The sequence below is a fragment of the Marinomonas sp. UCMA 3892 genome (assembly GCF_012726345.1).
GTDB lineage: Bacteria > Pseudomonadota > Gammaproteobacteria > Pseudomonadales > Marinomonadaceae > Marinomonas.
This window is the reverse complement of sequence record NZ_PTXN01000003.1, coordinates 173,014-288,356: the sequence shown is the minus strand read 5'-3', so window position 1 is coordinate 288,356 and position 115,343 is coordinate 173,014. Positions and strand designations below refer to the sequence as shown.

At 43.6% G+C, this 115,343-nt stretch carries 96 protein-coding genes and 1 pseudogene (2 of these 97 only partly in view); 53 read left to right on the top strand and 44 right to left on the bottom strand.

Going from position 1 to position 115,343, the window contains the following annotated elements; all coding sequences use genetic code 11:
• From B6N13_RS06585 to B6N13_RS06575, 3 genes are all read left to right on the top strand, one after another.
• Nucleotides 1-668: the 3' portion of a TRAP transporter large permease gene (locus B6N13_RS06585; protein WP_169458903.1), read on the top strand. 613 nt of this gene lie to the left of the window's left edge; 668 of the gene's 1,281 nt are visible here — the last part of the coding sequence; its start codon lies beyond the left edge, outside the window; the stop codon is at nucleotides 666-668.
• 3 nt (nucleotides 669-671) lie between these two features.
• Complete coding sequence (locus tag B6N13_RS06580; RefSeq protein WP_169458902.1) at nucleotides 672-1,721, top strand: Ldh family oxidoreductase; 1,050 nt, start codon at nucleotides 672-674, stop codon at nucleotides 1,719-1,721.
• 143 nt (nucleotides 1,722-1,864) lie between these two features.
• Entirely contained in the window at nucleotides 1,865-3,313 is a 1,449-nt protein-coding gene (locus B6N13_RS06575; protein ID WP_169458901.1) for a mannitol dehydrogenase family protein, read from the top strand.
• Nucleotides 3,314-3,366: 53 nt separating this feature from the next.
• On the opposite strand, the gene B6N13_RS06570 is transcribed toward B6N13_RS06575, so the two are convergent.
• Nucleotides 3,367-4,317, bottom strand: a complete 951-nt coding sequence (locus B6N13_RS06570; RefSeq protein ID WP_169458900.1) for a LysR substrate-binding domain-containing protein — start codon at nucleotides 4,315-4,317, stop codon at nucleotides 3,367-3,369.
• Between the two features lie 117 nt (nucleotides 4,318-4,434).
• On the opposite strand from B6N13_RS06570, the gene B6N13_RS06565 reads away from it, so the two are divergent.
• Nucleotides 4,435-4,638, top strand: a complete 204-nt coding sequence (locus tag B6N13_RS06565) for a hypothetical protein (protein ID WP_169458899.1) — start codon at nucleotides 4,435-4,437, stop codon at nucleotides 4,636-4,638.
• Nucleotides 4,639-4,817: 179 nt separating this feature from the next.
• On the opposite strand, the gene gabT is transcribed toward B6N13_RS06565, so the two are convergent.
• Together gabT and B6N13_RS06555 are read right to left on the bottom strand one after the other, a co-directional pair.
• A complete protein-coding gene (gene gabT / locus B6N13_RS06560; protein WP_011977885.1) occupies nucleotides 4,818-6,095 on the bottom strand; it encodes a 4-aminobutyrate--2-oxoglutarate transaminase in 1,278 nt (425 codons plus the stop codon).
• Between the two features lie 92 nt (nucleotides 6,096-6,187).
• Nucleotides 6,188-7,654, bottom strand: a complete 1,467-nt coding sequence (locus tag B6N13_RS06555) for an NAD-dependent succinate-semialdehyde dehydrogenase (RefSeq protein WP_169458898.1) — start codon at nucleotides 7,652-7,654, stop codon at nucleotides 6,188-6,190.
• Between the two features lie 283 nt (nucleotides 7,655-7,937).
• Between B6N13_RS06555 and B6N13_RS06550 the strand changes: the two genes are divergently transcribed.
• From B6N13_RS06550 to B6N13_RS06540, 3 genes are all read left to right on the top strand, one after another.
• Nucleotides 7,938-8,834, top strand: a complete 897-nt coding sequence (locus B6N13_RS06550) for a Fe(3+) dicitrate ABC transporter substrate-binding protein (RefSeq protein WP_211172793.1) — start codon at nucleotides 7,938-7,940, stop codon at nucleotides 8,832-8,834.
• Nucleotides 8,835-9,045: 211 nt separating this feature from the next.
• Nucleotides 9,046-11,088: a TonB-dependent siderophore receptor gene (locus B6N13_RS06545; RefSeq protein ID WP_169458896.1), complete on the top strand. Its 2,043-nt coding sequence runs from the start codon at nucleotides 9,046-9,048 to the stop codon at nucleotides 11,086-11,088.
• A 216-nt stretch (nucleotides 11,089-11,304) separates the two neighbouring features.
• Nucleotides 11,305-11,973: a GntR family transcriptional regulator gene (locus B6N13_RS06540; RefSeq protein WP_169458895.1), complete on the top strand. Its 669-nt coding sequence runs from the start codon at nucleotides 11,305-11,307 to the stop codon at nucleotides 11,971-11,973.
• 120 nt (nucleotides 11,974-12,093) lie between these two features.
• Here B6N13_RS06540 and B6N13_RS06535 read toward each other — a convergent pair whose 3' ends face one another.
• The 3 genes from B6N13_RS06535 to B6N13_RS06525 are packed head-to-tail and all read right to left on the bottom strand — an operon-like array spanning nucleotide 12,094 to nucleotide 15,298.
• Nucleotides 12,094-13,344: an FAD-dependent oxidoreductase gene (locus tag B6N13_RS06535; RefSeq protein WP_169458894.1), complete on the bottom strand. Its 1,251-nt coding sequence runs from the start codon at nucleotides 13,342-13,344 to the stop codon at nucleotides 12,094-12,096.
• A gap of 53 nt (nucleotides 13,345-13,397) precedes the next feature.
• A complete protein-coding gene (locus B6N13_RS06530; RefSeq protein ID WP_169458893.1) occupies nucleotides 13,398-14,333 on the bottom strand; it encodes a proline racemase family protein in 936 nt (311 codons plus the stop codon).
• Nucleotides 14,324-15,298, bottom strand: coding sequence for a dihydrodipicolinate synthase family protein (locus B6N13_RS06525; RefSeq protein WP_169458917.1), 975 nt, complete (start codon nucleotides 15,296-15,298; stop codon nucleotides 14,324-14,326). Before B6N13_RS06525 ends, B6N13_RS06530 begins: the two co-directional genes overlap by 10 nt.
• 215 nt (nucleotides 15,299-15,513) lie before the next feature.
• Between B6N13_RS06525 and B6N13_RS06520 the strand changes: the two genes are divergently transcribed.
• Nucleotides 15,514-15,867 carry a hypothetical protein gene (locus tag B6N13_RS06520; RefSeq protein ID WP_169458892.1) on the top strand — a complete coding sequence of 118 codons (354 nt, stop codon included), beginning with the start codon at nucleotides 15,514-15,516 and terminating at the stop codon, nucleotides 15,865-15,867.
• Nucleotides 15,868-15,961: 94 nt separating this feature from the next.
• On the opposite strand, the gene lpdA is transcribed toward B6N13_RS06520, so the two are convergent.
• Nucleotides 15,962-17,365 carry a dihydrolipoyl dehydrogenase gene (lpdA, locus tag B6N13_RS06515; RefSeq protein ID WP_169458891.1) on the bottom strand — a complete coding sequence of 468 codons (1,404 nt, stop codon included), beginning with the start codon at nucleotides 17,363-17,365 and terminating at the stop codon, nucleotides 15,962-15,964.
• Nucleotides 17,366-17,509: 144 nt separating this feature from the next.
• On the opposite strand from lpdA, the gene B6N13_RS06510 reads away from it, so the two are divergent.
• The 5 genes and pseudogenes from B6N13_RS06510 (at nucleotide 17,510) to B6N13_RS06490 (ending at nucleotide 22,202) form a co-directional block, all read left to right on the top strand.
• Entirely contained in the window at nucleotides 17,510-18,073 is a 564-nt protein-coding gene (locus B6N13_RS06510; protein WP_248280249.1) for a TetR/AcrR family transcriptional regulator, read from the top strand.
• Nucleotides 18,074-18,168: 95 nt separating this feature from the next.
• A pseudogene (gene lpxM / locus B6N13_RS06505) lies at nucleotides 18,169-19,107 on the top strand (lauroyl-Kdo(2)-lipid IV(A) myristoyltransferase).
• A 124-nt stretch (nucleotides 19,108-19,231) separates the two neighbouring features.
• Nucleotides 19,232-20,176, top strand: a complete 945-nt coding sequence (gene hemF / locus B6N13_RS06500; RefSeq protein WP_169458890.1) for an oxygen-dependent coproporphyrinogen oxidase — start codon at nucleotides 19,232-19,234, stop codon at nucleotides 20,174-20,176.
• 26 nt (nucleotides 20,177-20,202) lie between these two features.
• On the top strand, nucleotides 20,203-21,003 hold the full coding sequence (gene aroE / locus B6N13_RS06495) for a shikimate dehydrogenase (protein ID WP_169458889.1): 801 nt from the start codon (nucleotides 20,203-20,205) through the stop codon (nucleotides 21,001-21,003).
• 38 nt (nucleotides 21,004-21,041) lie between these two features.
• Entirely contained in the window at nucleotides 21,042-22,202 is a 1,161-nt protein-coding gene (locus B6N13_RS06490; RefSeq protein WP_169458888.1) for a GNAT family N-acetyltransferase, read from the top strand.
• Nucleotides 22,203-22,208: 6 nt separating this feature from the next.
• Here B6N13_RS06490 and B6N13_RS06485 read toward each other — a convergent pair whose 3' ends face one another.
• Nucleotides 22,209-23,195: a YafY family protein gene (locus B6N13_RS06485; RefSeq protein ID WP_169458887.1), complete on the bottom strand. Its 987-nt coding sequence runs from the start codon at nucleotides 23,193-23,195 to the stop codon at nucleotides 22,209-22,211.
• A 180-nt stretch (nucleotides 23,196-23,375) separates the two neighbouring features.
• Between B6N13_RS06485 and B6N13_RS06480 the strand changes: the two genes are divergently transcribed.
• Nucleotides 23,376-24,017 (top strand): glutathione S-transferase family protein, encoded by a 642-nt coding sequence (locus B6N13_RS06480; RefSeq protein WP_169458886.1) that lies wholly within the window; start codon nucleotides 23,376-23,378, stop codon nucleotides 24,015-24,017.
• An 83-nt stretch (nucleotides 24,018-24,100) separates the two neighbouring features.
• Here the strand turns inward: B6N13_RS06480 and hmpA are convergent, their stop codons facing one another.
• Nucleotides 24,101-25,291 carry an NO-inducible flavohemoprotein gene (gene hmpA, locus B6N13_RS06475; RefSeq protein ID WP_169458885.1) on the bottom strand — a complete coding sequence of 397 codons (1,191 nt, stop codon included), beginning with the start codon at nucleotides 25,289-25,291 and terminating at the stop codon, nucleotides 24,101-24,103.
• A gap of 207 nt (nucleotides 25,292-25,498) precedes the next feature.
• On the opposite strand from hmpA, the gene norR reads away from it, so the two are divergent.
• The gene (gene norR, locus B6N13_RS06470) at nucleotides 25,499-27,094 is read left to right on the top strand and encodes a nitric oxide reductase transcriptional regulator NorR (RefSeq protein WP_248280248.1); all 1,596 of its coding nucleotides are present in this window, start codon (nucleotides 25,499-25,501) and stop codon (nucleotides 27,092-27,094) included.
• A 79-nt stretch (nucleotides 27,095-27,173) separates the two neighbouring features.
• On the opposite strand, the gene B6N13_RS06465 is transcribed toward norR, so the two are convergent.
• Nucleotides 27,174-27,608 (bottom strand): group II truncated hemoglobin, encoded by a 435-nt coding sequence (locus tag B6N13_RS06465; RefSeq protein ID WP_169458883.1) that lies wholly within the window; start codon nucleotides 27,606-27,608, stop codon nucleotides 27,174-27,176.
• A gap of 1 nt (nucleotide 27,609) precedes the next feature.
• Nucleotides 27,610-27,813, bottom strand: coding sequence for a hypothetical protein (locus B6N13_RS06460; protein ID WP_048813849.1), 204 nt, complete (start codon nucleotides 27,811-27,813; stop codon nucleotides 27,610-27,612).
• A 410-nt stretch (nucleotides 27,814-28,223) separates the two neighbouring features.
• Here B6N13_RS06460 and B6N13_RS06455 point away from each other — a divergent pair, with 410 nt between their 5' ends.
• On the top strand, nucleotides 28,224-29,513 hold the full coding sequence (locus tag B6N13_RS06455) for an MATE family efflux transporter (RefSeq protein ID WP_169458915.1): 1,290 nt from the start codon (nucleotides 28,224-28,226) through the stop codon (nucleotides 29,511-29,513).
• A gap of 117 nt (nucleotides 29,514-29,630) precedes the next feature.
• A complete protein-coding gene (gene aroE, locus B6N13_RS06450; protein WP_169458882.1) occupies nucleotides 29,631-30,521 on the top strand; it encodes a shikimate dehydrogenase in 891 nt (296 codons plus the stop codon).
• Between the two features lie 26 nt (nucleotides 30,522-30,547).
• Here aroE (B6N13_RS06450) and B6N13_RS06445 read toward each other — a convergent pair whose 3' ends face one another.
• Entirely contained in the window at nucleotides 30,548-31,324 is a 777-nt protein-coding gene (locus B6N13_RS06445) for an FCD domain-containing protein (protein WP_011977908.1), read from the bottom strand.
• A gap of 252 nt (nucleotides 31,325-31,576) precedes the next feature.
• On the opposite strand from B6N13_RS06445, the gene B6N13_RS06440 reads away from it, so the two are divergent.
• A complete protein-coding gene (locus tag B6N13_RS06440; RefSeq protein ID WP_169458881.1) occupies nucleotides 31,577-34,453 on the top strand; it encodes an FAD-binding and (Fe-S)-binding domain-containing protein in 2,877 nt (958 codons plus the stop codon).
• Between the two features lie 264 nt (nucleotides 34,454-34,717).
• On the opposite strand, the gene B6N13_RS06435 is transcribed toward B6N13_RS06440, so the two are convergent.
• The gene (locus B6N13_RS06435) at nucleotides 34,718-35,524 is read right to left on the bottom strand and encodes a sulfite exporter TauE/SafE family protein (protein ID WP_011977916.1); all 807 of its coding nucleotides are present in this window, start codon (nucleotides 35,522-35,524) and stop codon (nucleotides 34,718-34,720) included.
• A gap of 80 nt (nucleotides 35,525-35,604) precedes the next feature.
• On the bottom strand, nucleotides 35,605-36,495 hold the full coding sequence (locus B6N13_RS06430) for a LysR family transcriptional regulator (protein WP_169458880.1): 891 nt from the start codon (nucleotides 36,493-36,495) through the stop codon (nucleotides 35,605-35,607).
• A gap of 151 nt (nucleotides 36,496-36,646) precedes the next feature.
• On the opposite strand from B6N13_RS06430, the gene B6N13_RS06425 reads away from it, so the two are divergent.
• The gene (locus B6N13_RS06425; protein ID WP_011977918.1) at nucleotides 36,647-36,862 is read left to right on the top strand and encodes a DUF2798 domain-containing protein; all 216 of its coding nucleotides are present in this window, start codon (nucleotides 36,647-36,649) and stop codon (nucleotides 36,860-36,862) included.
• Nucleotides 36,863-36,972: 110 nt separating this feature from the next.
• Here B6N13_RS06425 and B6N13_RS06420 read toward each other — a convergent pair whose 3' ends face one another.
• The 3 genes from B6N13_RS06420 to B6N13_RS06410 form a co-directional block, all read right to left on the bottom strand.
• Entirely contained in the window at nucleotides 36,973-38,379 is a 1,407-nt protein-coding gene (locus B6N13_RS06420; protein WP_011977919.1) for an alanine/glycine:cation symporter family protein, read from the bottom strand.
• A 223-nt stretch (nucleotides 38,380-38,602) separates the two neighbouring features.
• Entirely contained in the window at nucleotides 38,603-39,727 is a 1,125-nt protein-coding gene (locus B6N13_RS06415) for a hypothetical protein (protein WP_169458879.1), read from the bottom strand.
• A gap of 367 nt (nucleotides 39,728-40,094) precedes the next feature.
• Nucleotides 40,095-41,597, bottom strand: a complete 1,503-nt coding sequence (locus B6N13_RS06410) for an MFS transporter (protein WP_169458878.1) — start codon at nucleotides 41,595-41,597, stop codon at nucleotides 40,095-40,097.
• A 218-nt stretch (nucleotides 41,598-41,815) separates the two neighbouring features.
• On the opposite strand from B6N13_RS06410, the gene B6N13_RS06405 reads away from it, so the two are divergent.
• Nucleotides 41,816-42,670: a LysR family transcriptional regulator gene (locus tag B6N13_RS06405; RefSeq protein WP_169458877.1), complete on the top strand. Its 855-nt coding sequence runs from the start codon at nucleotides 41,816-41,818 to the stop codon at nucleotides 42,668-42,670.
• 13 nt (nucleotides 42,671-42,683) lie between these two features.
• Here the strand turns inward: B6N13_RS06405 and B6N13_RS06400 are convergent, their stop codons facing one another.
• Nucleotides 42,684-43,334 carry a pyridoxamine 5'-phosphate oxidase family protein gene (locus B6N13_RS06400; protein WP_169458876.1) on the bottom strand — a complete coding sequence of 217 codons (651 nt, stop codon included), beginning with the start codon at nucleotides 43,332-43,334 and terminating at the stop codon, nucleotides 42,684-42,686.
• A gap of 106 nt (nucleotides 43,335-43,440) precedes the next feature.
• On the opposite strand from B6N13_RS06400, the gene B6N13_RS06395 reads away from it, so the two are divergent.
• The 8 genes from B6N13_RS06395 to B6N13_RS06360 all read left to right on the top strand — a co-directional run bounded on the left by B6N13_RS06395 (nucleotide 43,441) and on the right by B6N13_RS06360 (nucleotide 52,474).
• Nucleotides 43,441-44,937, top strand: coding sequence for a PLP-dependent aminotransferase family protein (locus B6N13_RS06395; RefSeq protein WP_211172792.1), 1,497 nt, complete (start codon nucleotides 43,441-43,443; stop codon nucleotides 44,935-44,937).
• A gap of 237 nt (nucleotides 44,938-45,174) precedes the next feature.
• A complete protein-coding gene (locus tag B6N13_RS06390; RefSeq protein ID WP_169458874.1) occupies nucleotides 45,175-45,546 on the top strand; it encodes a hypothetical protein in 372 nt (123 codons plus the stop codon).
• A gap of 159 nt (nucleotides 45,547-45,705) precedes the next feature.
• Nucleotides 45,706-46,752 carry a ubiquinol oxidase subunit II gene (cyoA, locus tag B6N13_RS06385; RefSeq protein WP_011977926.1) on the top strand — a complete coding sequence of 349 codons (1,047 nt, stop codon included), beginning with the start codon at nucleotides 45,706-45,708 and terminating at the stop codon, nucleotides 46,750-46,752.
• Nucleotides 46,752-48,731, top strand: a complete 1,980-nt coding sequence (cyoB, locus tag B6N13_RS06380; RefSeq protein WP_011977927.1) for a cytochrome o ubiquinol oxidase subunit I — start codon at nucleotides 46,752-46,754, stop codon at nucleotides 48,729-48,731. Before cyoA ends, cyoB begins: the two co-directional genes overlap by 1 nt.
• Nucleotides 48,732-48,733: 2 nt before the next feature.
• Nucleotides 48,734-49,345: a cytochrome o ubiquinol oxidase subunit III gene (gene cyoC / locus B6N13_RS06375; RefSeq protein WP_011977928.1), complete on the top strand. Its 612-nt coding sequence runs from the start codon at nucleotides 48,734-48,736 to the stop codon at nucleotides 49,343-49,345.
• On the top strand, nucleotides 49,345-49,668 hold the full coding sequence (cyoD, locus tag B6N13_RS06370; protein WP_011977929.1) for a cytochrome o ubiquinol oxidase subunit IV: 324 nt from the start codon (nucleotides 49,345-49,347) through the stop codon (nucleotides 49,666-49,668). The genes cyoC and cyoD overlap by 1 nt, the downstream gene beginning before the upstream one ends.
• 86 nt (nucleotides 49,669-49,754) lie before the next feature.
• Nucleotides 49,755-50,645 (top strand): heme o synthase, encoded by an 891-nt coding sequence (gene cyoE / locus B6N13_RS06365; protein ID WP_011977930.1) that lies wholly within the window; start codon nucleotides 49,755-49,757, stop codon nucleotides 50,643-50,645.
• A 167-nt stretch (nucleotides 50,646-50,812) separates the two neighbouring features.
• Complete coding sequence (locus tag B6N13_RS06360) at nucleotides 50,813-52,474, top strand: tannase/feruloyl esterase family alpha/beta hydrolase (RefSeq protein WP_169458873.1); 1,662 nt, start codon at nucleotides 50,813-50,815, stop codon at nucleotides 52,472-52,474.
• Between the two features lie 11 nt (nucleotides 52,475-52,485).
• On the opposite strand, the gene B6N13_RS06355 is transcribed toward B6N13_RS06360, so the two are convergent.
• On the bottom strand, nucleotides 52,486-53,235 hold the full coding sequence (locus tag B6N13_RS06355) for an SDR family oxidoreductase (protein ID WP_169458872.1): 750 nt from the start codon (nucleotides 53,233-53,235) through the stop codon (nucleotides 52,486-52,488).
• Between the two features lie 202 nt (nucleotides 53,236-53,437).
• Here B6N13_RS06355 and B6N13_RS06350 point away from each other — a divergent pair, with 202 nt between their 5' ends.
• The 5 genes from B6N13_RS06350 (at nucleotide 53,438) to B6N13_RS06330 (ending at nucleotide 58,335) form a co-directional block, all read left to right on the top strand.
• A complete protein-coding gene (locus tag B6N13_RS06350; protein WP_011977933.1) occupies nucleotides 53,438-53,863 on the top strand; it encodes a MarR family transcriptional regulator in 426 nt (141 codons plus the stop codon).
• Between the two features lie 24 nt (nucleotides 53,864-53,887).
• Nucleotides 53,888-54,952: an HlyD family secretion protein gene (locus tag B6N13_RS06345; RefSeq protein ID WP_011977934.1), complete on the top strand. Its 1,065-nt coding sequence runs from the start codon at nucleotides 53,888-53,890 to the stop codon at nucleotides 54,950-54,952.
• Nucleotides 54,953-54,962: 10 nt separating this feature from the next.
• Nucleotides 54,963-56,489: a DHA2 family efflux MFS transporter permease subunit gene (locus tag B6N13_RS06340; protein ID WP_011977935.1), complete on the top strand. Its 1,527-nt coding sequence runs from the start codon at nucleotides 54,963-54,965 to the stop codon at nucleotides 56,487-56,489.
• Nucleotides 56,490-56,675: 186 nt separating this feature from the next.
• The gene (locus tag B6N13_RS06335) at nucleotides 56,676-57,284 is read left to right on the top strand and encodes a gamma-glutamylcyclotransferase family protein (RefSeq protein WP_169458871.1); all 609 of its coding nucleotides are present in this window, start codon (nucleotides 56,676-56,678) and stop codon (nucleotides 57,282-57,284) included.
• Nucleotides 57,274-58,335, top strand: coding sequence for a class I SAM-dependent methyltransferase (locus tag B6N13_RS06330; RefSeq protein WP_169458870.1), 1,062 nt, complete (start codon nucleotides 57,274-57,276; stop codon nucleotides 58,333-58,335). Before B6N13_RS06335 ends, B6N13_RS06330 begins: the two co-directional genes overlap by 11 nt.
• A gap of 95 nt (nucleotides 58,336-58,430) precedes the next feature.
• Here the strand turns inward: B6N13_RS06330 and B6N13_RS06325 are convergent, their stop codons facing one another.
• A complete protein-coding gene (locus tag B6N13_RS06325) occupies nucleotides 58,431-59,048 on the bottom strand; it encodes a LysE family translocator (protein WP_169458869.1) in 618 nt (205 codons plus the stop codon).
• A gap of 112 nt (nucleotides 59,049-59,160) precedes the next feature.
• A complete protein-coding gene (locus B6N13_RS06320; protein WP_169458868.1) occupies nucleotides 59,161-60,294 on the bottom strand; it encodes an acyltransferase in 1,134 nt (377 codons plus the stop codon).
• Between the two features lie 214 nt (nucleotides 60,295-60,508).
• On the opposite strand from B6N13_RS06320, the gene B6N13_RS06315 reads away from it, so the two are divergent.
• Complete coding sequence (locus B6N13_RS06315) at nucleotides 60,509-60,967, top strand: DUF1456 family protein (protein ID WP_169458867.1); 459 nt, start codon at nucleotides 60,509-60,511, stop codon at nucleotides 60,965-60,967.
• A 219-nt stretch (nucleotides 60,968-61,186) separates the two neighbouring features.
• On the top strand, nucleotides 61,187-62,242 hold the full coding sequence (locus B6N13_RS06310; RefSeq protein WP_011977941.1) for a hypothetical protein: 1,056 nt from the start codon (nucleotides 61,187-61,189) through the stop codon (nucleotides 62,240-62,242).
• A gap of 67 nt (nucleotides 62,243-62,309) precedes the next feature.
• Here the strand turns inward: B6N13_RS06310 and B6N13_RS06305 are convergent, their stop codons facing one another.
• Nucleotides 62,310-63,269: an AraC family transcriptional regulator gene (locus B6N13_RS06305; protein WP_169458866.1), complete on the bottom strand. Its 960-nt coding sequence runs from the start codon at nucleotides 63,267-63,269 to the stop codon at nucleotides 62,310-62,312.
• A gap of 226 nt (nucleotides 63,270-63,495) precedes the next feature.
• Between B6N13_RS06305 and B6N13_RS06300 the strand changes: the two genes are divergently transcribed.
• Nucleotides 63,496-63,810 (top strand): antibiotic biosynthesis monooxygenase, encoded by a 315-nt coding sequence (locus B6N13_RS06300; RefSeq protein ID WP_169458865.1) that lies wholly within the window; start codon nucleotides 63,496-63,498, stop codon nucleotides 63,808-63,810.
• 46 nt (nucleotides 63,811-63,856) lie between these two features.
• Here B6N13_RS06300 and pbpC read toward each other — a convergent pair whose 3' ends face one another.
• From pbpC to B6N13_RS06250, 10 genes are all read right to left on the bottom strand, one after another.
• A complete protein-coding gene (gene pbpC / locus B6N13_RS06295; RefSeq protein WP_169458864.1) occupies nucleotides 63,857-66,145 on the bottom strand; it encodes a penicillin-binding protein 1C in 2,289 nt (762 codons plus the stop codon).
• Nucleotides 66,145-71,004 (bottom strand): alpha-2-macroglobulin, encoded by a 4,860-nt coding sequence (locus B6N13_RS06290; protein ID WP_169458863.1) that lies wholly within the window; start codon nucleotides 71,002-71,004, stop codon nucleotides 66,145-66,147. Before B6N13_RS06290 ends, pbpC begins: the two co-directional genes overlap by 1 nt.
• A gap of 81 nt (nucleotides 71,005-71,085) precedes the next feature.
• Entirely contained in the window at nucleotides 71,086-72,309 is a 1,224-nt protein-coding gene (locus B6N13_RS06285; protein ID WP_011977946.1) for an MFS transporter, read from the bottom strand.
• A 196-nt stretch (nucleotides 72,310-72,505) separates the two neighbouring features.
• Nucleotides 72,506-73,534 (bottom strand): peptide ABC transporter ATP-binding protein, encoded by a 1,029-nt coding sequence (locus B6N13_RS06280; RefSeq protein ID WP_169458862.1) that lies wholly within the window; start codon nucleotides 73,532-73,534, stop codon nucleotides 72,506-72,508.
• On the bottom strand, nucleotides 73,531-74,499 hold the full coding sequence (gene dppD / locus B6N13_RS06275) for a dipeptide ABC transporter ATP-binding protein (RefSeq protein WP_169458861.1): 969 nt from the start codon (nucleotides 74,497-74,499) through the stop codon (nucleotides 73,531-73,533). Before dppD ends, B6N13_RS06280 begins: the two co-directional genes overlap by 4 nt.
• Before the next feature lie 11 nt (nucleotides 74,500-74,510).
• Complete coding sequence (gene dppC, locus B6N13_RS06270) at nucleotides 74,511-75,425, bottom strand: dipeptide ABC transporter permease DppC (protein WP_011977949.1); 915 nt, start codon at nucleotides 75,423-75,425, stop codon at nucleotides 74,511-74,513.
• An 11-nt stretch (nucleotides 75,426-75,436) separates the two neighbouring features.
• Nucleotides 75,437-76,447, bottom strand: a complete 1,011-nt coding sequence (locus B6N13_RS06265; protein ID WP_011977950.1) for an ABC transporter permease subunit — start codon at nucleotides 76,445-76,447, stop codon at nucleotides 75,437-75,439.
• Nucleotides 76,448-76,714: 267 nt separating this feature from the next.
• Nucleotides 76,715-78,307, bottom strand: a complete 1,593-nt coding sequence (locus B6N13_RS06260) for an ABC transporter substrate-binding protein (protein ID WP_011977951.1) — start codon at nucleotides 78,305-78,307, stop codon at nucleotides 76,715-76,717.
• Nucleotides 78,308-78,830: 523 nt separating this feature from the next.
• Nucleotides 78,831-79,700: an NAD(P)-dependent oxidoreductase gene (locus B6N13_RS06255; RefSeq protein ID WP_169458860.1), complete on the bottom strand. Its 870-nt coding sequence runs from the start codon at nucleotides 79,698-79,700 to the stop codon at nucleotides 78,831-78,833.
• Between the two features lie 456 nt (nucleotides 79,701-80,156).
• Nucleotides 80,157-80,777: an SGNH/GDSL hydrolase family protein gene (locus B6N13_RS06250; protein WP_011977953.1), complete on the bottom strand. Its 621-nt coding sequence runs from the start codon at nucleotides 80,775-80,777 to the stop codon at nucleotides 80,157-80,159.
• A 94-nt stretch (nucleotides 80,778-80,871) separates the two neighbouring features.
• Here B6N13_RS06250 and B6N13_RS06245 point away from each other — a divergent pair, with 94 nt between their 5' ends.
• Nucleotides 80,872-82,302 carry a coniferyl aldehyde dehydrogenase gene (locus tag B6N13_RS06245; protein ID WP_169458859.1) on the top strand — a complete coding sequence of 477 codons (1,431 nt, stop codon included), beginning with the start codon at nucleotides 80,872-80,874 and terminating at the stop codon, nucleotides 82,300-82,302.
• 117 nt (nucleotides 82,303-82,419) lie between these two features.
• On the opposite strand, the gene B6N13_RS06240 is transcribed toward B6N13_RS06245, so the two are convergent.
• Complete coding sequence (locus B6N13_RS06240; RefSeq protein WP_011977955.1) at nucleotides 82,420-84,405, bottom strand: methyl-accepting chemotaxis protein; 1,986 nt, start codon at nucleotides 84,403-84,405, stop codon at nucleotides 82,420-82,422.
• Between the two features lie 123 nt (nucleotides 84,406-84,528).
• On the bottom strand, nucleotides 84,529-85,278 hold the full coding sequence (locus tag B6N13_RS06235) for a DeoR/GlpR family DNA-binding transcription regulator (RefSeq protein ID WP_011977956.1): 750 nt from the start codon (nucleotides 85,276-85,278) through the stop codon (nucleotides 84,529-84,531).
• A gap of 145 nt (nucleotides 85,279-85,423) precedes the next feature.
• Between B6N13_RS06235 and B6N13_RS06230 the strand changes: the two genes are divergently transcribed.
• The 7 genes from B6N13_RS06230 to B6N13_RS06200 all read left to right on the top strand — a co-directional run bounded on the left by B6N13_RS06230 (nucleotide 85,424) and on the right by B6N13_RS06200 (nucleotide 92,567).
• Nucleotides 85,424-86,401: an ABC transporter substrate-binding protein gene (locus tag B6N13_RS06230; RefSeq protein WP_048814180.1), complete on the top strand. Its 978-nt coding sequence runs from the start codon at nucleotides 85,424-85,426 to the stop codon at nucleotides 86,399-86,401.
• Nucleotides 86,402-86,451: 50 nt separating this feature from the next.
• Nucleotides 86,452-88,134: an iron ABC transporter permease gene (locus B6N13_RS06225; protein ID WP_169458914.1), complete on the top strand. Its 1,683-nt coding sequence runs from the start codon at nucleotides 86,452-86,454 to the stop codon at nucleotides 88,132-88,134.
• Nucleotides 88,122-89,165: an ABC transporter ATP-binding protein gene (locus B6N13_RS06220; protein WP_169458858.1), complete on the top strand. Its 1,044-nt coding sequence runs from the start codon at nucleotides 88,122-88,124 to the stop codon at nucleotides 89,163-89,165. The genes B6N13_RS06225 and B6N13_RS06220 overlap by 13 nt, the downstream gene beginning before the upstream one ends.
• A complete protein-coding gene (locus B6N13_RS06215) occupies nucleotides 89,162-90,274 on the top strand; it encodes an MBL fold metallo-hydrolase (RefSeq protein WP_169458857.1) in 1,113 nt (370 codons plus the stop codon). The genes B6N13_RS06220 and B6N13_RS06215 overlap by 4 nt, the downstream gene beginning before the upstream one ends.
• The gene (locus tag B6N13_RS06210) at nucleotides 90,258-90,827 is read left to right on the top strand and encodes a histidine phosphatase family protein (protein WP_169458856.1); all 570 of its coding nucleotides are present in this window, start codon (nucleotides 90,258-90,260) and stop codon (nucleotides 90,825-90,827) included. The genes B6N13_RS06215 and B6N13_RS06210 overlap by 17 nt, the downstream gene beginning before the upstream one ends.
• On the top strand, nucleotides 90,809-91,261 hold the full coding sequence (locus tag B6N13_RS06205; protein WP_011977962.1) for an HAD family acid phosphatase: 453 nt from the start codon (nucleotides 90,809-90,811) through the stop codon (nucleotides 91,259-91,261). Before B6N13_RS06210 ends, B6N13_RS06205 begins: the two co-directional genes overlap by 19 nt.
• A 130-nt stretch (nucleotides 91,262-91,391) precedes the next feature.
• Nucleotides 91,392-92,567: an aldose 1-epimerase family protein gene (locus B6N13_RS06200; protein WP_169458855.1), complete on the top strand. Its 1,176-nt coding sequence runs from the start codon at nucleotides 91,392-91,394 to the stop codon at nucleotides 92,565-92,567.
• Here the strand turns inward: B6N13_RS06200 and B6N13_RS06195 are convergent.
• A complete protein-coding gene (locus B6N13_RS06195; protein WP_248280247.1) occupies nucleotides 92,536-92,946 on the bottom strand; it encodes a gamma-glutamylcyclotransferase family protein in 411 nt (136 codons plus the stop codon). The genes B6N13_RS06200 and B6N13_RS06195 overlap by 32 nt on opposite strands.
• 140 nt (nucleotides 92,947-93,086) lie before the next feature.
• Nucleotides 93,087-94,172: a bifunctional transcriptional activator/DNA repair protein Ada gene (locus B6N13_RS06190; protein ID WP_169458853.1), complete on the bottom strand. Its 1,086-nt coding sequence runs from the start codon at nucleotides 94,170-94,172 to the stop codon at nucleotides 93,087-93,089.
• A 249-nt stretch (nucleotides 94,173-94,421) separates the two neighbouring features.
• Between B6N13_RS06190 and ypfH the strand changes: the two genes are divergently transcribed.
• Nucleotides 94,422-95,048, top strand: a complete 627-nt coding sequence (gene ypfH, locus B6N13_RS06185; protein ID WP_011977966.1) for an esterase — start codon at nucleotides 94,422-94,424, stop codon at nucleotides 95,046-95,048.
• 80 nt (nucleotides 95,049-95,128) lie between these two features.
• On the opposite strand, the gene B6N13_RS06180 is transcribed toward ypfH, so the two are convergent.
• The gene (locus B6N13_RS06180) at nucleotides 95,129-97,090 is read right to left on the bottom strand and encodes a methyl-accepting chemotaxis protein (protein WP_248280246.1); all 1,962 of its coding nucleotides are present in this window, start codon (nucleotides 97,088-97,090) and stop codon (nucleotides 95,129-95,131) included.
• A gap of 420 nt (nucleotides 97,091-97,510) precedes the next feature.
• On the opposite strand from B6N13_RS06180, the gene B6N13_RS06175 reads away from it, so the two are divergent.
• The 4 genes from B6N13_RS06175 to B6N13_RS06160 all read left to right on the top strand — a co-directional run bounded on the left by B6N13_RS06175 (nucleotide 97,511) and on the right by B6N13_RS06160 (nucleotide 101,983).
• Nucleotides 97,511-98,272, top strand: a complete 762-nt coding sequence (locus B6N13_RS06175; RefSeq protein ID WP_011977968.1) for a sulfite exporter TauE/SafE family protein — start codon at nucleotides 97,511-97,513, stop codon at nucleotides 98,270-98,272.
• Between the two features lie 219 nt (nucleotides 98,273-98,491).
• Complete coding sequence (locus tag B6N13_RS06170; protein ID WP_169458851.1) at nucleotides 98,492-100,009, top strand: PbsX family transcriptional regulator; 1,518 nt, start codon at nucleotides 98,492-98,494, stop codon at nucleotides 100,007-100,009.
• A gap of 292 nt (nucleotides 100,010-100,301) precedes the next feature.
• On the top strand, nucleotides 100,302-101,336 hold the full coding sequence (locus B6N13_RS23655) for a GGDEF domain-containing protein (RefSeq protein ID WP_169458850.1): 1,035 nt from the start codon (nucleotides 100,302-100,304) through the stop codon (nucleotides 101,334-101,336).
• 23 nt (nucleotides 101,337-101,359) lie between these two features.
• Nucleotides 101,360-101,983, top strand: a complete 624-nt coding sequence (locus B6N13_RS06160; RefSeq protein ID WP_169458849.1) for an FMN-binding negative transcriptional regulator — start codon at nucleotides 101,360-101,362, stop codon at nucleotides 101,981-101,983.
• Between the two features lie 21 nt (nucleotides 101,984-102,004).
• Here B6N13_RS06160 and B6N13_RS06155 read toward each other — a convergent pair whose 3' ends face one another.
• The 4 genes from B6N13_RS06155 to B6N13_RS06140 all read right to left on the bottom strand — a co-directional run bounded on the left by B6N13_RS06155 (nucleotide 102,005) and on the right by B6N13_RS06140 (nucleotide 108,610).
• Entirely contained in the window at nucleotides 102,005-102,925 is a 921-nt protein-coding gene (locus B6N13_RS06155) for a diguanylate cyclase (RefSeq protein WP_169458848.1), read from the bottom strand.
• A gap of 1 nt (nucleotide 102,926) precedes the next feature.
• On the bottom strand, nucleotides 102,927-105,665 hold the full coding sequence (locus tag B6N13_RS06150; RefSeq protein ID WP_169458847.1) for a response regulator: 2,739 nt from the start codon (nucleotides 105,663-105,665) through the stop codon (nucleotides 102,927-102,929).
• A 54-nt stretch (nucleotides 105,666-105,719) separates the two neighbouring features.
• Nucleotides 105,720-107,003 (bottom strand): DUF917 family protein, encoded by a 1,284-nt coding sequence (locus tag B6N13_RS06145; protein ID WP_169458846.1) that lies wholly within the window; start codon nucleotides 107,001-107,003, stop codon nucleotides 105,720-105,722.
• Between the two features lie 431 nt (nucleotides 107,004-107,434).
• Nucleotides 107,435-108,610: an MFS transporter gene (locus B6N13_RS06140; RefSeq protein ID WP_169458845.1), complete on the bottom strand. Its 1,176-nt coding sequence runs from the start codon at nucleotides 108,608-108,610 to the stop codon at nucleotides 107,435-107,437.
• Nucleotides 108,611-108,710: 100 nt separating this feature from the next.
• On the opposite strand from B6N13_RS06140, the gene B6N13_RS06135 reads away from it, so the two are divergent.
• Nucleotides 108,711-109,616: a LysR family transcriptional regulator gene (locus B6N13_RS06135; RefSeq protein WP_169458844.1), complete on the top strand. Its 906-nt coding sequence runs from the start codon at nucleotides 108,711-108,713 to the stop codon at nucleotides 109,614-109,616.
• Nucleotides 109,617-109,700: 84 nt separating this feature from the next.
• Here B6N13_RS06135 and B6N13_RS06130 read toward each other — a convergent pair whose 3' ends face one another.
• Nucleotides 109,701-110,999 carry a PAS domain-containing methyl-accepting chemotaxis protein gene (locus B6N13_RS06130; protein ID WP_169458843.1) on the bottom strand — a complete coding sequence of 433 codons (1,299 nt, stop codon included), beginning with the start codon at nucleotides 110,997-110,999 and terminating at the stop codon, nucleotides 109,701-109,703.
• 373 nt (nucleotides 111,000-111,372) lie between these two features.
• Between B6N13_RS06130 and B6N13_RS06125 the strand changes: the two genes are divergently transcribed.
• Complete coding sequence (locus B6N13_RS06125; RefSeq protein ID WP_169458842.1) at nucleotides 111,373-111,672, top strand: addiction module antidote protein; 300 nt, start codon at nucleotides 111,373-111,375, stop codon at nucleotides 111,670-111,672.
• A 21-nt stretch (nucleotides 111,673-111,693) separates the two neighbouring features.
• Here the strand turns inward: B6N13_RS06125 and B6N13_RS06120 are convergent, their stop codons facing one another.
• Together B6N13_RS06120 and B6N13_RS06115 are read right to left on the bottom strand one after the other, a co-directional pair.
• Nucleotides 111,694-112,284 carry a DNA-3-methyladenine glycosylase I gene (locus tag B6N13_RS06120; protein WP_169458841.1) on the bottom strand — a complete coding sequence of 197 codons (591 nt, stop codon included), beginning with the start codon at nucleotides 112,282-112,284 and terminating at the stop codon, nucleotides 111,694-111,696.
• Complete coding sequence (locus B6N13_RS06115; RefSeq protein WP_011977985.1) at nucleotides 112,271-113,200, bottom strand: LysR family transcriptional regulator; 930 nt, start codon at nucleotides 113,198-113,200, stop codon at nucleotides 112,271-112,273. Before B6N13_RS06115 ends, B6N13_RS06120 begins: the two co-directional genes overlap by 14 nt.
• A 200-nt stretch (nucleotides 113,201-113,400) precedes the next feature.
• Between B6N13_RS06115 and B6N13_RS06110 the strand changes: the two genes are divergently transcribed.
• Complete coding sequence (locus tag B6N13_RS06110; protein ID WP_169458840.1) at nucleotides 113,401-114,432, top strand: amino acid ABC transporter substrate-binding protein; 1,032 nt, start codon at nucleotides 113,401-113,403, stop codon at nucleotides 114,430-114,432.
• 115 nt (nucleotides 114,433-114,547) lie between these two features.
• Nucleotides 114,548-115,343: the 5' portion of an ABC transporter permease subunit gene (locus tag B6N13_RS06105; RefSeq protein WP_169458839.1), read on the top strand. It continues 437 nt past the right edge of the window; the window shows 796 of its 1,233 coding nt (coding positions 1-796); it begins with the start codon at nucleotides 114,548-114,550; its stop codon lies off the right edge, out of view.

Here is a 115,343-nt window from a genome sequence, read left to right as displayed (position 1 = left end):
AGTTTAAAAAAGTATCTCACAGTGCAAGGATAAATATTTGGGCGCTTCTGTTTCCTGTTTTTTTGCTATTTGTTATTCGACTTGGCCTCTTCACACCTAGTGAAGCGGGCGCTTTTGTTGTCGTTTATGCATTAATTGTAGGACGATGGGTTTACAAAGAGTTATCTTTTAATGGCTTGAAGAAAGCGTTAAAAAACTCTGCTGTAGACTTAGGTATGGTGATGTTTTTGATAATGGCTGCTGGAGCACTAGGGTACGCCATAATATTAGAGCAGCTACCTGTAGAGGCTGGTGATTTCATCTCAAGTGTTACGGATAATCAATATTTGATTCTCATTCTTTGTTTACTGCTTGTATTGATTTTCGGAATGATCTTAGATGGATCTGTATGTATTCTGCTATTAACTCCGATCATTTTACCTGTATTAACCTCAATTGGTTATGACCCGGTACACATTGGAATAGTGATGACGACAACCATTCTAATTGGGGCAAATACGCCGCCAGTTGGAATTTGTATGTTTACCGTTTGTAGTCTACTGAACTGTAAAACAGAAGATTTTTTTAAGTCATCAATACCATTTATTTTAACCTTCGTATTATTTTTAATCTTATTAATTATATTTCCAGATATTTCTCTGATACTACCTTCTACTTTAATGGAGTAAAAAATGAAATTTACTTATTTTAACCGTGACGAATTAAAATCATTAGGAACCAAATTATTAAGTCAATATGGAATGCCTGATGATAGGGCAAGTATCACTGCAGAGTTATTAATTCAAAGTGATGAGTTAGGTTTTACTACGCATGGTTTGTCTTTAATTCCGTACTATATTCCGGAGTTACAAGCAGGAAAAATGCAAGAAGCAGATGATGTTGTAATCGTTAATGATACCGGGTCGACATTTGTATGGAATGCACAGTATCTTCCAGGAATCTGGATGATGAATAAGGCTATGGATGAGGCGTTTTCACGAGTAAAAGAACATGGCGTCGTCACAGCATCCATTAATCGAGCACATCATATTGGCTGCCTATCTACTTACGTTAAATTAGCCACTGATAAGAACTTAATTTGTATTGTTTCTACATCTGATCCAGCAGGTAAACTTGTCGCTCCGTTTGGGGGTATTGATCCAGTTTTGACCCCTAACCCTTGGGCCATTGGTTATCCAACCAATGGCGACCCTGTGATCATTGATACAGTCACTTCTATTTGTACCTTCTCGAAAGTCAGAGAGCATTTAAATACTGGCTTACCGATGCCATACCCAATGCTGCAAGATAAGAATGGGAATGAAACAACGGATGCCACAGTCATTAATGATGGTGGCGCAATCCTTCCTATTGGTGGCACTGATTATGGTCATAGAGGTTACTGCTTTAGCATGATGGTCGAAATGCTCACGCAAGGACTGTCTGGCCATGGCCGAGCAGATGATGTTTCGAGATGGGGCGGTAATGTTTATATTCAATTGATTGATCCAGAAGCTTTTGCAGGCTTAGAAGCCTTTAAAGAGCAAATGGATAAATTGACTGAGCTATGTTTAGCTTCTCGTCCAAGAGAAGAAGGTAAACCTGTTCGAGTACCAGGAGAATTTGGGCTTTCTTGTGCTAAGCAGTCAAAAACTCAAGGAATCCGATTAAATGATGAAACGTTAGACCGTCTCAAGCAATCAGCCGAAGCTGCAGGAATTGAGTTCCCTAAATCGATCTAAAAATCCCCCGCGATATTAATTTAGCAACACCCTTGATGACGCCTGTTTGCTTTATGCTGCAGGCCGTTGTGAATTACCAGTAACAAAAAAAGCAGTAACGGCAATATAGCTTTTATATCAATAGGCTAGTTTGGGATGGAATTATGATAAAAATTCAACGTATAGATAGCCAAATTGAACCAAGTCAGCATGATGTAGGCATAGTTCACATTGGTCTAGGTGCTTTTCATCGAGCTCATCAAGCAGTGTATTTAGAGCAGACTCTTGCAAAGCATGGCGGTGATTGGATGATTGCCAGTGCGAATATCCGTTCTAATTACAAACTGGTTGAACAGATGCAAGCTGCAAAGCATCGTTATCATGTGGTGGAATATGCGGATACGAGCAACGCTAATCTAAGAGAAATTAAAGCGATTAAGAATACGTTTTTCTGTGGCTCCGATGCAGGAAGAGCTGCGCTACTCAAGCAAATGAGCGCTCCAGCGACCAAGATAGTCACTCTAACAATTACGGAAAAAGGCTATTACTTAGCGCCGTCTTCCGGAGAGCTATTACTTGAAGCTCCTGAAATTGGGCATGATATAGCGCATCCATCTCAACCTAAAACAGCGTTAGGTCTGATTGTTGAAGCACTGAAACACCGACGTGCGACAGGCATAGCTGCCTTCACTGTTTTGTCTTGTGACAATATGCCTCATAACGGTATTCGAGCGAAAGGCGCGGTTGTAGCGTTAGCCAAATCACAGGATGATGAGTTCGCCCAATGGATTGAGCAAAACGTTGCGTTTCCTAATTCCATGGTAGATCGCATCGTTCCTGCTGTGTCTGAGCAAGACCTTGCTATGATCAAAATGGACACTGGTATCAGTGAGCCTACCGTGGTGAAGTGCGAGCAATTTAGCCAATGGGTAGTAGAAGATAATTTCCCTGCAGGGCGCCCGCAGTGGGAGTCTTCTGGTGTTCAGATGGTGGATGACGTATCCAGTTACGAAATGATGAAGCTGCGAATGCTCAATGGTAGTCATTCACTATTGGCTTACTTGGGACCCATTGCTGGCTTTAAAACAGTCGCAGACGCCATGCAAGACAAGGATATTCGTGCTTTTCTTGAGTGCTATATGATGCGAGAAGTGGCTCCGACATTACCGAGTTTTAGCCAAACAGAATTAGACAAATATTGCCAAAAGCTGTTAGCGCGCTTTGAAAACGACAGCTTACAACATCAGCTTAAACAAATTGCGATGGATGGCAGTCAAAAATTACCACAACGTTGGTTGAGTGTTTTGACTGAGTTGCAGGAAAAGTCTCTTGCCGCTCCCGCTATCGAACTTGGTATTGCTGGCTGGATAGCCTTTCTTTGTGATGCTGAGCAGAATCAACAAAGTATCAATGATCCACTTGAAGCTGTGTTATTTGCATTAGTTTGCCGTTATCGAGATAACACTAGGAACTTAATTGTTGCCCTACTTCAAAGGAACGATATTTTTCCTGCCCCACTTTGTGATAACGAAGGATTAATTGCTCGGATTGTGGCTATAGTCGATCATTTATTTGCAGGTCAAAAGGTACAGAATTTTATGGATGTTCAATAAAAGACATAATTTACCTTTATAAGGCTTTTCTGGTCCTCTGGAAACGCCTTTTTTTAAGGCCAAGGCAGTGGCTGATGGGGCTCTGTTTTCGTTAGTTGGTTATTCTGTCCGAGACTTTCTTCTTTCATCCAATCCACAAAGGCTTCAATCCGAGCCCTTCTTGGGGAGTTTTTGGCGTAGTAAGCATAAAACTCAATCTTAGTATCTAACGCTTTTGGATAGGCTTGGACGAGTGTTCCCTTATCAAGTTCTTCTTGAACCATGAATTTTGGACATAAAAAGACGCCATGCCCGGCCTTTACCGCGCTGATTCCCATATACCAAGAGTTTACTTCTGCCCACAGAATACTTTTGCTGCGAATGGGGCAAATCGCCTGCTCTTCAAACCACTTTTTCCATTGATAGGAAGAATCGTCTACCTGAATCATCCAACATTTTAATAAATCAGTCGGTTGAAATAAGCCAATTCTTGAGGCTAATGATGGCGAGCAAACGGGGATGATGTCAGATGATATGAGTGTTCGTTTAACCGTATCTGCTCTATCTACCGTTAGATGCTGATTATCATCGATACCGACATCTATTTTGCCTGCATGTATGTCTCTGCTCTCGTCTGATGAAAAAAGTTTGACCGTAATGTCCTTTTGACGGTCTGAGAAACGCCATAAGCGTGGCATTAGCCATAAAGACACAAAGCTTTGTAAGCCAGAGACGAGTAGTGTTCCGCCAACGGGTTCGAGTTTGACACTTTCTAAGCCTTTTCCTATGTGCTCAAACGCTTGTTCTAGGTGCTCCGCGAGGACTTGCCCTTGGCTAGTTAGGCGCATATCGCGACCAGAACGATAAAACAGCGGCACACCTAGGTATTCTTCTAATAAACGAATCTGCTGGCTCACCGCCGCCTGTGATACATGCAGTTGCTTTGCGGCTTTGGTATAGCTCAAGGTCTGGCTTGCTACCGAAAAATAATGGGCGGCCTTTAAATGCGTCACGCGATTACTCATAAGTCGTTCCTAACATCGTATCCATAAGATTATCTAATCTAACCTGTAAAAATATAGCATTCGTTTTTACCTCAATTTGACGACACAATAAAGTCATTATCAACAGGAGGTGTGAGTATGTGGACGTTATTGTTGTGGTTGAATCAGAAAATTTTAGCAAGTTATGAAAGGCTAAAGAATAGATATGAAGTACAAAAAACCAGACGCGTCATGAGAAGGCAAATGGCTATGACTCGACATCTACCGGCTTACTTACGCCGTGATATGGGGCTTCCACCTTACACGGAACGCGAAGAGACACGATCCAAAGATTCTCAGTAACTTCTCAGATTATCTAATGAATACTGTTGTTTTCAACTGCAGCATTCAGCGCTGCAAATAAAAAAGTCCGCATAAAAAAAGCCACCGTGTCACCACAGTGGCTTGCAGCAAGATCATTCTTGCAAGCGGAAGCTTTGTTTACCAAAAAAGCGACTCAACAAAGCCGCTCTAATAGAAGCTTAAACAAGCTCTTTAAAGCAGCGTTTGAAGATGTCCATACCTTCATCGATGATGTCCATTTCGATCGTCAAAGCTGGTAGGAATCGAATAACGTTACCGCGGATACCACAAGATAATAGTACCAAACCATTTTCAGCGGCTTTGGCAGAGAGTTTTTTCGCAAGCTCTGGGTAAGGCTTGTTTACATCGCCATCATGAACGAACTCCACTGCGATCATCGCGCCTGCATTACGAATATCACCAATAATGCTTGGGTACTCAGTTTGCATTTCTGTTAAATGCTTAACGAAGTGAGCACCTACTTCTACTGCGCGGTCGCACAGTTTCTCTTCTTCTATTGCTTCAAAAACCGCAAGACCTGCAGCGCAACCAACAGGAGAACCACCATAAGTTCCGCCTAAACCGCCAGGAATTGGTGCATCCATAATATTCGCTTTACCAACAACTGCAGCTAATGGGAACCCTCCAGCGATACCTTTTGCTGCGGTAATAAGGTCTGCTTCAATATCAGCTTGTTCATGGCAGAACATAGTGCCTGTACGGGCAAAACCAGACTGGATTTCATCAAGAATCAATAATATGCCATGGTCATCACATAGCTTACGAAGCTTCTGTAGGAAGCTTGCAGATGCTTGGTAGAAACCACCCTCGCCTTGCACTGGTTCGATGATAATAGCCGCAACACGAGAAGGCTCGATATCACATGTAAAGCGTAACTGAAGATCAGCAAGTGCTTGCTCTTCGGTAATGCCAAGGTAGTCATTTGGATAAGGAATATGGAAAATATCGCTTGGGAAAGGACCAAAACCAATTTTATAAGGGTTTACTTTGCCCGTCAGACCCATGGTCATGTTGGTTCGGCCGTGGAAACCGCCGTTGAAAGCGATAATGCCAGGACGACCAGTGTAAGCACGGGCAATCTTCACACAGTTTTCTACTGCTTCAGCGCCAGTTGTAACGAAGATAGATTTTTTCGGCGTATTACCTGGAGCCGCTGCATTTAATTTTTCTGCCAAAGCCACTGCCGACTCGTATGGGCTTACCATGACGCAAGTATGGGTGAATCGCTCTACTTGAGCTAAAACCGCAGCTTTTACTTTTGGATGGTTATGACCTGTGTTTACTACAGCGATACCCGCACCGAAATCGATGTGGCGCTTGCCTTCCACGTCCCAGATTTCAGCGTTTACAGCACGGTCAACGTAAACGGGAGCCATGTTGCCTTGGCCACGAGCGATGGCGATTTCTTTGCGTTTTTGTAGATCTGCGTTGTTCATTTTTTTCACCTTTAGAGCAAGCTCTATGTACATGAAGCGGTATTCATACCGCCTAAAAGTTAACGATAAGAGAGGTTGAGTAAGGCCGCGCCTTACGCCAAGCCGCCCATGCACAAGTATTTAATTTCAACATATTCATCAATGCCGTACTGAGAGCCTTCGCGGCCACTACCAGACTCTTTAACGCCGCCGAATGGCGCTACTTCACTGGAAATAATGCCTTCGTTGATGCCAACCATGCCGTATTCCAAGGCTTCAGATACACGCCAGATACGCGCAATATTTTGGGAATAAAAGTAAGACGCCAAGCCAAATGGGGTATTGTTTGCCATGGCTACAGCTTCATCTTCGGTTTTAAATTTGAACAGCGGAGCAACTGGGCCAAAGATCTCGTTAGAGAAAATGTCCATATCTTCGGTAACGCCAGTCAAAATGGTTGGTTCGAAGAACTGAGCGCCAGCAGCCGTGGCTTTTGAGCCACCAATTAGCGCTTTCGCGCCTTTTGTTATAGCGTCGCCAACCAGCAGCTCTACTTTGCTGATCGCCGCTGGATTGATTAACGGACCAATGTTGACGCCTTCAGCGAAACCATCACCAGTTTTAAAGGTGGCAACACGTTTAGCCAGCTTCTCTGCGAAAATATCGTACACGCCTTCTTGCACTAAAATTCGGTTCGCGCAAACACAGGTTTGGCCTGCATTACGGTATTTCGATGCAATCGCGCCTTCCACTGCGGCATCTAGGTCGGCATCATCAAATACGATGAAAGGTGCGTTGCCGCCTAGCTCCATTGAAGTACGTTTAACTGTTTGCGCGCACTGAGAAAGCAGCAATTTGCCCACAGGAGTCGAGCCCGTGAAAGACAATTTACGCACTGTTGGATGACCCGTTAATACGCCACCAATGGCTTTTGCATCTTTACCGACAACAACGTTCAAAACGCCCGCAGGAATGCCTGCTTGGTGGGCTAGTTCAGCCAATGCCAACGCACACAAAGGTGTTTCGTCAGAAGGCTTGATGACAATTGCACAACCTGCCGCAAGAGCAGGACCTGCTTTACGCGTTATCATAGCAATGGGGAAATTCCATGGTGTAATGGCAGCGACCACACCAATAGGCTGTTTAATGGTTAAAACACGCTTATCTTTGGCGAAAGTTGGAATCACGTCACCATTCAAACGGCGAGCTTCGTCTGCAAACCAATCAATAAAAGACGCGCCATAGGCCACTTCGCCTTTCGCTTCAGCAAACGGTTTGCCTTGCTCCAAGGTCATCAATGTCGCTAAGTCGTCTTGGTTGTCCAGAATGAGTTGGTTCCAACGACGCAATAGTGTCGCGCGTTCTTTTGCTGTGCGACCTTGCCATTCTTTTTGCGCTTTTTCGGCAGCTTCAACGGCAAGCGTTGTCTCTTCTGCGCCTAAATCCGCAACATCGATAATGTGTTCGCCATTCGCTGGGTTTGTAATTGCGAAGGTCTTGCCAGATTTAGCTGCTACCCATTCACCACCAATGTATGAGTGGCTTTTGAGTAAAGAAGGTTGAGATAGTATTGCTGTCATAAAACACTCCAGGCTTGGCTACGGAGGATAGTGAGTGCGCGTCACAGTGCCGCACTGTCAATGTTTATCGATAGTAGGCAATGGCCAGCGTTTGAAAAATGAGAAGCTATCAATGCAATGTTTGATGTCTTTCAAACATTAGGCGCTAGGTGGTAGAAAGTTCACAGAGGAATAGGAAATAAAGCCTTCGAGAGCGGTTAAATAAGAGCCAAGCAAAAAAACGAAATTGATAGTCATTCTCTTTTGAAATATCATGCCCGTATCTAAAAAAAGAGCTTTAACTATGTTGTTCCGTCACCTGATTATCTGCGCTACCTCACTTTTTATGTCGTTGGCCTCTTGGGCTTACCCAAGCATTCAAGATGAAAATGGTACTTTTACTCTAGCGTCTGAACCTAAACGTATCGTTGTTTTAGAGTTGTCTTTTGTTGATGCGCTTGCGGTCGTTGGCATTTCTCCTGTCGGTATCGCTGACGATAACAACCCGAATATCTTGTTACCTGAAGTGAAAGCTAAGCTAAGACCATGGACGTCATTAGGCATGCGTTCGCAACCAAACATGGAAAATATCGCCGATTTACATCCAGATCTCATTATTGCGGACTTTGAACGTCATGCTGCAGCGTATGACAGTTTGTCTCGCATTGCCCCAACATTGTTGCTGAAAAGTCGTGGTGAAACCTATGAAGAGAACCTAGAAGCGGCGGCGAAAATTGGCGTTATTGTGAATAAAAGCACACAAATGCAGCAAAGAATTCAGCAGCACAGAGCAACGATGGCGAAATATAGAAAAGCGCTAGAGCAAAAGGAAAATCTAGGGAGTGTTCAGTTTGCTATCGTGAGCTCACGTGGCATGTGGTTACACGGCCCTAATTCTTACGCTGGTAGCGTGTTAACGGCACTTGGTTTTCCCAGCCCGATTAAAAACCAATTAGATACGCCCTACATTCCAGCCAGTTTAGAGCTTTTGCTGCAGGTGAATCCTGATTGGTTGTTGATGGGAACTTATGGCGACAAAACAGTATTGGATGACTGGCGCAAGGTACCTTTATTTCAATTGTTGTCAGCAGTTAAGAAGCAACAAGTCATCAAAGTTTCACCAGAGCTATGGTCTTTGAACCGCGGCATGATGGCCGCAGAAGGGATAGCAAAAGATCTTGATCGTATTCTGTCTCCTTAATTCCTCCCGATTACCTTATCAAAAATTCATAGCCTTCCAAGCATAAGGAGGGCCAGTGTTTCTCTACTTTATTTCCCTCCATTAAATATTTTATTTTGGCTTGTTGCATAAGTTGCAACGTATCATTTCTGATTGTAAACATAAATAATATGTGTTCTCATTCTCAAAAAATATCTCGTCCTCTTTTCTTAATGCTGTGGAAATTTAAAAAATGAGAATAAAAAACTTCCTTCTGACGCCTTTGGCGCTTGCTGTGTCTTTAGCGTCTTTTTCTTCCTTTGCAGAAGAAGCTACAACGAATAATGGAGATCCTGATAAAGTGATCTCTCTAACGGTTCAAGGCTACAAGGGCTATGCGCAGGAGTTACCTACTTCTGGCAGTAAATCTGATGCTGAATGGTTAGATGTTCCACAATCTGTATCTGTTGTGACTGATACAGAAATGAAGGATCGAGGGGCTGTAAAGCTGGTGGACGCACTGGATGGCGTCGCAGGTGTCAACAATACGTTGGGTGAAGGCAGCCGAGATCAGTTTGTGATTCGTGGCTTTGATGCGATTCGTGATATTTACCGTGACGGGTTAAGAGACGATGGTAATTTGCAGTCTTATCGTAGCTTAGCCAACGTAGAGCAAGTAGAAATAGTGAAAGGCCCTGCTGGTGCTTTGTATGGAAGAGGATCCGCTGGCGGTATTATTAACTTAGTGACAAAGCGTGCAAATGGCGATGAATTTACGCGTTTATCTACCAGCTACGGCAGTAATGATAAGCTCAAAGGCTCAATCGACACATCGGCTAAATTAACCGACACTATTAATGGTCGTTTGAATGTGGAAGTGCGTCGTGCCAACTCTTTTGTCGATCATGTGGACTCAGACGATTATTTCATTGCTCCAACATTTCAATTTCAGCCATCGGATGATCATACGGTCAATCTAGATATTGAAATAATGCACCAAAATTTGGTGCCTTATCGTGGTGTACCGTCTAAGGATGGGAAGCCTGTTGATGTGCCCCGCAGCACCTTTTTTGGCAGTAAAAACGATTTCCAAGAATCAGACAGTATTCGAGTCGCTATAGATGACGAATTGCAGTTTGGCCCTGATATCAAATGGAATAATCGTGTTGCTTTTACAAGGGTGACTTTGGAACAGCAAGGTACTCGCCAAACGACAGCAGCAGTAACGGGCGCTAATACAGTGGCTCAAACCGTGAATGATTTTGGCTATGACCCACGTACCACAGTGACGCTGCAGTCAGAATTAAAATGGGATGTGGGCAATCAGCAAATATTGTTTGGTGCTGATTACAATCAAATAGACATTGATTTGAACCTAAGAAGCCAAGCTCTTCCTGCAAAAAGCATTGATAACCCTATTGCTGATAACGTTACTAGTCCTGGTTTTCCTGCCTTTCGAGAAAATACGACTAAAACTGTAGGTTTGTATATTCAAGATATTATTACATTGGGTGATTGGTCATTCTCCGGGAATGTTCGTCAAGATCACATGGAACTGAATCAAAAAATCATTTCAACCGGTTTAGAGTCGTCAAATAACGATGATAAAACCAGTTACCGTATAGGAGCTGCTTATCGTCTTACGGACAATATGTCGGCCTATACAACCTTGGCAAAATCATGGCAGCTACCTTATGGCGGTAGTTTTATAAGCCCTACGCTTGCTGAATTCTACTCTACGAAATTAAAAGAAGTCGGTGTTAAAGCCTACTTGCTTGATGACGCTCTAATGTTGAACGCGGCCGTGTTCCAGATAGACCAAGAGCAACCTCAAACTGACACAAATGGTTTTATTATAAATAAAAGCCAAGAGCGTCACCGAGGGCTTGAACTTGAAGCTCGTGGACAATTAACGAAGCAATTAAGCGCAACGGCTAGCTACACCTACCTAGATGCAGAAGATCGAGACACAGGTAAAAAACCAAACGATGTGTCTGATCAACTTATTTCCCTTGGCACGACTTATCAACTTAACGATGCGTGGCGCTTTGGTGGCAGCGTGAAATACGTGGGAGATCGCTACGCTGGCAACAACGAAGCTGTTGAGCTAGGCGACTACACCACAGTAAACGCCATGGCGTCCTATCAAACCGGTAAACATCGAGTGCAATTTAATGCGTACAACATTTTTGATGAAAAGTATTACCTAGGTTCAACTGATGGCACCTCCGGTATCAACTCAATTGGCTACGGTTCTCCAGCAGAATTCATGGTCAGCTACAGCTATGAGCTGTAAATTAGAAGAAATGCCATTATTACCTTGTGAAGAATACATCGTTATATTTTCACTAAAGAGTCGTCAGTTCTAAAGTCGTACGACATTCCGACGAAGACATAGATTAATACACTAAAAAAAGCGCCGCTAACCTCACGTTAGCGGCGCTTTTGCGTATAATAAGCCAATATCCCACACTGTTGATTCCGAAGATTCAGCTCGCGAAGGAGTAGTAGATTGGCGCAAAAAAGAGCGGTTGTTCGTCAGAGCTTACCTGATGTCATTACGGCGGATTTACGTCAGCGTATTTTGTCTGGTGACCTTGCTGAAGGTGAACTCATTCGTCAGGAGTTATTGGCGGAAGAATACGATGTCTCGCGCATGCCAATTCGTGAAGCGTTGAAGCGTCTTGATGCAGAAGGGCTGGTGGTGTTTACCAACAACCGTGGTGCCACCGTGACTAAACATACTTTAGAAGAAATCGCTGAAATCTTTGATGTACGAATGATGCTAGAGGTGGATCTTTTCACTCGTGCTATCCCCTTGATGCAAGACGAACATTTTGAGCTCTGCGAGAGCATTCTTAAAGAGATGGAATTGTCCTATCAAAGTGGCGATGTCGCGGCTTGGGGGCCTTTAAATGCAAGGTTTCATAGTGCACTTTATGCTGCTTCTGACAGGAAACTCACAAGTAACTTATTAGAGCGTGCAAGCTTACAATCTAACCGTTATGTGAGCATGCATATAGACCAATTGAACAAATCCCAAAGTGCTCAACAAGATCACAGTGATTTACTGGCGTTGGCGAGACTAGGGGATGTGCAATGCGCGGCCGATAAATTACGCTCTCATATCGAAAACACCAAGTTCCAAGTGCTGGAATGGATCGCCGCTGCTCGAAGTTGAATCGCTCCTACTCGCTCTAATGTAGGTCGGCCTTCAGGCCGTCAAAAAGCTGGATCACACCAAACCCAACCCCTTGACGCGCTAAAGTACGCTAGAACTTTTTCAAAATCTTAAAAGAGGCTAAAACCGAGTAGCTGAAAATGACGTAAGGTCAATATCTGGAGCTTGAGTATTGGCAAGCGCCGCGACTAATTCTGCGGTTCCTGCGGATTGAGTCAGTCCTAAATGTCCATGTCCAAAGGCGTAAATCACCCGTTGAGATCGACTGGAATAACTGATTACCGGAAGGCTGTCTGGCATAGACGGACGAAAGCCCATCCATTGTTTTCCGCCATCCACTTTAAGGCCAGGTAAGAAGCTAGCGGCCTTGTTAAGCAATACTTCAGCACGCTTAAAGTTAGGCGGTAATCTCAATCCACCTAGCTCAACGGCTCCTCCTACACGAATCCCCTCACCTACTTTTGTGACCACAAAACCATGATTACTAAAGGTTATGTGAGTTTTTAAATTGAATGCGCCAGCTGGCAAAGTCGTGTTGTATCCTCGCTCCGTATCTAATGGCAAATTGTCTCCAATAGATTGCGCTAAAGTTTTTGACCAAGCCCCTGCGGCTAGAACAACTTGGCTTGTTTCATAGTCGGCCGCATCGCTTTTTAAGGTTACGTTATCGCTATTCACTGCAATGGAATTAATTGATGTAATGGCAATTCTGCCGCCAAGTTTTTCAAACTCTTCAGCTAAGTGTTTAGTCCATTCGGCAGGATCGCAGACGTTTTTCCACTCTGGAGTAAAGGCTGCATGGGTAAATCGGGGATGAATGCCGGGCTGGATTTTGGCGATAGCGTCTGGACTTAGTAAAAATTCATAGGTGACGCCATGTTGTTGTCGCGTTTGCCAACCAGCAAGACTGGCATTGAATTCTGCTTCACCTTCGTAAAGTTGTAACTGCCCTTCGCGGCGAATCATAGCTTCACCATTTACTGCTTGAATTTGGCGTTCCAGTGCGGCTTTAGAAAAATCCATCAAACTGGCTTGTGCAGCCAAGGCGGCTTGGTATTTGTCTTCCCAGCTGGCACGCCAGAAACGCAACATCCAAGGGATAATTTTCAACGCGTAAGCAGGACGTAACGACAATGGGCCAAGTGGGTCGATCAACCACTTTGGTGCTTTGCGCATAATGCCTGGCGTGGCGAGAGGAATTACATCGGCAAAGGCAAACGCTCCTGCATTGCCTGACGACGTTTCTGCAGCAACACCTTTCCGGTCCAATACCAGCACTTGCCGACCTTCTGATTGCAGTTTTAACGCAATGCTAATGCCGATAATGCCAGCACCAATGACAATCACATCCTGATTCTTTGTACTGTCCATTTTGGGTTCACCAATTATGTCTAACCAATTGTTTGAAGTTGGACCTTCCATCGTTAAGACAGTTTAATGCCATTTTTTAAGGGATCGCTGGGGTTCATCATCAAGGTTGCTTCTTTAGTGATAAACGCCTGACCAGTAATATTGGGAATAATTGTATCGTTTGTCGCTTGCTGATAGCTCAAACGATAACTACTACCAATGGTGCTTTCCTGAATGATTTCTTCGCCCGGCGCCAGACGCTTGTCCGCAGCAAGGCAAGCTAGGCGTGCCGAGCTTCCGGTTCCGCATGGCGAGCGATCGTAAGCGTTGTCAGGGCACAAAACAAAGTTGCGGCTGTGGCCTTTTTCGTTCAATGCTGGCCCATAAAGAACAATGTGATCAATGATACCGCCATCTGTACCTGTTAACTGCTTCGCTTCAATGGCTTCGCGAATCTTGATGGCGACTTCGGTCAGATTGCGAATATTACTTGGAATCACAGGAACAGGGCTTTGATCGACAATAAAGAACCAATTCCCGCCATACGCAATATCGCCAGAAACTGTACCTATGCCATCAATATCTAACGTCACATCTTTCTGTAAACGATGACTGGCCACGTTTTTCACCGTCACTGTGTTTGCATCGGAAAGTGTCACTTCAACCACGCCAACTGGCGTTTCGATTTTGTGGGTACCAATGCCTATTTTGCCCATGTGAGCCAACGTTGCGGCAACACCAATGGTGCCGTGACCACACATGCCGATGACTGCAGCGGCGTCGAAATAAATCACGCCAGCCGCGCAAGTTGAATCAACCGGTTCAACTAACATCACGCCGACCATGGCTTCTTGCCCATAGGGTTCTGATACTACAGAGCGATAAAAGTCCTTATGTTCCGTGGCTAAAATCTTGGCGCGCTCAGCTAAAGAACCAGAGCCTAAATCTGGCCCACCAGACACAATAACGCGGGTTGGTTCACCTTCCGTATGACTGTCGATTACTTGCATGTATCTATTACTCCACCTTGTTTTGCCCAATCCGCAAACCAGTCTTTGAAGAGCGTATATTGATCTTCACAATAACGACGTTGTGCGGCGTTAAGCTCGTCCGTTTCGTTGAAGTGTAATCGATACTCTTCTTCACCGTTTAAAACAAGCAAATATTTGAAGAACAGAACCAGTTCAGGGCCTTCGTCGAAACTGGCTAAGACTGAAAACGCTTCTTCTAATTCTTGGGCACGAACTCGAGCTTCCGCATTGCCTTTCGCAGCAAGCTTACATAAATTCGCTAACAACAAAACTTCATTCGGTAACGCCGTACCAATACCGGTAATCGCACCAACAGCACCACATTTCACGAAGCCATGATAAACCGCCGTATCGACACCCACCATCAGCAAAACACTCTCGTCTTGGGAGGTGATGTTTTCTGCTGCATAGCGCAGGGCTTCTTTACTGCCAAACTCTTTAAAGCCCACCAGATTTTTGTGTTCAGCCCGCAAGGCGAAAAACAAATCCGCTCGGGTTGCAAAACCATACACAGGGCTGTTGTAGATAATCGCTGGAATCGATGGTGCCGCGGTTAAAATCGCCTTGAAATGATTCTTCTGCGCAGCAATCACCGAACCTCGTGATAGCACACGAGGAATCACCATCAAACCCGCCGCTCCGACTTTTTCGGCGTGTGCTGCCAACGCCACAGCGGATTTCGTATTAATCGCCCCAGTGCCTACTACCACAGGAATACCCGCTGCGACCAAACGCTCTACGCCTTCCATACGCTCGGCGTCCGTCAACAAAGGCCAATCTCCCATGGAACCGCAATAGACCACAGCAGACATCCCCGCCGCCATCATCTCCTTGCCCTTCTTCACCAAGTTATCAAAATCTGGCGTGCGATCTGCCTTACAAGGCGTCATCAACGCCGGCATAATGCCTTGGAAAACACTAACGTCTAAAACAGCATTATTCATCATTCGATACCTTTTCTAAGAAGTTGAAGGAATTTACTATCCATTATTAATAGTGGATTTTGTATCCAAAATATACTCAGTATAAAAAGTAGTCAATAAATACTCTTTTCTTAGGTGGTGTTTTACATTAGCTTTTAGATGTTATGCTGGTTGCCCTTTTAAATGGACTGTTTTAATTTGTTGTTTAATAATTATTACCGCTAGAAGAGGTCTATTTGCCCTATTTCGATCAGTTTATGCAGCAGTGGAAAGTCTATTTAACGCAGCAACTTTCCTTATCGGGTTTGAGTTACCTTGTTTCAGGCGTTGGTGATGCTACGGATATTAAGGCGAATTCGCTGGCGTATTTTGCTTGGTTGAGGACGTATTCCATCGAGCTTGTTGGGATCGACGAAGCAAGGGATAACGTGGCGTGGGTCATGTTGGAAAAGCAGCTAAAAGCCTTTGCGGAAAAAGCCGAAAAAGGCACGTTCGATCTGGTTTCTAAACTGCATCTTGAAGAAAGCCAAATCCAGATTGTTCTTAATTTTAATTATGATGGCGAGCAACATATCGTGTATGTGAGTTGAGCTTTGTCGTTTATTGTTTCTTTTGCCTTCTTTCACCTTAAACAGACCAAGAGGCGTTGGTTTGTTTAAGGTGATATTAATCAAAATAAGACTATTACACTCTTTTCGCTTTCTTGTTTGGCAAGTCGGTAATCGTCCCAGCGCCGAGTTCTGCTGCTAAGCCAACGGTTTCGTGTAGGCTTGGGTGAGCGTGGATGGTTAAGGCGATGTCTTCCAGTGTGGCGCCTAATTCTATGGCAAGGGTTAGCTCGCCGAGCAATTCCCCAGCATGAGAACCCACAACACCAGCCCCCAAGACGCGTTCTGTGGCTTCGTCATAAATGAGTTTGGTTTTGCCTTGGGTAACGCCAGAAGCGATGGCACGTCCGCTGGCTGTCCAAGGAAATACCGCGGTTTTCACTGCCATGTTCTGTTTTTTCGCTTCGGTTTCGGTTAAGCCAACCCAAGCGACTTCTGGAAAAGTGTAAGCAATAGAGGGAATGGCGAGTGGTTGGAAGTCGACTTTATGACCTGCGACCACTTCCGCGGCCGTGTGGCCTTGGTGCGAGGCTTTGTGTGCCAACATGGGACCATGAGCCACGTCGCCAATGGCGTAAATATTGGGTACAGATGTTTGACACTTATCATTGGTCAATACAAAGCCGCGTTCATCTAATTTTACCCCTATGTCAGCAATACCGGCGGTTTTACCATTGGGCGAGCGGCCAACGGCCACCAATACGGCGTCAACAGCGAGCTGGCGTTCGCCGTCTTTGTCCTTCAAGGTAACGTTTAACGCTTCTGGCGTGGCTTCTATATTGGTCACTTGGGTTTTGGTTAAAAAGCTCATGCGATTTTTGTTGGCTTGCTCGAACACCCGTACCAGATCTTTGTCTGCGCCTGTCATGATCTGCTCACCAAGCTCGGCAACCGTAATTTTCGCGCCGAGTGATTGATAAACCGTTGCCATTTCTAAACCAATAATGCCGCCGCCAAGTATCAATAGGTGCTCTGGAATACGTTCGAGCTGTAGCGCGCTGGTGGAATCTAAAATTCGTGGGTCGTAATAAGGCACAAACGGCAGTTTTATCGCACGAGAACCGACGGCGATAATGGCATTTTTAAAATCAACTTGTTGTGACTGTCCGTCTTTGGTGACGGTGATTGAGCTGGTCGAATCGAACTGGCCTTCGCCATGAATGACGGTGACTTTTCTTCCTTTTGCCATCAACGCAAGGTTGCTGGTGAGTGTGTCGACCGTGGATTGCCGATGATGGCGGATCGCATCAAGATCTAGGGTTGGCTTGGTAAACTGCACACCGTGAGCAGGTTCGTCAGCCATGAGAATTTTACCTGCAACATGTAAAAGCGCTTTGGAGGGAATGCAGCCAACGTTTAAACAAACGCCGCCCAAGGTCCCGTGGCGCTCTATCATGGCGACGTTTAATCCTAAATCGGCCGCTCGAAAGGCCGCTGCATAGCCGCCAGGACCACTGCCTAAAATCACTAAATCGTACATGTCATTCGTCTCCTAAAACACTTTTATGAAGCCTAGATATTCTATCTATCTACCTATCACTAGATAGATAGAATATAGCTTGAGTATTTAGCCTTGGTCAATAAAATACCTATCACTTGATAGATAAATTGATAAGGCGGGTAAATGATGGCTGATAAAAACGCGACGAAAACGAAAATCATGGACACCGCCGAAGGCTTCATTGTGCAAGGTGGTTATAACGCGTTTAGTTTTCGTGATATTGCAGAGGCGGTAGGAATCAAGAGTGCAAGTGTTCACTATCACTACCCTACGAAAGCCGATCTCGTCTCCGCTGTGATGGAGCGTTACACCCAAGCCTTTGCAGAACAACTCCCCGATCCCACGGATGAAAAATTTGACCCGAAAGCCTTGTTGAATGGTTTTATCGATGGTTTTAAAGCCAAGATAGTGGATCAGCGTGATATGAGTTTATGCACTATGCTGACATCAAATAAAGCCATTTTGCCTGAGGCTGTTTGTATTGAATTAGCAGCGTTTTATCAGCTTATATTAGACTGGCTGTCGCGGGTATTTGTGCGTTTAGATCAGATCGATGAAGATTTAGGATTGATGCAAGCCAGTCAGTTATTAGCTTGTTTACATGGTGCTTCCATTTTAGTGCAGGGCACGGATCAGCCTGATTTTTTTGATCGAGCTCTGTCAGAGTGGAAGGCTCGCTGTCAGTAAAACGAGTACATTTAATAATTAAAAGCAGGCCATATAACAATATATAGTGTTTGAGGTATCATGTTGTTTCCACAATTTATGCGAATATTTTCTGAATGAGCAATGGCGACAAGCATACATACAACCCTACTTTTGAGTGGCGGTTTCTTCACCCACGCTTTTGGCTGACATGGTTTAGTGTCTTGGTCTCGTTGCTTATTGCTTTTTTCCCCTTGCGTTGGCGGGATAAGCTAGCGAGTTGGATTGCTGGCCGATTGCTTAATACAAAGAGTCGCGCTTAAAAAAGAGCAAGGGTGAACTTAGAGCAGTGTTTTCCTGACAAAACACTAGAAGAGCGAGAGGCTCTGCTAAAAAGAAGCTTTCAAACCGCTGCCCAGTATTTTATCGCCTATGGTGAGTTGATTGTGCGTAGCAAGCGTCATTGTGAAAACCGCTGTGTTATTTTTGGAGAAGAGCATTTATTTCCTCTTCTAAAAAGTGACCAGAATGTGATTGCTTTGGTACCCCACTGCTGGGCGATTGATTACGCTGGAGTAATGTTGACGGCGAAAGGTCATAAAACTGTTGCCATGATACGTACCCAGAAAAACCCTATTTTTAATTGGTTGATCCATCTTCAGCGGGTTCGGTATGGGGCGCGCGTGTATTGTCGAAGTGCAGGTATTAAGCCTTTTATGAAATCGATTAAAGAGGGCTATCTGGGGTATTACTTACCAGATGAAGATCTGGGTGCTCAGAATTCCGTTTTTACGCCTTTTTTTGCGTCTAACAAGGCGACAATGAAAGGCTTGGGGCGATTGGCCAGCCTGACTGATGCGAAGGTTGTTCCCATGTTGCCAGCGTATAATGCAGAATTAGGTAAATACGAACTTTTCATTTCACCTCCCTTGGAAAATTTCCCTAGTGGAAGTGAAGAGACCGATGCACTCATTATGAACCAAGCTCTTGAGGCGATGATATCTAAGCATCCTGAGCAGTATATGTGGGTACTAAATCTTTTACGAACGCGCCCTGATGGTTCAGATCTTTATTAATAGTTTTTTTCTATTAACAAGTTCCTTCGCGACAAATGTTCTTTCAGTGTTATAAACTACGGCCTAAATGATTAGGCCGTTTTTATTTGTTCTGTTTTAAAGCTACGACAAGATGGAGTATTTCATGTCAGCAAGCTCACCCGCTATGGTAACGGACCTCGATGTTCAAGCCGTAAAAGACTACCTCCTATCTCTACAAGACCATATTTGCTCGACTCTTGAGAGTGTTGAACCAAGTGCTCGTTTTAAAGAAGACGCTTGGGACAGACCTAACGGCGGTGGTGGGCGTACTCGTGTCATAGCCGGTGGTGATGTGATTGAAAAAGGCGGTGTGAACTTCTCCCATGTGATGGGTGACAACTTACCGCCCTCTGCGACAGCAGATCGCCCTGAATTAGCGGGTGGCCGTTTTGAAGCCATGGGCGTGTCTTTGGTGATTCATCCGAACAATCCTATGGCACCTACTTCCCATGCCAATGTACGTTTGTTTATCGTTTATAAAGACGGTATGGCACCAGTATGGTGGTTTGGTGGTGGTTTTGATCTGACTCCTTATTATGGCTTCGATGAAGACTGTATCCATTGGCATCAAGCGTCTTATGATGCTGTTGAGCCATTTGGTGAAGGTTATTACTCTCGCTTCAAAAAATGGTGTGATGAGTACTTCTATTTGAAACACCGAGGCGAACCCCGTGGTATTGGTGGTTTGTTCTTTGATGACTTTAACGAAGGCAGTTTCGAGCATTGCTTTGGCATGATGAAATCCGTAGGTAACGCCTATACAGAAGCGTATTTGCCAATTCTAAAGCGCCGAAAAGACTTGCCATTCACAGAGCAACAGCGAGATTTCCAACTGCATCGTCGTGGACGCTATGTGGAGTTTAATCTGGTGTTTGACCGTGGAACACACTTTGGTTTGCAAAGCGGATTGGGGCGTACCGAATCCATTCTGATGTCATTACCACCGGAAGTTCGCTGGACCTATGAGTATCAAGTAGAACCGCAAAGTGAAGAAGCGAAATTAACCGACTATTACTTAACCTCAAAAGATTGGCTGGCTGCTCGCTAATTGACGTTTAAATAAGGGGATACATTTTGGATCAGTACGCTGTTGTTGGAAATCCGATTGCTCACAGTAAATCACCTAGTATTCATGCGCACTTTGCTACGCTGACAAATCAAGACTTGGTGTATTCGACCTTACTTGGTGACGAGATTGAATTTGAAAACCAGGTCAGAGACTTCTTTGAAAAAGACGGTAAAGGCTTAAATATTACGGTTCCATTTAAAGAGCGCGCTTATGCTATGTGCGATATTTTAAGTCAACGCGCAAAACAAGCCGGTGCGGTTAATACCTTGCTTATGGGAAAAAATGGCGACCTGTTCGGCGACAATACCGACGGAATTGGTATGGTTCGTGACATTATCCATAATCACTGTCAGAGTTTAACGGATAAACGCATTCTTCTACTGGGCGCTGGTGGCGCAGTTCGTGGTGTGCTTGAACCTGTTTTGGCGGAAAATCCAGAATCTGTCACCATCGCGAATCGCACTCTTGAAAAAGCCCAGTCTTTGGCGGATCAATTTGATTGCCTAGCCTCGTCTTTTGAAGCGCTAGAAGGTCCTTTCGATATCATCATTAATGGCACATCAGCGAGCTTGTCTGGCAGTTTACCGCCATTAAAAGATGAACTAGTGAACGGGCAAACTTGGTGTTATGACATGATGTATGGCAAGGAGCGCACTGTGTTTTTGCAATGGGCATACGAGCGTGGTGCCGAAGGGGCCGATGGCTTAGGTATGCTGGTGGGACAAGCCGCAGAAGCTTTCTATTTGTGGCGACAAGTTCGACCTGAAACGGCCAGCTTAGTCGAAACTATGCGCGAACAGATGTAAAGCGGGCAGTATTGGCCACCAGAGAAAAGGGAAGCAGTATGAAAGCGCAATGGTTCAGTTCAGTTGATCAAATAGGTGAAGCCAAATGGCAAGAGGCTATTGGAGAAACGCGATATCCCTTTGCGCAATTTGCCTTTCATCTGGCGTTAGAGCAAAGCAAAAGCATCGGCGATGGCACCGGCTGGTATCCTGAATATTTGATGGTAATGGATGACGATGATAGCCCACTGGCCATCGCCCCAACCTATTTGAAAACCCACTCGCAGGGGGAATTTGTCTTTGATTGGTCCTGGGCCGATGCCTACCAACGCTACGGCATGCGTTACTTTCCCAAACGCATTTGGGCGATCCCTTTTTCCCCAGTAACGGGTTTACGTATCTTCTCTCACCTAGACCCCAAAGGGGATGACGCTGAGTTTTCTCATCTGTACCCAGCCCTTGCCGAACTGATGACCCAAGCCAACCAAGAGCGAGCATTTTCAAGCTGGCATCTGTTATTCCCCAAACCTGAACACGCGGATTTGTTTCGCCATAATAAAGAACTGCTGCACCGAACTTCCTGTCAGTTTCATTGGTTTAACCGCGGTTACAAAGACATGGAAGATTATTTCTCTCACTTCTCTAGCCGTAAACGTAAAACCGCCCGCAAAGAACGAGAAAAAGTCGCCAAAGAAGGCATTACGCTGACGCGAACCATCGGAAACGATTTAACTTCGGAAGACATCGATTTCTTTTACCTGTGCTATCAATCCACTTACGCAAAGCGCGGGCAACAAGGTTATTTAACCCGTGAGTTCTTTGGTCAACTAGCCGAAAACATGGGCGAGCAAATTCTCTTGGTACAAGCGTTCAGAGGCGATGAAGCCATCGCTGCATCTTGGTGCTTCTTCGACGATCACTCTTTGTACGGTCGTTACTGGGGTTGTATGGAAGAAGTGGATTGCCTGCATTTTGAAGCCTGTTATTACCAAGGCATCGAGTTTTGCTTGGAAAAAGGGTTACAGCATTTTGATCCTGGTACTCAAGGGGAACACAAAATCGCCCGCGGTTTTGAACCTGTATTCAGCCACAGCATCCACTACATCGCTCACGAAGGCTTCCGCGAAGCCATTGGTAACTTCTGCGAGGAAGAAGCCCAAGCCGTGCGTGAGTACCATCAAGATACCCACGAATTATTGCCGTTTAAGCAAGAAAGCTGAGTTTATTCAATTACTTAAAGAACGAGTCGCATCTTGTTGATAAAGTTTTGCTAAGGATGACACCATTTTCTCCATTTCTGCCCGCAGTTCTGGTGGGCCAATCACTTCTAGTTCAGCCCCAAAGCGTAAGAGTTCTGCACAACCATATACCGATTCGCCCACTGGAAATCTGGCTCGGTGCCAACCTGATTCGTCCAATGGTTCTATCTGAGCTTGATTTACCGCATAGGAAGAGCAAACGTGTTGCATGATTTTCCTGCCGAGAGATGTTAAACGTACCTCGGCAATGATAGGAAACTGCACCACTTCCATTCGGCGTAAACTGTCTTGCCAAAATGCCGTTAAGTTAAAGTCTTTGGGGCGTTCGAATGTTTCATCTAGTAAGGTTAATGATTCAATACGAGAGACTCTGTATGTCCGCACGTCTTTTTCTACCTGTGCGAGCAAATACCACTGACCGCCTTTTAAAACGATGCCCAGAGGTTGTAGCTGGCGATTAATTTCGCCTTTCCAGCTTTGATATTGCATGACAACACGGCGTTGTTCTAATACCGCTGTCATTAAGTCTGGCAAGTAAGTGACTTTTTCATCGTCAGAAAACCAATTGGGCGCATCCAGCAAAAATCGACTTTGTAAGCGGTCGATTTCTGGTCGTATGTTTTCTGGTAAGGCGGCCTTTAACTTTAATTGAGCATCGGCAAGGAGGGTGTCTATCCCCATTTTTTGCGCAGGACCAGACAACCCGGCTAAAAACAGTGTTTCTGCTTCTTTGGCGGAAAGCCCATTCAAACGGGTGCGATAACCTTGCAACAACCGATAGCCACCTTGCACTCCTTGTTCGCTGTAGACGGGGACGCCAATGGCGCTAAGTGCTTCGATATCCCGATAAACCGTACGAATAGAGGTTTCACAGGCGTCAGCCAATTCTGCAGCAGTGACCTTCTCGTGGGTTTGCAACATCATCAGCATTTTGAGTATTCGGCTGGCTCGCATGAGGTTCTCCTTTCGCTGTTCTTTGTCGTCGAGCTAAGTCATCTTGCCAACTAACAGCATTAAGCGAATGTTATTTCGCCAGTATAAAGTATAAACCTGACACTAGATGTCAGGTTTAGTCACTAATATAGCTCATGTAACCACCAAAAATGATCTAACAACCTATTTGAGGTAACGGATATGAGCGAGATTCAAAGCAACCAAGACACCATCACCCTGTACCATGCTCCACAAACCCGAGGCACTGGCATTTGGGTATTGCTGGAAGAGTTGGGGATTCCCTATGACATGAAAGTGCTGAATTTCAAAGCCGGTGAAAATCAACAACCAGAGTTTCTCGCTATCAATCCTTTGGGGAAATTTCCAACCCTTGTTCATAACGGCACTGTGGTTACAGAACAAGTTGCTTGTTACACCTACTTGGCCGATCTGTTTCCTGAAAAAGGCTTAGCGCCTGCTTTCAATGATCCAAAACGTGGTGCTTATTTGCGTTGGATGGCCTATCAAGGCAGCAGTTTTGAACCCGCTGTGATCGACAAAGCGTTTAATCGCCCTGAAGTCGCAGCGTCTCAATCATCCTATGGCAGCTTTGATAAAATGCTGCAAACGCTATTCGATCAAATCGCCAAAGGCCCTTATTTATTGGGAGAGGAGCTGTACGCAGTGGATATTCTTTGGGGATTGAGTTTGAAATGGTGCCGCATGTTTGGACTCATTACGACGAATCCAGTGGTCGACGCTTACATTGAACGGGTTATCTCACGTCCTTCCTTTACAAGGGTGGAGGAAAAAGAGCAAGCTTTGTTGCTTGCCCAGTCATAATCAAATGTCTAAATAAAATAAAGCATGAGTATCATCGGTTACTCATGCTTTTTTGTTTTTCAACTTAGTGTATTACTTGTTTATCAAACTTCTTGATGCGGGCCGAACAATTCGTAATGAATACGGTCGGCTTCTACGCCAAGGGCTAATAATTGCTGTTTAACAAACATCATGAAGCCAACTGGGCCGCATAAGTAAAACTCGCCATTCGTCAGAGGTAAGCTGTCTTTGATAGCTTCTAGTTGCATCATGCCTTTTGTTACGCCCTCTTCTTCGCTGTCGGCTTGTTCGTACCAAGTGTGAACGGACAAATTCAGTTGGTCTTTCAAGCTGCTCACGTGCTCTTTGAAGGAATGTTGGCCTTGGTGAGCACATGCGTGTAAGTAACTTACAGGATGTTTGTATTGCTGCTTAGCAAGGGTATTTAGTATGGCTTGCATCGGTGTTAAGCCTACACCACCAGAAATCAGTACCACAGGCGTTTGTTTGTCTTGGAAAACGAAATCTCCTGCAGGTGGCATGGCTTCAATTTCATCGCCGACGTTTAAATGGTCATGCAGGTAATTCGACATAACACCCGCGATATCACCTGCACCTTCGCGTTTGACGCTGATGCGATAGTTTTTGCCATTTGGTGTTGTTGATAAAGAGTATTGACGTATCTCATCGAACTCATTGCCTTTTGGATGTAACTTAACGCCCAAATATTGCCCAGGCTGATAGTCAATTACTGCGCCGCCATCCACAGGCTCAAACACAAAGCTGGTAACTAAATCAGACTCTGGTGTTTTGGAGGCTACACGGAAACGGCGGAAGTCTTTCCAGCCCCCAAGCTGAGCTGCACGTTCTTTATAAAGATCACCTTCGACTTGAATAAAGATTCCAGCTAATTGCATGTAAGCCGCTACCCATGCTTCTTCTACGTCTTTGGTAAAAGCATCTGGAGCGAGTTCACGCAAGGTTTCAATAAGGTGATGACCAACGATGTCATATTGACTCGGTTGGATATTAAAGCTGGTGTGTTTATGAGCTATACGCATCACGGCATTGGTAAGTACTTCGAGATTATCGATATGTGTTGCGTAAGCCGCGATGGCATTGAACAAAGCCGCAGGTTGACCACCAGTTCTTTGGTGGGTCATATTGAATACATCTTTTAGCTCTGGATTATGAGAAAACATGCGTTGATAAAAATGCTCAGTAATCGCGGTTCCTGCAGAAGCAAGAAGTGGAATAGTGGCTTTGACAGTGTCTATATGGTGTTGAGTTAACATATTGTTTCCTTTTCTAAGAGTACGAATAAATACTTTCTTAACTCTTCTATAGCGAAGCTCGTGCCAACTTATAATTGATATAAAAATCAGTGGTTTATGTTTTTAATATAGAAATTAGAGTCAATAAGACTCACAAAAAAGAAAGTCTATATGGTATATTTGAGTCAAATTGACACGAAAAATAATTCGCCCTATGAGCCGATATCCATGAAGCAGGTTTCTAATAACGCCTTACTCAGCTTTGCCCTCGATCTTGCTAGTGCGGTGACACAGCCGAATCGCTTTGAACAATTGGTTTATGCGGTGCGGGCAACGATTAATTGTGATGCCGTCGTTTTATTGGCGAACAACAATGGTGTGCTGACGCCGCTTGCCCAGCGAGGCTTATCGGAAGATCTGATGGGACGTCGATTTATTATTGAAGAGCACCCGCGTCTGAAAGCGATCAGTAGCGGGCATTATCCAGTTCGTTTTCCCGCAGACTCGCCGCTTCCAGATCCTTACGATGGCATGGTGTTAGGCCATGACGAGAATTTACCAGTGCATTCTTGCATGGGAGTGCCGCTGTATTTGGAAGGCAAGTTGATTGGCGTGGTGACCCTAGACAGCATCATGCCGGGAGTTTTCGATGATATCGACGCGCGCGCTTTGGAGATTATCGGAACCATGGCGGCCATGACGCTAAATACCGCCATCTTAATGGAAAAATTAGAAAACAAGTCGCAACATGCTCAAAACGTATTAAAAGTAATGGGCGAACAAAGCCATGAAATGATAGGTCAGAGCAAAGCCATGCAAGACCTTAAACAGTCGATTAATCTGGTCGCCCCCTCAGATTTTGCCATTTTGATTGAAGGAGAAACCGGCGTAGGTAAAGAGTTAGTTGCAAGAGCATTGCATGAGCAATCTGCGCGCTCTGAAGCGCCAATGGTATACGTAAACTGCGCTGCGATTCCTCATCATCTTATTGAAAGCGAGTTGTTTGGTCATGTGAAAGGTGCTTTTACCGGCGCGGATCGAGATCGAGACGGTAAGTTTCTATTGGCCGATGGTGGAACCTTGTTGCTTGATGAAATTGGCGAATTACCTTTAGAAGTGCAGGGAACTTTGCTTCGCGCTATTCAAAACCAAGAAATCCAAGCCGTCGGCAAAGATCAAATTCGTAAAGTAAATGTACGCATCATTGCTGCGACCAACCGACATTTAGAAACAGAAGTGGCAGAGCATCGTTTTCGTGCGGATTTATTCCATCGCTTAAGTGTCTTCCCGATTCAAGTTCCAGCGTTACGTGACAGACAAGGCGATGTTCCATTGTTGGCCGGATTCTTCGCTGAGCGCTTTCGCCGAAAGTTAGGCCTGCAGCAACTGACGTTGTCTGCGTCCGCTATTGATATGTTGGAAGCTTATCATTGGCCTGGAAATGTGCGTGAGCTAGAGCACGTCATCTCCCGCGCAGCGCTATTTTCTAAGGCCGAGAGTTCAAAGGCAGAAAGCACCAAAGCGGACAATACAACAGGGATTACAGTTATTTCATCGGCGCATTTAACAGGGTTACAAATCGACAGTCGTATCCAAGAAAAGATACAGAATGTTGAAATACCACAGCAAATCTTAGACAAACAAGAAATAGTAGATTTTCGTTTAGAAACAGAGGCTTATCAACGTAATCTAATCTGTAAAGCATTAGAAGCCAGTAATGGAAATTGGACCAAAGCCGCTCAACAGTTGTCTATGGATCGCGCCAACTTAGCTCGCTTGGCAAAACGCTTGGGGATTGTCGTTGCCAAAGAAGTACGCTCTTAATCGTAAAGCGTTTCGGAAGTGCAATGACATTCCGCTGAGGGAGGCGATAGTTTCGAAGAGGAATGTCATTGTGTTTCGTTTAAACTGATTTGCTGTGTCTGGCTGCACTCACCTGTCGAATTCGTTCAGCAGGAAATTCAAGTTTGGGCAATAAATAGGCTTTCAAATCTTCTGCATAACCGAGTTCATCTAAGGCAGCGGCCATGCAATTGAGCCACATGGCTTTTTCTTTCTCGGTCACGATTAAATGAGCGTGAGCTTGCGGTAAGCTGATTGAGCCGTATTTTTTCGAGAAGAGTTTCTCGCCGCCCATCCAGCCTGATAAAAAAGACACCAACTTGTCGATGGTTAGCTCAATATTGTTAGGATGCATGTCAAACAGAGGTCGAAACTCTGGAGTGTTTTCCATAATGCGATAGAAGGTTTCGACTAAATTTTGTAAGCCAGTTAATCCGCCAACGGCCTGTAAGGTGGCATCGCCTTCACCATAAATGGGCTGGTTAGAAGGAGTCATTTTATTCGACCTCTTTTGATTGGTGTTGCTGTTTTTTAGCAACTTTTTCCTTGTCCATTTTGATCGAGTTACGATAACCGCCTAAGGCAGCCAAAGCCCCGATGATGAAACTCATGTAAAGTGGAATTTGAAACAGCATAGTGATACTGATAAAAACACACCCGACGGCTAAACCTTCGAGAAAGGGTTTGAGTTTCTTGGGCATAACAGTTCTCCGAGTGTTAAAAAAATATACGCGAGTCTAGCAAATTTCCGCGAAGATGTGAGCGTGATTGTGGAAAAAAGCACCACTTATCCAATATTAGCATTATTGATTTTTAGCGAAAGTATTCGACATTTTTTGTGGGTAAGTGGGAGTTAAACGAGGAGCGTAGCTGATTTTTGCTTATTATTGATCATTTATCACACAAAACCATTAAAAACTGCCCCGAATTGTGAATAACTGCTATTATTTTCCACAGATCAGCGTATTCCTGTTTTCCGGTTTTAGCTGCTTTTTTATCCACAGAGTTTGAAATACCCACAACAAGTGAGACCCGTGTGTCAAAGTTATCCCCCAGTTCTATTTTTTGCTCGTACCGCGCCAATGCAGTATTGAATCAAAAAATTTGGCGCATGGCGTGGCCGCCGATGATTTCGAACATCACCACTCCTTTGCTTGGTTTAGTTGATACCGCTGTAGTTGGACACTTGGGAACGGCGACACATCTTGCTGCTGTAGCGATTGGCGCGAGTATTTTTAGCTTTCTGTTTTGGGCGTTTGGCTTTTTGCGCATGGGCTCAACTGGTTTGACGGCGCAAGCCCTTGGACAGGGTGACGAAAGACGTGTTCGAGAGCTGCTTCTACAATCTATTCTGATGGGCGTATTTATCGGGCTAATCTTGATTTTATTCCGAGCCCCATTGATTGATTTGGCAATTACCTTAATGGAACCCAGTGCCGAAGTAGAGCCTTGGGCACGTTTGTATTGTGAAGCACGGATTTTTAGTGCGCCAGCGGTATTAGCCGGTTATGCCTTAATGGGTTGGTTCTTTGGTGTGCAATATTCCAAAGGGCCCCTGTGGATGCTGTTGGTGATCAATGTCGCCAATATGATTCTCGACTATTTTGCCGTTTATGGTTTGGGCATGGCGAGTGACGGCGTGGCGTGGGCAACCGTGTTCGCGCATTATATTGGCGTGACTGTCGCCGGTGTTTTGGCTTGGCATAAATTGAAAGGCTTTTCGGGTCATGTACCCTTACGTGTTTTGGCTAAATGGCGTGAATACATGGCGTTAGTTCAAGTGAATCGTTACCTCTTTGTACGTACCATTCTTTTGCTCTTGGTGATGTTGTTTTTTACCGCCCAAGGTGCGCGCCAAGGAGATTCGATTCTTGCCGCGAACGCTGTATTACTGACTTTCTTGATGATTATTTCTAACGCCTTGGATGGTTTTGCTTTTTCGGTTGAAGCTTTGTGTGGCGAATACTATGGCCGCAAAGACAAAGCGAACTTTAAGAAGGTGATTCAGCTTTCTACCTATTGGGCGCTGTTTGCCGCGGTGATTTTAATGCTGATATTTTGGCTTTTTGGTAATCAAATCATAGCGTTACTGACCAGTGTACAAAGTGTTCGAGACGATGCTGCTCTGTACCTACCTTGGCTCATCTTCTTCCCTCTGTTGGGTATTTGGTCATTTATGTTGGATGGTGTTTTCATTGGCACAACCAGCGTAAAACAAATGCAAAACACTATGATTGTTTGCGTGGTTGGCGTGTTCTTCCCTGTATGGTTTATCACTCAAGACCTTGGCAACCATGGTTTATGGCTGAGCCAAGCCATGTTGTTTATTGCGAGAGCCATCACTTTATATTGGTGCTATCTGCAAAATATGAAAAAAGGTGTTTGGTTCGCGAATTCATAACGCCTATTACTTCGTATAAAGGCTTCTGTTAACAATTGAAATTTTTCTGGCGATTGGGTTTGTTACCATGAATGACGTGTTCTTTTTTAAAGCCACCAAACATGGAGAGAATTCAATATGTCGAAGAATTTCTTAAGCGAGTTAACTGGTTCTTTTGCCACGCCAGCATTAGAAAACCCTACTGGCGTGATGATGGAAGCTGCGTATCGAGATTTGGGGCTGGATTGGCGTTACATCAATTGCGAGATCCAACCAGATGATCTGAAAAACGCCGTATTAGGTGCGAGAGCCATGAACTGGCGCGGTTTTAATTGCTCAATTCCTCATAAAGTTTCCGTCATTTCTTACCTTGATGACTTAGGCGAGTCAGCTCGAATCATTGGCGCAGTCAATACCGTGGTGAATCGTGATGGTAAGCTTATTGGTGAAAATACCGATGGCCGTGGTTTTGTCGAATCCGTTAAATCCAGTTTAGAGCTAACCAAAAAGCGCGTTGTGCTGTTTGGCGCAGGTGGTGCGGCACGAGCGGTTGCGGTTGAATTAGCTTTGGCTGGAGTGGCGCACATAACCATTGTGAATCGTAATCAAAAGCGTGGCGAAGAGCTTGCGAAACTGGTTGCCGATAACACGTCGGCTGGCGCGGAATACCATGCTTGGACAAAGCAATATCAGATTCCTGCCGATACGGATTTAGTTATCAATGTGACTTCTATTGGCTTGTTTCCTGACGTGGAAGCAGAGTTAGATATAGACACAGAATCGATTAAATCAAGCATGGTAGTTGCAGACGGGATTTTTAATCCACCTGAAACTCGATTGATTCAAACCGCGAAAACTAAGGGCTGCACAACGGTAAATGGCTTGGGAATGCTTGTTCAGCAAGGCGCAATCGCTTTCGAATACTGGACAGGAAAAACGCCTTCTATCGAGGTGATGAAAGCCGCATTGAGTGATGCTTTGGACATTACAGATCTGGACAGCACTGATTTGGAGAGTACGGAAAAATAATAATCACTGGAATAGCCAAAAATTGTTCAAAGCGGATTATGGTGCTCGTTTCTGCGTAGCGAGCGCTGTATCCGTGTTTCCTCTTGACGCATTTTCAATAAGTTGTCTTCCACAAACACCAAATGTGTATGCGCAGCTGTGCGAGCGGCTTCGGCATTGCCATCCATTATCGCTTGATAAAGATTTGTGTGTTGCTCCATCACACGCTTTCGGGCGGCTTGTTTTTCGAATAAGTTTCTCAAGTTACTCGAAATACTTTTCGCTAACATGGCGTGCAGGCTGCGAAGTGTGTGCAGCAGCACTACATTGTGCGCCGCTTCTGCGATGGTCATATGAAACTCCACATCTAACTTTGCTTCCAAGGCGAAAGCTTTATTTTGATTGGCCTCTACCAGTTGATTAAAGCATTGTGTGAGCTTGGTTTTATCGGCGTCGGTACTGCGCAAAGCGGCGTAATACGCGGCGAGACTTTCTAGCGCATCACGAAACTCCAATTGATCGTATAAGAACTCATCGTGGGAACTGAGCAAATCTTGCAGCGGATCGGCAAACGAGCTGCCGAGTTGTTCCGACACATAAGTGCCGCCGCCATGACGACTGAATAATACACCGCGCGCGATCAGTTTTTGAATGGCTTCACGCAACGAAGGACGAGATACCTCAAAACGCGCTGCCAACTCCCTTTCCGGCGGCAATTTTTGCCCTGCGGTGAAGCTGCCTTCCAAAATCATGCTTTCGAGTTCTTTCATGATGATGTCGGAAATTTTTGGCTGTTTAACTCGCCCAAAGTGATTGGATTCCATGACTTTTCCTAAAAATGTATTCTTTAAAGATGGCTTTAGTGCTTGCTGTGTATAAGTTAAAAAGTGGTAAAACCAATTAATATTGTCGCTAAAATTCACGAAATATCGACTAAACTATCAGTTGACAAAGTTTCTTTGAATTCTTACTGTGCCTTATATTCAAAAGGTAAATTGGTCTTACCAATTTGTCTAGCATTAATTTTCAATACTTATACTCTTTAACAATAAAAGGCTACCGCCGTGGAAGCTTCTATGAACACTGACTCACTTGCTGATAAAGCCGCTCAATATCGCGATCTATATTTTGCTTTGAAAGACGCCAAAACTGGCGCGATTGATGAGACGCGATTGATTCGTGATCCACTTCGTACCTTGGCGTATGGCACGGATGCGAGTTTTTACCGCTTGATTCCGCAATTAGTCGTGCGAGTCGATAATGAAGCGGAAGTGCAGTTAGTGCTGAAAGAAGCCAGAAAGCGCAATTTACCAGTGACTTTTCGCGCAGCGGGGACGAGTTTGTCAGGGCAGGCAGTAACCGATTCCATCTTGATGCAATTGTCCGATAACTGGAAGGGGCATCGAGTTCACGAACATGGCCATCATATTTCACTTCAGCCAGGTATTATCGGTGCGCGAGCCAATCAGCTGCTAGCGCCCTTTCAGCGCAAAATAGGCCCAGATCCAGCGTCCATCAATGCCTGTATGATTGGCGGTATTGCAGCGAACAACGCCAGCGGGATGTGCTGTGGTACAGCACAAAACAGCTATCACACTATTCAAAGTGCTCGCCTGATTTTCGCTGATGGTGCTTTATTGGATACCGCCGACGAAGCCAGCCGATTGGCGTTTGGTAATCGTCATGCTGACTTGCTTGATACGCTTGTTCGTTTGTCTAAAAGCGTACAAGCCAATAGCGAATTAGCAGAAAGAATTAGACACAAATATCGTTTAAAAAATACCACAGGGTACAGTTTAAACAGCCTAACCGATTACCAAGATCCGTTTGATATCTTGCTGCATTTGATGATCGGCTCTGAAGGAACTTTGGGTTTTATCAGCGAAGTTACCTATGAAACCGTGGTTGATCATCCTATTAAAGCCGCGGCGATGATCTTCTTTGATGATATGGAAGTCACCTGCCGAGCGGTTACCTCCCTAAAAAGCTCGCCTGTTTCTGCCGTGGAATTGATTGATCGTGCTGGCTTACGTGCTGTAGAAAGCAAACCGGGTATGCCGGAAATTTTGTCGTCCCTTGGCTCACAAGCGGTGGGTTTATTGGTCGATGTACGCGCTGCCAGTGCTGAAGAATTAGAAGCCAATTTGGCCTTGGTGAAACAAGCGTTAAGCGGTCAAGCCACACTTAATCCAATTGAATTTACTCAAGACAAAATCATCTACGATTCCTATTGGAAAATTCGCAAGGGCTTGTTCCCCGCTGTTGGCGCAGTTCGTCCTGTTGGCACCACGGTGATCATCGAAGACGTGGCCTTCCCTGTCGAACAACTCGCAGAAGGTGTTTTGGAACTGCAAAGCGTATTTCAAAAACATGGCTACCGCGAAGCGATTTTGTTTGGTCACGCCTTAGAAGGCAACTTACACTTTGTCTTTACGCAAGGCTTCGATGACCCGAAGGAAGTGAAACGCTACGAGCAACTGATGGACGAAGTCGCACAATTAGTGGCGGTGAAATACAAAGGCTCGTTAAAAGCGGAACACGGTACTGGCCGTAACATGGCGCCTTATGTGGAATTGGAATGGGGCAAAGAAGCTTACGACATCATGTGGCAAATCAAACGCGCGTTTGACCCGCAAGGCTTGCTCAATCCAGATGTGATCTTGTCGCACAATGCTAACTTGCATGTACAGAACCTCAAACCCTTGCCGAAAGCCAATGACAAAGTTGATACCTGTATTGAATGTGGTTTCTGTGAATCGTCTTGTCCGTCAAAATCCATTACGTTAACGCCTCGCCAACGCATAGTGATTTGGCGCGAGATTCAGCGGTTGACCGCAATGGGTACAGATCTGCTGCGTCTTGCTGAACTGAAAAAAGATTATGATTATCAAGGCGTTGATACGTGCGCTGGTTGTGGCTTGTGCTCGATGCAATGTCCAGTTGGTATTAATACGGGCGATTTAACCCGAGAACTACGTCACGATCGCCATCCAGATAGCAAAGTCGGTTATTGGATTGCTGATCATTTTGACGGCGTAACCAAAACGGCGAAAGTCGGACTCAACCTTGCCAACGGTGCGCGTCGTATTATTGGTGATTCAGGCATGACAACCGTCACTTCAGTGATGAACAAAGCTTCCCAAGGTGCTGTGCCAAAGTGGCATAAACAAATGCCCAGCGCTGCTTCGTCTTTGAAGTCGATTGCCGTTATGCAAGGTAATGATATGCAAAGTGATGACGTTCAAAAGGAAGTGATTTACTTCCCCAGCTGCGCGACTCGTGTCATGGGCGCGGGGCCAAATGCAGAAGATAAACGCTCTGTTATGACAGTGATGTTTTCTGTATTGAAAAAAGCAGGCTATAAAGTCACTGTACCTAATAATATCGATAGCCAATGCTGTGGCATGGCGTTCCAATCCAAAGGTCAGTTCGAAGCCGCCAAGCAAAAATCTAACGATCTCAATAGTTTGCTGCTCGAAGTCAGCGAAAATGGCCGAATTCCTATCGTCTGCGATGTGAGCCCTTGTTTGCTACGCATGCAGGAAAGCCTTGATCCTTGTTTACAGCTTCATGAGCAAGTGGGCTTTGTTTCGACTTATGTGATGCCAAATTTAACGGTGAAAGAAAAGCTCGGCAAAATCGCCCTTCATGTTACTTGCAGCACCACCCGCATGGGTCTCGCCGACAGCTTCGTACAGCTTGCCCACCAACTCGCCGATGACGTGGTGATTCCGCCAGACATTACCTGCTGTGGCTTTGCTGGTGACAAAGGCTTCTCTACCCCCGAGCTCAACGCCAGCGCCTTGAAAACCCTCGCCAAAGCCGTAGAAGGCTGCGAAGCGGGCTACTCCAACAGCCGTACTTGCGAGATTGGCTTATCGGAACACAGCGGCTTCGAGTATCAATCCATCGTCTATCTGGTAGATCAATTGTCTGAGTCCTCGTCAGCCTAGTCTGTCATGCGTATCAAGAGGACGTTTTGCTTGCGTCACTGACATCGTCAGCGCAAAACGTCTGCTTGAACCGCTTGAGCATGTCGTCATGTCGACACTATTGTTCATTTAGCGAATGTCACCAAATCAATATCTCACGGATATTTGCACATAAGTGTTTTTGGGCAATTGACTCTGATATAGCGGTTACAAGATCAACATCTCGTGGGTGTTTGCGCTTTAGCGCCGGAGCGAGAGTTGATCTGGTAACAGCGTTACTGCGGACTAAAGCATGAACGTCGAGTACAAGCCAAATCCGCAGACGATGAGCAGCGCCCAGCCGACGAATTGGAAGAAGACGGGTGTTTCAGCTTTTTGAATACGGTTGTGTAGCTTTTGGCCAAATACATGACCAATCAAGGCGCAAGGTAGTAACCAAAGTTGATGGATGAGTTGTAAATCGATGCCAGCGATGAGGAAGGACACCATTTTGATCATCACCAGAATAAACCAGAGCACGAACAAGGTATCGCGCAGTTGATGGCGGGGAACTTTGGTGGCGAAGACGGAGACGATAAGCGGTGCGCCGATTAAGGAAGTGCCACTTACGTAGCCGCCAAGCATAAGAAAGATGGTATCGAGGAATTTGTTGTTGGTATAAAACGGTTTATTCAGGATGTAAGACACAGCAAAGACAGCAACAATGACAAATATCACGCCAGTGACTATGTTGCCCGGTAAGGTTAATAAACCAAATACGCCGATCAGTTTCGGCACTATCATGATGCCGAGGGCTTTTTTTAAATAACCCCAAGCGATATTGCCTTGTGCTTCTTGTGGCGCTTCGCCTCGTTCTGCTGCGAGTATGGCTTGTTGTTTGGTAGCTCTCGATCCTTGCCATGCAATCCAGCTGGAAAACACTAACAGATGAATGGAAATAATTGGCAAAAATAATAGCGGATCGTTTTTTACCAATAATAGGAAAGGCAAAGCCAGTACTGCGCCGCCAAATCCTAAACCACTGCGAACAAAGCCGCTCCATATAAAAATGGCGCCGATTAAGGCGTATTGCCACCAGAATAAGTTTTCCATGGTTGTCCTTCGTGTTAAGAAATGAGATTGAATGGTGTGAAATTATTGTACGTTAGTTTAATCAAAGTTCCCTTTTTAGGCTAAGGGCTTGGATGAAACCAAGTTTGTTGGTGAAGAAATTTCGTCATCTCCTCTTTCAAGAGCTTTGCTCTGGCTGATAAGCTGCGTCGATAAGGCCAGACTAAAAAAATCTCTCTATTTTGACCGCGCCATTCAGGCAATACCCGAATAAGCTCGCCAGTTTCAAGGGCGCCATGCACCATGCTCATGGGAATTAAGGCAATTCCAGCGCCCGCTTTCGCTAGGTTGAGTGTGATTGTCATGTCATTACTAATATGCCGGTGCTCTTTGTTTAACGGGCGCCGATCTTCTTGATTATTAATCAGTAACCAATCGGCAAACATGTTGGACGCAATGCTCGGCGCATGTTGTAAGTCTTCTATCGTTTTAGGCAGTGGGAATGCCATGTTAGGCGATGCGACTAGAATAGGCTCAATGTGACCTAGTTTCTTTTGAATCAATGATGAGCTGGGTTGATTCCCCGAGCGCAAGGCGATGTCAGCGCGGGTGTCTCTGATGTCTTGCAGTGTGTTGCTCAGTTCTATGTTTAGTTCGATGTCTGGGTACAGTTGAACAAAACCTTGCCAAAATGCGTCTAGAGGTCCACTGCCCAAATTTACCGGAGCAAGTACTTTCAAATCACCTTTTAGACTGTTTAGGGTTTGGTCTAGGTTGGAAATTCGCTGATCTAACGCATCGATGAATTCCGCGCATTCGCGATAGTAGCTTTCTCCCACTGGTGTGAGTGTTAGTCCTTTTGTTGAACGATGTAGTAACTCACAGCCAAGTTTTTGCTCAAGGGCACTGATACGGCGAGATACCGTAGCGATAGTCATATCAAGATGTTGAGCGGCGGCAGTCAGACTATTTTTATTGGCAGCAGTAATAAAAATCTTTAGATCATCAAGCATTTTTCATTTTCGTAAATTTGTTTTTAAAAAATCAGTATATTTACAAATATTGTTGTTTGCTAGTATGTATTCAGAGTTTGAGTCGTTTACTTACTTTTCGTCTGGGGCACTCTATTTATAGAGAAGACGGTAAGTTCATTAGGAGAGAAACATGAAACACAGAATTATTTTTGCCGTATTAATGTCGTTTACCTTGTCGTTGTTTATGTCCGCATGGATTACGTATCTGAATATTGGGTTACATCCAAATTTCGTCTCATTATGGATGCATGCTTGGGTATTGGCTTGGCCTGCTGCGGGTATTATTTCTTTCATCGCCGGGCCATTTTTGCATGCTTTAGCGCATAAATTAGCAGTGAAAGTTTAGCGTTTGAGATAACGCTTTATTAAATGTAAATATTCGAAATGAAAAACCCGCTTCATCAAAGCGGGTTTTTTGTCTTTAAAATCAGTAAGATCGAAATCAGTAAGAACGATTTATTTGCTTGGTTTTTCGTCCCAAACACTAAGATCTATGTCGTCACGAATTTCTGGGTAGTCGTCGGAATTGAACACTGGTGTATGAGTTTTCAATTGCGTGAAATAGTCTTTGGTTAATTTCACTACCAAACCAGATAACATCACAATCGCAATCAGGTTAATGGTTGCCATTAGACCCATCGCTGCATCAGCTGCATTGAATACCATCGCCACACTTTCATATGCGCCCCAAGGGATCATACCAAGCGCTAAGATGCGTAGAATGAAAATCCCTGGTTTATTTGCCCATTTTAGGTAAGTTAGCGCATTTTCTGCATAACTGTAGTTACCGATAATGGAGGTAAAAGCGAAGAAGAAAATCGCAATAGCAACAAAGTAATGACCCGCACTACCGATGTGAGTGGTTAACGCCGTTTGCGTTAAGGCAATACCTGTTTGACCGTTACCCAATGCACCAGATAATAGAATCATCAAGGCGGTTGCCGTGCAAATCAGCAGTGTATCAATGAAAACACCTAATGATTGAACCATGCCTTGTGATGATGGATGATGAGGGTTTGGTGTAGCAACCGCTGCAATGTTTGGCGCAGAACCCATACCCGCTTCGTTGGAAAATAAACCACGTTTGACACCGTTCAGCATAGCACCTAAAACGCCGCCTGCTGCTTGCTCAATACCAAATGCGCTCTTAAAGATTAACGCGAATGCCGCCGGTACGTCAGAGATATTGGCGAAGATCACATACAAGGCTAGTAGTAGATATAAAATTGCCATGAATGGCACAACGATTTCAGCAAAACGTGCGATTTTCTTGATACCACCGAAGATAACAATCGCCGCTAATAGCATGATAACGATGCCGGTCACACTGGTGTCGATACCAAATGCGCCTTCCATTGCGCCTGCAATCGAGTTGGCTTGCACCGCATTGAATACCAAACCAAACGCCAAGATAAGCGCAAGCGAAAATACCGCACCAGCCCAAGGTGCTTTTAAGCCTTTGCTGATGTAAAACGCAGGGCCGCCACGTAATTGGCCATTTTGATCGCGCATTTTGTAGAGCTGAGCCAAGGTGCTTTCAGCGTAGGCGGTTGCCATACCGATAATTGCCACCACCCACATCCAAAAAATGGCCCCAGGGCCACCTAAATATAATGCGACAGCAACACCTGTCATATTGCCTGTTCCTACACGAGAAGCGAGGCTAGTACAAAGTGCTTGGAAAGGAGAGATACCGCCACGATCGGATTGTGGGGCTTTAAGAACAGTTCGGATGAATTCTGGAAAACGACGGACCTGAATAAAACCTAGACGTAAAGTGAAATATACGCCTACGGCTAGTAGTCCATAGATGAGGATATACCCCCAGAAAATAGTATTTAAAAAGTCTATGATGGCTGCCATGTAGGGCACTCCCTTTATTCGATAGGATTATCGTTTTATTGTTCGTGGGTTGAATATTAGAAGTGCTTTTTTGGGTAAAAAAGGCACTCTAAGAAACGCGCAGAAGCTTAAAAAAGTGTGCAAGGGTAGCGATTTTATGGAAAACCGCAAGAAAAAAACCACTTTCACGAACATATAAAGTACGTGAAAGTGGTTTGATTTTGTAAGTTTGTTGTCTGTTGGGCTAGTTGGCTAAGTAGTTATGTCCTTGATTCAACGACAAATAAATCTTGTTTCGTAACTCGTTGGCAAGGCTTGTTGGCACACTTCGAGTTGGATGCCGTAAATTGATTCGTAAAAGTAAATTAACCTGCGTTGATGTCATTCCTAATCTTTCTATGGCGGATTTTGGTAATTGTTGGTATTCCGTTCGTGATAAAAGTTGAAGTTCTTCTAGCCAGTGAGCTTGTTCTCCTAAAGTTAGGCGAACTTGATCACCAATAATGTCCATATCTGTGTCTCGGTTCACCACAATCGAAATATCACGTTCGGCTTTAGGTTGTCGCGAGACAGGTCGCCAAGGTGATAAATCGAGCATTTGTTGTTGGATTCGCGGATCTGGGTCCCGAAGCAGTCGAATATCAGGAATGCCTTTACGTAACATCAGCACTCTGTCCAAGCCTAATCCGATGGCTACGCCAGTATAATCATCACTCGACCAACCGTTTCTGGTTAATAAGTCTGGATCTATGTTGCCGCACTCGCCTACTTCAATCAGATTTTGCCCTTCAATAGCATCAAGTTGAACGCCATTTATTGTATAGGGGTGCGGTGATTTGGATTGTTGTACCACATGATTGGGCAATAGGGTTTTCAGCAGTGCCGCAATGGACTCATTCAAAACCTCTATATCTTCTTCAGCTTGAGTTTTGGGCATGACAATCCAGATGTCCAATTGATGAGGTTCTGCGCAATGCCAGCGATCAATACAGTCACGACGGTAAACCAGACCGTGACTGATTATTCCAAGGGACTCCGGTCGTAGGCTTCGCCAACTGCTCAACCAAGTAGGCACAGAACTCGACGTTTGAGTGCGTAGCATCAAGCTGTCTGAAGCATAGCGACTGTAGCGAACGTCTCTTGATGCGCCATCGACAGGATAGCCAAGTGCGTCGTAGTTTTCATAGACGGGAACAATAGGGTTAGCGTTGATGCGCTGTAGATAGCAAGACCACAATGCTGCGACAGCAGTTTCCGCTTCACTAATGAGTTGCTGCATGGCATGCATGCCATGTTTTGGATTAGTCAGATCGCGCAGAGAAAGTGCGCTAAGTAATTGTTCGTGGGTAAGATAATTGTGTTTAGACATAATAAAGCTCCATAAATCCAAGATGAAAAGTTCAATGCAATCTTTTTGGATTCCTCCGAGTCAGGACTCGGAGAGAGCTTGTCTTTGAAAGGTTATTTCAGAAAGAACAAAGCCGCCGCGTCCAGTTTAGGGACTCGGAGGCTGATAAATCGATGTGATCGTGCAATAAGATACGTCATGCTTTTGATACTAGCAGGCCTCATTTTTAAGAGCCAGTAATATTTTTACATTTATACCTTAAAAGCACATATTGAAGATTATTCAAAATAAGTAAGAAGTTTAAACTATACTTCCATTTGAAATGTATTATTCACTTCAATATTCATATTGGATTTAAATTATGAGTTTATTATTAATAAATTTTTAGCTAAGAGTACTGCCTTCTTTTTTCAAAAGTAATAAAAGCTATAAAGCAAATTACAGCTGTAGCTGTTGCACCATATAGAAGTACGCTACTAAAACCTTCCATGAGAATATGTTTTGCAATTTCTTTTGATATTCCGTAATTCTCCAGTATATTTAAATTTCCAGAAGCTAAAATATCTGTAATTTCAATTAACTTCGTTTCAGAAAGTGTTTTTGGTAGTAAGTCGAGTAAACGTGAAGCAATTCCGTCAGCTAAAATAAGGCCCATTAATGCAATATTTAGAGACAAAGAGATCATACGAGCACTGAATTCCATACCAGAAGCCATGCCTGCACGTTCAGGAGGTAAAGACCCCGTTGCTGTGTTGGTTACCGGTGTATTGGTAAACCCAAGACCGATACCCGCTAAAATACAACCAGGCATTAGAGTGAGCCAACTTGCTTCAGGGGAAGACGCTATAACCCAGAGAAGGAAGAAGCCACCAGAAATACACACCAGTCCCAAAGAAATCAAAAATTTAGGGCCTTGTTTGATTAGAATTTTTTCTGCGTATGGCGGAACAACGATCGTAGGTAAAGTGAGAGCAAGTACTGTTAAACCTGCGGTTATTCCGTCATAGCCAAGAACCCCTTGCAGATAAATGGGAAAGTAAACAACGAAAGGCCAGAAACTAAAGTTCATACCTGCTGCGCCAAATAATGCCCCTGAAAAGTTCCGAATACGAAAAGCCTTAAGATCAAACATAGGCCTTGCTACTTTACTTTCAATGATAAGAAAGAGGACAAAAGCAAGTGTACTAGCACTTATAATTAGTATTCCTTCTAGTGACAGATAGCCTATAGATTTTCCCTGAGTAATCATAAAAACTAAACCAAATACTGCACTAGATAAGGTAATCATACCGCCATAATCTACTCGCAGTGAATCAGGATCAGACGATTCAAATACGCCAATACGAGCTAAAACAAGAGTTGCAACAGCAATAAATACATGGATCAAAAATACCCATTCCCAACTTAGATGAGCAATGATTAGGCCACCAACAATTGGGCCAAACCCTAACCCCAGACCAAATATGATACCCCACCAAGCAAAAGCAACGCCTCGCTCAGGACCGTTTTGAAATTGATTTGATAATATCGCTACTTGGCACGCCAACATGGCAGCAGCACTTATTCCTTGTAGAAAACGTGCTGCAATTAGGATAGGTGCGTTAGTCGCTAAGCTACATATAAGAGAGGCAATACCAAAAACAATGATGCCTACAGTAAATACGCGTTTACGTCCAAAACGGTCTGCTAATGCACCCGTAGCCACCAGTACTGAGCACATGGCGAGAGTGTAAGCATTCATAATCCACTGTAGTTGTTTGAAGTCAGCAGGTAAAATATCTTTCAGGACAGGTAAAACTGAAGGCACACTGGTTATTTCTAAGCCTAACATAATAGCAGATAAACAGATTGCCATTAGAGCGATTTTATTTCTTGAGGCAGAAGTCCTCATATACTAATTCTCCGTAATTATAGACAGTTCCAATGAATGCATTTCGTCGAAAAGCTATTATTAAAAAGATAAAACAAACTATCTTTCCTAAGAGCTTTTGAAATACAATTTTGGCTGGTGAGGAAATTAGCATTAACTTAGTTTTTAATGAATGGACATGATTTATATATCTGTGATTACAGATTTAAATAGTTAGACCTATTTTAAAGGTATTTATAATGTTGACGTTGGATGTTGATTCAGTTCGAGCATTTGTAGCCATTGCTGATTTGAAAAGTTTTACACAAGCTGCCAATTTATTAGGCACAACACAAGCCGCTTTAAGTCTACGATTAAAGCGGTTGGAGGAACGTGTTAAACGGCGTTTGATAGAGCGTACGCCAAGACAAGTCTATGGTGAATTGTTTATTGCGTCGGCAAGGGATTTCCTCGAAGCACACGAACGTGCTGTCGAAAGCTTATTGCTAGCAAAAAAGCGTCTTAAGCTAGGGATTGGATGTCATCTTATTGGTTCAGAGCTACAATCTATGCTCGAAAAGGTGAATGAATTTGCTCCTGATTTGGTGTTGGAGATTTCAACGGATACCTCTTTTCAGGTAAAAGAGGCCTATTTAAATGGTGAGTTAGATGCGGTTATTTTACGTAGTGAAGATGAACGTAAGGAAGGGTTTATCCTTTGCATCGAGCACTATAGTTGGTACGCCTCTCCGAGTTTTCAGTATTCTCCTAACGAACCACTAAAACTAGCCACCTTGGATGAAAAATGTGGTGTAAGAGATCAAGCTCCTATGCTACTTAAAAGAGCAGGCTTGAAGTCTCATAATGTACTTGTTGCCGGAAATACAGACGTGATTAATGCCGCTATTTCTGCAGGAATGGCCGTTGGCGTTTTTAGTCAAAGAATGGCGCCAAAGGATTCGATCGATGTAGGTGAATTATTCAATTTACCCACTCTACCCACTTCGTCTATTGAATTACATACTCATCTTACAGACCAAGAAACACGTAAAGTGTTAAAGGTAATTTGCAGCGTATTCAATGAATACACTGCAGAAGAGTTGGCCGTATATTAATGGCATTTAGTGATTAAACTGCGTCCGGAGCCTTGGGCTCTGGATAGTGTTTTGTCTGAATTGGATCTTGCTCAACTTCCCCCCAATGTCTTTCTAACGGCATAACGCCCGCCCACACTGGCCAGTCGTTATCGGCTGGATCATCGACAGGAGGCTCAGCTCGGAATTTGACCGAGGCTTCGTCTATTTTGATACGCACGACTCCCGTCGCTTTGATCTCTTGCTCGTTGACGGGACGTAACGTTTCCCAGCGACCTGGGCTGACTTTATCGAGGAAAAGTTTGAATTGACGCACTTTTTCTTCTTTATCTTCGATCAACTCTGGTACGCCAAATAAGGTCACGGAACGATAATTTACGGAATGGTGCATGGCCGAACGCGCCAGGACTAAGCCATCCAATAAACTGATGTTAATGCAGACTTTTTCTGGTTCGTCGATTGGACCTTTGACATTGCGGGCTTTGGAATGAGCGTGCCAATAGAAGTAGTCGCCTTCACGCCAATGGCTGGTGGGCGTTACAAAAACTTGTCCATCTTTGCTTTGTCCGACATGACACATTAGCGCCGCATCAATAATGTTAAATGCTAGGTCTTTGTCATAAGAGGCACGGTTTGGCCCGCGTTTCACTTTACTTAATGTTGTTTCTTCTAGTGACTGGCTCATGAATTCTCTCCTTGTGTCCTAATGGGTGGTTCGCTATAACAAGACATTAGAGGAATCTGGCTTTTATAAAAATAGCCAGAATAAAGATAAAAAAGCAGGCCAGATTATGAAGTACGCGATAGCCAGTTTACGTTTTTCTTTAGAAGACGATGAGCCCTATTACAAACAATTGATCGAGCAGATCCAGCAAGGCATTGTGTCTGGGGAGCTATCGGTTGGTGATAAGTTACCCTCCTCGCGTTTTTTAGCCAGTTCGTTGGGTGTTTCACGAAGTACGACCTCTCGGGCCTACGATCAATTAATCGCTGAAGGTATTTTAACCAGCGAAGAGAAACGTGGTGTGTTTGTTGCTGCTTTACCCATGATCAGTCATCGCGCAAGTAAATCACCTGATACCGTGCTTTCAGTCATGAATGATGTCCCTCAAAAACGAGCATTTGATTCTGGCGCTGATATGTCGGTTTTTCCCACTAAAGAATGGGCTGCGAGTATGCGTCGCAGCTGGCTCACGCCAGATTTAACTGTGTTAGAAGGCGGGTATACAACGGGTTATCCCGACTTAAAAACCGCGATCGTTGACTATTTGTATCGTGTTCGTGGTCTTGAATGCTCGGCAGAGCAAATTATTGTTACGGCTGGCAGTCGGGACTCACTTCTTTTATTGCAACACACAATTACATTGTTGGGTGATTCTGAAAATTCGCCAGTGAAGTGGTGGTTCGAAGAACCGACTTATCCGCCAATTCGCCAGGTCATTCATTCATCAATTAAAGCGGGTGCCCTTTTTATTGATGAAGATGGACCTTGCTTGCCTGATAGTGAACATGCCTCGAATGTGGCGATTGTCACGCCGAATCGGCAATATCCACTTGGTGTTAGCATTAGTGCAGCGCGACGACAACAATGGTTGCAAGCTCTACAAAATGAGTCACCAAGCTGGTGGTTGGTGGAAGATGATTACGACAATGAGTTTGTTTATCAAGGACGAAGTAATGTGCCCTTTATGCAAACGGCGAGCGTGCATGAGCAAGCCCGGGACCGAGTTTTCTTTGTAGGGAGTTTTTCTAAAGTACTGTTTCGTGGTTTGCGGCTTGGCTTTATTGTCGCTCCGATGAAACATATCGAGACAGTATATAAAAGTCAGCGAGTATTGGGGTCATCTGCTTCCTTACCGATACAACCTGCTGTAGCGGACTTTATGCTTCAGGGACATTTTGATCGACATATAAATCGAATGCGCCGTCATTATCGGCTTAAACGGGATGTTCTATTAGCGCTATTAGAATGTCATTTAGCGACTTGGTTTGAATGGAAAAGGCCTCGTGGTGGAATGCACGTACTAATTGAATTAAAGTCGGAGTTTCTTCCTATAATGCAAACTGGGATGGCTTGGGATCAGTTAATAGCTCAAGAAATCAAACGTGATGACGTACAGCTTTCGACTTTGTCTAGTCATTATGTTTGCCAACAAAAAGAGACTAATCGTTGTAGGTTTGGCTTTTTATTAGGTTTTAGTGGTCCAAAAGAGGAAGAAATGACGTATATAGTGAAGGTACTTCGGAATTGGTTACTTGCGCATTTGGTCGAAAATAAGACTTACTAATTGTAAGGAAATTAACTTAGAAGAGTGCTAGTCTTGGTGCCTTTGGGCTAAGTCAGTAGGATTTTCTCAAGACAAGAATGTGAATTTTTATAAAAAGACCGTGAAGCAAAGTTGAACAAAGGCTAAACTAGACTTTGTACGGCTGTATAATTTTTGCTATATTTCGCACACTTAAATTCGTATGAAGCGAGTAAAAACGACATTTTTATTTTTGTTTTTATGAATCGGATGGATAAATTGAACAAATTTCAAGACATTCTGCATCATTATGTGCATTCGGTATCCAGTATCTTGGCGGATTCTTTACGCCCTGTTATTGCCGCGTCTTGCCTGTTTTTGAGCTTTTTCGTATTGGTTTCCGCTCCTTTCTTTATTGGTAACCTTGGCGTTATTAATATCGACCCTATTCTTAATGCGGGGCTAGTATCTAGCCTCGTATTTACAACTCTATTATTGGTTAGTTATTGGTCCGTTATGACCCATATCAACCTTGCTCGCCAGAAATTGGCCTTCTCTTTGTTTCATGTATTTGCTCCAAACGAGCAACCAAGTCGTGCTGAGGTGCGATACATGATGAGTTGTGGAGCTCCCTTTTTCAGATTTAGGTGATCCAAAAAAGCTATTACTGCGTTAATTCTATTAACTAGGTAATAGTCTTTGTGCTGTTTTCAGTGTGGTGATCTTTACTGAAATACCCGGTGTTTTGCCGGATTTTCGTTCTGTTGCCTGATTGTCAGGTGGCAGTTTTGTGAACATAAGGGTTAGAGGATGATTCTCTTGTTAACTCGTATCCTAAGTAAAGTCGCTTTGGCGCTAATGGTGGGCTTGCTCGCCGGTTGTCAGGGTGGTGTGCTCGATCCTAAAGGGCAAGTAGGTATTGAAGAGAAGCAACTAATTATTGTTGCTACTTTATTGATGCTGCTTGTTGTGATTCCCGTTATCTTCATGACACTTTATTTCGCTTGGAAATATCGTGAAGGTCGTGACGAAATCTACGAACCAAAATGGTCTCACTCCACAAAAATTGAAACCATTGTTTGGATTATTCCAATTATAATCGTCATCATTCTTGGTGTGATTACATGGAAATCCACTCATGCACTAGATCCTTATAAGCCGTTGAAATCGGATAAAGATCATATCAACGTCCAAGTCGTTTCGATGAACTGGAAGTGGTTATTTATCTATCCGGATCTTGGTATTGCTTCTGTGAACGAGCTGAGATTCCCAGCAAACGTTCCTGTTGCTTTCCAAATTTCTTCTGAAGGCACAATGAACTCATTCTTCATTCCTCAATTGGGTAGCCAAATTTACTCAATGGCAGGCATGGTGACTAAGCTTCACTTGATCGCAAATGAGCCTGGTACGTTTAAAGGTATCTCTGCGAACTACAGTGGACCTGGTTTTACCAATATGAAGTTCGATGCGATCGCTATGGAAACCGAAGCAGATTTTGATGCTTGGGTAGAAGGCGTGAAAGCGGGTTCTCATAACGTTATTAATAATGGCGTATTGAATCAAGTCTCTTATGACAAGCTTGCTGAATATGATGCAGATCCTCATCATAAGCATGTGGCAACGCCAGTTCAGTATTACAACTCAATTGAACCAGGTATTTTCACGGACAACGTTATGAAGTTCATGAAAGATCATGGTCAAGTTGAATTGCTGAAAGGAACTTCATTTGAACCTAAAATGATTCACGACGGTTCTAATCATGGTGAGATGAATCACGGTGAGATGAATCATGGCGAAATGAACCACGAAGCTTCTGAACACTCATCTCACGAGATGCACATGGAGGCAGATAAATAATGTCTATTCTAGGTAAATTATCTTTAGATGCGATTCCACTCCATGAGCCAATCTTGATTGCGACATTTTGTGGCGTTGCTCTAGGTGGATTGATACTTGCGTTCTTACTTATTAAGTACAATTTGCTTGGTACTTTGTGGAAAAACTGGATAACATCAGTTGACCATAAGCGTCTTGGCGTTATGTACATAGTACTTGCACTTGTCATGCTACTCCGTGGTTTCGCGGATGCTGTCATGATGCGTTTGCAGTTGGCTTTGTCTACTAATGGTGGAGACGGTTACTTACCTCCTCATCACTATGACCAAGTCTTTACGGCTCACGGTGTTATCATGATCATCTTTATGGCGATGCCATTTATGATTGGTCTGATGAACATTGTTTTGCCTTTGCAAATTGGTGCTCGTGACGTTGCGTTCCCGTTCCTAAACAACCTTAGCTTCTGGCTAACGGCTGGTGGTGCGATTCTTGTTAACATTTCTCTATTCGTAGGTGAATTTGCTAAGACTGGTTGGGTGGCTTATCCGCCATTGGCTGGCTTGGAATTCAGTCCGGATGTAGGTGTTGATTACTATATATGGGCGCTGCAGATATCCGGGATAGGTACGACCTTAACCGCTGTTAACTTCTTGGCAACAGTGTTTAAAATGCGTGCTCCTGGCATGAAATTGATGGATATGCCGATCTTCACTTGGACCTGTACTTGGGCCAACATTTTGATCGCTGCATCATTCCCAATTTTGACAGTGACTCTTGCTCTACTAACTCTTGACCGTTACCTAGACTTCCACTTCTTTACGAATGATGGCGGTGGTAACTCAATGATGTATATCAACTTGTTCTGGGCATGGGGTCACCCTGAGGTGTACATCCTTGTACTTCCAGCATTTGGTATATTCTCTGAAGTTGTGTCTACCTTTACAGGTAAACGCTTGTTTGGTCACAAATCTATGATTTGGGCAAGTGGTGCGATTTCCATTCTTGGTTTCATCGTATGGCTTCACCATTTCTTTACCATGGGTTCCAGCGCTAACGTAAACGCCTTCTTCGGTATGGCGACTATGGTTATTGCGGTGCCAACGGGTGTGAAACTATTTAACTGGTTGTTCACTATGTACCGCGGTCGTCTTCGTGTGACTGTGCCGGTTCTATGGACTCTTGGTTTCATGGTGACTTTCACTATCGGTGGTATGACAGGTGTACTACTTGCAGTACCTGGTGCTGACTATGTATTGCATAACAGCTTGTTCTTGATTGCCCACTTCCACAACACCATCATTGGTGGTGCGGTATTTGGCTATCTAGCTGGTTTTGTTTTCTGGTTCCCGAAAGTGATGGGCTTCAAACTTAATGAGAAATTAGGTAAAGCAGCTTTCTGGTGTTGGTTGGTTGGTTTCTTCTTAGCCTTCATGCCTTTGTATGTTCTAGGCTTCCTAGGTATGACTCGTCGTCTAAACCACACTGATAACCCAGATTGGAACATTTGGCTGTACATCGCGTTGGTGGGTGCCTTTGTTATCATGGCGGGTATCATTTCTCAGCTATTGCAGTTGTATGTTAGTTTCCGTGATCGTAAAGACAACTTGGACACTACTGGTGATCCATGGAATGCACATACTCTTGAGTGGGCAACATCTTCTCCGCCACAGTCTTATAACTTCGCGGTTATTCCAACTGTTTCTGATATCGATGCGTTTACCGATATGAAAGAGAAAGGTGAAGCTTATGTTCGTAAGGACAGCTATGCGCCAATCCATATGCCTAAGAACACAGCTTCCGGTATATTGATTTCTGGTTGCGTAACGGTAATGGGCTTTGCATTGATTTGGCACATTTGGTGGTTAGCAGCGCTTGGTTTGTTCGGTAGCTTTGTATTCCTTGTTATCCGAGCTTACACCAAAGACGTTGATTACTATGTTCAACCAGATGAAATTGCTCGTACCGAAAATGCGTATCTAGATAGCGTGGCTAAGGGGTAATCATGAGCACGACACATATGAATACACACGACGCTCACGACGAGCATCACGACCACGATCCAGCACCGCATAATGTGTTTGGGTTCTGGCTATATCTAATGACGGACTGTTTGTTGTTCGCTACCATTTTTGCTACTTACGCTGTGCTCTTTATGAACACAGCGGGTGGTGTTTCTGGTAAAGATATTTTCGAGTTAGATTTCGTTCTTGTTGAAACCGCATTACTACTTGTTTCAAGTATTACGTACGGTTTTGCGATGATCTGCGCGCACAAAAAAGATAAAAAAGGCACCATGTCTTGGTTGTCTGTTACTTTTCTTTTGGGCGCTGGCTTTATCGGAATGGAAATCTATGAATTCCATCATTTGATTGTTCATGGAAACGGTCCTCAGGCTAGTGCGTTCTTGTCTGCCTTCTTTACCCTTGTGGGTACTCACGGCTTACACGTAACTGCTGGTTTGATCTGGATGGCGATCCTGATGATCGAATTGACTGTATCTGGTTTTGGTAGCCGAACTGTCACTCGCTTAAGCTGCTTAAGCTTGTTCTGGCATTTCTTGGATGTTATCTGGATCTGTGTTTTCACCGTTGTTTATCTGATGGGAGCGATCTAATGAGCGATCATTCTTCTGAAGCGAATTCACACGGCAGCGTTAAGTCTTACGTAACCGGCTTTGTTTTATCTGTTATCTTGACAGGTATTCCATTCTGGATGGTAATGACAGAAGCGTTTGATAAGGGTCCAACTTACGTAACAATCATTTTGTTGGCTATTGTTCAGATCTTTGTTCATTTGAAGTATTTCCTTCATTTAAACTTCACCTCTGAGCAAGGTAAGTTAGACGCTTATTCTTTCTTGTTTGCTTTGATGATTATTGTGATGGTTGTCGCGTTATCCGTATGGATTATCTACGCTTCCAACGCAATGATGATGTAAGCAGATTGATTTGATGATTATGCGGACTTCTTTCATTATAAGTTTTTCCATTATAAGTAATGTGTGTCCGATGGGAGCCTATAAAGATGTTTAAGCGTTATCTACAGGTCACAAAGCCTGGCATCATTATGGGCAACCTCATCTCTGTTGCGGGAGGCTTCTTTTTAGCCTCTCGTGGCGAGATTGACTGGATCCTTATGCTAGCGACAGTCATTGGCTTGTCGTTGGTGGTTGCTTCTGGCTGTGCCATTAACAACTACATTGATAGAGATATTGATGCAAAAATGCAGCGTACGCGTAACCGCGTTACTGTAAATGGTGAAATGTCAGGTAAAGCGGCATTTTTCCACGGTATTGTGTTAGGTGTTATTGGGTTTGCATTACTGTCGTATTTCACAAACTGGGTAGCAGTTGCTTTTGCTGCATTCGGTTATGTGGTTTATGTCGGTTTATACACTATGTATTTCAAGCGTAAGTCCGTATATGGGACTTTTGTTGGTAGTTTATCTGGTGCTGTTCCACCGGTTGTGGGGTATTGCGCCGCAGCAGGTCAGTTCGACGCTGGTGCTGCTATCTTGCTTACTATGTTTTGTATTTGGCAAATGCCGCATTCTTATGCAATCGCTATTTTTCGCTACAAAGATTATGAAGCGGCAGGGATTCCTGTCTTGCCTGTGTCACAAGGTATCGCAAAAGCAAAACGCCATATAATTCTACATATTGCCGCCTTTGCGGTAGTTGCAGCGCTTTTACCGCTGACTGGCTATGTTGGGATTGGCTTTATGGTTGTTGCTCTGGCTACCAGTCTTTGGTGGCTTGCTATGGCGTTACGAGGCTATCGTCCAGGTATTGATGTGAATGGATGGGCACGACAAGTGTTCTTCTTCTCCATCATCACGGTAACGGCTCTTAGTGTGACCATGGCATTGGATTTTAATGAAGTATCACCAAATTTACTGGTGTTTGCTGCCCATTAATTCATGCTTTTCAAAACGGGCTTTTTAGCCCGTTTTTTATTTCCTTTCTGTTTCTCTTGATAACTTTCTATTTATCTCATTATTCGTTATTTTGAATGCTTGCGCGTAAAACCTCATGCAGGATAATTTCTTTGGTTTGACATTAAAAATCAAAAAGGACGATGTGAATGAAAACGCTTTTAACCTATTTTGTACCGGCTTTGACACTTGTCTTGTTAGGCAGTAGCACTGCTGCCTATGCAGTGAATTGCCAAACATTAGTTACAAAAGCGCCTCAAAATGTAGAAATTAAGACAACAATGATGGGACGAGACAAAGATGTTCGAAGTCCTTATTGCTTGGTTTCGGGTGTCATGTCACAACGTATGGGTGTTGATGATAAGTTTTATTCGATTCAATTTGAGCTACGGTTACCTAACTTTTGGCAAGGGCGTTTTGGATATCAGTTTAATGGCGGAAATGATGGTGAAGTTAAGCCTGCGTTAGGTGCGATAACAGGACTTATTAGTTCTCAGTATGCGATCAACCAAGGCTTCGCTGTGGTTTCAAGTAACGGCGGTCACGATGCTCAAGCTAATCCAGAAGCCGGGCTTGCTGGTCCTGCAGTATTTGGTCATGATCCAGAAGCACGTCGTGATTATGGCTATGGTGCTGTTCAAAAGTTAAACCCTGTTGCTCGTTCTTTAATTGAAAGCTATTACGCTTCACCTATTAAGTATTCATATGGGCTTGGTCAGTCTAATGGTGGACGTATGGCGATGGTCGCCGCGTCGCGATTCCCTGATATGTTTGATGGCTTGTTGGTGGGCTACCCAGGCTTTAACTTACCTAGAGCTGCCTTACAGCATGCTTGGGATATTCAGGCGTTACATCGAGTAAGCGACGATATTAGTCAATCGTTAACGCCTCGCGATTTGAAAGTGTTCGCAAAACGTATATTGGATCAATGTGATACCTTAGACGGTATTAGCGATGACATGATATTTGCAGCTGACGCTTGCCAAAAAATCTTTGACCCCAAAGCGCTAGTTTGTAAAAGCAATTTTGATCGCGATTGTTTACCGCTAAACAAAGTTGCTGCTTTGATGCGTATGCATATGGGTCCGCATAACTCCAGGAATCAAGCCTTATATGCTGATTGGGCTTATGACACGGGAATTAGCTCTGCTAACTGGCGCATGTGGAAAGTTGAAAGTACGATCTCAGATTGGAGTAATAAACCTATCAGTGTGGTGATGGGAGCTGCTTCATTAGCGCATATTTTCACGACGCCTTTTACGAATGTTGCTGGTAATATTTATGCGTTAGAGAATTACTTGTTTAAGTTTGATTTTGATAAAGACGCGCCTAAAATTTATGCGACTAATAATCAATTCAAAGAATCTGCAATGACTATCATGACAACACCAGATGCAGCTAAACCAAAATTGGCTGAGTTTAAGCAACATGGTGGAAAGATGATCATCTTTCATGGTAACAGTGACCCAGTTTTTTCGGTAAAAGATACTATGCGTTGGTATGATTTTTTGGATTTCATGCTTGAAGGTCGAGCGCCAGAATTTGTACGTTTATATCGTGTTCCTGGTATGCCACACGGACAAGGTGGTCCATCAGCTGATCAATTTGATATGCTTACACCTTTAGTTTCGTGGGTCGAAAGAAAAAAAGCACCCCACAGTATTGTTGCTGCCACACGTGCGAAAAATTCAGAAATTACAGCCCGTATGGCTGGTATAACGCGTCCTTTGTGTCCTTATCCATCTTACGCAAAGTACAACAAAGGCGACTTTCTTAAGGCCAGCTCTTTCCAATGCGTTGTCGCCAGATAATCCGTTTTAGGTTAGCGACCGCCGCCAACATCAATAAAACCACCGGTGGAATAGCTGGATTTATCGCTGAGTAACCAGAGGATGGCTTCGGCGACTTCTTCTGGTTGTCCACCTCTCTGTAATGGTAAGTTGGGGCCGATGCGATCCACTCGCCCAGCTTCACCACCATCGGCGTGCATGTCAGTATATATCAATCCCGGTCTGACCACGTTAACTCGAATGCCCTCACCAGCGACTTCCAAGGCAAAGCCTTTGGAGAAAGAGTCGACCGCCCCTTTGCTCGCCGCATAATCTACATACTCATTTGGAGAGCCATAGACAGAGGCGAGAGAAGATACGTTCACGATAGCACCACCTTGACCGCCACGGCTCACAGCCATATCTTGGAAGGCTTCTTGGCAACATTGCATAGTGCCAAAAACATTAGTTTGAAAGATACGTTGCCAGCGTTCGGGCTGGGTATCAACAAAACGAGCTTGTTGATCTAACACACCGGCGCTATTAACCAATGCTTTAATTGGTCCCCAATTACGTCTAATTGTTGCAAACATCTCGATGACTTGTTCAACATCGCTTACATCTGCTTGTAGGCAATGAGCCAAGCCACCTGAAGCAATAATATCGGTAACGATTTTTTCAGCTGATGAAGCATCTTTTCGATAATTAATAACGACTTGATAGCCTTGCTGAGCGGCAAGCTTAGCTGTTGCCGCGCCAATTCCTCGCCCGCCACCAGTAACCAAAAGTATCGGTGATTCCAAAATACTCTCCTTGTTGTTTTATTTGTTTTTAACAATAGCGTGTCCGTTTAAGTAAAACCAGCTTCTAAGCTCTATGAAATTAAGAATTTATGGCCAGCTAATTTTCATAGATTAAGGAAGTATTAGGTATGTTAATGCATCCATATTGAATATAGTAAGCAACATATATAATAATCATAAGATATTAAATTTGGTGATTTGAATGCAAACAAATAATCTTGGTTTTCTTCTAACAGACATCATTCGTCTCATGCGTAGGGAATACCTAAAAAGCGATTTATGTATGACCCCAATGCAAGCGCGGACACTGGTTTATGTCTCTAATTGTGAAGGCATTAGACAAGTGCAATTAGCTGAAATGCTGGATATTCAGCCCATCACGCTTGCCCGTTTAATCGATCAATTGGCGGAAGATAATTTGGTAGAGCGTCGTCCCGATCCAAAAGATCGTCGTGCCTATGGATTGTATTTAATGGAGAAGTCGACGCCCTTATTAGAAAAAATTGATGTTGAGGTTAAGCGAGTTCGTGAGAAAGCACTGCAAGGCTTAACAGAAGAGCAAGTAACAGCTCTTCAGGGGGCGCTCTCTGTTATGCATACAAATTTATCAACAGACTCGTCATCATAGAATTTATCTGGGGAAATACTGGAAATGAGTGAACAAGAAAACAATCCATCCTTGCCGAAGCAAGTAGAAAAGCGTACGACTCGCCGCGTTTTATTAGTGGCATTGCCTCTAGTGGTGATTTTAGCTTCTGTGTTTGTGTATATGAAAGGCGGTCGTTATGTTGAAACAGATAACGCTTATGTCCAATCAGATATAACGACAATCAATGCTGAAGTGTCTGGTGCGATTCAAACGATAGCGATCAAAGAAAACGAAAAAGTCTCAAAAGGTCAGTTGTTATTCAGCATTGATGCAACGCCTTTCAAAGTGGCTGAAGCGAAGGCTCAAGCGCAGTTGCAACAAGTTCGATTAAATATCTTGGAGCAAAAAGCGGCTTACGAAGAGAAAAAGGCTGAAATCAATCAAGCGGAGAACGAGTTTGCCTTTAATCAACGTGAAGAAAAGCGTCAGGCAAACCTGCTAAAACAAAAATTTATTTCAGACACTCAGTTTGATCAAGCTAGACAGGCGGCCGAAGTCAGTGAACTAAAGGTTGCTACCTTGAAGAAAGACTTGTTTCGATTGAAAGAAGCTTTGGGCGGAGATCCAAGCGCACCTCTTGAAGATCACCCTAGTTACCAAGCCGCTCAAGCTGCCTTAGATCAAACTCGTATTGATCTTGGTCACGTAAATGTGAGAGCGCCAGCGTCTGGTGTGGTAGCAAAAGTTCCTAATAGCGGTGAATACGTAACGGCAGGTTCCACTACTATGGTGTTGGTATCTGATGAGCGACAATGGATTGCAGCAAACTTTACTGAGAAAGATTTAACCTATGTTCAACCAGGCCAAGAAGTTGAAATAGAAGTGGACGCTTACCCTGGAGTTTCACTACATGGCAAGGTTGAAAGTATTAGTCCTGCGACGGGCTCTGAATTTTCAGTGATTCCAGCGGAAAATGCGACAGGCAACTGGGTAAAAGTTGCCCAGCGCCTTTCTGTGAAGATTCTTGTCGATACAGATCAAGATACACCAGTATTACGTACAGGCTTTAGTTCAAATGTCACAATAGATACAGAACATCAGCGCCGTTTATTCGGTCTAGCTTTGTGAGGCGATAGAGATGGCGCTTACGCAAAGCCTAAAAACGGAGGACGCTGGTACTAATCGCATTATGATCACGATATCTGTGATGTTAGCGACCATCATGCAGGCGTTAGACACGACTATTGCCAACGTGGCGTTGCCGCATATGAAAGGCGCCATGGGAACCACCCAAGATCAGATTTCTTGGGTGCTGACGTCTTATATTGTTGCCGCGGCAATTTGTATGCCGCTGACGGGGATTTTGTCCGCAAAAATTGGCCGTAAACGTTTGTTTATGTGGTCAATAGTAGGCTTCACTGTATCGTCTATTTTATGTGGTGCGGCGCAATCGTTAGATCAAATCGTATTGTTCCGTTTGCTGCAAGGTGTGTTTGGGGCGAGCTTGGTGCCGTTGTCTCAATCTGTATTGCTTGATACTTACCCGAAAGAAAAACATGGTTCAGCAATGGCCATGTGGGGCGTTGGTGTGATGGTTGGGCCAATTTTAGGGCCTTATCTTGGTGGCTTGTTGACCGAATATTATAGCTGGCGCTGGGTGTTTTATATCAACGTGCCATTTGGCATTATCGCTTGGCTTGGTTTGGCTGGCTTCTTAGAAGAATCAAAGCTCGATAAGAAACGCAGTTTTGATATGTATGGCTTTGTTCTACTCGGTGTTGCTATTGGTAGCTTACAAATGATGCTAGACCGAGGCGAATCGCAGAACTGGTTTGCGAGTTTAGAGGTGACGATAGAAGGTTTGTTAACTGTTGTTTGTGGCGCTATGTTTTTGGTGCATATTTTTACCCACAGCCATCCGTTTATCGATCCGAAAATGTTTCGCGATAGAAACTTCAGTGTCGGCATGGTGTTCATTTTCATAGTTGGCATTATTTTGTTGTCATCCATGGCATTACTACCGCCGTTCATGAGCTCATTAATGGGTTATCCGGTTGTTGATATTGGTGCTATTCTGGCTCCACGAGGTTTTGGCACCATGGCGGCGATGATTATAGTTGGACGCTTTGCGAATAAAATTGATGCTCGATTGTTTATCACATTGGGCTTGGTGCTGATCACTTACTCAATGTGGGAAATGACGTTGTTTACCACTGAGGTAACGGCATGGGACATTATCCGAACGGGAATGGTTCAGGGCACGGGTTTAGGGTTTATTTTTGTGCCTTTATCTACCATTAGCTTTGCAACTTTAGATCCTAAATACCGCAATGAAGGCACGTCTATGTTTAGCTTGCTGAGAAACATCGGTAGTAGTATTGGTATTTCGGTGGTTACGACCTACTTGGCGCAGCGAACACAGATAAACCATGCGGCGTTTGCGGATTATATTAATCCATTTAATCTTGGCTTACAGATTGCTCAAGAACAGGGAGCTTATAATACGACAACGGCAGCGGGGCTTTCGGCACTAAACCAAGTGGTGACTGGACAAGCTGCAACCTTGGCGTATTTACAAGATTTTCGTTTGATGATGTGGGTGACTATAGCGGCTTTGCCTTTGGTGCTTTTGTTGAAAGGAAGGTCGAAACAAACTAGAGCATAAAAAACATTAAGGTTTAGATATAAATTGTGAAAGCCCTGATTTTCAGGGCTTTTTTGTATCTTTATACATTGCTATTGCTGTGTTCTTATCGATCAATGAATACATAAGCTAGTACTGTCTAAAGCCACACGTTATCATGCGTGTTATCTGGATATTTGATTTACCTAGTTTTGCTTGGAGGCTGCTATGAGCGCATTAGATCGACACTTTATTTTGGGCTATGGCAGCCTAATTAATGGTGAAAGCCGCGCGAAAACAGGCGAAACAGGCAAGGTTTGGCCTGTTAAGTTACATGGATTCGAGCGTCATTGGTCAGTAATGTCAGTTGAGTATGGTATGAGCTCTGTTGCAGTGATCCATGCTCCAGAAAAAGCCTGTAATGGCGTATTGGTCGAAGTACCTTATGACCAATTTCCCTTATTTGATGAACGTGAAAAGGGCTATCAAAGAGCTGCCATCGACGCCAAGCAATTAACAACGTATCAAGACCATCCTTTACCAGAAGGCACTTATTGGGTTTATCACACAGAAAATGTGATTGAACCTTACCATGAGTGTCCTATTGCACTAAGTTACCTAGATGTCATTTTGTCTGGTTGCTTAGAGCACGGTGATGATTTTGCACAAGACTTTTTAACATTAACCAAAGGCTGGGCATCGCCTTTGCTTAATGACCGAAAAGCCCCTCGTTATCCGCGAGTGCAACCAGAACTTTCTACTGAGCGTTTGAATACTTTATTGGCGCCTGTAACCACCTTATCTATTAAAGAGCTATCTGTAACTTATGAATCTTAACTCGACGAGCCAATTATTGGTGCGCAACGAAGAAGGGTTGGTCGGCAAAATCTTATTTGCTAACCCTGAAGACACTTATCCACTTGATTTGAGCAGAAAAGCGGATGTGTATGCTTGGTGCCAATCTAAAACCTATTATGATGCTTTGTTGCGAGTTGGCTTTGCGGATGAAAAGCTTTTCTTGTCCGAACAATGGGCGCTAGAGCATGGCAGTGACTTCGATCACATTGTTATCTATCAGCCTAAAGCCAAAGAGTTGCTGGATTATTTGCTAGCGTCAGTTTTGCCTCTTTTAAAAGAAGGCGGACAAATATGGCTAGTGGGTGACAATAAGAGCGGCGTTAAATCCTCTATGAAGCGTCTAGAAGCGGGATTAGATGAAGTTGGTAAACGAGATGGTGCCAAGCACTGTTTGCTTTATACAGGCTATAAGCGTCGTCCTACGAAGCCATTTGTATTTGAAGATTGGATTACGACTTGGAAACAGGAAGTTGCAGGTCAAACATTAACATTGTGCAGTTTGCCGGGTGTTTTTGGTCATGGAAAACTTGATAAAGGTACCGACATTTTATTAAAGCAGCTTAATCAGCATCGCTTTATGAGTGATGTTGCCAGCGCACGAATACTCGATTTTGGTTGTGGTGACGGCATCATTGCTCTTTGGTTGCATAATAAAACTGGCGCGCGTATTACCGCTCTGGACGATAGTGTCTTGGCGTTAAAAGCAACGGAATTAACCTTCGCTGCGAATCAGGTCAGCGACGCAGTGACTTTAATTGCTTCTAATGGCTTAGATGAAGTGAAAGGCCGCTTTAACTATGTTGTTACCAATCCACCATTCCACAGTGGTGTGAATACCGACTACAGCATTGCTGAAAGCTTCTTTATGACGGTTAAACAACATCTTACCTTGAACGGTGAGCTATTTGTCGTTGCCAACGACTTCTTGCGTTATCCACCTATTCTAGACGCGGCGCTGGGTTCTCACACGCGTTTGTATCGAGACAGAGGCTTCGCGATATATCACGGCCGTCAGCCGAAGAAAAAATAATGTTATAAGCTTTTTTGAGTGCTATAAACACGCCCTATTTTTGAAAATAGGCGTGTTTTATTTTATTAGTTGGATCAACTGGTTGTCAGGTTGCATCAACGGTCTGTCAACGCAAGTTTCAAACCCAATAAAGCGAAGCTCATGGCAAAGGTTCGTTGCAGATATTTAGCAATGTTAGAGGAGCCAATTAAGTATCGACGCGCTTTGCTTGCGAGAGCTCCATATAGAATGAAAACAATGAAAGTCATCGCCATAAAAATACCGCCAAGTAAAAGCATTTGACTGGTCGCCAAACTGCTATTTGAGTTAATAAACTGCGGTAAAAATGCTAAGAAAAAGATCGTCAGTTTTGGGTTTAAAACATTGATCAAGCAGCCTTTCAGAGCTACTTGAAATAAGTTGATTTTTTGCTCTTCTTTTTTCTCTAATGCTAATCCACCAGTTTCACGCCACATACACCAAGCCAAATAAAGCAAATAGGCAACACCGATAAATTTCACCACTTGAAAAGCCATTGCGCTGGTATTCAGAATAACAGCTAAGCCAAAAATACTGGCTAGCATTGAAGGCACTATTCCCAAAGTACAACCTAGCGCTGCAGCGAATGAAGCACGAGCTCCTTGAAACAGTCCTGTTGAAATCGTGTAAATCACTCCAGTGCCAGGAATGAGCACTAAAATTAATGAAGTAATTAAAAACTCTATGCTAATCATAATCCACGTCCTTCAATGCTTTTCGAGAATACCAGTTTCTGTGACTTTAAGAGATTACAATAAAAGGATAAAAACAAATATTATTATGTTGCTGGTGGGATGTTTTTGATCATCATGCTCCAATCAGTAATCGGCTTTTCGAACCAAATAGACGCTTCAATTTCCCTATTAACCACACCGATCCATAGAACTGAAAGATGAACAAAAAAACCGATGAAATAAGGCTGTAGGCCACGGTCGTGTTGGGTTCGATATAGCCTGCGTTAAGTAAAAAATATTTCGTATTTCCCCATATCATGCCCAGTAATGGATGTAAAAAGAAAATCGCGAAGCTAATGGAGGCAAGCATGATTAGGTGTTTTCCAAGAGTAGGCCAAACCCAATGTGAGCAGAAACCAACCAGTAAAATACACAAGCCCATTTTTTGAATAAACTGTAAATCGATACCACCCCATTCAAAAGCAGCTTTATGAAACCCTCCTGCATGAAATAAAACACCGGATTGCAGCCAGACTGTTGCGATCACCGTGATAATCGCAGCGACCAAAAAGTAGCTATAGTGTAGCTTCATCCAATCTAAATATTGTGAATACAACATACCCAATAAATAGAAGGGAGTGAAATACACTAATGACTGCAATACATTTATGTTATCAGCTGGGCGGTGGATCATCACTGCAATAATAGTAAACGCCGCTAAAATAGAAAGCTGGGCAAATAATGGCAGTTTCAAATAGCGAAAATGCAGCCCTGAGCATAAAAAAGTCGCCATAATGAAAGGAATGTACCAATGGGGAAACAGCACAAAACCTTGCTGCAAAACCTCCCAGCACATCGACAGAGCTTCCGTCACACTGGCGTGATCAACGAATAGAAAAACGAAGAAATTGACCACAATTGCAAATGCTGAAACAGACAAGAATGGCACTAATACGTTCTGTACTTTCTTTGACATAAATTTTTTATAATCAAAGCGTTGGGCAAATATGTGATGAAAGAAAAAGCCAGAAATAAACACAAAAACGCCTGTGCCACCACGAACGATGTTTTCTAACCAAACAGGAAAACCATCATTGGTATTCGTGACGGAATGTCCTAGCACAATGAGGACAATCGCCAATCCGCGTAGGTAATCAAATTCTATAACTCGAACGACCTTCTTGGCTTTTGTTGGACTTGATTTATCGACAGAAGGTTCTTGGGAGGCCTCGATATCCATCAGTGTGGGTTTTTGCGTAATGTTCACTGGCTTACATCCATGAAAGTAAGAGATACAAGCTATTAAGTCGCCAGTTTTGTTTCTAATCAATATAGTTTGCAGACAGAATCTAGAATTTTACGATAATCATGCATTTTCGACGATATTCTTACGGATTTAGCGACAGATATAGGTAAATGCTTGCCAATCTGCTAGAGTCGCGCCTACTATTATTTATGCCCCCTAACACTAGGAAATCATTTTGAATAACAACGATATTTTACGCCGCCTTCGCTATACCTTTGATCTAAAAGAACTCTCTATTGTAGAGACCTTTGCAGCAGCGGATGGCATTGCATCGCAAGAGCAAGTTACTAGCTGGCTAAAGAAAGAAGACGATGCAGGTTATGTCGAAATGATTGATGTGGAAATGGCGACATTTCTAAATGGCTTCATCAATACTAAGCGTGGCAAACGTGAAGGCCCTCAACCTGTGCCGGAAAAGCGCCTTACCAATAACGCTATCTTCATGAAATTGCGTATTGCGTTAAACCTACAAGCTGAAGAAATCCTCGATATCATGTCGCTAGCGGAATTCAACCTAAGCAAGCATGAATTGAGCTCTTTCTTTCGTAAGCCAGACAATCGTCACTACTGCGAATGCAAAGACCAAATCTTGCGTAATTTCTTGATGGGATTACAGAAGCAGTTTCGAGTTTAATTTAGATACCTATCCATAACACTACCCAATAAAACTGCTCTCAAATCTGTTAGCAGTTTTTCGTAAAAAATTAGCTTCTTTTAATTTTATTACTCCGCTATTTGTTTTTTTTGCACTTTATGTACAAAGTTTGCACTATTTGGCTATTTCATTACGCCGCTCTTTGCGATATTGGCTTCCCATAATAAATATAAATGATAAATACAGGGCGGTATCAATATGCTAATGAAAAATAAAGTCGCGCAAGCTGTTATCGTTGCCAGCCTTTCCTCCCAAGGGTTTGCTTTGGAATTAGGTGATTTTAATGGCACTCAATTTAGCGTCGGCGGTTATGTTAAGGCCGAAGGCGTGTTTAATAACCCTGACGAAAGTAATAGTACTTTTGAAGGAAGCGCAAGCCAGTCTCGTTTGAATGTCACTACTAGTCGTAAAGAGGGCGATCATAACCTGAAGGGATTTATTGAAGGGGACTTCAGAGGCGCATCTTCAGTGTTTCGTTTACGCCATGCCACGATTACGATTGATAACTTAACTATTGGTCAAACATGGACTGGACAATTCTATGCTAATGCGCCGTTCGATACAGAAATAATTAATTTCTATGGAACTGGAATAGGTACTGTTTCGGGGAATGGTGCGGTCGTAAGACCTGATCTTGTTGTGCATTATGCAAAAGACGGTATGCGTTTAACCTTACAAGATCCTCTTTACAATGAAGCTCATTATCCAGATATGGTGGCAGCTTATACCCATCGCACAGCAGACGGCCATGCCTTAAATGTGGCAGTTACAGGCCGCGACGTTAGCTTAAATAATGGTGATTCTGAATTTGGGGCTGCACTGTCATTGGCCGCAAAATTGAATTTTGGCGATACTAGTGTAACGCTGAGCGGCTTTTCTGGTAAAGGTGCTGCAATATATGCAGGATGGGGCTATAACGGTTCTGCAGGAACTGCGGCAACAGCAGAATTAGACGGCAATGGCGATTTAGTGACAGTCAGTGGCTTTTCCGCGGGCATTGGCCACAAGATAAGCGACAAACTTCGAGTTAATCTACGTTACGGCCAAGTAACTTCTGATGAAGTGAACTCAACTGTTGCCGATGACACTCTTAAAACAACAACAGCAAACATGATTTACACATACCTTCCTGGGCTTGAATTTGGTGTAGAGCTACGAGATCAAAATGCGGCTACTCGACCACCTTCAGCGACCGGTACAACAGTACGTCCAGCAGGTCAGCAAGTAGAAGTCATGGCGATGTATAAGTTTTAATAAAGAGCACTGACAAGAACAGACTGGGCTTTACCCTTTTGCCCAGTTTGTTTTTTTTAACTCTAAATCAGTACGAAAAATCACGTAATGTCTGCGAAGGTAATTCCCCGATTTGCTCACGGTATTGAGCCGAAAATCTTCCTAAATTAGTAAAGCCATACTTTAGTGCAACTTGTGTCACATTTTTAATACGCTCATTGTTTTTCAATTCAGAATGTATACTTTCTAATTTGAGACGACGAATGTAAGCAGAAGGTGTGAGTCCTGTCTCTCGTTCAAAAAGATTGTAGAGTGACTTACGGCTGATTTGGCACAAATGAGCCAATTCATCGATAGCTATGTCAGTTGTAATATTATCCAACACATAATTGCGAATACGTTCAATATGGCGATGTAACGATTTTTTAGGAAGAGTGCTTGGACCAACATTGCTATCAAACATATTTAAAATTCCACTGTTTAATAGTCTGCAATAATAAATCAATGCTCGTTCATAGAGCTCATCTTTATCTTGCTGCAATATGTCGTTTAGCAGATTAAACAAAGGCCCTGTCAGCGGGAATTGGCTTACTTTTGAATCAAATCGAATTGGATCTAAAGGAAATAAATAACCAAACTCTCGTGCTGTTTGATGTAAAAAATCAGTAGGAATTTTAACAATAAGCTTTCTACAGTCAGCTGAATCATTTGCCTCAAAACGGTTTTTTGGCATTATGAAAATAGAATCACCTGCTTTAAGAATGCGCGTCCCATTTTGATGCTGCTCGACGCTATGACCCGCTAAAATCACGTGTAGAAAATAAGCGTTTTCTACATTGGAAGAACTAACGTGTGTAGCAATGCCCACTGCATACTCTAAAATAGAAAGCGGTCCGAATTCTTTAAATTTCAAGGTAGTAAGCCTTTCTTGAGGCATACTTTGAGTAAAATGATGCTCACCAAAACCCTTATCCAATAAAATACTAGCAAGAGCTTGTGCTGAAGCGTCTGCAACTTGAAGGTCGCAGGCAGAAAAATCAAACTTCATATTTACACACCAATGCATTAATTATTTTTATAAGTCAGCAATCTAGGTAAAACTTTGAACTTGTTTTACAGCGCCTATAAAGTGTAATGCTTGGTGCTTTGAGTTAGTCATCCAATTTTGAGGTTAGTGCATCAATTATTGATATAGTAAACAATGTTGTTGCAAACAATGTTATATGTCTTGATTAATCAGGCAGTACATAGATTATAGAAGAGGAGTAATTAACGTGATCGCAAGAGAGTGGAAAGCCCGTTGCCCAATGGCTAAAAAAGAAGGTTTCATAGCCTACTTATATGAAACAGGTGTGAAAGATACATCGGCTACAGAAGGTTTTAAAGGGGCTCAAATTTTTGGACGAGAAGTGGATGAGTTAACGTTCGAGGTGACTCTGATTACTTATTGGCCGACTCGTGAGTCTATCGTGGCGTTTGCTGGTCAGGATATTGAAGTAGCCAAACTTTATCCTGAAGATGATGAATATGAACTAGATCCAGATACCTTTGTTCGTCATTACGATGTGATAGAAAATCATTGGGTTTAACTCTGATCATAATGCCCACCAAGAGCGAAGATATAGATCTCTATTTCTAATAGAGAAGAACCGAAAATTCGACTTGGTCTCTTGAGCCCGCTTGGTCTATTAACGTGAGTTGATAGTTGCCGGATTTTAGGTCTTTTAATGTGGTTTTTCTTTGCTGGTCGGGTAGCAACACGCCGTTTAAAAACCAGTAAAAAGGCGCTTCTCCTCCTTCCGCAGAAAGGGTGATTTCTTGGTTTTGTTGCTTCGGTAGCTGGAACGCATCCTGATTTGCAAGCCCGTAGATACGCACGGCAGATTGACTGACTAGATTGCCTGTTGTTTCACATCTAGGATCCCAGCTCGGTATTCGAGATGAACGGCGTTGTTCCAAGCTTAGCCAATTATCCAAGGGCGCAGGCCAAACGGTTACCTTATGACGTTTGGCGTTAACCTGACAGCTTATATTGACTCGTAACTTGGAATCATCTGCTTGCCAGAATTGAAATTCAGATTGGTTGAATGGCTGTTGTAGCGACGCAGTGTTATACCAAGTCTTAGGAATGGTGCCGTCAAGAATATAAGCACTGTGGCTCTCCTCACAAACCGTTTTAACTATGTCACCTTGTGGCCAGCAGATGTCTACTTTAGACACGCTGTCGGGCATCAGAGGATCTGGGCGTCGATCATTGAGCCGTTGATAAATATTGTTTAATAATGGCACTGCGGTAACTTGACCGTAATGGCCGGGCATGGGAACACCATCGGGTCTGCCAATCCAAACGCCTAATGTATAATGTTGGCTCACCCCAATCGCCCACGCATCGCGGAATCCATAGCTTGTGCCGGTCTTAACCGCTAAGCCAGAAACAGAGTCTGGATTATCTAATAATATTTTGCGAATAATCCAAGCGGCGCCATTGCTCAACAGCGGTTGTTGTGATTGTTTATCTTCGGTACTAAAACGCAGATGCTGTGCTTGGCCTTTGTTTCCAAGGCTGGTGTAGGCATAGACAAGATCTTCTAAATCAGAGCCAACTCCACCGAGAGCCACTGCTAAATTAGGCTTTGCTCCGGTCGGGAGTTTCAACTCGATGCCTGCTTTTTTCATTTTTAAGAAAAAATAAATGGGCTTGAGCTGTTCCAATACTTGCACCGCTGGAATATTCAGGCTTTTTTGCAAGGCATGGGTGACGGATACTGGTCCACTGATGCCACCATTGAAGTTGTCGGGTTGATAGTCCCCGAACTTGAGTGGCACATCCATTAATAAACTTTCGCTATGAATTAAGCCTTCATCCAGTGCCATACCGTAAATAAAGGGTTTAAGTGTTGAGCCTGGCGAGCGTGTGGCTTGCACCATATCCACATAAGCGAAACGGCTGCTGTCGTTGAAATCGGCTGATCCCGCGTAGACTTTCACCTTGCCTGTTTCGTTTTCGACAACCAATGCGGCTGCCGAAACTTTCTGACCAATACCATGGACATAATTTCTGAGCAAATTGCTGATCTGACCTTGCCATTGAGAGTGTATAAAAGTTTCTATCTGGGGCGATTTGTTGTGTGTCACTAACCTGCGAGCGAGCAAGGGTGCAGATTGATAGTCTTGTTTGGTTACAGCGGGAATGTCTTCGATTAACGCATCGTTTAAGCGCTCGGTGGACCATTCTTTCAGTGTTACTAAGCGGCGCATTAATTTATCTCGCGCTTGTTGGGCGCGTTCGTTATGTCGGTCTGGTCGGTAATAGCTGGGCGCTTGCGGCAAAACTGCCAAGAGAGCTGCTTGGGCGTCAGTCAGTTGTTTCACCGTATGACCAAAGTAGCCCAAAGAAGCGGCTTGAATGCCTTCATAGGTGCCACCAAAAGGTGCGTGATTGAGGTAATAAGTAAGTATGTCGGTTTTACTAAAATGCCACTCTAATTGCAGAGCACGGACGATCTCTTTGAGCTTTCCCCATACAGTTCTGGGTTCTGGGTAACGAATGCGAGCCACTTGCATGGTTAACGTTGAGCCGCCAGAGACTATTTTTCCTGTGCTAATCCATTGCCAAGTGGCACGAATGAGAGCAAAAAAATTAACGCCGGGATGATGGTAAAAATATTGATCTTCGTAAGTGATCAGCGCTTCAAGGTAGTTTGGGGAAACATCGTCTAAGGTAACAGGAAATCGCCACACGCCGTTTTCATCAGCAAAATTACGTAAAATAGAACCATCCTCAGCAAGAACGGTTTGACTAAGTGAACGGGATTCTAAATCGACCGGTGCAACCCAGTCGAATATCAAGAAAGACAAAAACAACAGTATTCCGGCGATAGGCAAATAAGCCCATAACCGGAATCGAGCCTTAAAGCGAGCCATTAACGAGGCAGTATTTCCAAAGTATTAATCGACGTACCAATGGCACGGTAATTAGGACGATACATATCTTCTACAAAGGGTGGTGCTATTTGATAAATACCCGGTGTAACTGCACGTGCCAGATAGTAAAGCTTTTTCACCGAACGATTCGTAAGGCTTACGGAAGCCACAAAGCGATCATCCCGATATTCTTGGTACAACAGGTTATTTTCGCGGAAGTAGCTACCAAGCGGTTTTTCGTCAATCATAATGCTATCCAAATCGACGCTGGCATTACTGAGGTTTTGATTTTCTAATTCCAAACCTGCTGGTAAAAGGTCTACCACCAAGGCATCTGGGATACGTAAGTCATCACCAACCGTGGCAACATTTAATTCCACAATGACTAAATCTCCACTGGTTAGTCTTGTTGGCGTTGTCGGTTTGCCTGTCAGGTCGTAATACTGTCGACTAATGCGCAGCCCTTCGCTGTATGGCTCTGGGGTGTTTTTAGGTGCTCCTTGATATTGTAGACTGACATACAATTTTTGGTCGTCTGCGGTAATGCCTTTGAGCTTGCGCAACTGGTCTGCATCAAACACAGAATTGAATGCCTGTTCTTTTACTAGCGACTGTTCGCCAGATGGTAATTGGATGGTGGCACGCCACTCACTGTTTTTGTTAGCGTATTGGCGAGCTACTTTTAATAAGGCTATGCGCTCTTGAGTACTGAACCAACGCTTGCTTTGTAGGCTCTCAATCATCTTATCGGCTAGATCTCCGTCATCCAGTCCAAGTTCTAAGGCAACGGCAAGGCTAAGTGCTTGATCGCGCACAATAGAGCCATAATCTCGGTAATAAGCATACTGTTTGCGGTCAATTTTTAGAGCCAGTTCTAGTGCTTTTTGAGCTCTAGAGGTGTCATTTAACTGATGTAGAGCGCCCGCTAAATGCATCCAAGCAAGACCAGATTCGTTTAGTTCTGTTGTCGATGATTGATCATAGAGTCGGCGAACGAAGCTCAAGCTAATAGCATCCGCTTTGGCTAAGACAAAGGCGGCATAAGCGCGATAAGAGAACTGATAATAATCAGAGCTTTCGCTCCACATGTCGCTTTCAGGGTTATTGTTGACAAAGAAGGTCAATCTCTCGATGGCGCGTTTCAGCATGTCGTCATCGCCGACAATGCCTTGTTTACGCGCATCGATTAAAAATTCCGTAGCATAAACGGTTCCCCAGCGAGATTCCCAACTGCTCGAATCCCAGTAACCGAAGCCACCATTACTCAACTGTTTTGCTTTAAGCTTTTCAATCCCGTTCTGAATTTGTTTTAGGCGGAAGGCTTCGCTAAAAGGTTGCTTGAATTCTTGTTCAATACTGTCATTCAAATCGAGCTGACTGACCATGTCTTCATTTAACAATAGCCAAGGATAGGTCGAGCTGGTGGTTTGCTCTAAACACCCATAAGGATATTGTAATAGGTTTTCGAATTGGTTTCTAAAGTTGATCGCAGGGCGGTTAGAAATGGTCAGCATTGCTTGAACACTGCTGTCTCGCAATGAACTGATATCAAAGCTCGGCTTCCATTGCTCACCCGGTTCTAGCGTCGCACGTGATTGATTTGTTGCCCAAGGATAAGGGCTACGCACGCCAAGTCGCCACGTTCGCGTGATATTGATGTCGTCGCCATTGGTGGCATTAAGTGTAACGACACCTTGGCCTTCCATGTCCGCGCCTGTGATAGGGATGGTAAGTACGGTTTTCTCTTTATCGGCAAGCTCTAGGCTCTGCTGCACACCTTCGCTAATGACGGCGCCATTCACTTTCACACTGACATTAAATGTCTGCTTGGCATCGGAAAGGTTGTGTAGGTCAATGCTGATTTGGCTTTTATCACCCATCGCAAGGAAACGCGGCATGGCAATTTGCGATACCAGCTTGTCTGCAACAATCATTTCCTTGTGCGCGCTGCCGTAACTGTGATCGCCATAAACCACGACCATCCATTCCAATTTGCCATTGAAATTAGGTAGATCAAAACTGACATCAGCTTCGCCATTGACAAGAGCAACCGGTTCACTCAGGAAGGAGATAATTTGCACATCAGATTTTGGCTTTTTACCGCCTCGGCTGAGTTCGGCATCCGATTCATTAAATGCGTCGCCACCAAATTTTTGGCGGATCATGTCATAACCTAGGTTATTTATGATCTTGCCATAGATATCGAAATACGCCGACTCAAAACGACGCGGAGCATAAAAATACTGCTCAGGTTGAGGTGGTTTATAGCGTGTAATATTCAGCACACCTTTATCAACTAGGGCGACCGTTGCGTAAAGCGGCTGATCTCCGAGTTTGGATAAATTCTTGATATTAATATGAGCTTTTACTACCTTGTTTGGCTGGACTTTTTTCTCAGTAGTAAGTTCTACGTCTGCGATTGCATCTGGGCGAATGATAGGTAAATGGGTAATCCCCAATGCTCGCTTAGGTGCCACTTCTGTGACTTGGTCCGCTGGCGTTAACACCATCGCCGTGACGTATAAGTCATGTCGATTCCAATTTTGTTGAATATCGATGCTAACTTCATTTGTGCCTTTTTCGATGTGTTTATGAAGGCTGTATTGAACGCCATTAGTGGATTCTACATTGATAATACCATCGCCAGCCACTGGACTGGTTAAACGCAATGTTGCTTTATCTCCAGGCTTGTAGTGGTCTTTATCTAATGACATTTGCAGCATGTCAGGCTTTAGATTGCTGCTGCTTTGATTATCCCAACTCCATTCTGTCTCAAACTCAAAGGTACTTTTTGCCCCCGTTTCAGAAGTGACTTCCAAAATATACGTGCCCCATTGCACAGGGAAATCAACGGTGACAGCGTTGCCTTTCACGTCAATATTTTCGTTACCAACTGTATAAATATGGCTCTGATAATTCCAGTACCAGCCACGGGATTCGTTGTATTCCCAGAAGTATTCGCGGTAATTTCGAGACATGCGAACACTGAGCTTGTCAGCAACCGGTTTCCCTTTTTGATCGACACTTAGTAGCTTAAATTGCAACGTTTCATTGGACGCAGGTCGGTCTTTAAATAACGGCTGAATACCAACTAATTTTTCGAAGTCTGGTAATTGTATGATGTTCTGATTGCGCGTCACCGGACGGCCGCCACTTTCGTAAACGCTGGCACTGATCAGGTAGCGCAATGGTACTGGAGTGTTAGCCCAATTATCTGGAACAGAAATCACTCCCTTGCCATCTTTATCCAACTTGATTGCGGCAGTTTTCAATGTTCGGCCATTGATTTTTTCTTTGGCATTGCCGAAGTAGTAATCTTTTAGTGCTGGAAACGGCGTGGTCGAAGGCGAGACTGTAACAACGGCATCGGCATCATTGCCGGCGGCGGGAGCGCCATAGAGATAATCACCTTGAATGGGAACGTCAAAACTGCCTTTAGGAGCATAGCGAGTTTGATTAGGAACATCATCGTAAAAGGAAAGCGTCAGAGTTTCAGGTAAAAAGTCTTCAACCTGAAACCAGTAAGTATCAACATAGTCATTGTTAATGCTGACTTCAAGACGCCATTTTCCTGTTGGCGCGTTGCCGTCTAACTGGAAGCTGGTTTGATAAAGGTTGGTGCTGTCAGGCTGCCAAGTGAACTGTTTTTTACGTTCGCCACGAGCATCATAAAGCTTGGCTTGTAATGGCAAATTTGCGACTTTTTGGCCGTCATAATCGCGTAGTAATAAATTAATCGACACCTCTTCATCAGGACGATAAAGATCTCGTGGGCCGTACATAAACATCTGATAATTGCGATGTAGACTTGGCACATTCGGATAAGCGGATAAATCTAATTCACCTTCATCTAATTTTAAAAAGGTAATGCTATCGCCATGGCGAGCAAGTACTACTTTTGGCAAGTCGTTTGTCGACAGTTGATAGCTGCCATCTAGACCACTTGTAGCAGCTTGTTCGCGAGCCGCTTGTTTATCTGTTTTTGGCCATAAAAAGCGCAAGTTGACATTGGGCATGGGCTTGGCTGTGGTAATGGAATGGCTATAAATCACTAACGAATCTTTGTATTTTCTAGCGTGTAAACCTATGTCTGTAATGGTGAATACCGCCGTATCGTAGGCGTAGTCATAATCTCCCGGCTTACGGATAATAGCGACATAAATACCTGGTGAATTCTTTTCTAAGACAGGATCTAGATTTAAATTGTAGGTCTTACGTTGGTTGGCTTTTGCATCATTTTCATAACGAGCAGTGTGAACCAGATCTGCGTATTTTTTTAACCGATTGAGGCTGTAGTAATCATTCATTCCTTGCAAAGAGGTTTCGTCAATAAAGCGGTCTAAAGTGTCATCGCGAACACGAAATACATCTAAATCGACCGATTTTTGATTGATAACGGTAACAGGAATGCCGTTTTGAATATTGCCGACTAAGAAACTACCTTTGCCTGAAAAATTGGCGCCGGGAATGATTTCACGAGTTTTTACCGTGCGTTCAAAGTTATGAATGTTACCTTCGCTGTCTTTCTCGGAGAGAGTGCTTCCGCTGATTGATTTGGTTTTGCTGTCTACTCTGATTGTGTATTCAGTACTGGGTTCTACAAACGGCAGTACCCATTGGCGGCCATTATTTTGAGGAATCCAGATATTACCAGTGGTGGGATTGGGTGTCACAGAAATGGATTTGCTTAGGTCGCTTTGAGGATCAATCGAATCGGTAAAGCGAATAACCAATGCGGGAGCGTTGTCTTGAGTGGTCTCGCTGACATCAGAGATATAAAAATCCGCTGCGTGGAGCGTGCTGGAAAGAAGCAAAAAACTCATCCAAATGAGATGAAGACCTGATAGAACTGACCGCATGACAAGCATCCCTTTTGCGTTGATGTATGGCTGGATTCTATAAGCTCATCACGAGGGATACAAGGCGATGGTAAGATTCCTTTATAGTTGTATTGGTCGTTGCCGCAGCCAAGCTTGAGAGATTACTAATGCTATTAAGGGAGTCCCGTGGAAGAGTAAGATGACTAGATCAAGAGTTAACCAAGTATAAAACGGTGCGACGATTATCATGCAAACGGTGAAGCCTGTCATTTTCAAAAGAGCAAGAATACTGAGCATAGGTAGGCGAAGATTTTCTGGCTCTGTCTGGATTCGGGAAATTAAACTGACGTCAGATATGCCGTCACCTATTCCAGCAGCAACGATAAAGGCCGTGGCCCACAGTTGACTGTGTTGTTGGAAGACCAAGATGAATCCTAAAGACATGGCTGAGAAGCCAAATAAAAAGAGTGTTTCTAAAGACAGGTAGGCATACTTTTTCAGCAAGTAGGCTATGGCTCTGGCTCCAAGAAATCTGCCTATTGCCCAAGAGGCCATGAGTATTCCCATCGACTGGCTAATATTGTTGGGTATAAGTTGCTCAGCGATGATGGGAAAGCCTATTTGGTGTGCAGCGTTACCAAGACTGCCAATCAATGTGATTAGTAACATGCTTCCTAGGACTGGTTCTTTCTTTAGCTCAGAAATGAGCGAGCGCCACTCCTTTTTAAAAGAAACTGACTGGCTAGCCCATGCAGAATGACTTGCCATTTTTTTTAAAGGTAAAAGCAATCCGACCACAAGTACATAAACACCACAATTAATGAGAAAGATACCTTGATAGCCTGTAGTTGCGACTAATGTACCAGCAATTAAGCTACCGACCACGGCGCTCATAGAGGATAAAGAGATTAGCCAAGTATTAGTTAGTACGAGTTTAGATTTTATTATCCAATTAGGTAATTGACTACTAGTGCCGATGACAAACATTGTATGAGTAAAACCATTGATAAAAGCGATATATGGAAAGGCGTAAATATGTTGTTTTTCGGGAGTAATAATGAGCAGCAACATAGAAAAGAAGCATAGGATATTAATCAAAATGAGTGCTGTTTTACCTTGAACTTTTCTAAAAAAAGGTAAGCTGGCTACGCTAGCTATAATGCTGCCGCAGACATGGAATATCATAAAAATACTGAATTGATATACGCTGTTGCTAATGATAAAGACATAGCTTGATAAGGAGATCATATTGAGGAAGCGACTTAAATCAGAAACGCAACGTGCGCTAACGATAAAAAAAGCATTGATTGCAGATGTACGAATATCTTTTTCAAACGTATTCATTATTTGAGTCTTCCTTGACTGCATATTCGAATAGATCCATATTCGAATGAAGATATAACCAGAGTTGGTTTACTAGGCCTTTTAAAAAAGCACCTATATTAGTCTCAAGTAATTATATTCTTTTTTAATGGTGAGTACTGCATAAAAAACGCCCTTGCGGGCGTTTTAGAAACTCACGGATATTGAATAGAATCGCTTACGCAGCGCCTACCTCAATCACTTCAATACGCTTTTCCTCTACCGCGTGACAAGCGATCATGTGGCCTTTTTCTTGCTCCGCTTGATCGTCTAATCGTAGTAATGGCGTTTCGGTTTTGCAGCGCTCGTTGGCATAGCTGCAACGGCCGTGGAAAGCACAGCCAGATGGTGGATTTAGCGGTGAAGGTAATTCGCCTTGTAGCTTAATGCGCTTACGGCGCTTGTCTGGTGAAAGCTGCGGCGTACTCGACAATAGAGCCAAGGTATAAGGATGTTTAGGGTTCTCGAACAGTTGCTCGCGAGTTCCTTGTTCCACTACTTTACCTAAGTACATCACCATGACGTCGTCAGCGATGTGCTCTACCACAGACAAATCATGAGAGATGAAGACATAGCTCAAGCCAAACTCTTGTTGTAAATCCATCATCAAGTTCAATACTTGCGCCTGAACCGACACGTCTAACGCAGACACGGGTTCATCCGCTACTATGACATTTGGATCAAGCATCAAGCCACGAGCGATGGCGATACGCTGACGTTGGCCACCGGAAAACATATGCGGATAACGGTCGTAATGTTCGGCTTTCAAGCCGACTTTTGCCATGATAGCGAGGGCTTTTTCCCTACGCTCAGCTTTGGAAAGTTTGGTATTAATTACCAAAGGTTCTTCCAATATCGCACCAATCTTCTTACGTGGATTTAAAGAGCCGTAAGGGTTTTGGAAGATAATCTGGATCTTCTGGCGTAGCTTTGCTTGAGCATCAGCTGTTAAGGTTAGTAAGTCTTCACCGCGATGAGACAAGCTTCCGCCTGTTGGGGTTTCAATCATGGTCAGCATGCGACCAAGCGTCGACTTACCACAACCAGACTCGCCAACTACAGCAAGGGTCTTACCTTTTTCAAGATCGAAGCTAATACCATCAACGGCTTTCACGACGGCGTCCGGTTTAAACAAACCTTGCTTGACGTGATAATGCTGTTTTAAACCTTCAGCTTTCAAAATTAACTGGCTATCGGATTGGTTCATGCGGCTGGTCTCCCTTCGCGGTCCAATGGCGTATGACATTTTACTTGGCGATCAAGATCACCTTGGTTTGCCGGTTCCACTTTACGACAATGGTCGGTGGCATAAGGACAGCGTGGGCTAAGCAAACAGCCTGCAGGACGATCATACTGACCCGGAACTACGCCAGGCAAGGCTTCAAGACGCGCTTTGCCGGAGGCAGACTCAGGCAAAGAAGCCAGCAAGGCTTGAGTGTAAGGATGCTTAGGCGTGCTGAATACTTCCGCTGCTGGACCAGATTCGACAATTTGACCTGCATACATCACGATGACACGATGGGCGACTTCCGCCACAAGTGCTAAATCGTGAGTGATCAACACCAAGCCCATTTGTTTCTTGCGTTGCAATTCGATCAATAGATCAATGATCTGTGCCTGAATTGTTACGTCTAAGGCGGTTGTCGGCTCGTCTGCGATCAATAAGCGTGGATCACAGGCAATGGACATGGCAATCATCACACGCTGGCTCATGCCGCCTGACAGCTGATGAGGGTAATTGTCCAAACGCGATTCCGGTGCTGGAATACCTACTTGCGTTAGCAACTCAATCGCACGAGTTCTCAGTTCTTTCTTGCTGCCGCCTTGGTGTGTTTTTAATGCTTCGATGATCTGATAGCCCACAGTGAAGCATGGGTTAAGGCTGGTCATCGGATCTTGGAAGATCATCGCAATGTCGGAGCCTGTTAGCTTACGACGTTGCTTTTCTGGCATGGTTTGCAGATCTTGCCCCGCGAACTTAAGCTGATCTGCGCTGACTTTACCAGGGAAATCGATCAAGCCCATGATGGACAATGAGCTCACACTCTTACCTGAGCCAGATTCCCCAACGATGCCGAGAACTTCCCCTTCTTCGACCTTGTAACTGATGTTATCTACGGCGCGAAAATTGCCGAAGGTAACGCTTAAATTTTCCAATTGTAACAGTGACATAACAACCTCTCTTACTGTTTCAACTTGGGATCAAGGGCATCACGCAAGCCATCACCCATGAGGTTAAACGCCAGTACTGTGATCAAAATCATCAAACCGGGGAAAGTAACGACCCACCAAGCGCGCTGAACAAACTGCAACGCATCGGCCAACATAGAACCCCATTCAGGGGTGGGTGGTTGTGCACCAAGACCAAGGAAGCCAAGCGCGGCCATATCCAAAATGGCGGACGAAAAACCAAGTGTCGCTTGCACGATCAAAGGCGCTAAACAGTTTGGCAAGATGCAGATAAACATCAAACGCAATGGACTCGCACCAATCACACGGGAAGAGGTGACATAATCCCGAGACATTTCTGCCATGGTTGCCGCACGAGTTAAACGTACATAATGCGGAAGTGAGACAATGGAAATAGCCAAAGCGGCATTCACAATGCTTGGCCCTAAGATGGCAACGATGGCAATGGCCAATAACAAGCTTGGCATCGCCAGCATGATATCGACGATACGCATAATAGCGGTGTCGATGATGCCTTTGAAATAACCGGCAATCAGACCGAGCAAAATACCCATCACCAAAGAGGCAGTAACTGCCACAATGCCAACCGCAATCGAAAGACGCGAGCCATAAATCAAGCGAGATAAAATATCTCGGCCTACATCGTCAGTGCCTAAAACAAAAGACCAGTTGCCACCTTCTAACCACGCTGGCGGTAGCAGTAAGGCATCACGGTATTGATCAGACGGTGAATGTGGTGCCACAAAATTAGCAAATACCGCCATGAAGCAAATGATGGCAATCACCACCAAACCTGCCACCGCACCTTTGTTGCTGCTGAAATAATGCCAAAACTCTTGCAGTGGCGTCATTGGTACTGGTGCGGTCAATGGAATGTCTGTCGTGGACGTTTTTGTAGATGTTGTCATAAAACGCCTCCTTATCGGCTGTGTCGAATACGTGGGTTAACAATGCCGTAAGTGATATCTACCAAAAGATTCACGACAATGATGATACAAGCGACAATCAAAATACCGCCTTGAACGACAGGGTAATCACGGCGTCCGATGGACTCGATTAACCATTTACCAATGCCTGGCCAAGCAAACACGGTTTCCGTCAAAATCGCACCGGATAACAAAATACCCACTTGCAAACCGATAACGGTAATCACGGGAATCAAGGCATTACGCAGTGCGTGAATCACAATGACTCGCCAAGGCGCGATACCTTTTGCGCGTGCGGTACGAATGTAATCTTCGCTTAATACTTCCAGCATGGAAGAACGTGTCATGCGGGCGATAACCGCCATAGGAATGGTGCCAAGCACAATACTTGGCAAGATCAGGTGCGAAACCGCTGACGCAAAGGCGCCTTCTTCACCGGACAAAATGGAATCAATCAACATGAAGCCTGTGACGTCATCGATCCAATACACCACGTCGATCCGGCCGGATACTGGTGTCCACCCCAAATTAACGGAAAACACCAACATCAATAACAATGCCCACCAGAATATGGGCATGGAATATCCAGTAAGGGAAAAGGTCATCACCGAATGGTCTATCACGGTGCCGCGTTTAACCGCTGCAAAAATGCCCGCAGGCAAACCAATCAGAATCGCAAAAATAGCGGCACAAAATGCTAACTCAATGGTAGCTGGGAATAGCGTAAGGAATTCTTTCATTACCGGTTCTCTGGTAATGAGGGAGTTGCCTAAATCACCTTGTAAAACGCCAGTGACATAGTGATAGTACTGCACATACAACGGCTGATCAAAGCCTAGTTGAGCACTTAATTCGGCGTGGCGTTCTGCGCTCACACCGCGTTCACCGGCCATGACTTCAATTGGATCACCGGGGATTAAGCGAATAAGGGTAAAAGTCAGCAAGGTAATTCCGATAAAGGTCGGAATGACGAGGCTTAAGCGACGGAAAATAAATTGGAACATAAAGGACTGGCTCTCTTGAGATATTATGTGATCGAGCAAACCGCTCGGTCAGCAAAACAACAGCTCGCGTCCCAGCGAGCAGTTGTTTTGAGTCCTTCGCACGACTACTGTGCTTGCCAATACTTTGTTAAAAATAGACTCGAAATGCTCATTTATAACCCATAAACTCTGCTTTCTCGTCTCTTTTTGCCTCGTCTTGGCTTCGCTCGTGACGTCGTGAAAAGGCCTCATTTTGTTTAGTCCGAAGACCGTATTTCTAAACGTCTATTATTTGCTGACGTTGTAGAAGTAGTGACCGCCAAGCGGGTCAATTTTGTAGCCTTTTACTTCTTTACGAATTGGTTCGTATACCACTGAGTGAGCGATAGTGATCCAAGGTGCTTCGCGTTTGAAAACCACCTGAGATTCTTCGTACAGTTTAGTACGCTCTGCTTTATCAGACGTTTGTTTTGCTTTTAGCAGTAAGTCGTTGAACTCTTCGTTACACCATTGCGCGCGGTTCGCGCCACCAACAGCATCACAGCCTAACAATACATATAGGAAGTTATCTGGGTCACCATTATCACCAGTCCAACCTAGCAATACGGTATCGTGTTCACCCTTCTTAGAACGGTTTAAGTATTCTCCCCATTCGTAAGAAACGATTTCTGCTTTCACGCCGATTTTAGACCAGTCTTCTTGCATGATTTCAGCCATACGACGCGCATTTGGGTTATATGGACGTTGTACTGGCATTGCCCAGATATTGGTTGAGAAACCATCTGGATAACCCGCTTCAGCAAGTAATTTTTTCGCTTTTACTGGATCGTATGGGTAATCAACAACGTTTTTGTTGTAAGACCACATAGTTGGTGGAATCGGGTTCTTAGCCGCTTTACCTGCGCCTTGGAAAACCGCATCGATGATCGCGCTCTTGTCTGTTGCTAAGCTTAGCGCTTGGCGAACACGAGGATCGGTGAATGGTTTTTTCTGCGTATTAAATGCCAAATAACCAACGTTCAGGCCTTCTTGGCTCATTAGGTTGATATTTGGATCCGCTTCCATTTGCTGAAGGTCGGCAGGGTTTGGATACGGCATAACATCACACTCGCCCGCTTTCAGTTTCGCATAACGAACGGAAGCATCTGGAGTGATTGAGAAAACAAGACGATCGATTTTTGCTTTACCTTGCCAGTAGTCTTTAAATGCTGTGTAGCGGATCAAAGAGTCTTTTTGATACTGAACTTTTTGGAATGGACCGGTAGCAACAGGATCAATATCTAGCTTTTCAGGTGTGCCTTTTTTCATGTAGAAATCGGCTTGCTCTTTAGAGAAAATAGACGCAAAGTCCATTGCAAGGTTAGCAATGAAAGGTGCTTCTGGTTTCGTCAAAATGAACTTCACTGTGTAGTCGTCGACTTTTACCATCTCTTTAATCAAGGTATCCATGCCCATACCAGTGAAGTACTCGTAAGAGCCGCCAGATACAGTGTGGTAAGGGTTGTCTTTATTACCTTGGCGGTCGAATGTGAAGATCACATCGTCGGCATTAAAATCGCGTGTTGGAGTGAAGTCTTTTGAGGTGTGGAATTTCACACCTTTGCGCAAATGGAAAGTGTATTCAAGGCCATCGCTTGATACATCATAGCTTGTTGCTAAGCCTGGCTCTGTTTCTGTCGTACCCAATTTGAATTCGACTAAACGGTTAAACATGTTTTTCGATGTTGCATCGAAAGTAGTACCAGAAGTATAAAACGCTGGGTTAAAGCCCTCAGGGCTACCTTCTGAACAATAAACCAGTGTTGTTGCTGCGTGAGCGGTAGTGCTGATTGCTCCAGCGGCCATGAGTGCAAGCGTCAGTTTTGCTAACCCTTTTTTCATTGTAACTCTCCATTAGCATAATTATATTCGTGTCGAACACGTGGGAAGTCGAATCAAGGTATTCGTTACTTTTGTGATTATCTTGGCAGGGGGAAGAGCCATCTTTGTCGTTCGAGTCTTTTACAGTTTTAAAACAAACCCCATCCAAACTCCTAGTTCGAATGGGGTTGCTCTGCCTCGTCCCTGAGCCCCCTTTAGCTATAAATGATGAGCCTGAATAAACAGAAGCATCAAAAACAGCGTCTCTGAAGATTACTCAAGCCAATTTAAATAACCAATCGAAATAACGATATGGCCTATGCGTGTAATGAATACAGAATCTCTATAAGGAAGGGGAAGCCTTGAGCACAAAGGTTTTGCAGGAAAAAACATAAGTAAGGAATGTGAAAGAAAAAGGACAATTTTTTTTATAAAAAAGTTTAAAAAGGAAATGAGACATGAGGTTGCCAACTAGTTTGTTGGCCTGGAGGAAGACCGTTTAATGCTCCCTAATAGAAACATTAAACGGCCAAAAACACTAAAATTAGGCTTTTTTATCGAGCGCTTTAACTAGAACAGAGGTGTCTTGACGACCACGACCTTCCGCTATGAGCGCTTGGTAATCCTGATCAACGGCCTGGGTTAATGGGATCTTGATGCCCATTTTTTCGGCTTGAGCAAGACACAGACCTAAATCCTTATGCATCCATTCAATGGCGAAACCAAAGTCAAACTCGTTTTTAGCCATGGTTTCCCCGCGATTCTCTAACTGCCAAGAACCCGCTGCGCCATGTTTTAGCGTATCGACAAGCGTTGCAATGTCTAAGCCGGCTGTTTGGGCGAAACGAATACCTTCAGATAAACCAGACAATACCCCACCAATAAGAATCTGATTGACCATTTTTGCGATCTGACCATTACCAACCGGACCCATTAAGCTGGTGGCTTTGGCATAACAATCTAAAACGGGTTGGGCTTTATCCAAATCGCCTTGCGAACCACCGATCATTACGGTTAATACGCCATTTACTGCGCCTGCTTGGCCACCAGAAACGGGAGCATCCATGAAGTAGAAACCACGTTCTTGAGCGGCTTGATGAAGCTCTTTTGCCACTTCTGCCGAAGCTGTCGTGTGATCAATAAAAAGCGTGCCGGCTTTTGCTTGTTGGAATGCGCCTTCTGGTCCTAAATATACGGCGCGTAAATCGTCGTCATTGCCCACGCAAGTTAAAACGATATCGGCATCTTGAGCGGCAATCGCTGGAGTCGTCGCAAAGGTGCCAGTGTATTCTTCACACCAGTTTTGAGCTTTTTGAGTAGATCGATTGAAAACCACAACCGCATGACCCGCTTTACTCACATGACCTGCCATTGGGTAACCCATAGTTCCGAGTCCGATGAAGCTTACTTTCATTGCTTTTCTCCTTACTACGTTTGTTCGAGATATGGATCTGATAGACAAATTTAATAAACAGATCATACGGGTTTGATTGGCAATTACGAGGTACAAAAAACAAGGAAATGGGGCATACAGAAGCGGATTATTGCTAATTGGGTGGTATTTCAGGCGGTGTTTTGATAAAGGACGCTCACCCATTCTTCTTGTGGATAACTTTGTGCAAGAAAATCTGAGTGAGCGATTATTTCGTCAAAAGGCGAGTATGAGCAAAGAATCGAGCATATTTTATACGATTTTCATTCATTCCTATTGAACTGCTAGATCTTCCCTCCTTTGTCAATAGCTATAAGTGATTTAATCTAATTAAGTCCTCTTAATAATCTTATCTAGTTGAGATTGGTTCGTTTTTATAGAAGTTGCCTCAATTATTGAGGTTTATTAAAAAAATCAATATAAAACAAATGCTTAATATTATATTTCCATTTTTATCAAAGAGTATATTGCGTTTGCTAATTGCTCATTTGCTTGCGTGTCTAAGTGCACGCCATCAACGTCACTGGGTTGTAAAACCCCAGCAGCATTGAGAAAAATACACTGGTTGCGAATGGCGATATCTTGGTAGTACTGGTGAAAATGTTGTGATTTTTCAATGGCGCCGTCGAAACTTTCGGCCATAGAGCCCGTTGGGGATAAAATATTTGGCGGAGCGATCACCACAAGGGTTGGGACTGGGAAATCGTGAGAATTGGGTATTCTTGACTTTTCGATCAGTTTTTCTATACCTTTTGCTGCTTCATAGGCTCCAATATGGAAGTGTCGCTTCAAATCATTAGTGCCCAACATCAAGATTAAAATATCGACAGGGCCAAAGGTTTCTAATGCTGCTTGAAGGTACGTTAGTCCATTTCTGCCTTCTAAGAAGGGATCGTTCCAGATCGTCGTTCTGCCCGGCAATCCAAAGTTAATAACCTGATGTTGCTGACCTAATAAGTCATTTAGCATAGTTGGCCAGCGTAGGTGTTTTGGGTAACGTCCTCCGTTAGGTACTCGGCCCCAAGTAAGAGAATCTCCGTAGCATAAAATAGTCGCCATGATGTGCTCCTTGCATTCGTTATGAGTCATTAGATAGTGTAGTAAATAAGCAGCGTTTGATCATAAAATAATAACGAGTGTTGAAGAGGCTATCATGAGCATCACACCTTCTACTTTTTCTTCTAAAGACGACATCTGCTCGGCATTATCTCGCCTGAAAAATGTGGCTCGGCAAACTCCCTTCCCATCAGCTGAAGAGCGTCGACAATGCCTTACTCGTTTGCAAGTGGTGTTAATGAATCATGAAACCTCTTTATTAGACGCCTTACAGAAAGATTTTGGTCATCGTGCTCATGAAGAATCTAGGCTACTCGAGCTTGTCCCTTTACTTGGTGAAATAAAGCACGCGAAACGTCATCTTGTTAAATGGATGAAACCATCAAAGCGTAAAGTCCACATCAGTACCTTGCCAGCTAGCGCTCAGGTGTTCTATCAGCCAAAAGGTGTGGTAGGTGTCATCTCACCTTGGAACTATCCTGTGTTGCTGTCTCTAGGGCCTTTAGTGGGCGCATTGACGGCTGGGAATCGTGTGATGATGAAACTGTCGGAGTTTTGTCCTGCAACCAATCAGGTGCTACGCGACATAGTGACTCACGCTTTGGGGGAAGATTGGGTGGAAGTGGTTGAAGGTGAGGCCGATATCGCCAATGAATTTAGTCTGTTGCCATTCGATCATCTCTTGTTTACTGGTTCGACGTCCGTGGGGCATATTATTATGCGCAATGCCGCCGAGCATTTAACACCTATTACTTTAGAGTTGGGCGGTAAATCTCCTTTACTGATTGCTCCGTCGGCGGATTTACGTGATACGGCTAAAAAGCTAGTGTTTGGAAAAGTGCTTAATGCTGGACAAACCTGTGTCGCACCAGATTATGTTATGTGCCATTCCGACCAAAAGCAGATTTTAATCGATTATATAAAGCAGGAGCTCGCGGATTATTATCCAGAAGGTGTGTTGAGCCCTGATTACACGAGTTTAATTAACGTCCGCCAATTAGATCGCCTAAAAGGCTATTTAGAGCAAGCCCGAGCTGCTGGGGTCCAATGTGACAATTTGATGCCGCAAGGGCCAGAGGAAAGCGACGGTAAGCTGGCGTTGCATGCGCTGTATCAACCAAACGATGCTTTGAACGTGATGCAGGATGAGATTTTCGGGCCTTTGTTACCGATTCTCACCTATGCTGATATGTCAGAGGCCTTGTCTTACATTCAGCAACGGCCTCGTCCTTTATCTATGTATTTATTTACGCAACAAAATGAAGATCAAAAGCGCTGCGAGGAAAGCATTACCAGCGGCAGTTTGGTGATTAATCACACTCTGGTTCAAGTCGCACAAGCGGACTTGCCGTTTGGTGGTATTGGCGCATCGGGAATGGGCGCTTATCACGCTGAAGAAGGTTTTCGCACCTTTTCTCATAGCAAGTCGGTATTACGCAAACGTGGGCCGAATGTTCTTACCTTGCTGCGTCCACCGTATCTGCGCCGTATTCATAAGCTTGTTGCTAAGTACTGGCTTTACCTCTGATGACTTTTGCACGACTACTGCGCTGTTTACGTTACATTGTCAAAAAATAAAAGTCCCACAATGATTTCTCAGCATGGGACTTTTCGTACTACCGTATTTCAGCGCACTTTGATTTATCTATTTCAAGGCATTGAGTCGATTGGCAATGGCATCGATCTCTTGGCTCATGCGGCTAAGATGACTTGAATCGCTGGCGTTACTACCGGTGAGTTCCTGCAATCGAGAGACAAATCGACTCAAATCCTGTGATACTTTTTGCTGTTCGCCAGCGGCCACAGATATTTGAGTGGCCTGATCAGTGATTTGAGAGAACGCATTCACTACTTGTTGCAAATGGCTCGCTGTGGACTCAGCTGTTGCTACCGCACGTATAGTTTCGCTGTGACCCAATTCCATGGAGCTGACTGATTCTTTCGATGCAATTTGCAAGCGTCCTAGAACTTGCTCAATTTCCACGGCAGAACTTTCACTTTTCGCGGCAAGGTTACGTACTTCATCCGCAACCACGGCAAAGCCTCGACCTGTTTCTCCGGCTCTGGCTGCTTCAATGGCAGCGTTTAATGCCAACAAGTTGGTTTGCTCTGCGATGTCACGAATAACGCTCAACATGCCGTTTGCACGACGGCTGTCTTCATCTAGTTTAAGAATATTGGTTTGTGCTTGCGTCATCGCGCTGGTAAGAGAGCGCATTGTTTCGATAACAGTACTCATTTCATTACCGCTGTTACGTACGTCTTTATGAATGCGTTCAACGGTTTCTCTGGTTTCGTTGGCGTACATGGCAACGTCATGAGAGGTCGCGCCCAGCTCTTCTGTCGCTGCCGCCAATGTGGTGTTTTCATCACTTAGGCTGTTGGCTTTATTTAAAAAGTCATTGCTAAATGTGCTTAAACGACCAGCATCTTTCACCAGATTGGCAGATTCAATGTGAATCTGCTCAAGTAATTTTTTCAGCTTATCGCCATAGGCATTAACGGCCTGACGTAAATCGCCTAGTTCATTTAATTTGCCGACTTCAAGTTCTTGTGTGCTGCCGCCATCGGCCAGCTCTTGAATTTGCTGAGTAGTTTGATTGATCTGACCAAGCAAGCTGCGGAAGTAAGAAATGGCAATGATGCTAACGACTACTAATAAAGCACCAATAACAATCATCAGAAACAAGCCCATGCTTTGAGCGATTTCTGTCATACGTGCTTTAGGAACGACTAAACCGATCGTCCAGCCTGTTTGTGGATGCTTAAAAAGATCGACGTAGGCCGCGCCATTTAATATGTCATCATGATCGAGCGCAATCACTTGCTGGGAGCCACTGATTTTATCTAAGGCTGACTTTAACCAAGGTAACTGATTGCCAAGCTCAGCCGCAGTCAACATGCTGCCATCGCTTTTGACTAAATTGGCTTTGCCTTTCGGAAAGCTCAGTACTTGCCCAGCTTGATCAATGGCAAATACATAACCTTGGTTTTCACTTCCGTATTGTTCAAGGGTGTTGGTGATGCCATCGAGCATCATGTCCACCGTTGTGACACCTGTAAACTTAGTGTTCTCCTTCATTGGGATCGTACAGGTGACCATTGGAATTTTGGTGACTGGATCAATGTAAGCCTCAGACCAAGTACAACGATTAACGGGAGCTGTTTTACCAACGGTATACCAGCTTTCATTTTGATAACCAGAACCTGCAGGGTCATTATAATCGTCCAGATAGCTCATCTTAGAACCATCGCGCCCCCAGAAAAAACTACGACGCTGCGTTCCTTGAGTAAAAGCAGAAGGTTCTGGCCAGATACCACCACCGGCGATACTTTTGTCGTCATGGTTATTAATAATATTAGGGAAGACTTTTTTAAACAGCGCTTCGTCTTTTGGGAGTTCTGTACTAGCTAAAGCCAGAGTGCTGGTCAGTAGTTGGATTTTTTCTAGTTTGGCACTGAGTAATTCACTCAATCCTTTTTGATTAACGGAAATTTGTTGTTGGCGTTCTGCGGTTAAGTCGGGTTTTACTTTCGTTTCTATAACAATATAAATACTGGCGAGAGCGAGCAATAGAATGACCACTAAACCAATATTAATCTGTTGTCGGATTCTAATAGGTGACTTCATAACAACCTCAATCTTTGCGATGTGGGTGGGTACCTAAAACAATAATCTGATATAAAGACCGAGGGCAAGCTCATTTTTTACACAATTCATACACAAGGTGCTTTTATTTTAACCTTGTGATTGTTAATACAATATTTCAACGCCCTGATAACTTAGCGAGCTGAGTAAAGAAGAAGACGGTTTTTGGTCGGTAATCACACAATCATAATCGCTCATTTTTCCCCATAAACAGCGGGATTCAGTATCAAATTTTGTACTGTCGATAACCAAAATTCGATAATGGCAATGTTCAACTAAGGCTTCTCGCGCCATAACTTCGTCATCGGTAAAATCAAATAAATGGCCCTGTTTGTTGGCTGCTGCGACAGAAAAAATACCGATGTCCGCTCGGTAGCGCTGAAAAAAACGCATGGCGTCGCCACCTATGACATCTTGATCGCGCATTCTTACTCGACCACCTGATATGGTGAGCTCGCAGTCAGGGTGCTCACACAAATTACGTGCGGCATGAAGATTAGTGGTCATCACTTGTAAGCCCTGAAAGAGCGAAAGCTGGTTGGCGACTTCAGCCACGGTTGAACCACTACCAAGAAAGATTGATTGATAATCCGCTAACTTGCTCACACAAAGGTCGGCAATGTGCTTTTTTCCGGCCGCATGGCGGATTCGTCTTTGATCAAAACTAATGTTCTCGCGATGAGGAAAAGGGATCACTTCACCATGGCTGCGCAATACCAAGCCTTTTTCGGCTAATAGCCTAATATCCGATCGAACGGTTTGCACTGAGACCGAAAATTCGTCGGCGACGGCCTGTAATGTTTGGCGTCCTTGCTTATTCACCCATTGCACGATGTCATAGTGCCGTTTGTTCATAGTGATTTAGTCCTTTTTATGAAGCTTTTTAAGTAAAGATCGTCGAAACGAAAGCAAACCAGCATTAAACGAAATTTTTTCGTCACTATAGTGTCAAATTATGTCGGTATTGTTGCAGCTCACTTATCAAAAAGAGAGTTTCACCATGACCGTTAAGAAGACCTTGTTGCTATGTGCTGCGGCACTTGCTTTTCCTCTTTCCGTACAAGCTCAAGATGTTTTGACCTTGTATACCAGTCAGCCAAACCAAGATGCGCAAATGACGGTGGATGCGTTTGAAGCGGCCAATCCAGATATAAAAGTGGAGTGGGTGCGTGACGGAACGACCAAATTAATGACGAAGTTGCGCGCGGAATTATCCTCTGGCGTGGTGAAACCCGATGTACTGCTTATTGCTGACAGCGTGACCATGGAATCTATGGTGTCTGATGGCTATTTGTATTCCTACATGAGCCCTAATCGCGATCAATACGAAGATAGTTTGTACAGCAAAGATGGCTATTATTACGGCACGAAACTGATTACTACAGGCATTGTTCGTCATAAACAAGCGCCGCAACATCCAACGGATTGGGCTGATTTGGTCAAGCCTGAATACAAAAACCAAGTAGCGATGCCAAGCCCTTTGTATTCTGGTGCTGCGCTGATTCATCTTGCGACGCTAACTGCTGACAAATCACTAGGCTGGAATTATTTTGAGCAATTACATGCCAACCAAGCGATGGCGCAAGGAGGCAATGGCGGTGTACTAAAAGCGGTGGCATCAGGTACTAAGCCTTACGGTGTGATTGTGGATTTCCTAGCGATTCGTGAAGCGGCGAAGGGCTCACCGATTGAATTTATCTTTCCTAAAACGGGCGTCACCATGGTGACTGAGCCAGTGGCGATCATGAAAGAAGCTAAAAACAAAGCTGCAGCAAAGCGCTTTGTAGACTTTCTCTTATCAAAAGAAGGTCAAGCTCTGGTATTAGAGCAGGGTTATTTACCGGCTCGAAGTGATATTGGTGTACCAGAAGGTTTTCCTAAGCGTGTAGACATTCGTTTGATGCCGTTCGATGCGGCAAAAACATTGCGTGACAACGAAGCGAACAAAGAGCGTTTTAGCAAGATTTTTGAAGGTTAAGCAAGATGACTCCTTTGTTACTAAAAAGACGCTTTATGGATGGGACATCCATGGATAGCCAGCTTCGCTGGTTGTCCATCGGACTCTTCGTGTTAATCGCTACGTTAAGCGTATTACCCAGCCTGCGTTTGCTGGTCGAGGCCTTAAGTCATACGACTTTTTCTACGTCCTCACCTATGGCTGAAGTACTCAGAAGTGAGCGGACTTGGACGGCATTACGCAATAGTTTTTACACCTCAGGGTTAGGGACGCTCATCGCGGTGGTTTTGGGTTGCGGCTTTGGTTTTGTGGTGACTTTAACGAATATTCGTGGTCGCGCCATTTGGGTGTTTTGTTTTATGTTGCCGATGATGATTCCGCCACAAGTGACGGCGTTGAGTTGGTTACAACTGTTTGGTCCAGCAAGCCCAATTTTAAATACATTAGGTGTAGCGCCAGCGTTGGGCAGCCCACAGCCAATGTATTCGGCGGAAGGCATAGCTTTGTTGTTAGGCATACAAAGTGCGCCCTTGGTGTTTCTGGCTTTGCGTACTCAGCTTATTTCATTGCCTCAGGATTTATTAGAAGCCGCTCAACTATCTCGTGCTTCTCAGTTTCGAATTTGGGTCGATATCATTCTACCTTTGTGTCGCAGTGCGATCATCGCTGGCGCCGCGTTAGCCTTTGTTTCTTCTTTGGGTAATTTTGGTATTCCTGCGATGTTAGGGATTCCTGCAGGCTACATCGTTTTACCAACTTTGATTTATCAGCAAATGGCAGGATTTGGTAACGATATGCTGAGCCAAGTGGCGGGCTTGTCGATGATTATTGCGTTGTTAGTGCTAGCGGGAATGTTGTTACAACAATGGCTACAGCAACGCAGTTGTTATGCCTTGTTAGGTCATACCGCGCAGTCGCTGTCTTTTCGTCTTAAGCAATGGCGTTTGCCTCTCGAAATCCTCTTGGCATTGATGTTGTGTTTTATTTTGGTGGCCCCGCTATTTGCTTTGATTGTGAGCTCATTGGTGCCTGCTCTTGGTATGCCATTGAACGCGGATACCATTACCTTTGCCGCGTTTTACGAAATGATAGGGCGGCAAGGCGTTACTTCCCGAGCCTTCGAAAACAGCGCGTTTTTGGCTTTTTTCAGTGCTTTAGTCTTGATGCTGGTGTCTTTGCCATTGGGTTATTTATTGATGCGTTTGCCAATGCGAACTAGAGCTGTGATCGCCAGTTTGATTGAAGTGCCTTACGCCATCCCTGGTATCGTCTTAGCCATTGCTTTTATTTTGTTGTTCGCCAAGCCTTTACCTTTTATTGAGGTCAGCTTGTACGGCACGTTGGGCATTATTTTTCTGGCGTATCTGTCTTGTTTTTTGAGTGTGTGTTTGAAGCCGGTATTAAGCGCCATGTCTCAGCTTGACCCTGCGTTGGAAGAAGCCGCTCAGCTTGCAGGTGCAAGGCCGATACAGCGCTTGATGGACATTATTTTGCCGCTCACTGCACCAGCCTTCTTTGCAGGTGGATTACTGGTGTTTTTGATCTCGATTAATGAACTGACGGTGTCTGCTTTGTTGTGGAGCGCAGGCAATGAAACCCTAGGTGTGTTGATTTTTAATCTCGATGAAAGTGGCGACAGTGTTTTGGCCTCGGCCATTGCTGTGCTGGTGGTTTTGCTGGTCGCAGGGCTAATGAGTTTATTGAGTCTGTTTGCCCCTCGTCTGCCCAAAGGAGTGATTCCATGGCACGGTTAATATTGGATGGCGTTGAAAAATCTTTTCATGGTACGCCGGTTGTAAAAGGTTTGAATTTAACGATTGAGCCGGGTGAGTTTGTTGCCTTACTTGGGCCAAGTGGTTGTGGTAAATCGACCATTTTAAGAATGCTGGCAGGGTTTGAGAACGTTTCAGGTGGTCAAATCATTCATGGCGATGATTGTCTTTCTAGTTCGACGCGTCATGTGCCAACAGAAGAAAGAAACTTCGGCATGGTGTTTCAATCTTATGCACTTTGGCCGCACATGACGGTGAAAGAAAACGTCGGCTATCCGCTTAAAGTACAGAAAACGCCGGTGGCAGAACGCAACAAACGAATTAAAGACGCTCTGGAAATTGTTCAGTTAGAAGAATACGCAGATCGATTGCCAGCGCAACTAAGTGGCGGTCAGCGTCAGCGAGTGGCGTTGGCGCGTAGTTTGGTCACCGAGCCAGATGTGGTGTTGTTTGACGAACCGCTCGCTAACTTAGATAGACATTTGCGAGCGACGATGGAAGAAACCTTCCGCGCTTTTCACAAACGTACTGGCGCGACCATGGTTTATGTCACCCACGATCAATCCGAAGCCATGTCATTGGCCGATAAAATTGCTGTGCTGAATAAAGGGCAATTGGTGCAATGGGGAACACCTCAGGAACTGTATGCAAGACCAAGAAACACTTGGCTAGCGAATTTTATTGGTCGAGGTTCTGTGTTGTCGGTGGCTGCGGTTGCTCCTTCGCAATACGTGAGCGGTACAAATTTGACTGAGTTGATTCGCCAGCATTCACTAGATAAAGCGGCTAGCTCTGTGCTCGTGCGTCCACAAGATATTCATTTCGTCGGTGCGGATGATTCAGCACTGATTGTTAGTGTTCACAGCTGTATTTTTCGTGGTGAGCGTTACGATATTGAATTGACGCTAAAAGATGGCCAGCGCTTACTCGCGTACAGCGATGTACCTATGACGCTAGAAAGCCAGCATCAGGTTCGTCTTGGGCAAGCTTGGTCGCTTGAGAGTGAGTCATGAAGGTTAGCATTGATATTTTAAGTGGCGCAGGAAGGAAAACCGCCGCCGCGATTTTGGTGACCTACGAGGCAGAGCATCAGTCAAAACCGATTCGTTTTTTACTCGACGCGGGCGGCGCGTTAGAAGTGGGCGAAGATAAAGGCTGGACGCAACCAGATCACTTAGACGCGATTTTTATTTCCCATGATCATCAAGATCATATGGGCGGTTTGATCGATATTGATAGCAAGGTTCCGGTTTACGCGACTTCGCCCGTTCAGCAGCAATTGCCTACGCATTTAAACCTTCATACCTTACCTATTTGTGGCTCGACGAATGTGTCTGGCATAAAGGTGACAACAGGTTCGGCAGGGCATTCTTTTGGCGGTGTGTGGCTGCATCTTGATATGGGTCTTGATATGGGTGAGGGCATATTTTACAGCGGCGATTTTAGCCTAGAATCCAGCTTGTATCCTTTTACCATGCCTCCGCACGCCAGTGTTGCTTTACTCGATGCGTCTTACGGCTTGTATGACAATTCATTAGAGCAATGTAAAAACGCCTTGCTGCATTATCTGAAAGACGAGCGCGCCTTGCTGATGCCCGTTCCGCAAACTGGACGAGCGTTAGAAATGGCCTGCTGGTTAACTTCACTAGGGTTTCATGATTGGACTCTAGGGGGAGATTGCATTGCACCTGAAACTGTTTTGGCTGGGCCTAAAGATAGTGTGTGCAGCGAGATTAGACCTGTCCTGGAAAACATGAAAAGCCAACCGTTCAATCCCAATGCCAAAGTGGTGCTGTGTGGTGATCCTGATGGCTTGAGTGGCGAAGCGGCTGTTTTATTGCAACAACCAGAGCGATATTTGCCGGTTTATACCGGACATTTGCCGGAACATGCTCGTCAGGCCGTGAGCGAAGACAGAGCGCATTTTGAACGCTGGAATGTGCATCCGCGTAAGCAAGATTTGAAACGGCTGGTGGATCATCTTGGCTGCCGTATTTGTGTTCCATTGTTTTATACCATGAAAGATCTAAGTGAGTGGCGACAAGCCCTTGGTCCAAGCGTCACTGCAGATTCTTATATTGAGTTAGATTGTATAGAGTTAGATTATGACCTTAATACCTAAGCCTTTTGTCTTTGCGCGTCATGCGCAGAGCGAGTTTAACGCTGCGTTTCGTATTGGTGGTTTTACCGATAGTCCGTTAAGCATAATGGGGGTTCAACAAGCCAAAGATGCGGCGCCAATACTAAGTGTCATTGATTGGAGTGTTGTGGCAACCAGTACGTTACAACGCACGCAAGAGACTGCATTTCATGCGGTGCCAAAACAAACCATTATGGCGTATGAGCAACTTAAAGAACGCAATTGGGGCGACTTAGAAGGCTGCCCGATAGAACAGCAGCTGCCTTATGACGTGACGCCGCCTAATGGTGAATCTTGGCGAGACTTCGAGACTCGAGTGCTAAGCGCATTGAATGAGATCCTCAGCGAGCATTCGTGGCCTCTGATTATTGCGCATTCTGGTGTTTATCGAGTGCTAAACAATGTTATCAACGGCACGCCGTATTGCCCAAGAATCGGCAACGTTACTCCTATTTCTTTTGTGCCTAGCCAAGACGAAAACGGCTGGGAAATTACCCCTTTTAAAGGAAGCTTTACATGTTACCAAATGCCGTAATTGTTGATTTAGATGGCACTCTTGCCGAGTTCGATCACACCGAAGTTGCCCATTGGGTGCTTGGTGCAGAAAAACATTGGGACCCTTTTTTTGAACACATGAAACATGCACCAGTGATTGAAAATGTGCTGCGTTTGGTCAATATTCTCAAGCAACAAGGTCAACATATCTTAATTTGCAGTGGCCGTCCTGAATCCCATAAGCAGCACTCGGTTGAATGGATTCAAAAACACCAAATTCCATGCGATGGCATTTATCTACGCCCAGACAATGCTGATGCCTTGCCAGACGAGGACGTTAAAAAAGCCTTGTTGGAGAAAATCCACCAAGATGGTTTTACGCCTTGGTTGGTATTGGATGACCGCGATGCTGTGGTTCAAGGCTGGCGTAACCTAGGATTGACTTGCCTACAGTGCGCGCCGGGGGATTTTTAAATCGAATTATTACCTGAACAACTCAACGAAACGCTAAGCAACATTGAATAAATAGCAGATTTTATCCTCATGGCTAGCCTTGTTATCTAGCTCGCGCTAGCATGAGGAAATTTTATTCGGAGCTTGGTCCATGTTTCAACTTGTTCTTCTTAGTAATCAACAACATATTGATGTAGCAAATCTGTCGCTATCCGCAGAATTAATGGGCTTACCGAAAGATATTCCGATTAGCGTACAGCAGACTTGTCTAATGGGCGGCAAGCAAACCGGCTCACGCTTGATCACTTTGACCGTGGGCGATTCTGTGGTTCGTGTTGTACCGACTCGTGGCATGGCAGTTCTTGATGTTGTTAGGAAAGATACGGCAGGGAAGGACGTACGATTTGGTTGGGACTCGCCCGTTAAAGAAGTCGTACATCCAAGCTTTGTTAACCAAGAAGCGTCTGGCGGTATTGGCTGGTTAGATGGTTTTAACGAGATGATAGTGCGTTGTGGTTACCAATGGGCTGGGCATCCAGGTCAAGACGGCGACGAGTTTTTAACATTACACGGTCGTATCCAAAACACACCCGCAGACGAAGTGGTTTTAGAGGTCGAGCAGGTACCGCCTTATCGTGTGACTTTACGTGGTCGAGTCGATGAAAAACGTTTTAAATTCACTAACTTTGAACTGCAAACGGTATTGTCATTAACGCCAGATGAGCCTTATTTATTGGTTGAAGATACCTTAACCAATAAAGGTAGTTATCCGCGCGAATACCAAGCTATTTATCACAACAACTTTGCCCAACCGATTCTTGAAGATGGCGCGCAGTTACACGTTCCTATGGCGGAACTATCACCTTTTAACGACTATGCCGCTGGTGGTTTGAACGATTGGAATCAGATGCCTGCACCAACTAAAGACTTTGATGAAATGGTGTTTAATATTCGTCCGATTAGTGACGAGAAAGGTTTTTCTTATGCGTTATTACATAACGCCAACGCGAGCTGTGGCATAGAAGTCAGCTATCAAACGGACACCTTGCCAGTGCTTACCGTATGGAAAAATACGGACACACTGGAACAAGGTTACGTGGTGGGAATCGAGCCGGGCACTAGCTTTGCTTATAACCGTTCTTATCAGCGCGACTTAGGTTTGGTGCCGACAATTGGTGCTGGTGAATCGAAGCACTTTGTGGTGCGTTTTGGCTTGTTAACGGATGAAGATCAAGTCCAAGCAAGTGTGGCGAATATCGCTCAATTACAAAGTGATCAAACGGCTCAAGTGGTGTCTACACCGATTGTGCGCCTTGGTGAGGCATAGAGGTTCGGGAATAACGCTCCCAGTCGCCTGCTTCCATATATGGAGCGTGGTCTAGGGATTTGTTGTATACGTAAATCCAGCCACGGCCGTAGGGTGAAAAAACACGTTTTCTAATGTACAAGGAGCTTTCTGGCGTCTTTGGGTCATAACCTTCTAGTTGATCTAAAGACGCGAGTATTTCGTCTGATACGTCATACCATTCAACGCGTATCCGACCGCCGTTTTCATGGGTTGATACAATACCTGGGAAGTCTCCTAGATTGTGCATGCGAAAACCAGTCAACCAACCTAGGCCGATGCGCTTGCAGTCGGCAAGAAGTTCGTGATTATTCAGCCCCTCACGAAGCGTCCCATATACAGCAACAATGTTTGTAGGCATGTTGAATTCCATCTAATTACAATCAAAGTGTAGAAGATGAACTGGCTTAACGGTCATTTCAAGCCTTGTAGTGGGAAATTACGTTGCCATGACACAACCTTGATGTATTCATGAAACTACAGACATTCTAGCTCTTGATTTCAGCTTTTTTCGAGGCTTTGAGTTTCTAAATGTTGACGGTGCGATTTTTCGTGGTCAAGCAGCCAACGTTTTCGTTCTAACCCTCCTGCATAACCGGTTAAGCTTCCGTCTTTGCCAATGACTCGATGGCAAGGAATAACAATGGCAATGCGATTCATGCCGTTTGCTCTGGCGACAGCACGAACGGCTTTTGGGTTATTAAGTCGGGTGGCTTGTTCTTGGTAGCTGGCGGTGGTGCCGAACGGAATTGAGCCAAGCATTTTCCACACCGCATTTTGAAAATCCGTTCCAGGTGTATGAAGGGGTACGCTGAATTCGCTGCGTTTACCTGCAAAGTATTCTTCTAATTCTATTTTTAGCTGTTTCATGTGGCCGTTTTCTCCTGCCACAATGGGGGCTTTTAAACGGCGTTGTAAATCTTCAAACTCTGTTTCTAACATGCGTCGGTCGACAAATTCTAACAGACAAATTCCTTCGTCAGTGGCGCAGACAAACATAGGGCCAATGGGGGTTGTCAGCCTATCGATTAAAATCACAGCATTCTCCAAATTTAGAGTCGGTGCATGACCGAGTAACTTTTTAAAAGTGTAACCGAAACCACTCAACGAATCGTAGCCTGAATCTAACGCCGTATTGGTGGCGCTTTTGCCTGTTTTTAATTCTTGGAACGCATAATTAATACGATACATGCGCTGAAAGGTTTGGAAAGTCATGCCGTAATGTTGATTAAACCAGCGGCGCACAAAGATGGGCCGAATTCCAGATTCTCTTAACTCTTGGTCGGTGATTTTCGCCTTAGTGCAGTCTCGCACAAGGTTCATTGCCGCTTGCACTTCATAGGGTGCTTCATGTGCGTTTTCAGTGGGGCGACAAACTTTACAGGGACGAAAGCCTGCATCCATAGCGTCTTTGAAATGGGTGTAAAACTCCACGTTTTCACGTTTTGGTTTACGTGCTCGACAGGTAGCAATACAGAAAATAGAGGTGGTTTTAACTGCGACAAAAAACACACCAACAAAACTGGGTTCACGGTTTAGTAAGGCTTGATAATAACCATCGGCTTGTTTTTCATCTGTTATTAACATGCGTTTGTCCGTTGTTTGAATAATGGCTGAGGTCGTGTGTATTTGGGTGTTGTTTGTTGAGTTAGGTTAGCTTGATTATTAACGAAGCAACAACCGAAAATTGGACGAGTATTTTTTATTATTTTGAATAGGGTTATCGATTATTTCTAAATATGAAATAGAAGCTTAAGGAATAGCTTATATATCTTGTTTTTGTAGAAGAATAGAGTATTCATCATACTATTAAGTGATTATCTATAAGGATTCCTCATGTCTACTACTATTGTGATACAAGAACCTAGTTCTCCAGCGCGTTTATTTTTATTATTTCATGGCGTAGGTGCTACTCCGCAGAGCTTGGCTCCTTTGGGTGAGGTTCTCTCTAAATCTTTTCCTACGGCTGCTGTTGTGTCGATACAAGCACCTGATGCGTCTGACTTTGGACAAGGCTATCAATGGTTTTCAGTGCAAGGCGTGACAGAAGAAAATCGAGTGGGACGTATCGAAGCCGCGATGCCTGTTTTTGTTGAAACGGTGAAATATTGGCAAAAGAAAATGGGCTTAGGTGCGGAGCAAACGACGCTCATTGGTTTTTCTCAAGGTGCTATTATGTCTTTGTCTTCAACGCAAATGGTCGATGAAAAAATAGCGGAAAAGATCGTGTCTTTGTCTGGGCGATTTGCCACATTACCTAAGAAAGCTGCGAATCAATCAACAAATGACATACAAGTGCATTTTATCCATGGCGATCAAGATAATGTGATTGACTACCGCTTGTCGCAATTGGCGCATGAGGCCTTAAGGGCTCGTGGTGTAATAAGTACATACGACCTTATTCCTCATCTTGCTCACAGTGTTGATCAAACTGTTGCGACTTGTTTATTGCTGCGATTATAGCTTCATTTTCGTTGATCATAAAAAAACCTAACGCTAGTATTTGTATGTTAGGTTTTTTTTGTTTTACCGATTATTAAAAGTTAAGGCTGGCTAGACTTAAAACGTCCTACCATGACTTTCAATTCGTCAGATAATTGGTTTAATGAGGCAGCTGTTTCAGCAACTTGATTAGATAAGTCGCTGGATGTAATGGTGCCGTCATGAATAACGATGACATTGGTGTTTATTTCTTCCGCAACCAAGTGTTGTTCTTCTGCCGATGCGCTGATTTGAATCATCATATCTTTAATCTCGAGCACTGAATTGAGTATTTTTTCAAAGACCTGATGAGTTTGAGATGCTAAGACCACAGAATCTTTTGCCACACTCACACTGTGGTTCATTTTTGTAGCGGCGAAGCCTGTTTGTTGCTGTAATTTGCTAAGCATTTTATCTATTTCTTCAGTTGATGCAGCGGTACGGCCAGCAAGAGTGCGAACTTCATCTGCGACAACGGCAAAGCCGCGACCTTGTTCACCGGCACGAGCCGCTTCAATCGCTGCGTTTAATGCAAGCAAGTTGGTTTGTTCAGCAATGGCTTTGATGGTGTCTAGAATTCCCCCAATGCTTTCAGACTCTTTGGATAGCTCGATCATACTCTCGTTGGAACTATGAATTTCCTTTTCTAGTCCGTGTAACGAATCCATTGTTTGCTGAATGAGTTTATTGCCTTCTTTCACCTGTGTTTCGCTGTTTTCAGCGGCGGCGGCTGCATTACTGCAGCTAGATGCTACTTCATTTGCAGTTGCAACCATTTCGTTAAACGCAGTTGATACTTGATCGACTGAGTTTACTTGGTGAGAAACCACACCACTGAGTTCCGATGATAAATGCTCTGACTGATGAGCAACGAGGCTAATTTTATCGCATGATGATTTGGCATGGCCAACGATGCTGTCTATAGAGGACACGAACTGATTAAATGCAGATGCCATTTGGCCTGCTTCATCTTTGCTTTTCACTTCTAGGCGTTGTGTCAAATCCCCTTCACCATGACTAATGTCGGTGAGTCTGTCAGCCATGTTTTTAACTGGTCTGATGACGACGCTAGACAAGGTCGCACCAATTACCATGAAGATAGCGATCATCACTAAGGAAATTATAACAATGGTGATGATTAGACTGTTGGCTTGAGCATAAATCACTTTGCTAGGAACTAGGCCGATAAACTTCCAATTTAATATGGGGGATTTATAGACTTTTGCGTACCAAATTTCACCATCAATTGTGAGTTCTTGGGCGGTGGTTGTATCAGAAAGAGTGGAATATGGGCGTGATGCTTCTGTGACGGATTTGAAGTTATTATTCGGATCGGAGGGATCTGCTAGAATAGTGTTAGTGTCTTCTACCATGACGACATAGCCATCGCCACCAAACTTAACTTCAGCTAACAACTCAGTCAGCTTTTTCAATGTCACATCAATCCCCACCACACCGTAAAAACCATTCTGGCTATCAAAGCGTTGTACATAATCAACTAGAGGCGCATTGGTAGCACTATCTCGGTAGGCTGGGATGCGTATAGGTGATTGGCTATTAATCGATTGTTTGTACCAGCCTCTTTCTAAAGGGTTGTAATTTTTAGAGTTTTTGGCAATTGGCCATTGCAAATAGCCTTTATCGTTTGATCCTAACCAAATATAAGTTAAATCAGGGTGTGATTTTCCGAAAGCATCCATTAGAGCAAAGGCTTCTTGTTCTAATGGAGAGTTTTTATGAGGAGTCATCTCCTCTTGAATTGATTGTTCCGCATAACTTTTGATACTACCAGGAGATAGTCGAGTGAGTGTATTTGATTGCGCTAAAAAAGTAACGTTTTCAGCTAAATTATTTAAATACATTGAAAAAATAGAGTCTACATAACCAATTTCTGATTGGCTTTGCTGTTCAAAACTTTGCAGGGCATTAGTGCGAATATTTTTAATAATGACGGCTGATACGATAAATACAGGGAGGATTACGCCTGCTGCCATTAATGCAATAATCTTGGACTTAACTGTCATGGAAACCTCTTTACTAAACTCATCCAATAAAAGTAAGGAATGCGGGGTTTTCATTCACAGATGCAGGCTGAACCTCGCAGTTTTCTCTGAAGTAACACTCCTTGTAATTCTTGTGTGTGAAATTAATCGATTTTTAAGAGGTTGTCTTGTCATTTCGTTTTAATATTAAAAAAAATTATAAAGCACAAGAAATAGGCTCCTATTCATTCCATTACCTTATTTTAGGAGGATGAAGTTTGCGGAGGTTTTTGTTATCAAGTCATTACTTGTTAGCTTAATGTGTTCCTAAATGATTATGTTGAGCTATTTTCATTTTTTCTGACAAAATTATCTTTTGTCAGATTGGCTAATTCTCCTTATCATTCGTTTCCTCTTTTTATTCTCTTCCGACTCGCTCAAGAGTCATTTAAGGATGATGTTATGGATTACAGTTTATTCACTGTTTCGCTTTTGATCGGTACCGGTTTTCTTGCTGGCATTATTAATACTTTGGCGGGCGGTGGTTCTAATCTGACTTTACCGGCTTTGATGGTCATGGGGATGCCGGCTGACATCGCCAATGCAACCAATCGTGTTGGTGTTTTTTTACAGAACGTGGCTGCGACTTTTGGCTTTCGTAAAGCCAAAAAATTGGATAACGCTGATATCCTACCTGTGATGATTCCATCCTTGCTAGGCGGTGTAGTGGGCGCTTTTGCAGCCAGTTATGCGCCAGAGGCGTGGCTAAAGCCCTTATTGCTAAGTGCCATGATTGGCATGACATTAATCATGATCGTCCGACCTACCATGATAGCGCCACCAGAAGGCACTGTGCCGTTTAAAGTCTCGGAAAAACCGAGTGCATGGATTGCCTTGTTTATCGCTGGTGTATATGGAGGATTTGTTCAGGCGGGTGTCGGTTTTATCCTGATCGCTGCATTGGCTGGCACTTTACGTTATGACCTAGTGCGCACTAATGCGCTAAAAATGGTCTGTACATTAGGTTTTACGGCCTTAGCATTAGGCGTATTTATATGGAACGACCAGATCCTATGGATTCCTGGATTGATCCTTGCTTCAGGCACCATGCTAGGCTCATTCCTTGCTGTGAAAATGGCGATAAAAGCCAATCCAAGCCATCTAAAATGGTTTCTTTTTATCATGACGGTTTGTGGCAGTGCCGCAGCTCTTTTAAGTGATTAAAGAGCTAAAGGATCCATTTACTCGAATTTGAAAACGGCAATTTATTAAAAATAAAACAATGTTTTATTTTTTTATCTTTCCTGATAATCTATTCTCTTATAGAGAACACTGTCATAGCGTGTTCTCTATATTCTTGCTAATAAAAATAAAAATGCGATTTGAAAATACGCATAGCGAGTCTTCGCTATCTGCTTATTTTCAATATCTTTGGAGAATAAAATGAATAGAAAAATTTTAGCGGCGTCTTGTCTGGCGGCCAGCTTAATTGCCGGATGTTCAGCGGTAAGTACGGAGAACACGTCACAGAAGCTGTCGAATACTGGAAAGAATAGTATGTCGCAAGATTTGATGCGATCTGTGCTTCCTCATAACGATGGCTGGGCTGCCGCCGAAGGTCAAGTTACGGGTGGATCAGATGCGCTTGATGCACATATTTACATCGTCAGTAGTCGAAAAGCCTTTGTTGATGCGCTAAAAGAAGCCGGCAACTTGCCTAAGATTATTCGAATTAGTGGCACGATTAACTTGTCATCTAATGATCAAGGCCGTGAACTGATCGAAGCAGATTATCGTGTTGCGCCTTATAATTTCGAAGATTATAAAAATGCTTATGCACCTGCGATTTGGAACATACAGCCACTTATCAAAAAACGTCCAAATAGAGATTTAACCGGCCCTCAGGAAGAAGCTCGTTTAGCCTCGGCTAAAAAACAAAAAGATCAAATTGTCATTGATGTCCCTTCTAATACCAGCATCATTGGTTTAGGTAAGAACGCAAAAATCATTAAAGGCACTTTGCAAATTAGTGCGGGTGTCGAAAATGTCATCATTCGAAATATTGCCTTTGAAGACGCATTTGATTATTTCCCTGGTTGGGATCCAGGTGACAGTTTCAAAATCGACACCAATTACCCTGGTTGTATGGGGGAATACGTTAATGCCAATCAAGGACCACAGAAGTGTCCGGGCGGACGTTGGAATTCTGAATACGACCTGATCTCCATCAACGGCGGTAAGCGCGTCTGGATCGATCATAGTACTTTCTCTGATGGTGATCGCCCAGACTCCCTGTTCCCGCCAGTCTATCCATTCCCACAGAATGAAATTACACAAAAAGTTCAGCATCATGATGGTTTGGTTGATATTACCAATCAGGCGGATCTAGTGACGATTTCTAATAGCTATTTCCATGATCATGATAAGGCTTTCTTGATTGGTAACAGTGATGGCAAAACCGCAGACACTGGCTATTTACGAGTTACCTTGCATGGAAATTACTTTAAAAATGTTGGTCAGCGTATGCCGCGTGTTCGTTATGGCAAGGTGCATGCGTATAACAACTATTTTGTCGGTAATGCACAAGGTGACGGTGTTGGCGCCAATGCTTATGAGCGCCATGTGGATTCTTTGATTAACAAACCTAAACATAATATTGTTCGTCAAGTTTTGGGTGCGGGTAAAGAGTCAGCGATATACTCAGAAGCCAACGTGTTTGAAATTGAAAACGGTAATCCATCCCATGCGATTGGCAATATGAAAGGTAAGGTTGCTTATGATCAAGGCTCTATGTTCAACGGTAAAATGATCGATATCGTTGAAGAGGCAAACAAAGCCAGTGGCAAGCCACTTTCTAAAGATGTGGGCTGGACACCAACCTTATATGGCCCAACGCCAGTATTGCCTGCTAGTGAAGTCATTGACTACGTCAAAGAAAATGCAGGAGCTGGTAAACTTTAGATCTGAAATATAGAGTGTTTTCTTTTATGCCGATGCCATTTTATCTAAATGCATCGGCATTTTTTGTTCATCTTTTCTCAAAAAAGCAGTTTTTTTCTCCCAATAAATCGTGCCTTACACAGCTAAACCATTATTTACATTATATTTATTCTTTTTCTTAATAAGTTCGTTTACTCTTCAATAAAGGGACGATGTAGGCACATCTTTTGCTGGAGTGCTAATTAGTTACGCTAAAATTAGCACTCTACAATTACGTAAGGAATAAATTATTGTTAAAGATAGAGGCTACTTAGTGGTATCGCTTTTAGAAAAGTGGTTTGGTACTCAACATACGCATCCTGATTTTCGTTTTCGAGGTTTTTTGTTTTCAGCCTTGCTGTTTATCTCTTCTAGTTTCGTTTTCTTCATTTATTATAATTTGGTCGTAGACTATTTTCCGCCAATGTTAATAGCGAACTCTGTGTCGTTGTTCTTTTGTATCATTGGTGGGTATTACCTGCTGATAAAAAAACGTCCAAAAGTTGCTGCGACTATTCTTCAACTTATTGTTTCTATTGATACTTTTATACTTATCTTAATCGATGGCAATGAAGAATTTGCACTCGTTTTTGCATTTATAACGCCGGTGATGGGGGTGTTTCTTCTAGGTTATCGCAATGGGTCGATACTTAGCCTTGTGTACTTTGCTGGTATTTTCTATTTTTGTTTTACGCAAATGGATACTTGGCAACCCGAGATATTTCTTCCTATCAGCTTGATGCACTTTTCTTTTATTTATTCGTTGCTGCTAATTGTGTCTTTTTTCTATGATTCTAGCCGTCGAAAAGCTTACCAAATGATGGAAGAAACTAATCGCCAGCTACAAGAGCTGGCCACCACAGACGTATTAACTAAGCTGCGTAATCGGCGCCACATGGAAGATCAATTACTAAATGCTATAGGCAATCATTATATCGCCATGCTGGATGTAGATGATTTCAAAAAAGTGAATGATCAGTTTGGTCATGATCAGGGCGATAAAGTACTGATCAAGCTGGCTGAAGTTTTAATGCATAATATTGACCTGTTGGATACCGTGGGTCGTTGGGGCGGTGAAGAATTCATTATTATTTTTGCAGAACAAAACCTTGCCCAATTAGAGGAAAAGCTAAAGCAACTAAATTATAGTGTTGCGCATACTGATTTTGGTATTGGACGGGCGATTACTATTAGTATTGGGTTGGCGAATCACAATGCTAATAGACATCGAGACAGTATACGGGCTATGGATCAAGCTCTTTATGATGCCAAAGCCAACGGAAAAAATACCTACCGTATCGCTAGTTAACTCATATTCTAAAGGGGATTTACGTGTATACACCAAAGCATTTTGAAGTAAACGATCTCCAGGAGCAGTTAGCCTTTGTTAAAACTTTTCCCTTCGCGACGTTAGTTTCGAATGGTGATGACGGTTTGAATGCCGAGCATATTCCTATGTTGGTTCATGTCGATGCAGAGAATCGAGTTGTCTTGCAAGCCCATATCGCCAAGGCCAATAAGCTTTGGCAGATCCTAGCGAATCAAGCGGATGTCTTGGTGATCTTCCAAGGTGAGAACGCCTACATCACGCCAAACTGGTATCCCTCCAAAAAAGTAGATGGCAAGGCAGTTCCAACGTGGAACTATCGCGCCGTTCACATTAAAGGCACAATAAACTTTATCCATGAAGCTGAATGGAAGCTATCGTTACTGGAAAAACTTACCAATACTCATGAACAAAAACAACCTGCGCCTTGGTCAATTTCTGATGCACCCCAGGAATACATTGACAGACTGCAAGCTGCTGTTGTTGGCGTTGAAATAACCGTGACTGATATTCAGGGTAAATTTAAACTTAGCCAAAACCAAAGTGCCGAAAACAAAAACGGCGTACGAGATGGCTTAGCTCAAGTGCAGCATCCTATGGTGGATGTAATGCAAAAAATATCTAGTTAAATGTTTTACTTATAAAAGTTATTAGGCTATATCGCTGGTTGTAACGTTTTTCCATTTAACTTGGTTTTTTCCTTCATATTTCGCAAGGTATAAAGCTTCATCTGCGGCAGCGAATAAGGACTCAAATTTAAAGCCATCGTTAGGAATGATAGAAGAGACTCCAGCACTAATAGTGACAACACTGTCGTTTTCTTTTTTACAGGTAATGGCTATTTCTTGAACTTCACTAATGCATTTATTAAGACGTTGCAAAGCTTCTTTTTTTGAAGTTCTGGGCATGATTGCCACAAATTCTTCTCCGCCATATCGTGCTACTAGATTGCTATTATGTTTAAAGTTATTAGCTAGAATTGCCGCTACTTTTTGTAAAACTTTATCGCCTGCAGCATGTCCATAAAAGTCGTTATATTGTTTAAAATTATCAATGTCGATAACGGCTAAGGATAAAGTTTCGTTAATTTCTTCCATTAATTTCCATTCAGACCGGATTGTTTCTTCATACTTCCGACGATTTGCTAAAGAGGTTAATGGGTCTATGGTACTTAAGCGTTCAAGTATACGATGTTGGTTTATTAATTTAAGGTGTAAGGCTACTCTGGCTTTTATGATTGAAGGGTGTATTGGCTTTTGGATATAGTCACTTGCCCCAAGCAAGAGCCCTTTTTCTTCATTTTTTATGTCATCCAAGGCCGTTATAAAGATGACGGGAATATCGCATGTCCGTGAATCTTGGCTCAGCTTTTCCATGGTCTCGAAGCCATCCATATCAGGCATCATAACGTCGAGTAAAATTAGGTCTGGTGAAAGCTCTAACGCTTTACGGACACCTTGTTCTCCGCTTTTCGCCATTATAATGTCGACTTCGCTACGTAAGATATCACTGATGATCTGTAAGTTTATGATTTCATCATCGATAATAAGGACACTAAATGAATTGGGCATTCTAGCTACCTGGTAATTTTACTAAAAGTTGACGAACAAGCTTTGCTGCCTGCTCATACTCAATATCGGTAATGTTTTGTATTATTTGAGTAATATCCTCACTATATTGAGTATTCATGGATTTATGATGTAATGCAGGAAAATAATTTTCTACTTTAAAGTCACTTTGCTCCAGCAACGGCAGAACCTTTCTAAGTGTGCTTTTAAGATTGGTTGTTGAATCAAAATCCTTGTACTCGATTTGATTAAAGACAAGATCTAGCGCTGTCAAAAGGATCGATAGTTTGCTGATAACAGCATCTAAAAGTGAACCATCAACATACTCATTTTTTAGTAATTTTCGTTCAATGACTACGCAATCTTTAAAAATATCTTGAGCGCCAATGTAAGCGGCATTTGATTTCAAAGAGTGTATGTCGTTTAGTAAGTTGCGATTGTCTAAGGTTAAAAATCGAGCTTTAGGGTCTTCTAAAAGCGATGTATATTGTGTCCAGAAAGATCTCACTATTTTTAGGTAAATTGATGTGTCATCTTTTAGAGAATCAATAGCTTTTCCAGCCTCTAGACTGCTTATCTTGAAAAGCATAGATAATTTATCGTTTAGAGCTGGTTTTACAGGTAATAGCTCAACGTCAGGCTTGCTGTTTTCTTTATTACTTATTAAATAGTTACTCAGTGTTTTATAAAGTAAGTCAGATGGAATAGGTTTAGGGATATGATTATTCATTCCCACAGAGAGACTTTTCTCTTTGTCTTCTGGAGATGTGTGAGCTGTCATGGCGATAATCGGAAGTTCATAACCAAGATCCATGCCACGAATGATAGCTGATGCGGTTAATCCATCCATAACCGGCATTTGGATATCCATAAGGATAAGGTCATACTGAGTACCTTTTATCTTATCGATGGCGATTTTTCCGTTTTCAGCACAATCTACTTGAACCCCAGTGCTTTTTAAGTACCCCAATGCTACTTGCTGATTAATTAGATTATCTTCAACAAGTAAAATATGAAAATCCGATAGCTGAGGTATCGGAGCTATTTTTTTATTCGATATTGCCATTTTCTCAATATTGAAAAACTGATTTATTGCATCGAATAATGTCGATTTACCAATAGGCTTCTCTATAAACTGCCGAATAATACCTGTGTCCAAGTGAGGCTGGATATGATGCTTTTCATAGGCTGATATCATTAGTATAGGCGGCGCTAATTCTTTGAATAAATTTTTTATCTTTTTCGAAGTTTCTATTCCGTCTATACCTGGCATTTGCCAATCCATGAAAACCACATCGAACGCAACACCGGATTGATCAGATTGTTGAATGGCATCGATGGCTTCCCAGCCGCTCCCCACGCATGTACTTTCTATACCAAAGTTGGTTAATAGTTTGGCTAGAATGTCTCTAGATAACGGATGATCATCTACTACTAGAGCTTTAAGCATATTTGCAGAGTCGATTGCTGCATTTTTTGGCTGCAGAGTGGGGACTTTTAAAGGCAATAAGACGGTGAAGGTTGAACCTTTGCCAACATCACTTTCGACTTTGATTTCCCCATTCATTAATTCACATAACTGACGAGTAATTGTTAATCCTAATCCAGTTCCACCATAGACGCGTGTGACACTATTGTCTGCCTGTGTGAAGGGGCAAAATAGCTGTTCGAGTTGAGTGGATGAGATACCTATACCTGAGTCAGTGACCTCGCACTGCAGCAAAATATTCTCACCATCCAACTTATTGCAACGTAATCGAATAACAATGCTCCCGCTTTCTGTGAACTTAATCGCGTTGCTCACTAAGTTGACCAATATCTGTTGAATACGGAGCGGGTCCCCTAATAAGTATTCAGGAATGTCATCAGCGATGTCTGTTACTAACTCGAGCTTTTTCGCATAGGCTCCAAATACATTCATATTGACTGTGGTTCGAATCAATTTCTCCGTTGAAAAACACACTGACTCAGCGGTTAATTTACCTGCTTCTATTTTGGAAAAGTCCAAGACATTGTTGACTAAACTGAGCAAAATATCGCCGGAGTCTCGTATCTTTTGTAGGTAGTCTTGCTGTTCTTTATGATTGGGGGAAGTATTGAGAGCTAGGTCACTTAGGCCAATAACCGCGTTAATAGGCGTACGTATTTCGTGACTCATTCTCGCGACAAATGATGACTTCGCTTCTAGCGCCTCTTCCAGCTCCGCTTTAGCGAGTTCCAGTGCGGCTGTTCGTTCCCTGACTTTTGCATCAAGGTTGTCATTGATTTGTTTCAGCCCAACATTGTATTCCTTCAGCTTTTCTCCTGCTTCAACGGCCATTTTTTCGGCGGTTTTGATTTTGGTCGTTTCATGGCTGATACCGCAAATAAAGGCAGGATTGTCTTGCTCATCAAATATAGGCACTAACAAGGTGTTGTAGAATAAATCCTTTCCATCATTTACGGTATATTGCTCTATTGAAATAGGCTTTCTACTGGTGATGGCTTCCCGATAAGTTCTGTAAAAACCTTCGACAATCTCTTCAGGAAACATATCGCGAATGCGGTTGCGATGATAAATTTTGTTTGGCTCAATACCCATCGCAATCCGAGAAGCTGCATTGTTATCATACAGAGAAAATTCGCCATTCTCTTCGACAGCAACGATAAACATGAGATCGTCAGAATGACTCCATAACTGAAAAAGACATTCTTTAATCATAAAGTCATGTTCTTCTTGATCAAAAAGCTCATTTAATTTCATGACACCTCCATGTTAATAATAAACATTTGACGATTATTGATTGAGTTTGGCGCGTTAGATGTCTTCTTTCGTTAGCAGCTTGTCTAAAGACTCATATGATCCGTAGTAGCCAAATTGCTTTGCCAGAGCAGAAAAGACTTCTTGGTTTTCATTTTTGAGTGTTTCTGGGGCCGGTAAACTAAATAAATACACTTCTTGCCCCTCTACGACGTCTTCTACTGAAAGGCCATGCCAGCCTGAAAGTGATGTATCAGCTTCTTCTTTCTCTATTCCACTGAGTGAGCTTAAACCAGCCAAAATGTCATCTTTAATCGTCTCGTCTAATTTACCTAGCATGCAAATTGAATCAGGGCAGATAGTCAGAGGGTGATCTTTATCTTTGTCCCAAATGAGTAAGTTTTCATTTTGATTAATGACAATGAGCTCTCTTACTCGGCCGTTAACCGTTTGAGTAAAAGATAATTTATTAAAATCAAACCCACCCTGAGAAACACAGTCTTTGCTTTTAAGAATAAAAGGTGAATTGGCCTCAGATAAAGAGTATAGGGATATATTTAGTATGTTTAAAAACACAGCAAGGTCATGGATAATGTTCTTATCATCGACTTTGAATTTATTCAGTTGTTCACCAATGCTCTGCGCCATTGAGATTGTATTTGATACAAGTGATGACTTTGCTTGATCGCCATTCATGATCCAGCCTGAAATAGCACCTACACCGTCAAAACTGCCTTCAGACGATAAAATAGGCCTAACCATATTTTCAATGATGCTGGCTTGAGCTTTCTTCTTCGTTGCCCCGTCTGAGTCTTCGTCGCTAATATGAGGCAAGTTTAAAACGATATCACCTTCAACAAGTACCTTTCCATGGGGCGCATTTAGTACGACAAAAGGCGTGATGTTTATTTTGGAGCTATAGCTCAAGCAGGACAAAGTCGGCACTGAACGTCCTGCTCCATCAGCATCAATAACAAGAGCTGGATCTAGCGTTTTTGCTGCCGCAAGCATAGCGACAAAAATATTAGATCCAGTTTCAACAGAAATGGTGAAATTGATTCTCTTTGATTTGTTTAGGTCTTGCATGACCTCAACCGCTCTTTTTTCTGAGCCTTGTAAGCCTATTTTTTCAAAGCTTTCAGGAGACCCCATTGCACCAACTACCACACCAAAATCACTGTTTTTCATTGAACCGGGAGAGCACAACGTAATAGATTTTTTTGTTTCTACTATTTGGTTAACAAATGAGTAGGCCGTTTTAATCGAACCACCGCCGCCACTTGCTAATAATGTTGAACCATTGACGATATTGAAAAGTGCTTTTGTTGTTAAGATAGTCATTAGGTTAAGTCCTTTTGAATCGACTGATGCTGATGAGTAATTGATATTTTCTTTATATCAATTTGAAAATGCATAATTATGACGAACCGATACTAAACTTATACATTAAATATATTCTTGTATGCCATAGCTCCCTTAGTGCCTTCTTATGCTTTAAGGTTATTTTTTGTATTCGGCCCAGAGGGAATGTAAAGTAAATAGAGTGTTGGCTCTATGCGTGATGTCGTAAGCAAACATGGGCAGGGCAGCAAACGATGGTAGATAGGGCACTGCATTATTGAGCATAAGACAGTTTTTTAAAGTGATCTTAATCAAGAAGGCCGTAAACAGATGTTGTTGAAAACAAATGACCTCAAGGCGCTCCATCGACGCGGGGATACTTTGATTAATGCGTAAAACATTCCCCGCGTGTTGATTAAGAAAAGGCTAGATTAGGAAGAGGCAACTTGTTCATTGCTTTGGTTTGAAGGGCTACGTTTTAATAGCAATACCATGAGCAAACCTAGCACTGCAGTTCCAGCGCCCGCTAAGGCGACCGAAGACAATCCAAGTCCTGCACTTATCACTCCGCCACCCAAGGCCGCACCAACGGCATTGCCAAGATTAAACGCGCCAATGTTCATCGCAGAAGCAAGATTAGGTGCTTCGCTGGCCTCATGTACTACCAGAGACTGCAAGGGCGGAACCACGGCAAAGCTGGCAATACCCCAGAGGAAAATTAGTGGTACAACGATGATTGAGGAAGACATGGTTGCTGCAAAAATAATCAACAGTAAAATCACCGCGATTAACGACACAATCAAAGTGCCGTACAGGGATCGGTCTGCATACCGTCCACCGAGAATATTACCAACGGCAAGCCCTGCGCCGTAGAGTACCAACATGGCGGTCACGAAGGTGGTCGAGGCATGTGTTTCTTGCTGTAGAATAGGAACGATGTAAGTAAATACTGTAAACATCGAGCTAGCGCCAACCACAGTTAATAGCAACGCAGCCAAGACTGGGCCTTTGCTTAACACGGCCAACTCATTACGCATGTTCGCCTTCTCTTGATTGACCAGCGGAGGCAAACTGACTCGTAACGCCACCATTGCCACTAAACCAATAACAGCAATGCCAAAAAAAGCATTTCGCCAACCAAATGTCGCCCCGACAAAACTGGCTAATGGCACGCCACCAATTGTTGCTATGGTGAGACCTGAAAACATTGCCGCGACAGCCCCAGCACGTTGATTCGGCGGCACTAATTGGGTTGCCACCACAGAACCAACGCCAAAAAATACACCGTGATTAAATGAGGTAATGATTCGCCCAATCATCAGCGCACTGTAACTGTCAGCCATTGCACTGATTAGATTCCCTACAGTAAAGATCCCCATAGACAACACCAGCAAACGACGTCGTGGCATATTTGCAAACAGTAAGGTCATAATAGGTGCACCAATTAGTACGCCAAAGGCATAAGCGCTGATGAGCATACCAGCTGTCGGAATAGAAACACCTAAATCTCCGGCAATCACTGGCAACATCCCCATGGGGGAAAATTCCGTCACACCGATTCCAAAAGCTCCCATGGCTAACGCCATTAATGGAAAGTTAATCTTCATGTTTATCTCTCGTTTATTTATGATGTGAAAGAATATAACGAGATAATAAATGCCCGAATAGTGGGCAAAAAAGCTATTCTGTTTTGCATTGGATTCACAAATGAAACAAATTAAAGTAGATAAGACCGCCGAGATGGAAACTTTCTTAACAGTCGCTAAGACGGGAAGTTTAAGTGGTGCGGCAAGGGAGCTAGGTCTTACGCCGTCGGCAGTAAGCCGGATGATGACAAGAATAGAAAAGCGTTTAGGCGTTAGATTGTTGGTTCGTTCTACTCGAAAGCTTTATTTAACCAGTGAAGGTGAATCCTATGCCCTTGCGGCACGGCGTATACTAAAAGACTTAGAAGAAACCGAACGTGCCATTGCCGATCGAGCAAGCCCAAGTGGATTAATCAAAGTCAGTACTCCAACGGCTTATAGTCGTTTGACCATGATTCCTTTATACAAAGAGTTCTTGCAGCGTTATCCCAACATCAAAATAGAAGTCGAAGTAAGCGATAAGATTAGCAATGTGGCAGATGGTCATATTGACGTCGCGATACGTTTTGGTTCTTTACCTGATAGTAATTTAACGGCAAGACGCCTTGGTGAAACAGGTAGAACGATTGTTGCCACTCCTAACTATCTAGCGCAAGCTGGTATTCCCAAAACGCCCGCTGATTTACAGCATTTTAACTGTCTGGATTTCAGTTTTCAGAGGATAGAACCTGGCTGGCCATTTCGTGAAAACGGCGAAGACTACATTCTACCGATACAAGGCAACATGACATCTAATAATGGTGAAACGTTGGTGGAGCTAGTGATGGCGGATATTGGCATCACTAGGGTTGGGAACTTTCATATTCAACAAGCTCTCGCATTGGGCCAACTTATCCCCTTATTGGAAGATTTCAACCCGCAGGATAAAGAAGTCATCCACGCTGTATTTATCGGTGGACAACACATGCCAGCCAGAGTGCGAGTCTTTGTCGATTATCTAGTTGAGAAAATGACTCGACATTTTTAGACAGTTTTATCCTTTAAATCTATTGGTAACGAGATGCGCTCTTGGTGTGCCCATCCTTTACAAACTATCGTTGTATAGCATTAGTCAGTCTTTCATTTTGTCGACCATTTCGACGAATCTCGCGACACCAGATGAAATCTCAGTAAGGCCTCGTGATACTTCGTTGATACTTTCTTTGCCATGAAGAGCAATGCCTGTCACCGAGCGTAACATGTCATCCATTTCATTAATTAGGTTGTGATTCTTTTCTACAACCGAGCCAATTTCTGCTGTCGCTGTGGCGGTATTGCTGGCAAGTTTACGAACTTCATCGGCTACCACTGAGAAACCACGACCTGCATCGCCTGCGCGTGCAGCTTCTATTGCGGCATTAAGTGCGAGCAAGTTAGTTTGATCAGCAATAGAACGAATGGTCACAACGATGTCTGAAATGCTTTTGGATTGTGATTTAAGTAAATCCCCTATCTCTGCAGCACTTTTTACTTTTTCAGCAATATCATTGGAGGTTTGTACTGAGGCATTGAGGATCTCTACTGCGTTTGATGATACCTGACTGGTTTGCTCCGAAGTGGCGGCGGCAAGTTCAATCGCGTTCATGGCATTATTAACTCGTTCTGAAATGTCAGAAGCGAATTTAATGACTTTATAGACTCGGCCTTTTTCATCAAAGATGGGGTTGTAAGTGGCTTCTAACCAAATAACTTTGCCGTTACCATCAAAGCGCTGAAAACGTCCTGAAGAGTGTTGTCCATGCGCTAAATTAGACCAAAAGCTTGGGTTATCTCGGTAGAATTTCTCATCGCAAAACATTTTATGATGTTTGCCAACAATGTCTTGTAGATCGTATTTCATTGCTCTTAAAAAATTACTGTTGGCGTGAAGTATATTGCCTTCAGGATCAAATTCAATTACGGCTAGTGAGCGATCTAGAGCGGTTAATATGGCATTTTTATTTTTCAGTGACTCCTGCATTTCTGTGATGTCATTGGCTATTTTAAGTATTTTTATAACCTTACCGCTTTCATCTGATACAGGAAAATAGCTGGCTTCTAAATAGATTGGCTGCTTGTCTTGTTTGAAGCGTAAAAAAGTATCGTGGAAGGATTTTCCTTTCTTTAGATCGTCCCAAAAAGCTTTGTACTCTGTTGATTTTGTATATTCTGCATCACAAAATATGCGGTGATGTTTGCCAATGATATCTTCTAATTTATAGCCGACCGCATCTAAAAAAATTGGATTGGCGTCTAATATAATGCCGTCTACATCAAAGCTAATGCAGGCAGTATTTTGCTTTATGGCATTTAACTCATCGTGACACTGTTTTAGTTTTTGGTTCTCTGGGGTCGAAGTCGATGGCTTGTCTTTTTTCTTGCTAAAAATCATTTAGGCTGTCCTTAATTTCGGTCTTTAACCCACATAGAAACTATGGTTTTTCATGTTTTTTAATTCACAGCAAAGCATGAAACTTACACATTATTTCCTAAGTTATATTCGATAAAACTAGGCGCTTTTTCTTCAAAAGTAAATTACATAATTAAGTTTTTTCTGTCTGATTGTTGTTTAAAATCCACTCATTTTTTATCTGTCTCCTACCGCATAAAACAGTGTTCTGCGTGGTCGTTGATGAGTCCCATGGATTGCATGAAGGTGGAAAAAGCATTGAGATTAGGTTGAAAAACAACCACACTGTATTCAAATGGATACAGATTGTTTTATGTATAATAAAACAGCGAGCTACAAAACTGGATGAGACAAGATGACTTCAATAAAAGAACTGACCAACTTTGATATGGCTGAGCAGCTTCGTTCCGACGAAGACATTGCCGCCTATTTATCTATGGTGCTTGAGGATGGGGATACCGACGAGCTTATTCATGCGCTTGGTCATATTGCCAAAGCTCGAGGCATGACGCAGATAGCCAAAGACAGTGGGCTTGGGCGTGAAAGTCTTTACAAAGCCCTTAGATCCGGTTCTCGGCCACAATTTGACACCATAGTAAAAGTGCTTAAATCCCTTAATTTTGATTTGAAAGCCGTGATCCATACGCAAAAATGAGCGCATCGATTGGATGTGCTTTTACGGCCTCACAAACCCTTTCCTCGCTTTATCTATTTTCTCCCGCATAAAACAGTTCTCGGCGTGGTCGTTGATGAGTCCCATGGATTGCATGAAGGCGTACATTGTCGTTGGGCCGACGAATTGCCAGCCACGTTTTTTGAGTTCTTTAGAAAGGGTGATAGATTCAGCGCAAGTGGTTTGAGTTTCGGGCGGAGGCAGGGTGTTTTCGTTGGGTTCGTAGCGCCAAATGAAGGCGGCTAATGAACCTTCTTTTTCGACCATTTCTAAAGCGCGTTTGGCGTTGTTAATCACCGCGAGGATTTTGCGTTTATTCCGCACTATGCCTTGGTTGTTAAGTAGTTCTGCTATTTCTTTCTCACCAAATAATGCCACTTTATGAAAATCAAATTGCTTGAAGGCGAGGCGAAAATTTTCTCTCTTAGTCAAAATAGTTCGCCAGCTCAAGCCTGATTGAAAGGTCTCTAAACAGAGTTTTTCAAACAAACGCTGGTCGTCATCAACCGGAAAGCCCCATTCGTTATCATGGTATTCAGGAAAGTCAGGTGCGGAACTGGCCCACGCGCAGCGGGTTTTATCATCGGGAAGCATGCTTTGTGTCCGGTGGAAGCTGAGTTTGTATTTCTAGTTTACGTATCAATGCGTCGTAAAAATCTTTGGCGAGGCCAGACAGTGGACTCAAATTGGAGGTCAGTACTTCGAGCGGTTCAACAACGCTGGGGTGGAACGGTTTCAAAACGACGTTGGGCAATTGAAAGACTTTGTCAAAGTAACGGAAGTTCAGTATGTCGACCAAGGTGGCGCCCATTCCCAAGTTAACAAAGGAAAGGCCATGAATGGTCGTATGGACTTCTAGGGTTCGATTCAATGGCAATCCCATTTCAGCATAAATGCGTTTTAATGCTTTTGTAGTAGCGTTTTCTGAATCCAGAGTAATCCAGCTAAGATCCAATAAATCATTAGGGTGAATAACGTCTAGCTGGGCAGCTGGGTGATCTTTTGGTACCGCGCAATAACAAGGTAAGTCGAAGGCGACTGAGTCGTGCTTTGAGGAACTTTGGGCTTTATCAACCAAGCCGATTTGATATTGTCCTGATGCGATACCTTGTCGAATGGCCGAGCAGCCGGAGAGGTGTAAACTCACATCTACGCCAGGGTTTGCTTTCATATACTCGGCAATGAGTTCAGGTAAAAATTGATAGGACGGACCGAAAATGGTGGCGATGCGTAATCTGCCTGTTTTGCTGTTTTTTGCTCGTTTTATGCTGTCTTCTAGATGGTTTACGCCTTGCAAGATGCCATAGACCTCTTCGTGCAAGTAGAGCGCTTCATCTGTCGGAATGAGCTTGCCGTTGTTACGCACAAACAATTTATAGCCAATTTCATCTTCAAAATTCGCTAGCATTTTACTGGCCGCTGGTTGGCTGACATAGCTCCGCTCTGCGGCTCTAGTGATGCTGCCAGTAACAAAGACCTCGTGAAATATACGCAACTTATTGATGTTCATCGGCATAACCTAAAGTTATTAGACTATTAAAAATATTCAGTGTGATTATAGAAAATCTTCACATAAGATCCTAACTGTTAGTTGTTTGATCTGCATCAAAAGATTTAATAAAACGATGGGATCGCGGACTCGATTCATAATAAAAATGAGTTCGAATAAAAAGAAACCATAAAATCAACAGCATATAAAAGGAACGAACAATGAAGAAATTTTCTCTAGCGTTAGCAGCAACTACAACGCTTCTAGCGGCAAACAGTTATGCAGCGGATACCACTTCTACCTTAGATGCGGTAAAAGAACGTGGCTATGTAAACTGTGTAATTGGTAACTCTTTTCCGGGTTTTTACAGCTTAAACAAGGCTGGCGAATGGCAGGGCATGGACATTGATATGTGTCGTGGCGTGGCTTCCGCGGTGTTTGGTGATGCCTCTAAAGTGAAATTCCTGCCGGTACAGTGGGCGCAAAGCTTCACTTCTATTAAGAGTGGTAAAGGTGACATTTTATCAAAAGGCATGACGTGGACGCTGTCCCGTGATTCAGCACAGGGCTTAGATTTTCTTGATACGTATTTTTATGACGGCCAAGGTTTCATGGTGCGTAAAGATTTGGGCGTGAAATCTGTAAAAGAGCTAAATGGCGCAACGGTTTGTGTATTGACCGGAACTTCTAGCGAATTGAACATCGCGGATTACAGCCGTGCGAATAATTTAGATATAAAAACCGTCGTGTTTGATGACTCTTCTGTGCGCAACACGGCTTTTTTTAACAACAACTGCGATGCTTTGACCAATGACAAATCGGGTTTAGCTGCGCAACGTTCTGCAGCACCGAATCCAAATGATTACGTTATTTTGCCTGAAACTATTTCCAAAGAAGCCTTATCGTTTGCTGTAAAACAAAACGACAGCGAATGGGCGAATGTTGTGAAATGGACTTTTGCTGCCATGGTTGCAGCGGAAGAGTTTGGCGTGAATTCACAAAACGTCGAGAAAATGCGTGCAGAAAGCCAAAGTCCAGTGGTTCGCCGCTTACTTGGTGTTGAAGGTGATCTGAATACAGGTCTAGGACTTCCTCAGGACTGGGCATTTCAAGTTATTAAAAACGTTGGTAATTACGGTGAAGTGTACGAACGTAACGTAGGAACTGATAGTGTTTTGGGTTTAGAGCGTGAAGGTACATTGAATGAATTATGGACTAAGGGCGGGTTGATGTACGCAAAATCATTCCGTTAATACACGATTATTGTGATCGAAACATAGTGTAACGGTCTCTAAATATGGCAAATAGGTAGGTCTTTTGGCCTATCTATTGCAATTTTAGTTTTCCTCCTTCGTTCGGTATATAGATATGATTCAGTCCTCTACGAGTAAACCACAGAAAAGTCCTACTAAGGGTACTGGTTTGCCTTCGTCTACGACACAAAAATGGATGTTTCTGCTTAATAATGATTCAAGTAGAGCGGTGATCCTACAAGCGATTGTCTTAGTGCTAGTGTTGTTCGGCTTGTGGTTTTTATTCGCCAATGCCAGTGAGAATTTAAACCGTTTAGGCATGACGTTTGGCTTTGATTTTCTGCAAGTGACGGCAGGATTTAATATTAGCTGGAGTCTGATTCCTTACGACCCAGGTATGAGTTACTGGCGTGTATTTTTAGTCGGTATTGTCAACACACTGATTTTGTCTTTTTGTGTGATTGTTGTCGGAACTCTTATTGGTACAGTGGTGGGGATTTTAAGACTATCCGACAACCCTTTGGTTTCTCAACTTGCGCGCTGGTACGTAGAAGTTGTGCGTAATGTGCCTTTATTAATCCAAATTATCTTTTGGTTTACTGTAGTGTTTTCGACCTTGCCAGCGCCTCGGCAAAGTTATCATCTTGGCGAATGGCTTTTCCTAAATAATCGTGGCCTTTATGTGATGACAATGGAAAGTACCTTGTCATGGGGATGGATTGTTGCGCTTGGGGTTGCCTTGATCGCTGCGCTTTATGGCTTATTCCGTTGGTCTAAACCTTATTACACTTTGTCTGGCTCTCGTTCTACAGGGTTCTATATCGGCTTAGCTGTGTGGGCGTTAGTTGCTTGCTGGGCGATTTGGACCTTTTTGAATTCGACGAGCTTGTCTGTTCCATCGCTGCAAGGTT

Excerpts from the sequence above, each read along its gene's own strand:
- B6N13_RS06580 (WP_169458902.1), top strand. The coding sequence starts at position 672 with ATGAAATTTACTTATTTTAACCGTGACGAATTAAAATCATTAGGAACC.
- B6N13_RS06575 (WP_169458901.1), top strand. The coding sequence starts at position 1,865 with ATGATAAAAATTCAACGTATAGATAGCCAAATTGAACCAAGTCAGCAT.
- B6N13_RS06570 (WP_169458900.1), bottom strand. The coding sequence starts at position 4,317 with ATGAGTAATCGCGTGACGCATTTAAAGGCCGCCCATTATTTTTCGGTA.
- B6N13_RS06565 (WP_169458899.1), top strand. The coding sequence starts at position 4,435 with ATGTGGACGTTATTGTTGTGGTTGAATCAGAAAATTTTAGCAAGTTAT.
- gabT (WP_011977885.1), bottom strand. The coding sequence starts at position 6,095 with ATGAACAACGCAGATCTACAAAAACGCAAAGAAATCGCCATCGCTCGT.
- B6N13_RS06555 (WP_169458898.1), bottom strand. The coding sequence starts at position 7,654 with ATGACAGCAATACTATCTCAACCTTCTTTACTCAAAAGCCACTCATAC.
- B6N13_RS06550 (WP_211172793.1), top strand. The coding sequence starts at position 7,938 with ATGTTGTTCCGTCACCTGATTATCTGCGCTACCTCACTTTTTATGTCG.
- B6N13_RS06545 (WP_169458896.1), top strand. The coding sequence starts at position 9,046 with ATGAGAATAAAAAACTTCCTTCTGACGCCTTTGGCGCTTGCTGTGTCT.
- B6N13_RS06535 (WP_169458894.1), bottom strand. The coding sequence starts at position 13,344 with ATGGACAGTACAAAGAATCAGGATGTGATTGTCATTGGTGCTGGCATT.
- B6N13_RS06530 (WP_169458893.1), bottom strand. The coding sequence starts at position 14,333 with ATGCAAGTAATCGACAGTCATACGGAAGGTGAACCAACCCGCGTTATT.
- B6N13_RS06525 (WP_169458917.1), bottom strand. The coding sequence starts at position 15,298 with ATGAATAATGCTGTTTTAGACGTTAGTGTTTTCCAAGGCATTATGCCG.
- lpdA (WP_169458891.1), bottom strand. The coding sequence starts at position 17,365 with ATGTACGATTTAGTGATTTTAGGCAGTGGTCCTGGCGGCTATGCAGCG.
- B6N13_RS06510 (WP_248280249.1), top strand. The coding sequence starts at position 17,510 with ATGATGGCTGATAAAAACGCGACGAAAACGAAAATCATGGACACCGCC.
- hemF (WP_169458890.1), top strand. The coding sequence starts at position 19,232 with ATGTCAGCAAGCTCACCCGCTATGGTAACGGACCTCGATGTTCAAGCC.
- B6N13_RS06490 (WP_169458888.1), top strand. The coding sequence starts at position 21,042 with ATGAAAGCGCAATGGTTCAGTTCAGTTGATCAAATAGGTGAAGCCAAA.
- B6N13_RS06485 (WP_169458887.1), bottom strand. The coding sequence starts at position 23,195 with ATGCGAGCCAGCCGAATACTCAAAATGCTGATGATGTTGCAAACCCAC.
- B6N13_RS06480 (WP_169458886.1), top strand. The coding sequence starts at position 23,376 with ATGAGCGAGATTCAAAGCAACCAAGACACCATCACCCTGTACCATGCT.
- hmpA (WP_169458885.1), bottom strand. The coding sequence starts at position 25,291 with ATGTTAACTCAACACCATATAGACACTGTCAAAGCCACTATTCCACTT.
- norR (WP_248280248.1), top strand. The coding sequence starts at position 25,499 with ATGAAGCAGGTTTCTAATAACGCCTTACTCAGCTTTGCCCTCGATCTT.
- B6N13_RS06465 (WP_169458883.1), bottom strand. The coding sequence starts at position 27,608 with ATGACTCCTTCTAACCAGCCCATTTATGGTGAAGGCGATGCCACCTTA.
- B6N13_RS06460 (WP_048813849.1), bottom strand. The coding sequence starts at position 27,813 with ATGCCCAAGAAACTCAAACCCTTTCTCGAAGGTTTAGCCGTCGGGTGT.
- B6N13_RS06455 (WP_169458915.1), top strand. The coding sequence starts at position 28,224 with ATGGCGTGGCCGCCGATGATTTCGAACATCACCACTCCTTTGCTTGGT.
- aroE (WP_169458882.1), top strand. The coding sequence starts at position 29,631 with ATGTCGAAGAATTTCTTAAGCGAGTTAACTGGTTCTTTTGCCACGCCA.
- B6N13_RS06445 (WP_011977908.1), bottom strand. The coding sequence starts at position 31,324 with ATGGAATCCAATCACTTTGGGCGAGTTAAACAGCCAAAAATTTCCGAC.
- B6N13_RS06440 (WP_169458881.1), top strand. The coding sequence starts at position 31,577 with ATGAACACTGACTCACTTGCTGATAAAGCCGCTCAATATCGCGATCTA.
- B6N13_RS06435 (WP_011977916.1), bottom strand. The coding sequence starts at position 35,524 with ATGGAAAACTTATTCTGGTGGCAATACGCCTTAATCGGCGCCATTTTT.
- B6N13_RS06430 (WP_169458880.1), bottom strand. The coding sequence starts at position 36,495 with ATGCTTGATGATCTAAAGATTTTTATTACTGCTGCCAATAAAAATAGT.
- B6N13_RS06425 (WP_011977918.1), top strand. The coding sequence starts at position 36,647 with ATGAAACACAGAATTATTTTTGCCGTATTAATGTCGTTTACCTTGTCG.
- B6N13_RS06420 (WP_011977919.1), bottom strand. The coding sequence starts at position 38,379 with ATGGCAGCCATCATAGACTTTTTAAATACTATTTTCTGGGGGTATATC.
- B6N13_RS06415 (WP_169458879.1), bottom strand. The coding sequence starts at position 39,727 with ATGTCTAAACACAATTATCTTACCCACGAACAATTACTTAGCGCACTT.
- B6N13_RS06410 (WP_169458878.1), bottom strand. The coding sequence starts at position 41,597 with ATGAGGACTTCTGCCTCAAGAAATAAAATCGCTCTAATGGCAATCTGT.
- B6N13_RS06405 (WP_169458877.1), top strand. The coding sequence starts at position 41,816 with ATGTTGACGTTGGATGTTGATTCAGTTCGAGCATTTGTAGCCATTGCT.
- B6N13_RS06400 (WP_169458876.1), bottom strand. The coding sequence starts at position 43,334 with ATGAGCCAGTCACTAGAAGAAACAACATTAAGTAAAGTGAAACGCGGG.
- B6N13_RS06395 (WP_211172792.1), top strand. The coding sequence starts at position 43,441 with ATGAAGTACGCGATAGCCAGTTTACGTTTTTCTTTAGAAGACGATGAG.
- cyoA (WP_011977926.1), top strand. The coding sequence starts at position 45,706 with ATGATTCTCTTGTTAACTCGTATCCTAAGTAAAGTCGCTTTGGCGCTA.
- cyoB (WP_011977927.1), top strand. The coding sequence starts at position 46,752 with ATGTCTATTCTAGGTAAATTATCTTTAGATGCGATTCCACTCCATGAG.
- cyoC (WP_011977928.1), top strand. The coding sequence starts at position 48,734 with ATGAGCACGACACATATGAATACACACGACGCTCACGACGAGCATCAC.
- cyoD (WP_011977929.1), top strand. The coding sequence starts at position 49,345 with ATGAGCGATCATTCTTCTGAAGCGAATTCACACGGCAGCGTTAAGTCT.
- cyoE (WP_011977930.1), top strand. The coding sequence starts at position 49,755 with ATGTTTAAGCGTTATCTACAGGTCACAAAGCCTGGCATCATTATGGGC.
- B6N13_RS06360 (WP_169458873.1), top strand. The coding sequence starts at position 50,813 with ATGAAAACGCTTTTAACCTATTTTGTACCGGCTTTGACACTTGTCTTG.
- B6N13_RS06350 (WP_011977933.1), top strand. The coding sequence starts at position 53,438 with ATGCAAACAAATAATCTTGGTTTTCTTCTAACAGACATCATTCGTCTC.
- B6N13_RS06345 (WP_011977934.1), top strand. The coding sequence starts at position 53,888 with ATGAGTGAACAAGAAAACAATCCATCCTTGCCGAAGCAAGTAGAAAAG.
- B6N13_RS06340 (WP_011977935.1), top strand. The coding sequence starts at position 54,963 with ATGGCGCTTACGCAAAGCCTAAAAACGGAGGACGCTGGTACTAATCGC.
- B6N13_RS06335 (WP_169458871.1), top strand. The coding sequence starts at position 56,676 with ATGAGCGCATTAGATCGACACTTTATTTTGGGCTATGGCAGCCTAATT.
- B6N13_RS06330 (WP_169458870.1), top strand. The coding sequence starts at position 57,274 with ATGAATCTTAACTCGACGAGCCAATTATTGGTGCGCAACGAAGAAGGG.
- B6N13_RS06325 (WP_169458869.1), bottom strand. The coding sequence starts at position 59,048 with ATGATTAGCATAGAGTTTTTAATTACTTCATTAATTTTAGTGCTCATT.
- B6N13_RS06310 (WP_011977941.1), top strand. The coding sequence starts at position 61,187 with ATGCTAATGAAAAATAAAGTCGCGCAAGCTGTTATCGTTGCCAGCCTT.
- B6N13_RS06305 (WP_169458866.1), bottom strand. The coding sequence starts at position 63,269 with ATGAAGTTTGATTTTTCTGCCTGCGACCTTCAAGTTGCAGACGCTTCA.
- pbpC (WP_169458864.1), bottom strand. The coding sequence starts at position 66,145 with ATGGCTCGCTTTAAGGCTCGATTCCGGTTATGGGCTTATTTGCCTATC.
- B6N13_RS06290 (WP_169458863.1), bottom strand. The coding sequence starts at position 71,004 with ATGCGGTCAGTTCTATCAGGTCTTCATCTCATTTGGATGAGTTTTTTG.
- B6N13_RS06285 (WP_011977946.1), bottom strand. The coding sequence starts at position 72,309 with ATGAATACGTTTGAAAAAGATATTCGTACATCTGCAATCAATGCTTTT.
- B6N13_RS06280 (WP_169458862.1), bottom strand. The coding sequence starts at position 73,534 with ATGAACCAATCCGATAGCCAGTTAATTTTGAAAGCTGAAGGTTTAAAA.
- dppD (WP_169458861.1), bottom strand. The coding sequence starts at position 74,499 with ATGTCACTGTTACAATTGGAAAATTTAAGCGTTACCTTCGGCAATTTT.
- dppC (WP_011977949.1), bottom strand. The coding sequence starts at position 75,425 with ATGACAACATCTACAAAAACGTCCACGACAGACATTCCATTGACCGCA.
- B6N13_RS06265 (WP_011977950.1), bottom strand. The coding sequence starts at position 76,447 with ATGTTCCAATTTATTTTCCGTCGCTTAAGCCTCGTCATTCCGACCTTT.
- B6N13_RS06260 (WP_011977951.1), bottom strand. The coding sequence starts at position 78,307 with ATGAAAAAAGGGTTAGCAAAACTGACGCTTGCACTCATGGCCGCTGGA.
- B6N13_RS06255 (WP_169458860.1), bottom strand. The coding sequence starts at position 79,700 with ATGAAAGTAAGCTTCATCGGACTCGGAACTATGGGTTACCCAATGGCA.
- B6N13_RS06250 (WP_011977953.1), bottom strand. The coding sequence starts at position 80,777 with ATGGCGACTATTTTATGCTACGGAGATTCTCTTACTTGGGGCCGAGTA.
- B6N13_RS06245 (WP_169458859.1), top strand. The coding sequence starts at position 80,872 with ATGAGCATCACACCTTCTACTTTTTCTTCTAAAGACGACATCTGCTCG.
- B6N13_RS06240 (WP_011977955.1), bottom strand. The coding sequence starts at position 84,405 with ATGAAGTCACCTATTAGAATCCGACAACAGATTAATATTGGTTTAGTG.
- B6N13_RS06235 (WP_011977956.1), bottom strand. The coding sequence starts at position 85,278 with ATGAACAAACGGCACTATGACATCGTGCAATGGGTGAATAAGCAAGGA.
- B6N13_RS06230 (WP_048814180.1), top strand. The coding sequence starts at position 85,424 with ATGACCGTTAAGAAGACCTTGTTGCTATGTGCTGCGGCACTTGCTTTT.
- B6N13_RS06225 (WP_169458914.1), top strand. The coding sequence starts at position 86,452 with ATGGATAGCCAGCTTCGCTGGTTGTCCATCGGACTCTTCGTGTTAATC.
- B6N13_RS06220 (WP_169458858.1), top strand. The coding sequence starts at position 88,122 with ATGGCACGGTTAATATTGGATGGCGTTGAAAAATCTTTTCATGGTACG.
- B6N13_RS06215 (WP_169458857.1), top strand. The coding sequence starts at position 89,162 with ATGAAGGTTAGCATTGATATTTTAAGTGGCGCAGGAAGGAAAACCGCC.
- B6N13_RS06210 (WP_169458856.1), top strand. The coding sequence starts at position 90,258 with ATGACCTTAATACCTAAGCCTTTTGTCTTTGCGCGTCATGCGCAGAGC.
- B6N13_RS06205 (WP_011977962.1), top strand. The coding sequence starts at position 90,809 with ATGTTACCAAATGCCGTAATTGTTGATTTAGATGGCACTCTTGCCGAG.
- B6N13_RS06200 (WP_169458855.1), top strand. The coding sequence starts at position 91,392 with ATGTTTCAACTTGTTCTTCTTAGTAATCAACAACATATTGATGTAGCA.
- B6N13_RS06195 (WP_248280247.1), bottom strand. The coding sequence starts at position 92,946 with ATGCCTACAAACATTGTTGCTGTATATGGGACGCTTCGTGAGGGGCTG.
- B6N13_RS06190 (WP_169458853.1), bottom strand. The coding sequence starts at position 94,172 with ATGTTAATAACAGATGAAAAACAAGCCGATGGTTATTATCAAGCCTTA.
- ypfH (WP_011977966.1), top strand. The coding sequence starts at position 94,422 with ATGTCTACTACTATTGTGATACAAGAACCTAGTTCTCCAGCGCGTTTA.
- B6N13_RS06180 (WP_248280246.1), bottom strand. The coding sequence starts at position 97,090 with ATGACAGTTAAGTCCAAGATTATTGCATTAATGGCAGCAGGCGTAATC.
- B6N13_RS06175 (WP_011977968.1), top strand. The coding sequence starts at position 97,511 with ATGGATTACAGTTTATTCACTGTTTCGCTTTTGATCGGTACCGGTTTT.
- B6N13_RS06170 (WP_169458851.1), top strand. The coding sequence starts at position 98,492 with ATGAATAGAAAAATTTTAGCGGCGTCTTGTCTGGCGGCCAGCTTAATT.
- B6N13_RS06155 (WP_169458848.1), bottom strand. The coding sequence starts at position 102,925 with ATGCCCAATTCATTTAGTGTCCTTATTATCGATGATGAAATCATAAAC.
- B6N13_RS06150 (WP_169458847.1), bottom strand. The coding sequence starts at position 105,665 with ATGAAATTAAATGAGCTTTTTGATCAAGAAGAACATGACTTTATGATT.
- B6N13_RS06145 (WP_169458846.1), bottom strand. The coding sequence starts at position 107,003 with ATGACTATCTTAACAACAAAAGCACTTTTCAATATCGTCAATGGTTCA.
- B6N13_RS06140 (WP_169458845.1), bottom strand. The coding sequence starts at position 108,610 with ATGAAGATTAACTTTCCATTAATGGCGTTAGCCATGGGAGCTTTTGGA.
- B6N13_RS06135 (WP_169458844.1), top strand. The coding sequence starts at position 108,711 with ATGAAACAAATTAAAGTAGATAAGACCGCCGAGATGGAAACTTTCTTA.
- B6N13_RS06130 (WP_169458843.1), bottom strand. The coding sequence starts at position 110,999 with ATGATTTTTAGCAAGAAAAAAGACAAGCCATCGACTTCGACCCCAGAG.
- B6N13_RS06125 (WP_169458842.1), top strand. The coding sequence starts at position 111,373 with ATGACTTCAATAAAAGAACTGACCAACTTTGATATGGCTGAGCAGCTT.
- B6N13_RS06120 (WP_169458841.1), bottom strand. The coding sequence starts at position 112,284 with ATGCTTCCCGATGATAAAACCCGCTGCGCGTGGGCCAGTTCCGCACCT.
- B6N13_RS06115 (WP_011977985.1), bottom strand. The coding sequence starts at position 113,200 with ATGAACATCAATAAGTTGCGTATATTTCACGAGGTCTTTGTTACTGGC.
- B6N13_RS06110 (WP_169458840.1), top strand. The coding sequence starts at position 113,401 with ATGAAGAAATTTTCTCTAGCGTTAGCAGCAACTACAACGCTTCTAGCG.